This is a genomic window from Pseudomonas sp. Irchel 3E20 (genome assembly GCF_900187645.1).
Classification (GTDB): Bacteria; Pseudomonadota; Gammaproteobacteria; order Pseudomonadales; family Pseudomonadaceae; genus Aquipseudomonas.
In genome coordinates this window covers 115,343-226,375 of the sequence record NZ_FYEE01000008.1, presented here as the reverse complement: position 1 = coordinate 226,375, position 111,033 = coordinate 115,343, and the positions used below count along the sequence as shown (strand labels likewise).

The following is a 111,033-nucleotide window of genomic DNA, read 5'->3' as shown; positions in this document are numbered from 1 at the left end:
GTGCTGGGTGGCTCCCATCGTCGTTACGCTGGTATCGGTGACATCATCAAAGTTACCGTGAAGGAAGCAATTCCTCGCGGTAAAGTGAAAAAAGGCCAAGTGATGACTGCCGTAGTAGTCCGCACTCGTCACGGCGTTCGCCGTGCAGATGGCTCCATTATCCGCTTTGATGGCAACGCTGCTGTTCTTCTGAACAACAAGCAAGAGCCAATCGGCACCCGTATCTTTGGGCCAGTGACCCGTGAGCTTCGTACTGAGAAGTTCATGAAGATCGTCTCGCTCGCCCCAGAAGTGCTGTAAGGAGATCCGACATGCAAAAGATTCGTCGTGACGACGAGATCATCGTGATCGCCGGCAAAGACAAAGGTAAGCGCGGTAAGGTGCTGAAGGTTCTTGCTGACAACCGTCTGGTTGTTGGTGGTCTGAACCTGGTCAAGCGTCATACCAAGCCTAACCCGATGTCGGGCGTACAAGGCGGTATCGTCGAGAAAGAAGCGCCATTGCACGCTTCTAACGTCGCCATCTTCAACGGCGAAACCAACAAAGCTGATCGTGTTGGTTTCAAAGTAGAAGAAGGTAAGAAAATTCGTGTCTTCAAGTCGACCCAAAAAGCGGTTGATGCTTGAACACTGCTAGGTAGAAGACCATGGCACGACTAAAAGAGATTTACCGGAAGGAAATCGCACCGAAACTTAAGGAAGAACTTAAGCTTTCGAACGTGATGGAAGTTCCGCGCGTTACAAAAATCACCCTGAACATGGGTCTGGGCGAAGCGATCGGTGACAAGAAAGTCATCGAACACGCTGTTGCTGACCTGGAAAAGATCACCGGCCAGAAAGTCGTTGTGACCTACGCTCGCAAATCCATCGCAGGCTTTAAAGTCCGCGAAGGTTGGCCGATCGGCGTCAAAGTGACCCTGCGTCGTGAGCGTATGTACGAATTCCTGGATCGTCTGCTGTCGATCTCCCTGCCTCGGGTTCGCGACTTCCGCGGCCTGAATGCCAAGTCCTTCGATGGTCGTGGTAACTACAGCATGGGCGTAAAAGAGCAGATCATTTTCCCGGAAATCGACTACGACAAGATCGATGCTCTCCGCGGTCTGGACATCACCCTGACCACCACTGCCAAGAACGATGATGAAGGCCGCGCTCTGCTGCGTGCATTCAAATTCCCGTTCCGCAACTGATTGGAGTAGGACCATGGCCAAGACGAGCATGAAAAACCGCGAGCTGAAGCGTCAGCTCACGGTTGCCAAGTACGCCAAAAAGCGTGCAGCACTGAAAGCAATCATCGTTGATCTGAACGCAAGTCCAGAAGCGCGTTGGGAAGCTACAGTTGCTCTGCAGAAGCAGCCACGTGACGCAAGCGCTTCGCGCATGCGTAACCGCTGCCGCCTGACTGGTCGTCCACACGGCGTTTACCGCAAGTTCGGCCTCGGCCGTAACAAACTGCGTGAAGCGGCAATGCGTGGTGACGTGCCGGGTCTGGTTAAAGCCAGCTGGTAAGTACGTTCAGCGTCAAGGTGGTTGGTCTCGCAAGATACTGACCGCCGGTGACCTTGAATCAGGAACAAGCCCCTTTTGGGGCTTGTTTCATTTCCGCAGTGTGTCTAGAATACCCGGCTCGCCTGAGCCCGTGTTTTCTATGCTCGGAGATTCTCGGCGACATATGTAGCCGCAAGGCTAATTTTTTTGTATTAGGAGCGTCTAGCCCATGAGTATGCAGGACCCGTTAGCGGACATGCTAACTCGTATCCGTAATGCCCAGATGGCTGAAAAGTCCGTCGTAAGCATGCCATCTTCCACGTTGAAGGTAGCTGTTGCCAAAGTCCTGAAAGACGAAGGCTACATTGCGGGTTATCAGATCAGCAGCGAAATCAAGCCACTGCTGTCCATCGAGCTGAAGTACTTCGAGGGCCGTCCGGTCATCGAGGAAGTGAAGCGCGTTAGCCGTCCAGGCCTGCGTCAGTACAAGTCCGTTGAAGATCTGCCGAAAGTTCGTGGCGGTCTTGGCGTGTCTATCGTCTCCACCAACAAAGGTGTGATGACGGATCGTGCTGCGCGCGCTGCCGGTGTCGGCGGCGAAGTTCTTTGCACTGTGTTCTAAGGGGGGATAAGCATGTCTCGCGTCGCTAAGAACCCCGTTAAGCTGCCAGCCGGTGTCGAAGTCAAATTCGCAGGCCAACAGCTTTCGGTGAAGGGTGCCAAGGGTACTCTTGAACTGAACATCCATTCGTCCGTTGAGATTGTTGAAGAAGCTGGTGAGCTGCGTTTCGCTGCTCGCAATGGCGATCAACAAACCCGCGCAATGGCCGGTACCACTCGTGCGTTGGTAAACAACATGGTCCAAGGCGTAAGCCAAGGCTTCGAGCGTAAGCTCCAGCTGGTCGGTGTTGGTTACAAAGCGCAAGCAAAAGGCACGGTGCTGAACCTGGCCCTTGGCTTCTCGCACCCAGTGGATTACGAACTGCCGGAAGGCATCACCGCTGAGACTCCTAGCCAGACCGATATCCTGATCCGGGGCATCGATAAACAGCTAGTGGGTCAAGTGGCCGCTGAGATCCGCGACTTCCGTCCACCAGAGCCTTACAAAGGCAAAGGTGTGCGCTACGCGGACGAAGTCGTCCGTCGTAAAGAAGCCAAGAAGAAGTAGGGCATAGCAAATGACCGACAAAAAAGTTACTCGACTGCGTCGCGCTCGCAAAGCACGCCTGAAAATGCACGAACTCGAAGTCGTGCGTCTCTGTGTGTTCCGCTCGTCGCAGCACATCTACGCCCAGGTCATCTCGGCCGACGGCAACAAAGTCCTGGCAAGCGCCTCGACTTTGGATAAAGAACTGCGTGATGGTGCCACCGGCAACATCGACGCGGCCACTAAGGTTGGCCAGCTGGTCGCTACGCGTGCAAAAGCCGCTGGCGTCTCGCAGGTGGCTTTCGACCGCTCTGGCTTCAAGTACCACGGCCGCGTCAAGGCGCTGGCTGATGCTGCTCGTGAAGCTGGGCTGGAGTTCTAAGTTATGTCAAATAACGACCAAAAGCGCGACGAAGGCTACATTGAGAAGTTGGTTCAAGTTAACCGCGTAGCCAAAACCGTTAAAGGCGGCCGTATCTTCACTTTCACCGCGTTGACCGTGGTAGGTGATGGTAAAGGGCGTGTTGGCTTCGGCCGTGGCAAGTCGCGTGAAGTGCCTGCTGCGATCCAGAAGGCAATGGAAGCTGCTCGTCGCAACATGATCCAAGTGGACCTGAACGGCACCACTCTGCAGTACGCCATGAAATCCGCCCACGGCGCTTCCAAGGTTTACATGCAGCCTGCTTCTGAAGGTACCGGTATCATCGCAGGCGGCGCTATGCGTGCTGTCCTCGAAGTTGCTGGCGTTCAGAACGTTCTGGCCAAGTGCTACGGCTCGACTAACCCGGTAAACGTGGTTCACGCCACTTTCAAGGGTTTGAAGGCCATGCAATCTCCTGAGTCTATCGCCGCCAAGCGTGGCTTGACTGTCAAGGAGATCTTCTGATCATGGCTACCGTAAAAGTAACGCTGATCAAAAGCATGACCGGCCGCATCCCTAACCACAAGCTGTGCGTTAAGGGTCTGGGTCTGCGTCGCATCGGTCACACTGTAGAAGTACTTGATACTCCCGAGAATCGCGGGATGATCAACAAGGCTTACTACATGCTGCGTGTCGAGGGTTAATCGATGAAACTCAATGATCTGAGTCCAGCGCCGGGTTCCCGTCGCGAAAAGCATCGTCCGGGCCGTGGTATCGGTAGTGGTTTGGGCAAGACCGGTGGCCGTGGCCACAAAGGTCAGACCTCCCGCTCCGGTGGCACCATTGCTCCAGGCTTTGAAGGCGGTCAACAGCCGCTGCATCGTCGCCTGCCGAAGTTCGGTTTCGTTTCCCTGAAAGCCATGGATCGCGCAGAAGTGCGTCTGTCCGAGCTGGCCAAAGTGGAAGGCGACATCGTCACCGTGCAGACCCTGAAAGATGCCAACGTGATTAACGTCAACGTACAACGTGTGAAAATCATGCTGTCCGGTGAAGTCACTCGCGCTGTCACCATCAAGGGCATCGCCGCCACCAAAGGTGCGCGTGCGGCTATCGAAGCAGCTGGCGGCAAGTTCGAGGAATAAATGGCTAAGCAAGGTGCTCTCTCTGCGCTCGGCAAAGGCGGTATGTCTGAACTCTGGGCTCGTCTGCGTTTTCTGTTCCTGGCGATTATCGTCTACCGAATAGGCGCACACATCCCGGTTCCAGGTATTAACCCTGACCGACTCGCGGACCTGTTTCGACAGAATGAGGGGACCATTCTTAGCTTGTTCAACATGTTTTCCGGCGGCGCGCTGGAACGGATGAGCATATTTGCGCTGGGGATCATGCCGTACATTTCGGCATCGATCATCATGCAACTTATGACCGCCGTCAGCCCGCAGCTGGAGCAGTTGAAGAAGGAAGGTGAAGCTGGCCGTCGCAAGATCAGCCAGTACACCCGCTACGGCACTGTCATCCTCGCCCTGGTTCAGGCTATCGGTATGTCCGTTGGTCTGGCGGGGCAGGGTGTTGCGTTCACTGGTGACTTTGGCTTCCATTTCGTCGCGGTAACCACGTTTGTGGCTGGTGCGATGTTCATGATGTGGCTGGGTGAGCAGATTACTGAGCGTGGTGTTGGCAACGGTATCTCGATGTTGATTTTCGCGGGTATCGTCGCCGGTCTTCCGAGAGCGATTGGGCAGTCTTTCGAGTCTGCCCGTCAGGGCGATATCAATATCTTTGCCCTGGTTGCCATCGGTTTGTTGGCAGTAGCGATTATCGGTTTTGTGGTGTTCATTGAGCGTGGCCAGCGTCGTATCGCTGTTCATTACGCCAAGCGTCAGCAGGGCCGCAAGGTCTTCGCTGCGCAGACGAGCCACTTGCCGTTGAAAGTGAACATGGCTGGTGTTATTCCGGCTATCTTCGCGAGCAGCATTTTGCTGTTCCCGGCTTCGCTGGGTGCCTGGTTCGGTCAGTCTGAAGGTTTGGGCTGGTTGCAGGACATCTCGCAGTCGATCGCTCCTGGTCAGCCGTTGAATATTCTGCTGTTTAGTGCAGGGATTATTTTCTTCTGCTTCTTCTATACGGCGTTGATGTTCAATCCGAAAGACGTAGCGGAAAACCTGAAGAAGTCCGGTGCCTTTATTCCGGGTATCCGTCCAGGTGAGCAGTCTGCGCGCTACATTGATGGCGTTCTGACTCGCTTGACCATGTTCGGTGCTCTATATATGACGGCCGTATGTCTGTTGCCCCAGTTCCTGGTGGTTGCGGCAAACGTTCCGTTCTACCTTGGCGGGACCTCGTTGCTGATCGTGGTCGTGGTTGTGATGGACTTCATGTCCCAAGTACAATCGCACCTCGTTTCGCACCAGTATGAATCCCTGATGAAGAAAGCCAACCTGAAGGGTTACGGCAGCGGCATGTTGCGCTGAGTAGCACCCATAAGGTTCGAGGAGTTGGTGATGAAAGTTCGTGCATCGGTGAAAAAGCTGTGCCGTAACTGCAAGATTATTCGCCGCGAAGGTGTTGTTCGAGTAATTTGCAGCGCGGAACCGCGTCACAAACAGCGCCAAGGCTGAGTGTGATCCGCTTGAAGCCCGGCAGCTAGTGCGCTGCCGGGTTGATTATTTGTTATTACAGCGATATTATCTCGCGCCCTATTTCTTGGCTTCCGGGGCGTAGGTAGCTGTCAATTGGAGTCCCACTGAATGGCCCGTATTGCAGGCGTTAACATTCCAGATAACAAGCACACTGTTATCTCGCTGACCTACATCTATGGTGTTGGTCGCACCACTGCACAGAAAATTTGTGCAGTTGCTGGGGTCAACCCAGCCGCAAAGATCAAGGATCTGAGCGACGAGCAGATTGAACAGCTGCGTGGCGAAGTGGCGAAGTTCACCACTGAAGGTGACCTGCGCCGCGAAATCAACATGAAAATCAAGCGTTTGATGGACCTCGGTTGCTATCGCGGTCTGCGTCATCGTCGTGGTCTTCCAGTACGCGGTCAGCGTACTAAGACTAACGCGCGTACCCGTAAAGGTCCGCGTAAGCCGATCCGCAAGTAATCGCCCCAGCGAATCGACAGGAAATTAATCATGGCAAAACCTGCTGCTCGTCCTCGTAAAAAAATCAAAAAGACAGTGGTTGATGGCATCGCCCACATCCACGCGTCTTTCAATAACACCATCGTGACCATCACCGACCGTCAGGGTAACGCGCTTTCTTGGGCTACCTCCGGTGGTTCGGGTTTCCGCGGTTCTCGCAAGTCCACCCCGTTCGCTGCTCAAGTAGCTGCTGAGCGTGCTGGTCAAGCTGCGCTGGAATATGGCCTGAAAAACCTTGACGTCAACGTCAAAGGTCCAGGTCCAGGTCGTGAATCCGCAGTCCGCGCTTTGAATGGCTGTGGCTACAAGATCGCCAGCATCACCGACGTGACGCCAATCCCGCACAACGGGTGCCGTCCGCCGAAGAAGCGCCGCGTGTAATCCAGGAGATTGTAAAGAATGGCTCGTTACATTGGTCCAAAATGCAAACTCGCTCGTCGCGAAGGCACCGATCTCTTCCTGAAGAGCGGCGTGCGCGCGATCGAATCGAAGTGCAACATTGAAGCAGCACCTGGTATCCACGGCCAACGCCGCGGTCGCCAGTCCGACTACGGCACACAACTGCGTGAAAAGCAGAAGGTCCGTCGTATCTACGGCGTTCTCGAGCGTCAGTTCAGCGGCTACTACAAAGAAGCTGCTGGCAAGAAAGGTGCAACCGGTGAAAACCTGCTGCAACTGCTCGAATGCCGTCTGGACAACGTTGTATACCGTATGGGCTTTGGTTCGACTCGTGCCGAATCCCGTCAGCTGGTATCGCACAAATCCGTCAGCGTAAACGGCCAAACCGTTAACGTCCCGTCCTACCAGGTTCGTGCTGGTGACGTGGTCGCGATTCGCGAGAAAGCAAAGAACCAACTTCGCATTGTCCAAGCTCTCGATCTGTGTGCCCAACGTGGCCGCGTAGAATGGGTAGAAGTAGACACTGAGAAGAAGTCGGGCGTTTTCAAGAACGTTCCAGCTCGCAGTGATCTGTCCGCCGACATCAACGAAAGCCTGATTGTCGAGCTCTACTCCAAGTAAGGGCTAGAAAATAGGTGCATCCATGCAGATTTCGGTAAATGAGTTCCTGACACCCCGCCATATTGATGTGCAGGTTGTCAGTCCAACCCGCGCCAAGATCACTCTCGAGCCTCTCGAGCGTGGTTTTGGCCACACCCTGGGCAACGCGCTGCGCCGCATCCTGTTGTCCTCAATGCCCGGCTGTGCAGTAGTCGAGGCCGAGATTGACGGTGTGCTCCACGAGTACAGCGCCATCGAAGGTGTACAGGAAGACGTAATTGAAATCCTGTTGAACCTTAAAGGTCTGGCTATCAAGCTGCACGGCCGTGACGAAGTTACGCTGACCTTGTCGAAGAAGGGTTCGGGGGTGGTTACCGCTGCCGATATTCAGCTGGATCATGATGTCGAGATCGTTAATCCCGATCACGTAATCGCTAACCTGGCGTCTAACGGCGCCCTGAACATGAAGCTCACTGTAGCTCGTGGTCGTGGTTATGAACCGGCCGACTCGCGTCAGAGCGATGAAGATGAGAGCCGCAGCATTGGTCGCTTGCAGCTTGACTCTTCGTTCAGCCCGGTACGTCGCATCGCATACGTGGTGGAAAACGCCCGTGTCGAGCAACGTACTAACCTGGACAAGCTGGTTATTGATCTGGAAACCAACGGTACCCTGGATCCTGAAGAGGCTATCCGCCGCGCTGCAACCATCCTGCAACAGCAGTTGGCTGCGTTCGTCGACCTCAAGGGTGACAGCGAACCAGTGGTAATCGAGCAAGAAGACGAGATCGATCCGATCCTGCTTCGCCCGGTTGACGATCTGGAACTGACTGTACGTTCGGCTAACTGCCTTAAGGCGGAAAACATTTACTACATCGGCGACCTGATTCAGCGTACCGAAGTAGAACTGTTGAAGACTCCGAACCTGGGCAAGAAATCCTTGACTGAAATCAAGGACGTTCTGGCCTCCCGCGGTCTGTCCCTCGGCATGCGCCTCGACAACTGGCCGCCTGCAAGTCTTAAGAAGGACGACAAGGCGACTGCCTGATCGTCGTAATCACCGAACGTGAGTTTGGTAAGGAATGAACCATGCGTCATCGTAAAAGTGGTCGTCACCTGAGCCGTACCAGCTCGCACCGCAAGGCTATGTTCCAAAACATGGCGGTGTCGCTGTTCGAGCACGAGCTGATTAAAACTACACTGCCGAAAGCCAAAGAATTGCGCCGCGTTGCCGAGCCGCTGATTACTCTGGCCAAGACAGACAGCCTGGCTAACCGCCGTCTGGCTTTCGACCGTACTCGTTCGAAAGCTATCGTTGGTAAGCTCTTCAACGACCTGGGCAAGCGTTACGCTACCCGTGAGGGTGGTTACCTGCGCATCCTCAAGTGCGGTTTCCGCGCTGGCGACAACGCGCCTATGGCGTATGTCGAGTTGGTTGATCGTTCTACCAGCGGTGAAGCTGTATCCGCTGAGTAAGACGTCAGTCTGAACAAAGAACCGGGCCTAGTGCCCGGTTTTTTGTGTGTGCGTGAAAAGTGTCCGTTGCTGATTGGAATAGGCGCACAATATATGTGGGTTAATAATTAGTTATTTTCTATCACAAGCGAATAATTAATGAATTTGATGGTGTCATCGCCATGGTCGATACTCCTCCCCAGCCGATTAGCCGGCAGTGTCCAGGACTGAAGAGGAAGATTGAGCATGAGCCAGAGCAAAACCCTGACGACCGCCAGTGGCGCCCCCGTCGCTGATAACCAGAATTCCCGTTCCGCCGGCCCGCGCGGCCCATTGTTGCTCGACGACTTTCATCTGATCGAGAAGCTTGCCCACTTCAACCGTGAAAACATCCCGGAGCGCCGCGTGCATGCGAAAGGCTCGGGTGCCTACGGCACGTTCACGGTGACGCGGGATATCACTGCCTACACCAGCGCCAAGCTCTTTGAGTCAGTGGGCAAGCAGACCCCGACCTTCCTGCGTTTCTCCACTGTCGGTGGCGAGCGCGGTTCGGCGGATACCGAGCGCGATCCACGCGGCTTTGCCTTGAAGTTCTATACCGAGGAAGGTAACTGGGACATTGTGGGCAACAACACGCCAGTGTTCTTTATCCGCGACCCCCTGAAGTTCCCGGACTTTATCCACACCCAAAAACGCCTACCGCAAAGCAACCTGAAAAGTGCGCAGATGATGTGGGATTTTTGGTCGCATTCCCCTGAGGCGCTGCACCAGGTCACCATTCTGTTTTCGGATCGTGGGATCCCGGACGGCTATCGCCACATGCATGGTTTCGGCAGCCACACCTACAGCTTGATTAACGCTCAAGGCGAGCGGCACTGGGTCAAGTGGCACTACAAGACCAAGCAAGGCATCAAGAACCTGGCCCCGGCCGAGGCCGCGCGCCTGGCCGGTACCGACCCGGACTACGCCCAGCGCGACCTGTTCGGTGCCATCGAGCGCGGGGACTTCCCGAAATGGCGTGTGTGCATCCAGATCATGACCGAGGCCCAGGCCGTCGCTCATTACGAAAACCCTTTTGACGTGACCAAGACCTGGTCGCAAAAAGAGTTTCCGCTGATCGAAGTGGGTGAGTTGGAACTCAATCGCAACCCGCTCAATTATTTCGCTGAAGTCGAGCAGGCCGCGTTCGGCCCCAGCAACATGGTGCCGGGTGTTGGCCTGTCGCCGGACCGCATGCTGCAGGGGCGCGTATTCGCTTACGCCGATGCTCACCGCTACCGTGTAGGCACCAATCACCAGCAGTTACCGGTGAACGCGCCACGTAGCCCGGTCAACAGCTATCAGCGTGACGGTTCGATGGCTTTGGGCAGCAATGGTGGAGCGGCACCGAACTATGAGCCCAACAGCTACGCTGATGCGCCCAAGCAGGCCCCGCAATACGCTGAACCGTCGTTGGCGCTGAGCGGTGCGGCAGATCGCTACGATCATCGTGAAGACACCGATTACTACAGCCATGCCGGTGCGCTTTTCCGGTTGATGAATGACGATCAGAAAGCACTGTTGATCGCCAACATTGCCGGCGCGATGGCTGGCGTTTCGGCGGATGTGGTTCAGCGTCAATTGCAGCATTTCATCAAGGCTGACCCTGCTTATGGAGAAGGAGTCGCAGCGGCGCTAGGCGTATCGCTTAACTGACTCTAAACGAGAAGCAGAACCGCCCTCAATTGGGCGGTTTTTGCGTTATTTCGGCCACGTTTCCCGGAAAATCTTCACTTTTCTGCCGTTTGTCCCGTGACCTGCAAGTCCCGTTGGTTCAAACTAGGGCCTTTCAAGCAGGGAGATGTAGGGCGATGCAAGGTCACCCGGACGTAATCGATTACCTCAACACGTTGCTGACGGGAGAACTGGCAGCTCGTGACCAATATTTCATTCACTCGCGGATGTACGAAGACTGGGGCTTTACCAAGCTCTTCGAACGCATCAACCACGAAATGGAAGAGGAGGCGCAACACGCGGATGCTCTGATGCGCCGCATCCTGATGCTTGAAGGCACGCCCCGCATGCGCCCCGACGACCTGGACACCGGCACCACGGTGCCTGAGATGCTCGCCAGCGATCTGCGTCTGGAGAACAAGGTCCGTGCCGCACTCTGTAAGGGCATCGAGTTGTGCGAGCAGCACAACGACTATGTGAGCCGCGAGATCCTGCGGGTTCAATTGAACGACACCGAGGAAGATCACACTTACTGGCTGGAAAAGCAGTTGGGCCTGATTAAATCCATCGGTTTGCAAAACTACCTGCAATCGCAGTTCTGATGCGGCCGCGGGCCAGCCCCGCGCCCACATGCCAGAAATGAAGAAGCCCCTGTCACGGTTCAAGTGACAGGGGCTTTTTTGTGGCCCGTAATCAGGCGCGGTCGCGTTCCAACAATGGCTTGAGGTAGAAGCCGGTGTGGGACTGCTTCATGTCCGCCACCTCCTCCGGTGTGCCGACGGCGATGATCTGGCCGCCCTTGGAGCCGCCTTCCGGCCCCAAGTCCACCAGCCAGTCGGCGGTCTTGATGACGTCCAGGTTGTGCTCGATCACCACCACCGTGTTGCCGTGGTCGCGCAGGCGATGCAGCACATCCAGCAACTGTTGGATATCGGCGAAGTGCAGGCCGGTGGTCGGCTCGTCGAGGATATACAGGGTCTTGCCGGTATCGCGCTTGGATAGCTCGCGGGACAGCTTCACCCGCTGCGCCTCGCCCCCGGACAGGGTGGTCGCCGATTGCCCCAGCTTGATGTAGGACAGGCCTACATCCATCAGGGTTTGCAGTTTGCGCGCCAGGGCCGGGACGGCATCGAAGAACACTCGCGCTTCTTCGATGGTCATCTCCAGGGTTTCGTGGATGCTCTTGCCCTTGTACTTGATCTCCAGGGTTTCGCGGTTGTAGCGCTTGCTCTTGCACACGTCGCACGGCACATAGATGTCCGGTAGAAAGTGCATTTCCACCTTGATAAGGCCATCGCCCTGGCACGCCTCGCAGCGGCCGCCCTTGACGTTGAAGGAGAACCGTCCCGGCCCGTAGCCCCGGGAGCGGGACTCCGGTACGCCGGCGAAGAGTTCGCGGATCGGCGTAAACAACCCGGTGTAGGTGGCCGGGTTGGAGCGCGGCGTGCGGCCGATGGGGCTTTGGTCGATATCGACCACTTTGTCCAGGTGTTCCAGGCCCTTGATGCTGTCGTGGGCTGCCGCTTCCAGGGTGGTCGCGCCGTTCAGCGCCGTGGCGCTGAGGGGGAACAGGGTGTTGTTGATAAGCGTCGATTTACCCGAGCCAGACACGCCAGTGACGCAGGTCAGCAGGCCGATGGGGATTTCCAGGTCGACGTTGCGCAGGTTGTTGCCGCGCGCGCCTTTGAGGGACAGGGTCAGCTTCTTGTTGCGCGGGGTGCGTTTGGCGGGCACTTCGATTTTCACGCGGCCCGACAGGTATTTGCCGGTCAGCGAATCCGGGTGCGCCATGACTTCGGCGGGCGTGCCCTCGGCGACGATGTGGCCGCCATGCACGCCGGCACCGGGGCCGATATCGACGACGTAATCGGCCAGGCGAATGGCGTCTTCGTCGTGCTCGACCACGATCACCGTATTGCCGATGTCGCGCAGGTGCTTGAGGGTGCCGAGTAAGCGGTCGTTATCCCGTTGATGCAGGCCAATGGACGGCTCGTCGAGGATGTACAGCACGCCCACGAGGCCCGCGCCGATCTGGCTGGCCAGGCGAATACGCTGGGCTTCACCGCCGGATAGGGTGTCGGCACTGCGATCCAGGGACAGGTAGTCCAGGCCCACATTGACGAGAAATTGCAGGCGCTCGCGGATTTCCTTGAGGATCTTGTCGGCGATTTCGCCACGCCGGCCGGTCAGCTTCAGCCCGGCAAAGTATTCGCTGGCGTCGCCAATCGGCAGGTTGGTCACCGCCGGCAGGGTTTTTTCGCCGACCCACACGTGCCGAGCTTCACGGCGTAAGCGCGTGCCGCGGCAGTCCGGGCAGGACTGGGTGCTGAGGAACTTGGCCAACTCTTCGCGCACGCTGGCCGACTCGGTTTCGCGGTAGCGCCGCTCCAGGTTCGGCACGATGCCCTCGAACGGGTGGGAGCGCTTGACGATATCGCCCCGGTCGTTGAGGTATTTGAAATCGACGTTCTTCGAGCCACTGCCATGCAGGACGACTTTCTGCTGTTCGGCCGGCAGTTCATTGAACGGCACTTCCAGGCTGAAGCCGAAGTGGCTGGCCAGGGAGCCGAGCATCTGGAAGTAATAGACGTTGCGCCGGTCCCAGCCGCGTATCGCACCTTCGGCGAGGGTCAGGTCACCGTTGACCAGGCGTTTGATGTCGAAGAACTGCTTCACTCCCAGGCCATCGCAGGTCGGGCAGGCACCGGCGGGGTTGTTGAAGGAGAACAGCTTGGGTTCCAGCTCGCTGATGGCGTGGCCGCAAATCGGGCAGGCAAAGCGTGCGGAGAAGATGATTTCCTCGCCGGGCTCGTCGTCCATCGGCGCCACCAGAGCGATGCCGTCCGCCAGTTTCAGCGCGGTTTCAAAGGATTCGGCCAGGCGCTGTTGCAGGTCGGCGCGCACCTTGAAGCGGTCGACCACCACGTCGATGGAGTGCTTCTTCTGTTTATCCAGTTTCGGCAACTCGTCCAGCTCGCACAGCTTGCCGTTGACCCGGGCTCGCACGAAGCCCTGCGCACGCAGTTCTTCAAAGACTGAAAGGTGTTCGCCCTTGCGTTCGCGGATCACCGGCGCCAGCAGCATCAGCTTGGCGCCTTCGGGCTGGGCCAGCACCAAGTCAACCATTTGGCTGACGGTCTGGGCTTCCAGCGGGATGTCGTGATCCGGGCAGCGCGGAATGCCGACGCGCGCGTAAAGCAGGCGCAGGTAGTCGTAGATCTCGGTGATGGTGCCCACAGTGGAGCGCGGGTTATGGGACGTCGACTTTTGCTCGATGGAAATGGCCGGCGACAGGCCCTCGATGGTATCGACATCGGGTTTTTCCATCATCGACAGGAACTGGCGGGCGTAGGCTGACAGCGATTCGACATAGCGCCGCTGACCTTCGGCATACAACGTATCGAAGGCCAGGGAAGACTTGCCCGAACCGGACAAGCCAGTGATAACGATCAATTTGTCCCGTGGCAGGGTCAGGTCGATGTTCTTCAGGTTGTGGGTTCGAGCCCCACGAATCAGGATCTTGTCCAAGGTGGCCTCGCTCGGCGGGCGTAAAGGCAGGAGTATAAAGCCAAATACTGGATGGATGCACACTATCAAATGCGCCTTTGCAGGCCATGCCGGGCTGACGCGGGATACATCCTCGCGGCAAACGGTCGCATGTACCCCCTCCCTCGATCGGACTGGTAGAATCGCCGCCGGTTCACACGAGGTTTTTCCATGCACGATCCCCACAGCGAACGCATGAGCAGCGGTGAGACCCGCGCGGCAAGCGGTCTGGCCCTGGTGTTTGCGTTCCGTATGCTTGGCATGTTCATGGTGCTGCCGGTGCTGGCGACCTATGGCATGGACCTGGCGGGCGCCACCCCGGCCCTGATCGGCCTGGCGATCGGCGCCTATGGCCTGACCCAGGCGTTGTTCCAGATTCCCTTTGGCGTCATTTCCGACCGTATCGGTCGTCGGCCGGTGATTTACCTGGGGCTCATCATCTTTGCCCTGGGCAGCGTACTGGCGGCCAACGCCGATTCCATCTGGGGCGTGATTGCCGGGCGGGTGCTGCAGGGTGCCGGGGCGATTTCCGCGGCGGTCATGGCGCTGCTTTCGGACCTGACCCGCGAACAGCACCGCACCAAGGCCATGGCGATGATCGGCATGACCATCGGCCTGTCGTTCGCCGTGGCCATGGTCGTCGGTCCGCTGCTGACCCGCGCCTTTGGCCTGTCGGGCCTGTTCCTGGCTACCGGGGCGATGGCCATGCTTGGCATTCTGATCGTTGCCTTCATGGTGCCGCGCTCCACCGGCACCTTGCAGCACCGCGAATCCGGCGTCGCGCGCCAGGCCCTGATGCCGACGCTCAAGCACCCGGACCTGCTGCGCCTGGATCTGGGCATTTTTGTGTTGCACGCGATGCTGATGTCCAGCTTTGTCGCCTTGCCCCTGGCCCTGGTAGAAAAGGCCGGGTTGCCCAAGGAGCAGCATTGGTGGGTGTACCTCACCGCGTTGCTGATTTCGTTCTTCGCCATGATCCCGTTCATCATCTACGGCGAGAAGAAACGCAAAATGAAACGAGTGTTGCTCGGCGCCGTGCTGACGCTGCTGCTCACTGAGCTATTCTTCTGGCGGTTCGGCGACAGCCTGAGGGCGCTGGTGGTGGCGACGGTGGTGTTCTTCACCGCGTTCAATCTACTGGAGGCTACGCTGCCGTCGCTGATTAGCAAGGTTTCACCGGCGGGGGGCAAGGGCACGGCGATGGGGGTCTACTCCACCAGCCAGTTCCTCGGTTCGGCGTTGGGCGGCATCATGGGCGGCTGGTTGTACCAGCATGGCGGTTTGTCGGTTGTGTTCCTGGGATGCGCTGCGCTGGCTGCACTCTGGTTCGCCTTTGCTGTTACCATGCGCGAACCTCCGTATGTGACGAGCCTGCGCTTGCCGCTGTCGCCCGAAGCGATTCGCGAAGCCGGCCTGGTCGAGCGCCTCAAGGCCGTCGTCGGAGTAACGGATGCAGTGGTGGTGGCCGAAGAGGCCGCCATTTATATCAAATTGGACACCGAACTATTGGATCGCACGACCCTCGAAGGCCTGGTCAACAACCCGGCACCGACAGCGTGCGAAGCCTAGGAGAACGTTATGGCCCGTGGGGTTAACAAAGTCATATTGGTCGGCACTTGCGGCCAGGATCCCGAAGTTCGCTACTTGCCTAACGGTAACGCCGTGACCAACCTGAGTCTGGCGACCAGCGAACAATGGACCGACAAGCAAACCGGTCAGAAGGTCGAGAAAACCGAATGGCACCGTGTGTCGATGTTCGGCAAAGTGGCGGAGATCGCCGGCGAATACCTGCGTAAAGGTTCGCAAGTCTACATCGAAGGCAAGTTGCAGACCCGCGAGTGGGAAAAAGACGGCATCAAGCGTTACACCACTGAAATCGTGGTTGACATGCAAGGCACCATGCAACTGCTCGGCGGCCGCCCACAACAGGGCGAGCAACAAGGTGGCGGCAACAACTACCAGCAGCAGGCCCCACGCCAGCAGGCTCCGCGCCCGCAGCAGTCGGCCCCGCAACAGCGTTCGGCCCCGGCTCCTCAGCAGGCCGCGCCGCAACCGGCTCCGGATTTCGACAGTTTTGATGACGACATTCCGTTCTAGGCCCTAGCCTCAGGCTGGCAGAACGCACAAAACCCGCGTTTCCTCCCTTGGAAACGCGGGTTTTTTATTGACCGCAATTCAGCCTTGGGAGGCCAGGAATTCATCCGTCGAGACCACGCTGGCATAGGCGAACGCCAACGCCGACATGAACGCCGCATGCGCCTGGGCGGCGGGGACGGTGATGCCGTTGAACTCCAGCTCGCAGGTGGCGCAGGCGTCGTGGATCACGCTGACGTTGTAGCCCAGGTCGGCAGCGGCGCGGGTGATGGCGTCGATGCACATATGACTCATGCTGCCGGCGATCACCAGGCTGTCGATGTGATGCTGTTCAAGGATCGCTTGCAGCTCAGTGTCGCGAAATGAATTGACGAAGTGCTTGAGCACCACCTGTTCTTCGGCGCGGTTTTGCACCTTGGGGTGCAGGTGCGCGCCCAGGGAGCCTGGGGTGAAGAACGGCGCATCGTCGTGGGTGAACTCATGGCGGATGTGCACCACCAGGTCTCCCGCCGCGCGGGCCGCGCCGAGCAGGCGGGCGGCGTTGTCGGCGGCGGCTTCCACGCCCGCAAGTGGCCATTTGCCGTCGGGGAAGTAGTCGTTCTGGATATCGACTAGGATGAGCGCTTGCTTGGCCATGGGGCGGTCCTCGGTGATGGAAGTGGCGCCCAGTATCGGCAACGGCTGCGCCTGCGGGCATTGGCCGTACCGACAATAAAGAGGGGAAAACTGACAATGGCGGGAGAACGTGCGGTCGTTGAGTTGGGCGTGCTGGTGTATCCGGGCGCGCAGTGGGCGGCGGTTCATGGTTTGACGGATCTGTTCGGGGTGGCTAACCGCATTGCCGCCGAACAGTGCAGCGCCCAGCTCCCACGCCTGCGGGTCAGCCACTGGCAAACCGAGGCGGATGGCAGGCCAGTGCGGGTGTTCGACAGCCACCCCGGGGCCGAACATCCGCTGGTCGCGGTATTGATTCCACCTTCCATCGCGGCGTTTTCCGACAACCTGCCCTTGCAGGCGCTGACCCAGTGGCTGCGTGAGCAGCACGCCAACGGCGCGACCCTGGGCGGCGTGTGCGTCGGCTCGCTGCTGTTGGCTGAAAGCGGCCTGCTTGATGGGCGCAGCGCCACCACCCACTGGACATCGGTCACGGCCTTCGCCGAGCGTTACCCGGCGATCAAGGTGCAGGCCAATACCCCCATTGTCGACGACGGCGACCTGATAACCACTGCCGGCTTGATGGCCTGGGCCGAGTTGGGCCTGCGCCTGGTGGATCGCCTGCTGGGGCCGAGCATCGCGGCGGGCACGGCGCGGTTTTTGGTGATCGAGCACAGCGACAGCGCACGCCACTGTGGCAGCAATTTTGCGCCGATCCTCAGCCATGGCGATGGGGCGGTGCTCAAGGTCCAACATTGGTTGCAAGGCAATGGCGCGGTGGATGTGTCGGTGGCAGCGATGGCGCAGTGCGCGGGCCTGGAGGAGCGCACGTTCCTGCGGCGTTTTCGCGCCGCCACGGGGCTTAAGCCGACGCAATACTGCCAGCACCTGCGGGTCGGCAAGGCGCGCGAATTGCTGGAGTTCACCCAAGGCACTATCGACCACATCGCCTGGACGGTGGGTTACCAAGACCCCAGCGCTTTTCGCGCCACCTTCAAGAAAATCACCGGCCTGGCGCCGAGCGAATACCGCACGCGTTTTGGTGTGGGTTCGCCCACGGTGGTGCGGGTGGCGGCGCACTGACTGGGCGTACTTTGTAAGTGACGGTTGCGCTGCAAAGCCGCAAAATGCAACGATTCCGGCAATCATCACGGCAAGACCTCCGGGTTTTTGCGCATCAACAATCGTTCTCGACAGACTGGGCCTGCTGACTTTATGCGAATGCGCCTTATGTTATTGGGCGGCGGGAATGCCCTCGGGCAGGCGCTGATTCGCCTCGGTGCGGAAGAAGACATCGGTTTTCTCGCGCCCCGCCCACCGCAAGACGGTTGGGACGCCGCGAGCTTGACGCAACTGCTCGACGACACCCGCCCCGACGCCTTGATTAACCTCGCCTACTACTTCGACTGGTTCCAGGCCGAAGCGGTGGCCGAGCCACGCCTGGCCGAGCAGGAACGCGCGGTGGAACGCCTCGCCGAGCTGTGCCAGCACCACAACATCATCCTCCTGCAACCCTCCAGCTATCGCGTGTTCGACGGCTCGCGGGCCACGGCCTACAGCGAAAAAGACGAGCCGGTGCCGTTGGGCCTGCGCGGCCAGGCGCTATGGCGGATCGAGCAAAGCGTGCGCGCTACGTGCCCGCAGCATGTGCTGTTGCGCTTTGGCTGGTTGCTGGACGACAGCCTCGACGGCACCCTGGGGCGTTTCCTGGCCCGGGCCGAAACCGCCGAAGAGTTGCTGATGGCCGACGACCGGCGTGGCAACCCGACCCCGGCCGACGACGCCGCCCGGGTGATTATCTCGGTGCTCAAGCAGCTCGATTGCGCCGCGCCCCTGTGGGGCACGTACCACTACGCCGGGCACGAAGCCACCACGCCGCTGGCGCTGGGGCAGGCGATTCTCAGCGAGGCGCGGCAGTTGCACCCCCTGGCGATCGAAGCGCCTACCGCGCAGGCCCACGCCGCGCGCCCGGATGCTGGCGAAGAACCGCAACACGCGGTGCTGGCCTGCAAGAAAATTCTGCACACTTTCGGGATCAAGCCACGTGCCTGGCGCGCGGCGCTCCCGGGCTTATTGGATAGGTTTTATCGTCATGGCTAAAGGCATTGTCTTAATCACCGGCGGCGCCGGTTTCATTGGTTCCCACCTGACCGACGCACTGTTGGCCAAGGGTTACTCGGTGCGGGTGCTTGACGACCTGTCCACTGGCAAGCGCAGCAACCTGGCGCTGGATAACCCCAAGGTCGAGCTGATCGTCGGCGACGCCGCCGATGCCGCGTTGGTGGCCCAGGCCATGGCCGGGTGCCAGGCTGTCGCCCACTTGGCGGCAGTCGCATCGGTGCAGGCCTCGGTGGACGACCCGGTACGCACCCACCAGAGCAACTTCATCGCTACCCTCAATGTTTGTGAGGCCATGCGCGAGCACGGCGTCAAGCGTGTGGTGTTCGCCTCCAGCGCGGCAGTGTACGGCAACAACGGCGAAGGCCAGGCCATCGACGAAGACACTCCCAAGGCGCCGCTCACGCCCTACGCCTCGGACAAACTGGCCAGCGAGTATTACCTGGATTTCTACCGTCGCGAGCATGGGCTGGCGCCCGCGATCTTCCGCTTTTTCAACATCTTTGGCCCACGCCAGGACCCGTCTTCGCCGTACTCCGGGGTCATCAGCATTTTCAGCGAGCGGGCGGCCAAGGGCCTGCCGATCACCGTGTTTGGCGATGGCGAGCAAACCCGCGACTTCCTCTACGTGGCAGACCTGGTCGGCCTACTGGTGCAAGCCCTCGAAGCGCCGAGCCTGGAAGTGGGCGCGGTGAACGTCGGCTGGAACCAGTCCATCAGCCTCAAGCAATTGCTGGTGGCGCTTGAAGGCGTGGTCGGTTCGCTGCCCGCCATCAGCCATGGCCCGGCGCGGGCCGGCGATATCCGCCATTCGCGGGCCAACAACCAGCGCCTGGCGCAGCGTTTTGAGCTGCCTGTGCAAACACCGCTGACCGTGGGCCTGGCGCGCCTGCTCGGCCGCTGAGCATTCGACGGGCATAAAAAAGGCGCCTTCGCAGGCGCCTTTTTCGTGGGCGGGGTACTTAGAACTTGTAGCCCAGGCCAACCATGTACACGAACGGATCAACATCAACGTCGACCTTGGCGCGGGTGCCAGGGGATACGCCGTCGTTGTTCACGTAGGCGGTGGTTTCGATGTCGATGTAGCGAACCTGGGCGTTGAGCATGATTCTGTCGGTAATCATGTAGTCGGCGCCCAGTTGAGCGGCCCAGCCCCAGCTGTTGCTGGCGCGGAAATTGTCGAAACCGGCGGCTTGCGCGTCGCTGCCAACGTGTTCGTCATAGATCCAGGTGTAGTTGATGCCGGCGCCCACGTAGGGTTGGAATGCGGACTTGGTGTCCAGCGGGTAGTAGACCACGCTCAGGGTTGGCGGCAGGTGCTTGAGGGAGCCGAGCTTGCCGTTGGCTGGGGCCAGGGCAGTGCCTTTGATTTTCACGTCGTGTTCAAACGGCGTGGCGGCCAGCAGTTCGAGACCCCAGTGGTCGGTCAGCATGTAAGCGAAGTTCAGACCCAGCTGAGTGTCGCTGTCCATGGTGGCTTTGCCGCCCAGGTCGTGACCAGCCAGCGCGCCGCGGTCTACCTTGACGCTGGAGGTGTCGGCTTTCGGGTTGACGGTGATGGCACCGGCACGCACGAGGATGTCGCCAGCCTGGTGGGCGTGGGCGATCGGCGCGGCGAGCGCGAGGGCAAACAGGGAAGCGCTAAGCAAAGACTTGTGCATGGGGGCTCCAAAGGACGTTTTTAGTTGGCTGCGTCCAATGGTAGTGATGACCCAGGGGCAGGCTTTGACACAGCTCAATGAAAACGCGATGGAGCCCGTAAACAGGGAACCTTTTGCGTTTTACTCGGGCAACTCGTAGAGATAGATCTTCTCGGCGTCCATCTGGTAGCCGGCATCGGCCAATTCGCTGCTGGACGCTTTGACCTGCAACGCGCCCTCGATCCAGTACGGCTGGTACAACTCTTCGAGCTTGACCCCCACTTCGCTTTTCACATGCACGATCTGGTTCGACGGCGGTGGCGGCACGTGGATGCAGGCGCCGAAGTAGGGCACCAGGAGGAAGTCCGTGGTGCGCCCCGCCTCGTTGACCTCCAGCGGCACGATGTAGCCCGGCAGGCGGATGCGCTCACCGTTCAGGCCCTTGACCACCGGCGCGTCGGGCATGTCCTGATGGGCGGCGGGGCCGGCCTCGGCGGCCAGGGCATCGCTGAGCTTGGCCAGGTCGTGCAGGGGCGTCATGTTCGGCTCGACTACGGGCGCGTCGGGCGGGATCATTTCCGACCAGGTCAGGTCCCGGGGTTCGGCCGCCCACGACGGCAGGGCAACCAGTAACAGCAGCGCAAGCAGGGCGCGGGGCATGCGGTGTTTCCTCATAAACGAATGGACAGGCCATCGGCCAGGGATTGCCGGTAGGCGCGCCAGGCCGGCACGCTGCCCATCAGCACAGCGGCCGCCAGGATAGCGCCCATCAGCGCCCACTCATACTCGCTTGGCCAGGCCAGCGGCAGGTACAACCCATAGTTGGCCTGCACATAGCCTTGGGCGAGGGCGATGCCCAGGTACAGCAACCCCAGGCCCGCCGTGACCCCGGCCAACGCCAGGGCGAACGCCTCCAGCACCAGCAGGCTCGCGATGTGCCAGGGCCGCGCGCCCACCGAGCGCAGGATCGCCATCTCGCGGCGGCGTTCGTTAAGGCTGGTGAGAATTGCCGTGAGCATGCCGATCAACCCCGTCAGCACCACGAACAGCGACACCACGAACAGCGCCTTTTCGGCGGTGCCCATCAGGCTCCACAGCTCTTGCAACGCCACCCCCGGCAGGATCGCCAGCAGCGGTTCGCCACGGAACTCGTTGATTTCGCGCTGCACAGCGAAGGTGGAAATCTTGCTGTTGAGGCCGAGCATGAACGCGGTGATGGCCTGGGGCTTGAGGTCCATGTTGCGTGCCTGTTCGGCGCTGACCCGGCCTTTGCCCCGGGCGGGCATGCCGTTTTGCCAATCGATGTGGATCGCTTCCATGCCGCCCAGGCTGATATGCAGCGTGCGGTCCACCGGCGTGCCGGTGCGCTGGAGGATGCCGACCACGGTGAAGGGCTTGTCGTCGTGCTTGACCAGGCTCACCGCCGCCACGCCATGGGCCAGCACCAGTTGTTCGCCCAGTGTGTAATGCAGTGCCTGGGCCACTTCGGCACCCAGCACCACCTCGAACGGGTCGCTGGCGAAGGCGCGGCCATCGGCCAGCGCCAGGTGCTGCTGGCGCCCGTATTGGTAATGCTGGAAGTAGGCCTCGGTGGTGCCCATCACCCGGTAGCCGCGATGGGAGTCGCCCAGGGACATGGGGATCGCCCACTTCACTTTCGGGTGGCTGGCGAAGTGCTCGAAGCTGTCCCAGCGGATGTTGTTGGTGGCGTTGCCGATGCGAAACACCGAATACAGCAGCAGGTTCACCGAGCCTGAGCGGGCGCCGACGATCAAGTCGCTGCCGCTGATGGTGCTGGCGAAACTGGCGCGGGCCTCGGTGCGCACCCGCTCCACCGCCAGCAGCAGGCACACCGACAGGGCAATGGCGAACGCGGTGAGGGTCGCGGTAAAGCGGCGGTTTGCCAGGCTGGCCATGGCTAGGCGGAACAAGTACATCTCAAACCTCGCAGGGCGCGGCGGCGCGATTGAGTTCGGCCAGGGACAAGTGGCGGTCGAACAGCGGCGCCAGGCTTTGGTCATGGCTGACGAACAACAGGCTGGCGCCGGCCTCGCGGCATTCGGCGAACAGCAGGCGGATAAAGGCCTCGCGGGCGTCGTAGTCCAGGGCCGAGGTCGGTTCGTCGGCGATCACCAGCTCCGGTTGGCCGATCAGCGCACGGGCGGCGGCCACCCGTTGCTGTTGGCCGATGGACAGGGCATCGGCGCGCCGGCCCAGCAGGCTGGGGTCGGTCAGGCCCAGGTGCGCCAGCAGGGTGCTGGCGGCTTTTTCCACGCTGCCATGGCGCTGCGCGGCGCGGCGCGCGCGCAGCTTGGAGAAGTGGCACGGCAACTCGACGTTTTCACGCACCGACAAAAAGGGCAGCAAGTTGAATTGCTGGAAGATGTAGCCCGTGTGATCGACCCGGAAGCGGTCACGGGCGCCCGCCGCCAGCGCGGTCAACTCCTGGCCCAGCAGGCGGATGCTGCCGCTGTCGGGCTTCTGCACCCCGCCCAACAGGCCCAGCAGGGTGGTCTTGCCGCTGCCGCTGGGGCCTTTGAGAAACAGCGTCTGGCCGGGTTCCAGGCGAAACGCCGGGATATCCAGCAACTGCGGGTGGCCGGGCCAACTGAAACTCAGGTGGGAGAGTTCGATAAGCGCTTGGGTCATGGCGACGGGTTCTTGGTGGGTTCGGTGCAACCCCAGCCCTCTTTGGGAGCAGGCCTGCTCCCACAGAGGGCTGGGTATGTTTTTAAAAGGTCAGCAGCGCAGCCTTGGCCGTGACTTCAACCCCTTGCTGGCCGCTCGGGCCGATGAGTTGTACCGCAATTTTCTGGGTGGCGGGGAAGGTCTTGAACAGATTGCCCAGGTCCAGGTGCTTCAACGCGGCGGGCGTGGCGCAGGTGAACTGGTAGTGGGCGTGGATTTCGCTGTGGTCGTGTTCGTCGCCCTCTGCATCGTGGTCGTGATCTTCGGCTTTGTCGCCGAACAGCGGGCTCTCCAACTCTTGGCTGGCCACCGTGCAACCGGCAGTGGCGGGCAAGCTGAACAGCGCCAGAGGTTGCGCCAGTTGCGCGTGCACGGCGGCGACCTTGGCCTTGTCGGCGTCGCTGCTGGCCACGTGCTCGAAACCCACCAGGTTCATCGCCGGGCTTTGTAGTTCCAGCTCCAGGGTCTTGCCATCCAGCGCCGCATTCAGGCGCGCGACCCCGTGTTCGTGGGCGCCGAGGCTGCCATGCTCGTGGTCGTGGGTGTCGGCGGCTTGGGCGGCCACCAGGGGCAACAGGGCAAACGGCAGGGCGAGAAGCAGACGGCGCATGGCAAGTCTCCGAGGGGAAATGTTATGTAATCTTATAACGATTGGTCGCGGAGTGTGCCCCTCTGCTTGGCGTTACGCAAGCTGCGTGGGAGCATGCCCGCCACAAATATGAGGCAGACCCTATGTTGCGGATTCGTGGAAGCATCGGCGATTGGCCGGTGGATTTGACCCTGGAACTGGATGAGCAAGACTGGGCGCGCCTGGGTGGCCAGTTGCAGGTGGAAAAGGTCGAGGCAGCCGCGCCGGCCGCCAGCACGGCGGGCAAACCGGTGAACCAGGATGATGCCTTGTGGCTGATCGCGCAGGACCTGCTGCGCCAGGCCGGGCAACTGAGCGGGCCGGATTTGCTGGCCCGGCTCGAAAGCCTGACCGGCAGCGCGGCGGCGGGCAAGCGCCTGTTGGTGCGCTTGCGCCATAGCGCCGGGGTCAAGGTGGTGAGCGGCGGGGATACGCCGCTTTATAGCTGGGTGGACTAGTACAGCGCGGCGAACAGCTTGCGCCGGTAGGTGGTCACTAACGGGTGATCGTTGCCCAGCAGGAGGAACACTTGCAGCAGGGTCTTGTGGGGCAGGCCTTCGCTGTAGCTGCGGTTGCGCACGAACAGCTTGAGCAACGCTTCCAGGGCCGCTTCGTACTGCTGGCGCGCCAGTTGCTGGATCGCCAGTTGATACGCCGCTTCATCGTCCTGCGGGTTTTGCGCCAGGCGGGTTTTCAGGTCGGCGGCGTCCGGCAGGTCGGCCGCTTGGCGCAGGAAGGTGATTTGCGCCTTGGCCCCGGCCAGCGCGGCTTTGTGCTCGTCGCTCTTGACTGCGTCGAGCACGGTTTGTGCCTCGCCCAATTCGCCCCGTTCGGCGAGGCAACGGGCGTAGAGAATCAGCGCGCCGGCGTGGGTGTTGTCTTCTCCCAGCAGCGCTTTGAGCGCGGCTTCGGCGTCGGCGAAACGGCCGCTGTCGAACAAGGCCTGGGCCTGCTCGAAGGGGTCGGCCGCCGCCGGTGGTGGCATTTGCACATGGGGTTCGAGCAGGGCGCGCACAGCCGACTCCGGCTGCGCCCCGGCAAAGCCGTCCACCGGTTGGCCATCCTTGAACAGCACCACGGTGGGCAGGCTGCGAATGCCGAAGCGGGCGACGATGTCTGCCTCGGCATCGCAATCGACCTTGGCCAACAGCAACGCACCCTGATAGCTCTCGGCGATCTGCGCCAGCATGGGCATCAGCGCCTTGCACGGCGCGCACCACTCGGCCCAGAAATCCACCAGCACGGGTTTATGGAACGACGCCTCGATCACCGTTTGATCGAAGTCGGCAGTGGTGGCGTCGAAGATGTAGGGGGTGTCCTGGCTCATGGGGCAATCTCGCAAAACGTGGATGGGCGCACTATACGGCGTGGCGGGGGGTGGCCGGTAGGTCGAGTGGCTGCGGCGAAACCCTGTAGGCGTTAGCCGCGCTGCGCGTGGTAAAGGCTGACATGGCGGAATTCTTCCGGTTCGGCCAGGTTCGGCAGGGTCATGGCCTGGAGCATCAGCAGGCGGGTGTACAGCGGGTGGCGAAAATCCCGTACCCGCGAGTCGGCCACCAGGGCTTCGCGGCCGCGGCTCAAGAAGGCGTCGAGCAGCGGCAGGTTGGCACGGTCGTACAGCACATCGGCGACCAGGATCAGGTCGAAGCGGTCGGCTTCGGCGAAAAAATCCGTCGAGTAGCCCAGGGTCACGCCGTTGAGCGCAGCGTTGGCTTGGCACGCGGCAAGCGCCAAGGGGTCGAGGTCGCAGGCCACCACTTCCAGCGCCCCGGCCTTGGCCGCGGCAATCCCCGCCACGCCGGAGCCGGCGCCGAAATCCAACACGCGCTTGCCGCGCACCCACTGCGGGTGTTGCGCCAGGTAGCGCGCCAGCGCCAGGCCACTGGCCCAGCAGAAGCTCCAGTACGGCGGTTCATGGAGGATGCGCCGGGTTTCTTCCGGGCTGAAGGCGCGGTCCATGTTGTCGCCATCGATCAGCCACAGCTTGAGGTCGGTGCCCGGCAGCGGGCAGGGCACCAGGCGCGCGTCCCCCAGCAATTGAGCCAGGGCCTGTTGCAGGTCGAACGGTGCGGTCATGGCGCTTTGACGAGTTGCAGCGCGCCCAGGGCCTGGGTGGTGGGTTGCTCGATACGCAGCGCCGGCAGGTGCAGGATCAATTGCCCGGACTGGCTGGCGCGCCCACGCAACTCGACGCGCGCGCCACCGGGGAAGGCTTCGGGGTTGAAGCGCAGGCGAAACGGCAGGGCCTGGTTATTGCCGATCAGGCTGGAGCTGGCGAGCAACTGCTGCGGGCGGCCACGGTCGTCGATCACCAGCAGCGCCAGCTCTACTTCCGCCCCCGCCGGGACGTTTTGCAGGCTGCCGCTCAGTTCGCGCTGGAAGGCTGGCAACGGGCCGAGGTCGGCGGCGCTGTGGGCTTTTTTCTGCGCCTGGGTGCTGGCGGGGCCGGGCTTGGGTTCGGCGGGCTTGGGCGCCTCACTGCTGCACGCCGCCAGGAGGCCGACCAGACTGAGCAAAACGAGGGGACGTAGCGGCATGTGAAGCTCCAGCAAAGCGAAGTGTTGTGTGCGGTACAGCGTAGCCCGTCTGTATACCGCAAAGCCTATGGCTTGTCTTGCCACCGGGATGCGCTACCATGGCCCTCCCTTTTTTTGTTGCCTGCCACCATGCACTGTCCCTTCTGCGGTGCCAACGACACCAAGGTCATCGATTCCCGTCTGGTCGCCGAAGGCGATCAGGTCCGCCGCCGCCGCGAATGCCTGGCCTGCGGTGAGCGCTTCACCACGTTTGAAACCGCCGAACTGGTGTTGCCGCGCCTTATCAAGAGCGATGGCAGCCGCCAGCCGTTCGACGAAGAGAAGCTGCGCGCCGGGATGCTGCGCGCCCTGGAAAAACGCCCGGTGAGTGTCGAGCGCCTGGAGTCGTCCCTGGCCCACATCAAGCACAAACTGCGCGCCACCGGCGAGCGCGAGGTCAAGTCCCTGGTGGTCGGTGAACTGGTGATGGCTGAGCTGCAAAAGCTGGATGAAGTCGCCTATATCCGTTTCGCCTCGGTGTATCGCCGCTTCCAGGACCTCAACGAGTTCCGCGAAGAAATCGATCGCCTGGCCCGGGAGCCCGCCAAAGAATGAGCCTTTCTCCAGAGCAAGCCGTCCTCGACGCCCACTACATGGCGCGAGCCCTGGAATTGGCGCGCAAAGGCCTCTACACCACCCACCCCAACCCCCGTGTCGGTTGCGTGATCGTGCGCGACGGCGAGGTGGTCGGCGAAGGCTGGCACGTGCGCACTGGCGAGCCCCATGCCGAAGTCCACGCCCTGCGCGCCGCTGGCGCCAAGGCCCGCGACGCCACGGCTTACGTCACCCTGGAACCGTGCAGCCATCACGGCCACACGCCGCCCTGCGCCGATGCGCTGGTGACGGCCGGGGTGGCGCGGGTGGTCGCGGCCATGCAGGACCCCAACCCGGAAGTTGCCGGGCGCGGTTTGCAGCGCCTGGCCCAGGCCGGGATCGCGGTGCACAGCGGCGTGCTCGAAGGCGAAGCGCGGGCGCTCAACCGCGGTTTTCTCAAGCGCATGGAACACGGTTTACCCTTTGTGCGGGTCAAGTTGGCCATGAGCCTGGATGGGCGCACCGCCATGGAAAGCGGCGAGAGCCAATGGATCACCGGCCCTGCCGCGCGCTCGGCGGTGCAACGCCTGCGGGCCGAGGCCAGCGTGGTGCTGACCGGCGCCGACACCGTGCTGGCCGACGACGCGCGCCTGACCGTGCGTGCCGCCGAACTGGGCCTGGACGCTGAAAACACCGCCCTGGCCATGAGCCGCCCGCCGCTGCGGGTGCTGGTGGACGGGCGCTTGCGGGTGCCGCTGGACGCGCCGTTCTTCAAGGCCGGCCCGGTACTGGTCGCCACCTGCGTGGCCATCGAGGAGCAATACGCCACTGGGCCGGAGTGCCTCATCGTGCCGGGCCTTGAAGGCCAGGTCGATTTGCACGCGTTGCTACAGGCACTGGCCGCCCGGGGCGTCAACGACGTGCTGGTGGAAGCGGGGCCGCGCCTGGCCGGGGCCTTTGCGCGCCAGGGCCTGGTGGACGAATACCAGATATTCATCGCCGGCAAGTTCCTCGGCTCCACCGGCCGGCCGTTGCTCGACTGGCCGCTGGCGCAGATGAAAGACGCGCCGCAGCTGAAAATCACTGAAATGCGTGCGGTCGGCGATGACTGGCGGGTCACTGCGATCCCGCTGCCGAACGCAGGCGTATAATCGCGGCCTTTGGCCTGGCGCAGGCCTGTTCTCGAGGAGAACCCCATGTTCACCGGCATCATCGAATCCATCGGCAGCATCCGCGCATTGACCCCCAAGGGCGGCGATGTGCGGGTCTATGTTGAAACCGGCAAGCTCGACCTGGGCGACGTCAAACTGGGCGACAGCATCGCCGTCAACGGCGTGTGCCTGACCGCGGTGGAGCTGCCCGGCGACGGTTTTTGGGCCGATGTCAGCCGCGAAACCCTGGACTGCACCGCGTTCCACCAGTTGAAGGCCGGCAGCCGGGTCAACCTGGAAAAAGCCCTGACCCCCACCACCCGCTTAGGTGGGCACCTGGTCAGTGGCCACGTTGACGGCGTGGGCGAGGTGATTGCACGGGAAGAAAACGCCCGCGCCATTCAATTTCGCATCCGCGCGCCCAAGGAACTGGCCAAGTACATCGCCCACAAAGGCTCGATCACCGTCGATGGCACCAGCCTGACGGTCAACGCAGTCAATGGCGCTGAATTCGAATTGACCATCGTCCCCCACACGCTGGCCGAGACCATCATGGCCGACTACCGGCCGGGGCGTGAGGTCAACCTGGAAGTTGACTTGCTTGCACGTTATCTGGAGCGCTTGCTGCTGGGCGATAAAGCCGCCGAGCCTGCCGCGCCCGGCAAGATCACCGAAAGCTTTCTAGCCGCCAATGGCTATCTCAAATCCTGAACCAAGGGGGTGCCGCGTGGCGCTCAATAGCATCGAAGAACTGGTCGAAGACATCCGCCAAGGCAAGATGGTCATCCTGATGGATGACGAAGACCGCGAGAACGAAGGCGACTTGATTATGGCCGCCGAATGCTGCAAGGCCGAAGACATCAACTTCATGGTCAAGCACGCCCGGGGCCTGGTGTGCATGCCCATGAGCCGCGAGCGCTGCGAACTGCTCAAGTTGCCGCTGATGTCGCCGCGCAACGGCTCGGGTTTCGGCACCAAGTTCACCGTCTCCATCGAAGCCACCACGGGCGTCACCACCGGCATTTCCGCCGCTGACCGCGCCCGCACCGTGCAGGCCGCCGCCGCCAAGGACGCCAAGGCCGAAGACATCGTTAGCCCCGGCCACATCTTCCCGCTGATGGCCCAGCCGGGCGGCACCCTGGCCCGCGCCGGCCACACCGAGGCCGCATGCGACCTGGCGCGCATGGCCGGGTTCGAGCCCAGCGGCGTGATCTGCGAAGTGATGAACGACGACGGCACCATGTCCCGCCGCGCAGAACTGGAGGCGTTCGCCGCCGAGCACAACATCAAGATCGGCACCATTGCCGACCTGATCCACTACCGGATGATCCACGAACGTACCGTTCAGCGGATTGCCGAGCAGCCGCTGGACAGCGAACTGGGGCAGTTCAACCTGGTGACCTACCGTGATTCGGTCGAAGGCGACGTGCACATGGCCCTGACCCTGGGCAACATCTGCGCCGAAGAACCGACCCTGGTGCGCGTGCACAACATGGACCCCTTGCGCGACCTGCTGCTGGTCAAGCAACCAGGGCGTTGGAGCCTGCGGGCCGCCATGGCCGCAGTGGCCCAGGCCGGCAGCGGCGTGGTGCTATTGCTCGGCCACCCCCTCGATGGCGATGTGTTGCTGGCCCATATCCGCGAAACCGCGGACCAGGCGCCGGCGAAAAAACCGACCACCTACAGCATTGTCGGGGCCGGTTCGCAGATCCTGCGGGACCTGGGCGTGCGCAAGATGCGCCTGATGAGCGCGCCAATGAAATTTAATGCGATATCCGGTTTCGACCTGGAAGTTGTAGAATACGTGCCCTCCGAATAAAGGCCGGGCGTTTTCCGCCCCTTGTTCGCGGTTCAAATATCACCGAGGGACGCGCAAAAAGGCGCGTCCCGGCTCTTTAAGAGATTTGTCGAATGACCCTCAAGACCATCGAAGGTACCTTCATCGCCCCCAAGGGCCGCTACGCGCTCGTCGTTGGCCGCTTCAACAGCTTCGTGGTTGAAAGCCTGGTCAGTGGCGCCGTTGATGCCCTGGTTCGCCATGGCGTGAGCGAAAGCGATATCACCCTGATCCGCGCCCCGGGCGCCTTCGAGATTCCGCTGGTGGCGCAGAAAGTCGCGCAAAAGGGCGAATACGCAGCGATCATCGCCCTGGGCGCAGTCATTCGCGGCGGCACTCCGCACTTTGAATACGTGGCAGGCGAATGCACCAAGGGCCTGGCCCAGGTGTCCATGGAGTTCGGCGTGCCGGTTGCGTTTGGCGTGCTGACTGTCGACTCCATCGAGCAAGCCATCGAACGTTCCGGCACCAAGGCCGGTAACAAAGGCGCCGAAGCTGCCCTGTCCGCCCTGGAAATGGTCAGCCTGCTGGCGCAGTTGGAGGCCAAGTGATTAGCGACGAAAGCGATCGTTTCAACCCGCGCGATCCGAAACCTGCGGACGCTGGCAAGCCATCCAAGAGCGTCAAGCGTCGCGAGGCCCGTCAGCTCGCGACCCAAGCGCTGTACCAATGGCACATGGCCAAAACTTCGCTGAACGAAATCGAAGCGCAGTTCCGGGTCGATAACGACTTCACCGATGTCGACTCCGGCTACTTCCGCGAGATCCTGCACGGCGTCCCGGCCAACAAGACCGAGATCGACGAGGCCCTCGCGCCTTGCCTGGACATCACCATCGAAGAGCTGGACCCGGTTGAACTGGCGGTGTTGCGCCTGTCCACCTGGGAACTCATCAAGCGCGTCGATGTGCCTTACCGTGTGGTCATCAACGAAGGCATCGAGCTGGCCAAGGTCTACGGTTCCACCGACGGCCACAAGTTCGTCAACGGCGTGCTCGACAAACTGGCCCCGCGCCTGCGTGAAGCCGAAGTGAAGGCGTTCAAGCGCTGATTGGCGCTGGCGTGCGCCATGGGCGAGTTTGAGCTGATCCGTCATTACTTCGCCGCCGCGCCTTGTGCGCGGGCCGGCGAGGGCGTGGCACTGGGGATCGGCGACGACTGCGCCCTGCTGGCGGTTCCCCCCGGGGAGCAGTTGGCCATTTCTACCGATACCCTGGTCGCCGGCGTGCATTTTGCCGATCCGTGCGAGCCTTTCCTGCTCGGCCAGCGCTCGCTGGCCGTGGCGGTCAGTGACCTGGCTGCCATGGGCGCCACCCCCATTGCCTTTACCCTTGCCCTGACCCTGCCGACGGTGACCGCCGAGTGGCTGGACGCCTATGCCCGTGGTTTGAACCGCATGGCCCAGGCCTGTGGCGTGAGCCTGGTGGGCGGCGACACCACCCGCGGCCCGTTGAGCCTGACCCTCACCGTGTTCGGCCGGGTGCCCGCGGGCCAGGCCCTGACCCGCAGCGGCGCACGGGCGGGTGACCTGCTCTGCGTGGGCGGCGACCTGGGCCGGGCGGCGGGGGCATTGCCCCTGGTGTTGGGCCAGCGCACGGCCGATGCGGCCATCGCCGAGCCCTTGCTGGCCCAGTACTGGTCGCCTCAGCCACAACTGGCGCTGGGCCAGGCGTTGCGGGGCCGGGCCACGGCCGCGCTGGATATTTCCGACGGTTTGCTGGCCGATTGCGGGCATATCGCCAAGGCCTCTGGCGTAGGCTTGCAGATTGAGCGCGAGCGTGTACCCCTAAGCCCGGCGCTGGTGGCGTTCCTCGGGCTGCAAGGTGCGCAGGCGGCGGCGTTGAGCGGTGGTGACGATTACATCCTGGCCTTTACCCTGCCGGTTGCCGAACTGGCGCCGTTGCAGGCCCAGGGCTGGCCGGTGCACGTCATCGGCCACGTGGTGGCGGGGCAGGGCGTGACGCTGCTGGACGCCGCCGGACACGACATCACCCCGGCAACCCGGGGCTATCAACATTTTCGGGAGACACCGTGACAGATCATCCCAATCAGGTTCCGGCAGAGTTCGTGCCGCCGTCGGTCTGGCGTAATCCCTGGCATTTCCTGGCCTTCGGCTTTGGCTCCGGCACGCTGCCCAAGGCGCCGGGCACCTGGGGTTCGTTAGTTGCGCTACCCTTCATCCCGTTATGGCAGATGCTGCCGGACTGGGGTTACTGGCTGATGCTGGGCATCACCATGCTGTTTGGCTTCTGGCTGTGCGGCAAGGTGGCCGACGATTTGCGGGTACACGACCACGAAGGCATCGTCTGGGACGAAATGGTCGGGATGTGGATCACCCTGTGGCTGGTGCCCGAAGGCTGGTACTGGTTGCTGGCGGGTTTCTTGATGTTCCGCTTCTTCGACATTCTCAAGCCATGGCCGATTCGCTGGATCGACCGGCACGTGCACGGTGGCGTGGGGATCATGCTCGACGACGTGCTGGCCGGGGTGTTTGCCTGGTTGGCGATGCAGGGATTGGTGTGGTGTTTCGCCTGAGGGGCTGCTTGAGGAACCGAGCATGGGCAAGGCTGGATGCTGGCTGTTGATACTGATGTTGGCGGGTTTTAGCACCATGGCCCGGGCCGTTGACCCAGCGGTGCTGCCGCAGCAGATATTGCTGGCCAGCGAGGAGTGGGTCGATTACACCGACGCCAATGGTGGCGGCCTGGCCTGGGAGGTGCTACGCGAAGTCTTCGAGCCGGCCGGTGTGCGCCTGAACATCCGCACCGAGCCTTACACCCGCTCCGTGGGCCTGGCGCAATTGCGCGAGGTGGACGCCTTGGTCGGTTCCTACCGCGACGAGGCCGAAGGCGTGTTGTACCCGCGCTGGAATTTCGACTCCGACCACATCTACGCCCTTGGGCTGGCGACACTGCCGGCGCCAACCCTGGCGACTTTGGGCAAGTATCGCCTGGCCTGGGTGCGCGGCTACCGCTACGAGAACTACCTGCCCAACGTTCGTGCGTTCAACCAGATCGAGCGCCGCGACGGCATCCTGTCGATGCTGCGCCATGGCCGCGCCGACTTTTACATCGATGCCCTGACCGAGGTCGAATACGTCCAAGGCAAGGCCGCCGATCCGTCGCTCTACCGCCGCAGCCACTTGGCTGAACTGCCGCTCTACCTGGGGTTCGCCGACACCCCGCGCGGGCGCGCGCTAATGGCCTTGTACGATCAGCGCATGGCGGTGTTGGTCAGCAGTGGCCAGTTGCGCGGCATTTTCGAGCGCTGGAAACAGCCCTATCCGTTCGCGGACAGCGGCCTGCCGGGCGGGCAGTAATCAAACTTCTTGATCTTTATGGTCGGTAATTCAGCCTAAGCGCCTGTAGGAACCTGCTGTTACAATGCCGCCTCTGCGAATCACAACCAGATCAGGAGCACACGGTGCCCGTCGTTTTTGTCGCCGCTTCCAAGCTGCCAACCCCTTTTGCGCAATTCACCATGCACGGCTTCCTCGACGAAGCCACGGGCCGCGAGCATGTAGTGCTCAGCCTCGGTGAGTTCGACGATGGCGCCCCGGTTCTGGGCCGCTTGCACTCCGAGTGCCTGACCGGTGACGCCCTGTTCAGCCAGCGTTGCGACTGTGGCTCGCAACTGGAAGCCGCGATGCGCGCCATCGCCCGTGAGGGCCGCGGCGTGCTGCTGTACCTGCGCCAGGAAGGGCGCGGTATCGGTTTGCTGAACAAGATCCGCGCCTACGAACTGCAAGATGGCGGCGCCGACACCGTCGAAGCCAACGAACGCCTGGGCTTTGCCGCCGACCAGCGCGACTACGCCATCTGCCTGCCGATGCTCGAACACCTGGGGGTCAAATCCCTGCGCCTGATGACCAACAACCCGCGCAAGGTCAAGGCCTTGACCGATATGGGCATCACCGTCGCCGAGCGCGTGCCGCTGCACACCGGCCATAACCCGCACAACAAGCTCTACCTGGCGACGAAGGCCAGCAAGCTCGACCACATGATGGGCAACGAGCACCAGGGCGAGGTAGAAGGGGCGTGACCCGTGGTCAAGTTCGGCGGCGACTGGCCGTCAATTGGTGGCAATACCTGGCGCTGGCGTTGTTGCCGCTGTTCGTTATCAACGGCGTGTTCAGCCAGACCGACCCTGTATTGCCACTGCTGGCGATGCCATTTTTCATCGCCGGCATGGCTTCGATGTTTGTCAGCCTGAAGTTTTTCGGCGGTTTCAAGCACGCCTTGATCGATACCCACAAAGCCCTCGACTCCCCTGAGGAGCCCGCAGCCTGGATCAACCTGGCGGCGCGCCGCCGCGTGGCATTCCTGGCCGCCTCGCTGCCGGCGTGGATCGGTGCCCTGGCCGTGTTCGTCGGCCTGGAAGCGATACCCGTGATGCTGCTAGCGCTGGCCAGCGCGGTGCTGTTCTACCTCTATCGCATTCCGCGCCAACTGGGTTGATGCGCTTCTGGTGGGTGGTCCTGCTGTTGGCCGCCAGCCCCTGGGCGGCGGCGCAACGGGTGGTCAGCCTGGCGCCGTCGCTGACGGAAATCGTCGTTGAGCTGGGCGCCGGCGACTTGCTGGTGGGTGTGCTCGATGCCGGTGAGCGCCCGGTCGGGCTCCAAGGCCTGCCATCCTTGGGCCGCTACGGCCAGTTGGACATCGAGCGCCTGCTCAGCCTGCAACCCGACTTGCTGCTGCTCTGGCCCGGCAGCGTTGGCCCGGCCCAGCGCGAGCAGCTCAAGCGCCTGAATATCCCGACCTTTGTCGCCGAACCCCATAGCCTCGAACAACTCATCCACCAGATCGACCAGATCGGCCAACGCCTGGGGCGCGCCGAACGTGGCCGCGCCTTGGCCGGCGAGCTGCGCCACCGGCTCGATGAGCTGCGCCAGCGCTATCACCGGGATGAACCGCTGCGGGTGTTCTACCAGGTCTGGGACCAGCCGCTGTACACCGTGGGCGGCGGCCAGATCATCAGCGATGCCCTGACGGTGTGCGGCGCGCGCAATGTGTTCGACGACCTCCCGCTGCCGGCCCCGCAAGTCAGCCTCGAAGCGGTGTTGCAGCGCAACCCGCAGCTGATCCTGGCCAGCGACCAACGGCAACTGGACGCCTGGAAGGCCTGGCCGCAGGTAGCGGCGGTGGCCCAGGGGCGGTTGCTGCGGATCGCGGATAAAGGCCTGGAGCGGCCCAGCGGGCAGATGATCGAAGCCACCGCGCGCTTGTGCCAAGGAATTGCGGCGCAGCACTGAGGCCGCTTTAGCCGGTAGCCACCAACCCTCTGTGGGAGCAGCTGTCATTCGTCACCGCCACCCGGTGCCGCCATGGCGAGCAGGCTCGCTCCCACAGAGGAAAAATCCCCCCACACCACCGTTCAACCGTGGGAGCGGGCCTGCCCGCGATGGGCCCGGCAGCAACCCCTAAAGCTGCGGCGTCCAGGTCACGCCGAGCATCCAGGTCTGGCCTGCTTCGCGGTAGTTTTGGTTGTTCTTGAAACTCGGCTCTTGGTAGCTATAGCGGGCGCGGGCATAGTGCTTGTCCAGCAGGTTGTCGACCTTGAGTTGCAACGCCACCTCGCGGCTCAGCGCCCAACTGCCGCGTACGCCGAGCAACCCATAGCCACCCAGAACCTGCTGGTTTTTTTCGTCGTCGTAGCTGCCGCTCACCGCTTGCCAACTGGCGCCCAGGCCCAAGCGGTCGAACTGGCGGTCCAGGTCCAGGCTCAGGGTGCGCCGGGCGCGACGGGGCAGGGTGCGGCCGCTGTCGCGGTCACGCGGGTCGATGATCGACAGGCCCAGGCTGCCTTGCCAGCCGAACAGCTCTTGGGTGAGGGAAGCTTCAAAACCATTGATGCGTGCGGCGCTGACGTTTTGCGGGCCATTGCTGGCGAACACAATCGCGTCCTGGAGGTCGGTGCGGTACAGCGAGGCTTCTAATCGGCTGCTGTCGCTGAGTTGGCTGCGCCACTGCACTTCGTAGCTTTTGGAGGTTTCGGGCTCAAGGTCGGGGTTGCTGTTTTTCTGGTGGAAGCCGCCGGTGTAGAAATCGTCGGGGTAGTAAAGGTCATTGAAGGTCGGCGCCCGAAACCCTTCGCTGTAGCTCAGCAGCAGGTCATTGTCGGGGTTGAGCGGCAAGGTGAAGGTGCCGCTCCAACTGTTCTGGCTGCCGAATTGCTGGTTCTGGTCGTGGCGCAGGCCCAGTTCCGTGGCAAAGCCGTCGCCCTGGAAGCGATGCTGGATAAACGCCGCGCGGTTCCAGCGGCTGTCTTCGTTGAGGGCGGTGCTGCTGTTGACCCGGTCTTCGTACCAGTCACCGCCCAGGATCAGGCTGTTGCGCTCATCCAGGCTCAGGTCGTTCTGCCAGTTCAGCGAATCGCGGTAGGTGTTGAACACCGCGCGTTCGGTGCTGAGCTTGTCGAGGGTTTCTTCGCGGTTTTCGCTGTGGCCCAGTTCCAGGCGTGAACGCCAGGTGTCATTGAGCCGCGCGTCTACGTAGCTGCTGACGCCGCTGACGGTGAACTGGCTGTAGGGCTCTTGCGCATAGCGGCCAAACGGGTTGTCAAACTCACTCTTGCCGCGGTTATCCAGCACATTCAGGCCCGCTTCGAGGTCGTCGTCAAAGGCATGGCTGAGGCTGAAACTCAGGGCCTTGTTGCGGTAGGCGTCGTGGTCGCTGTCGCTGGCGAAGGACTGGTGCGTGCGGTCGAGGCCGGCGGTGTCGTCGAGGCTGGCGCCGAGGTTGAAACGGGTCTGCGCATCGCCGCCAGACAACCCGAGGCTGCGTTCCCAGGTCTGCTGGCTGCCAAAGCCCAGGTGCAGGCGCGGTTGCAGGCCGGCGCCGTCGCCGCGGCGGGTGAAAATCTGGATCACCCCGCCAATGGCGTCGCTGCCGTAGATCACCGAGCGCGAGCCGCGCAGCACTTCGACGCGTTCGATCTGCTGGATATTGAGGTGTTGCAGGTTGCTGTCGCCGGAGGTGGCGTTGCCGATGCGCTGGCCGTCCACCAACACCAGGCTCTGCGCCGATTTGGTGCCGCGGATATAGATCGCTGGCAAACTGCCGCGCCCGCCGGCCTCGGCGACCTGCACGCCCGGTACGCGGCGCAGCAGGTCGGTGACGCTGCCTGGCTGTAGGCGGTCGATATCCTCGCGGGTGAACACGGTGTTGGCGGCGCTGCTGTCGTTGCGCGCCTGGACCTGGCGGTTGGCGCTAATCAGGGTGTCCGGCAGTTTCAGTGCGGCGTCGCGCTCGAAGGTGTCGGCGAGCAGGTCGGTGGCGGGCAGTAACAGCAGGGGCAGGAGGCGGTGCAGGTTCATGGCGATGTAGATCCCTCTTGTGGGCGCGAGCTTGCTCGCGATGGCGGCATGTCAGTCACCGCGCCATCGCGAACAGCCTCGCTCCTACAGGGTTTTGCGTGGGGTCAGAGGCCCAGGAGCTCCAGGCGCTGGGCGATCGACGCTGCGATCCCGGCTTCGTCCAGGCCGCATTCGGCGAGCATCTGCGCAGGTTTGGCGTGTTCGACGTAACTGTCCGGCAAGCCCAGGTGCAGCATCGACTTGAGGATGTTTTCGCGGGCCAGGAATTCGCTGACCGCCGCGCCGGCGCCGCCCATGATGGCGTTTTCTTCGATGGTCACCAGCAGTTCATGGCGGGCCGCCAGGTCGCGTACCAGGGCTTCGTCCAGGGGTTTGACGAAGCGCATGTCGACCACGGTGGCGTCGAGCTTTTCTGCCACTTTCAGGGCCTCGGCCAGTTGCACGCCGAACACCAGGATCGCCAGGCGCGAGCCTTGGCGGCGCACCACGCCCTTGCCGATCTCGATGGGGTTGAGGTCTTTGCTGATGGCTGCATTCGGCCCCGAACCACGCGGGTAACGCACGGCGGCTGGGCCGTTATAGAGGTGGCCGGTGGTGAGCATCTTGCGCAGTTCGTTTTCGTCGCTGGGGGTCATCACCAGCATGCCGGGGATGCACCGCAGGTACGACAGGTCGAAGCTGCCGGCGTGGGTCGGGCCGTCTTCGCCCACCAGGCCGGCGCGGTCGATGGCGAACAGGACGTCGAGGTTCTGCACCGCCACGTCATGAACCAATTGGTCGTAGCCGCGTTGCAGGAAGGTGGAGTAGATCGCCACCACCGGTTTGGCGCCCTCGCAGGCCATGCCGGCGGCGAAGGTCACGGCGTGCTGTTCGGCAATCGCCACGTCGAAGTAGCGCAGCGGGAAACGTTCGCTGAAGGCCACCAGGTCGGAGCCTTCCTTCATTGCCGGGGTGATGCCCACCAGGCGCTGGTCGGCGGCGGCCATGTCGCACAGCCACTGGCCAAAAACGCTGGAATACTTCGGCCCGCTGGCGGTTTTCGGCGGGTTGGCCGGGGCGTCCAGAGGGTCGAGCTTGGTGATGGCGTGGTAGCCGATGGGGTCGATTTCAGCCGGGGCGAAGCCTTTGCCCTTCTTGGTGACCACGTGCAGGAACTGCGGGCCCTTGAGGTCGCGCATGTTGCGCAGGGTGGCGATCAGGGTCGGCAGGTCATGGCCATCGATGGGGCCGATGTAGTTCCAGCCCAACTCCTCGAACAGCGTGCCAGGGACCAGCATGCCTTTTGCATATTCTTCGGTGCGGCGGGCGATTTCCCAGGCGCCGGGCAGGCGCGAGAGAACTTTCTTGCTGCCCTCGCGCATGCTGGCGTAGGTGCGGCTGGAGAGGATTTTTGCCAGGTAGTTGGACAACCCGCCGACATTGCGCGAGATCGACATGTCGTTGTCGTTGAGGATCACCAGCATGTTGGCGTTCACTTCCGGCGCATGGTTGAGCGCCTCGAAGGCCATGCCGGCGGTCAACGCGCCATCGCCGATCACGGCAATTGCCTTGCGCTCGCTGTTTTGCAGGCGGGCGGCAATGGCCATGCCCAGGGCGGCGCTGATGGAGGTGCTGGAGTGGCCGACGCCAAAGGTGTCGTACTCGCTCTCGGAGCGACGCGGGAAGGCGGCGATGCCGTCCTTCTGGCGCAGGGTGCCCATGCGCGCGCGGCGGCCGGTGAGGATCTTGTGCGGATACGCCTGATGGCCCACGTCCCACACCAACCGGTCGTCCGGGGTGTCGAAGACGTAATGCAGGGCGATGGTCAGCTCGATGACGCCCAGGCCGGCACCAAAATGCCCGCCGGTCTGGCCGACCGAATAGAGCAGCTCCAGGCGCAACTCATCGGCCAGGGTTTCGAGCTCGGCTTCACCCAACCGGCGCAGCCCGGCCGGCGTGTCGGCGCGGTCGAGCAGGGGCGTGGTCGGGCGTTTGCGGGGAATCTCATGAAACGTCGTGGGCATCAGGCGAATCGTTATAGGTATAGAAAGAGGCGGCAGTTTACCTGATGCATCGCAGGCTGCCCACGCGCAGCGCGGAACTTGGCCGATATGCGGTCAGGCGCGTGGGCGCCGCATCAGCTGCGGCGTTCGACGATGTAGCGGGCCAGATCGCGCAGCGGCTCGGCCGACGCGTCAAAGGGTCGCAGGGCATGCAGGGCCAGGTCGCGCAGTTCCAGGGCGTAGCCCTTGGCCGCCTCCAGGCCCAGCAGCGCCGGGTAGGTGGGCTTGTCGCGGGCGGCGTCGGCGCCTTGGCGCTTGCCCAGTGTGGCGGTATCGCTTTCGACGTCGAGAATGTCGTCCTGCACCTGAAAGGCCAGGCCGATGGCTTGGGCGTAGGTTTGCAGGGACTTGAGTTCGGCTTTCTCGGCCCGGCCGCTGGCCAGGGCGCCAAGCTTGACGCTGGCCTCGATCAGCGCGCCGGTCTTGTGCCGGTGCATGTATTCCAGGGCAGTCTGGTCGAGCTTGAGGCCGACCGAGCCGAGGTCGATGGCTTGGCCGCCGACCATGCCGGCCGGGCCCGCGGCCAGGGCCAGGGCGCTGACCATGCGCAGGCGCGTCTCGGCATCGGCGCTGTTCAGGCGCGGGTCGAGCAGGGCGCTGAAGGCCAGGCTCTGCAAACCGTCGCCGGCGAGGATGGCGCAGGCTTCGTCGAAGGCTCTATGGGTGGTGGGCTGGCCGCGGCGCAGGTCGTCGTCGTCCATCGCCGGCAAATCGTCGTGAACCAGGGAGTAAGCGTGGATCAACTCCACCGCGCACGCGGCGCCGTTGGCCTGCTCGGGCTCGCCGCCCATGGCCTGGCACGCGGCGTAGGCCAGCAACGGGCGCACGCGCTTGCCGCCATTCATTACGCTGTAGCGCATGGCTTCGTAGAGGCGGGCGAGTTCGGGGCTGGGGGCGATGAACAGGGTTTGCAGCGCGGCGTTGACCCGCGCCTGGCTGCTGGCCTGGTAGGCGGCGATCATTGCGGGTCTTCCGCGTCGAAGGGTTCCTCGGCCAGTTCGCCATCGCGTTCGAGCAACACCTGGACCTTCTGCTCGGCCTGGGCCAGTGCGGCCTGGCAATCGCGGGTCAGGCCGATGCCTTGTTCAAAGGCCGTCAACGAGTCTTCCAGCGACAGCTCGCCGTTCTCCAGACGCTCGACCAGCGTTTGCAGGTCAGCGAGGGATTGTTCAAAATCCAGTGCAGCTTTTTTGCGGGCCATGGCGGCTATCCCGGTTGACGTTAAACCGGCGCGACACTAGCAGACCAAGGGTTGTGGGGCAAATGGCGGGGATGATGGGTGGCATTTGATCGGCTCGTTAGGCGACCTCGTGTGGGAGCGAGCCTGCTCGCGATGGCGCTCTATCAGCCCCCGATGGAGTGGCTGAGCCACCGTAATCGCGAGCGGGCTCGCTTCCACAATGAGTTTGGGGGGCCGGATTTGAGCCCCGCCACGCTTTGGCGTAGGCTGGCGCCGCTCAGCCTGCCGCGCGGTTGGCGCGTTGGCTTTCTTTTGGCGATTGATACTTCCATGTTCCCTGACGTTGTCTGCCCGTTCCTGCACGTTATCCACCTCGGCGTCTCGCAAGAGCATTGCGTGAACAGCCGCCGCCGCAGCATTTTGTTCGCGTTCACCTTCTCTCCACACCGCTGAACCACCCCAGTTGTTGTTGATGCGCCCGGCGTGGGCTTGAGCCTGCGCGGTGGGCGTTTGCCTGAAGGTTTTAGGAGTGAGTGGTAATGGCGATGTCGATCAATCGCGCGGTCTTGGCTGCGCTGATCCTGGGTGTGTCGGTGGTGGGTCTGTGCATCGGTGCGACGGTGCCAGTGGTGGCTTTGCGCTTGTATCAGGCCGGGGCGTCGAGTGTGCAGATCGGCCTGATGTCGGCGCTGCCGGCGGCAGGGATGATGCTTTCGGCTTTTATGGTGGATTGGGTGTGCCAGCGCCTGAGCCGGCGGCAGATCTACCTGTGGTGCTTCGCCGTGTCGGCCCTGAGCATCGCCGCGTTGCAATTGCCCGGCCAGGGCCTGCTGGGCCTGGGCGTGGCGCGGCTGGTGATGGGCGTGGCGGCGGGGCTGATTATCATCCTGGGCGAATCCTGGGTGAACGAAGTGGCGCTGGATGCCCACCGCGGGCGCACGGTGGCGGTCTACACCACCTGCTTCACCGTGTTCCAGCTGTTCGGCCCGGCAATGGTGGCGCTGTTCGGCACCGAAGGGGTGGAGGTGATCGCCAGCGTGCTCGCCTGCCACGTTGTGGCCTTTGCAGTGATCTGGCGCATTCTGCCCCATACGCCTTTGAGCGGCGCCCATACCCAGAGCAAGTCGTTCTCGGTGCTGGGCTTTATCCGCGTGGCCCCGGCGCTGTGCATGGGCATCGTGTTCTTCTCGTTCTTCGATAGCGTGATTCTGTCGATGTTTCCCGTGTATGCCGCCGGGCATGGCTACGTCATCAAGGTGGCGGCGCTGATGGTCACGGTGATTTTGCTGGGCGACGCGGCGTTCCAATTCCCCTTGGGCTGGCTCTCGGACAAGCTCGACCGGCCGACGATTTACCTGGCCTACGGGGTGATCGCACTGGCCATTGGCCTGGGCTTGCCGTGGCTGATGGACTATCCGCTGCTGCTGTGGCCGAGCCTGGTGATCCTGGGGGCGGTGGCGGGCGGCATCTACACCTTGGCGATCATCCTGATCGGCCAGGGCTTCAAGGGTGCGGACCTGGTCACTGCCAACGCCAGTGCCGGGTTCCTGTGGGGCGTGGGCAGCCTGCTGGGGCCGCTGGTCAGCGGCGCGGCGATGGCCACTTCGGTCAATGGCCTGCCGCTGGCACTGTGCACGGCGGCCGTGCTGTTTGTGTGGCTGGCTCTGGGGTTGCTGCGCCGGGAAGTGGCGGTGGCGGCGGGCTAAGGCCTTTATGTGGGAAGGGGGCCGGTGTTGCCACTGACGCTGTCTGACGCCTTCTGCACCCGGTTGCGCCCGCTGCCCTTGGCGCTGTACAGCGCTTCGTCGGCCCGCGACAGCAGGCGTGAGAGGTCGTAGCCAGACTCGCGGCTGGTTACCACGCCAATGCTCACGCTCAGCAGGCCCGGTTCCAGCAACGGTAATTGGGCGAAGCCCTGGCGGATGCGCTCGGCCACCTGCACGGCGGTGTGCTCGTCGGTATCGGCCAGCAGGCAGGCGAACTCTTCGCCGCCGATGCGCGCAAATACGTCCTTTTTGCGCAGTTTTTCCGCGCTGATGCGGCTAAAGGCAATCAGCGCCTCATCGCCGGTCTGGTGGCCGAAGGCGTCGTTGAGGCGCTTGAAGTTGTCCAGGTCGCACAGCAGCAAGGCCACCGGCTCGCCCCGACGTTGGCAATGGCTGAGCAGTTGCTCGCCGTGCTGCATGAACGCGCGGCGGTTGCCGATGCCGGTCAACGCGTCGCAATAGGCGGCAGCCTTGAAGCGTAACTCGGCGCGTTCCTTGACCATGGCCAGCGTGACGTAGGCGATGCCAACCACGTAGAGCATCGACTCGAACAGCATCAAGGAGAAAAACGGCACGCCCCTGCCCATCCCGGACAAGGCCTCCGTCAGCGGGAAACCCCGGTCGTTGATGGCGCGCACGATGTAAAACAGCGTGTGAAAAAGGGTCAGGACCAGCGCCGGCATATAGGCCACTTCCCACTGCTGGCGGTTGCGCCACAGTTCATGGGCGGTCAGCAGGCAATAACCCACCGTCAGCAGCGAATACACCGACACCCGCACTGCCATCGACTCGCGAAAAAACGGCCACTGATACAGCACCAGCCACACCACCGCCCCCGCGACAATCCCCGGCACATAAGGCGCGCGCCCAGCAAACACGCGCATCGCCGTCCAGTTCATCCCCGCGCCGAGCAGCAAAATCACATTGCCCAGCACCAGTGGGATCAGGTCCATGCCGGTGTCGCGCAAACTCACCAGCACCACCCCCACCCCGGCCAACAGCATCATTGCGCCCAAGTAACCCAGGCACCGCTCGCGGGTTTCCCGCAGCCAGGCATGCACCGTCAACAGCCCCATCAGAAAAAAAATGAAGACCGAAGCCACCAGCAGGGTAGGAATATGCAGCGCCATGTGCGGGTTTTCCGTTGAGCGTCATCGCGAGGGCAACCCGCAAGACCTGTCGGGAGCAGGGAGAGCGCAGGTGTCAACGGCAGTGTTGGCACTTTGGCATCACCCGGCGGATTGTAGCGGTATGGGGTGGGGGATGGTGGAAGATTCAGTCGGGAGGTGTGTGGGGGGGGGGAGTTTGATAATTTATCTCGCTTAAGTGTAACTTTTGGTTTCTTGATTTTTCGCTGTTCAGTGTTTGTGTGTGGATGGTTTCGGCGCAGGCCTACTGTTCCTCCGCACAGGGGCTTTGCGATGATTGGGCTTCAACGTCACAGGACCTTGGGTCGCGAGATTCGGTGCACTAGTAAGGGGAGATGCCCTGAATAGGCAGGGTTTTATGGCTTTATGCCATCTCGTGGTTCGCGAAAACTATTGCGTTGATGCATGTTTCTGGTTTGAGTGCAAGTAGGTGGTTGGTTTTAATTGCGTAGGAATTGTGGTAGGTTTGTGCGCGAAAAAGACTAATGACCTTTTAGTGATAACGCGATATTTGGACCTGATGTGTTGGCGCAGGCATGGCCTGACCAGTATTCACGAAAGCATTTTTTGCCTTCTCCTCCCCCTATCTTTATCAGTCGACTTGGCGGTTTTTTGCCGTCCTGGCATTGCTATTGGAAATTCTGAAGGGGGCTTGACTCGCTGGGTTCAAATCACCTGTGGGGGCGAGTATGGGGCGGTGTTTTGGGGAGTGCTGGCAACCATTGTATGCGCCCATTTAGTTCAATCGCGGGCACTACACCGACCAGTACGCAGCCACGCGTGCGCGCCGACTCAACCTATGGATGTGGTATGACAGTCAAGACCCTGTGTGTGTTCGGCACACGCCCCGAAGCAATCAAGATGGCTCCGCTCGCCCTGTCGCTCAACGCGGACCCGCGTTTCGAAGCAAAAGTCTGCGTTACCGGCCAACATCGTCAGATGTTGGATCAGGTTCTGGAACTGTTTGAGCTGAAACCGGATTTCGATCTGAATATCATGAAGCCGGGGCAGGACCTGACGGATGTAACCAGTGCCATCCTTCAGGGCATGAAGCAAGTATTTGCCCAGTTCAAGCCCGACGTCGTGCTCGTTCATGGCGATACGGCAACGACCTTCGCCACCACGCTGGCGGCGTATTACCACCAAATCCCAGTTGCTCACGTCGAGGCCGGTCTGCGTACCGGCAATCTTTACTCGCCGTGGCCGGAAGAAGGTAACCGCAAGCTCACAGGGGCTCTTGCGGCCATTCACTTCGCGCCGACTGAAACCTCACGTCAGAACCTGCTGCGTGAAGGCATCACGGCTGGTGTTGAAGTGACGGGCAATACTGTTATCGACGCACTGCTGCAAGTGGTCGCCAAGCTCGACGGTGGCGGTGAGTTGCATCAGGTCTTTGAAGACCAATTCTCCTTTTTGCGCTCAGACAGCCGGCTGATTCTGGTAACCGGGCATCGCCGCGAAAGCTTTGGCGGTGGTTTCGAGCGCATCTGCCAGGCCCTGGCCGATACGGCCAGAGCCTTTCCCGATGTTGAGATCGTCTATCCCGTTCACCTGAACCCGAACGTACGCGAACCGGTCAATCGTCTTTTGGCGGGTATCGGCAACGTGCATTTGATCGAACCGCTGGATTACCTGCCGTTCGTATACCTGATGAACCGCTCCTACCTGATCCTCACCGATTCCGGCGGCATTCAAGAAGAAGCCCCTTCCCTGGGCAAGCCTGTGCTGGTCATGCGAGACACCACCGAGCGCCCCGAGGCGGTCGAGGCGGGCACGGTCAAGCTGATTGGCACCCAGGTGCAGGCCATTACCACGCACCTGCATACGCTGTTGAGCAGTGAAAGCGCCTATCGCGAAATGAGTTTTGCTCACAACCCCTACGGCGACGGGCAAGCATGCGCGCGCATTCTGGAAGCGCTTGCGCAATTGAAGAAGAATTGAAAATGACTTTTGAGACTATTTCCGTCGTTGGTCTTGGCTACATCGGGCTTCCAACCGCCGCCGTGTTCGCAGCCCGCAAGAAGAAAGTGATTGGTGTTGATGTCAACGAGCATGCCGTTGCCACCATCAATCGAGGTGAGATCCATATTGTCGAGCCGGACCTGGATATGGTTGTGCACGCGGCAGTGGTCGAAGGCTATTTGCGCGCGACCACCAAGCCTGAACCTGCCGATGCGTTCCTGATCGCGGTGCCAACTCCGTTCAAAGGCAACAATGACCCGGATCTCTCCTACATCGAGTCCGCCAGCAAATCCATCGCACCGGTGCTGAAAAAGGGCGACCTGGTCATTCTGGAGTCCACCTCGCCAGTGGGCGCCACTGAGCAGATGGCTGCCTGGATGGCTGATGCGCGTCCGGACCTGACGTTTCCTCAGTCCCATGGCGAGAACTCGGATATCCGCATTGCCCACTGTCCCGAGCGCGTATTGCCCGGCCACGTGTTGCGCGAGTTGGTCGAGAACGACCGCATCATTGGCGGCATGACTGGCAAGTGCTCGAAGGCCGCGGCGACACTCTACAAAACCTTCGTCGAAGGTGAGTGCATCGTGACCAGCGTGCGCACTGCCGAGATGTGCAAGCTGACCGAAAACAGCTTCCGTGACGTTAACATCGCTTTTGCCAATGAACTGTCGATCATCTGCGAAAAGTTGGAAATCAACGTCTGGGAACTGATCCGCCTAGCCAATCACCACCCGCGGGTGAACATCCTGCAACCTGGCCCGGGTGTCGGTGGGCACTGCATTGCGGTCGACCCCTGGTTCATCGTCAGTCAGTCCCCCGAAGAGGCGCGTCTGATCCGCACCGCGCGTGAGGTCAACGACAGCAAGCCCGACTTCGTGGTGCAGCAGATCATTGCCCACGCGGCGGCCCGGGGCAGCAAGGAAATCATTTGCCTGGGCGCAGCCTTCAAGCCCGATATCGATGACCTGCGCGAAAGCCCATCGGTCGAAATCATCAAGCGCCTGGCGGCGCGCGGGTACAGCGTCAAATTGGTCGAACCCAACATCGAGAGCCTCCCCGAGTCGCTGGCTGGTGTAAGTTGCGAACTTTTGGACTGGGATGCGTGGCAAGAGAGCGATAGCCAATTGCTGGTCGCAATTCTGGTGGCGCACAAGCAGTTCAAGGGTTCGTCCATTTTGCGCGAGAAGGCCTGCCTGGATTTCTGTGGCGCACTGAATTAAGGGTAAACGCTGATGAACACCACTTTGCATGGCGATAACGTTGCAGACAGTGATCTGGACCCGAGCAAAGTGGTTGCTCTATCGGTGGGAGACGTGAACTACAGCGTCTACTTGCCCAATCTGGAAACGGACTACATCCAGAAGAAAATCGCCACGAATCAGGTGCCCTACGAAATCGAAATGCTGGACGATATCCGCTCTCGTATTTCGCTCGGTGATCTGGTGCTGGATATCGGCGCCAACGTCGGTAATCACACCTTGTACATGGCTGCCGTTACGGGGTGCCGTGTCGTTGCATTCGAACCCAATGCCTTGCTGGCGTCTGCGCTGGCTCATAGCCTGCACCTGAACGGGTTGACCGAGCGGGTCACTGTCCAGTCGATAGGTCTGGGCCGCGAATCCGCTCAGGGCGGCTTCAAACAGCAGATCGCGGACAACCTGGGGGCGCAAAGCCTCGAGATTGGCGAGGGCGGCATCACCATTCGAGCCCTGGATGAGCTGGACTTCGCCGGCCCGGTGAAGCTCTTGAAAATCGATGTCGAGGGCATGGAACTGGCGGTACTGGCAGGTGGCGCCAAACTGATCGCGCGCGACCGCCCGTTGTTGTATGTCGAATGCATCAGCGTTGAAGAGTACAAAGCCATTGCCCAGTGGATGGCAGGCCAGAACTACACCTACTGGGAAACGTTCAACGCCACGCCGACCCACCTATTCATGCCTTTGGAACAGGTCACCATCGACCAGCGCCTGGAGCGGTTGCAGCGCAAGGACGTGATCGAGAGCTACCACGTCAGCCAGCAGTTGCAGCCGTTGCGCGCCAGCCTGACCGCCGCCAACCAGAAGTATCGAGATGCCTGTCAGCGCATCGATACCCTTAAGGCGCAGATCAGCCAGGGAGAGTCCGCAAGCAAGGCCCTGGACCAGAAACTGACTGAAAACCAGCGCTTGTTGGCAGACGCCCGCGCCGAAGTCCAGCATGAGCAGCAGCGCTTTGCCGAGCAGGAGCGCGACTATCGCCTCAAGCTCGAAGAACTGGCGATGGGGCTCAAGGCCGCCGCCACTGATCGTTTTGATCGACAGTCACTGGAGCAGGAGTTGCGTGCGCAGGTACATGAAGCGCGGCGTACTTTGGACTCCGAACGCGCCCGTTGCGCCTTGCTGGAGAAGAATCTCAACCAGCGCGAACAGATGTGCGAGCAACAGGCCCAAGAACTGCTGCAGATGCAGGAGCGTATCGACAAGCTGCGCCTTGCCTATGACGTGTTGAGCGAAGATGTTGAATCCCTCAAGTTGCAATGCGAAGAGCATGTTTCCAGCCGTCAGGCTGCCGACCAAGTGCTGGCCGCCACACGCGAGCAAAACCAGGAAAACCAGCGGCAGCTGGAAACCACGCAGAACTCCCTCGATAGCGAGCGCAAAGCATTTATCGAGCAGGTGACCCAGCTCAACCAACTCCTGGCCCGCAAAGCCGAGGCGGTGTTGGATAAAGAGCAGCGCATTGCCACGCTGGAAGGCGAACTCGTCAGAGCAGATGAGCAGTTCGTGGTGCTGACCCAAGAGAATCGAAGTGTCGCTGTGCAACTCGAAACAGTCACTCAGCAGTTCGAGCACGAGCAAGCGGCCAAGAAAGCCTTGGAAGCCTTGCTGCAAGCCACCGAAGCCCAATCACATGAGCAACAGGCACTGTTGACCCAAGCGCTGAGCGCTGGGGCGGATCGCAACGTGCTGCAAATAAAAAATGAAACATTGGAAGCGGCCTTGATCGAGGCCCAACGGAATATGGAAGACATGCAAAGCCAGTTCACGGAGCAACAGCGTCAGCACACGGAGCAGCACCAACAAGCGTTGGATGCATTGCGTCAGCAACATGAGCTCGAGTCCAGAGCCTTGCGCCAGCAGCATGAGCAAGAGTTGACCGCCCTGCGCGGCGCCCTTGAGCAGCAACACGTGCGCGTCGAAAGCCTGGGCAGTCAATTACGGGCTGAAACCGAGCGGCGCCAACTGGCCGAGCAGCGTCTGATAAAAACCCGCGCCAGCCTGACCTACCAACTGGGTTATCAAATCAAAACCGGCACCCGGTCCCTCAACGGCCTCGCCCGCTTGCCCGGTTCGCTGGTAGGGTTGTACCGCCAGGCTCGCAAGCTGAACCAGGCCACGCAAACCCTGCGCCTACCCCCTGCGACGCAATTCGTTGCGCCACAAGGCCCCCATGAGGCGCCCGTGCTGCTGGATACCACGGGCCAGGGTCATGAGCCGCTGCACCACTTGCCTGGCAAGTCATTGAAAATGGCTTGTGTGATGGACGAATTCACCTTCGGCTCATACGACCCTGAAGCCAACCTGCTGCAACTCACGCCCCATAACTGGCAGGCGGAACTGGAAGCGTTCAAGCCTCAATTGCTGTTTATCGAGTCGGCCTGGCGCGGCAAGGATGAGCTCTGGGGCAGCAAGGTCGGGCACAACGCCAGCGAACTGCAGAACATCGTGCATTGGTGCAAGCTGCATCAGGTGCCAACGGTGTTCTGGAACAAGGAGGATCCGGTCCATTTCGAGACGTTCCTCACCACGGCCAAGCAGTTTGACCATGTCTTCACCACCGACATGGATTGCATCCACCGCTACAAGGCGGCGCTGGGTCATAACCAGGTGTACTTCCTGCCCTTTGCCTGCCAGCCGACGATCCACAACCCAATCGAGCGCTATGAGCGCAAAGACGCCTTCTGTTTTGCCGGCGCCTACTACGTGCGTTATCCGGAGCGCACGCGGGACTTGGGTAACTTTGTCGAGAAATTGACCCGGTTCAAACCCGTGGAAATCTACGATCGTAACTTCGGCAAGGACGACCCCAACTACCAATTTCCGGCCGAGTACCAGCCCTTTATTGTCGGCACCCTCAAGTTCAATGAGATCGACCGTGCCTATAAGGGCTACAACTACGCGATCAACCTGAACTCCATTAAGCAGTCGCAAACCATGTTTGCCCGCCGGGTCTATGAACTGCTGGGCTGCAACACCATGACCCTGAGTAATTACTCGCGGGGAGTGCGCTTGATGTTTGGCGATCTGGTCATCACCACCGACAGTGGCGATGAGATGGTGCGGCGCCTGGAGCGCCTGGCAGCCGACCCGGAAACCAGCGATAAACTGCGCCTGGCAGCCTTGCGTAAAGTCATGCAGGAACACACCTACGAACAACGGCTTGGCTATGTCATGGCCAAGGTCACCGGCACCTCGCAGGCCCACGTATTGCCGTCGGTGGCGGTGGTTGCCTACGCGAAAACAACCGAGCAGGTAGAGCAACTGCTGGCCAGTTTCCAGCGCCAAACGCTAGAAGGCTGCACGCTGCATATTTTGCTGGGCAAGAAAGCCAAGGCGCCGAGTACCGAGGCGCGGGTGAATTTCATCGCATCCGGCGAGGCGAAAGGCCAAATCCTGTCGCAAGTTGTCGGCGACGTATCGTGGGTGGCCGGTTTCGTGGCCCAAGACTACTACGGTCCTAACTACCTCTTGGACCTGGCGCTGGCGACCCGTTACAGCCAGGCCTGCGCCTTCGGCAAGATCGAACACTTCCAGGGCGATGGGGCGGCAATCCAGCTACAGAACCTGGGCCGCGCCTACCACAAGTCGACCTCCCTGGCCGTGCGCTCGGCGCTGGCCAAAGCGGACGGGATCCAGCTCGAGGACTTCACGACCTGGGTACGCGAACTCGATACCCTGAGCCTCGACGAAGGTCGCTTGCTGGCTATCGACCGCTACAACTACTGCCGTGACGCGCAGTACCTCGACCCGCAAGCGCTCGCTGCGCGGGTCAACGACCTCACGCTGGACACCGGCCTGAGCATCGAGGCGCTGCAACAACGTGCCGAAGCCATCGCACCCGCCGCACGTACGGTTGAAGCCCATCCCGAACTGAGCATTACCCAACTCAGCGAAATCTTCGGCCCGTGCCGTAGTAAAAACGTCACGTTCACCCTGCAAGAACATGGCTGGCTGGTGAAGTCCACGCTTGAAGATGGTAAGCATGAGTATGTGTATGCGGCACAAGATATTGAGCGTAGCGAGCTAACTAACAGCGACGAAATCCAGTTCTTTGTCGATGTGACACCTGGACTGAATATCCAATTGGTCATGCTGTTCCTGGACTCGCAAAAACAGCGAGTCAGCCATGTGATTAAACACCCGGGCAAAAATAAAACCGTCCAGCTCCCACCTGAAGCGACGTTTATAAGGTTGGGCTGGCGTATTTATCAAGGAGGATCAGCTGAAATCAACGGTCTGCTGCTCGGCCATAAAGATCTACAGCCGTCAGAAATTCTTGGCAAGGCAGAGCACCTGCTGGTTACCAATCACTATCCGAGTTATGACGACCTTTATAGAAATGGCTTTGTCCATAGTCGTGTTTGGGCTTATCGCGAGCAAGGTGTTGGGGTCGACGTTTTCCGCCTGCGTAAGGATGATGTGGCTAGTTACCATGAATTCGAGAATGTCGATGTCATTACCGGTGGTCAGTCGACCCTGAGAAATATGCTCGATAGCGGTCGTTATCAAAGTGTGCTGGTTCACTTCCTGGACCCGTTAATGTGGGAAGTGCTTCAAGAGTACATCGATAAGATAAAAGTGACAGTTTGGGTGCATGGTGCGGAAGTTCAGCCTTGGTGGCGGCGTGAATACAACTTCACGACAGAGGCTCAACTACAGATCGGTAAGCTGGAAAGCGACAAACGTTTGGCATTTTGGCGCGGATTGTTGTCGCCGATTCCGGATAACCTGAAGCTGGTATTTGTCTCCCGTTATTTTGCTGAAGAGGTAATGGAGGATCTCGCCATTCGAGTACCGGAATCTCAATATGAAATCATCCACAATCCTATTGACGTTGGTATTTTCAACTATCAGGAAAAGCCCGTAGAGCAGCGTAAGAAAATTTTGTCGATTCGCCCTTATGCGTCGCCAAAGTACGCGAACGACTTGAGCGCTAAAGCGATCGAGTTGCTTGCGGGTAAACCGTTTTTCAACGAGTTGGAATTCAGGATGATCGGCGATGGACCATTATTTGAAGAAATACTCGGGCCGTTGCGCAAATACCCTAATGTCATTATTGAACGGCGGTTTTTGAGTCAAAAAGAAATTGCGACCCTGCATAAAGACTATGGCGTATTCCTGTGCCCGACGCGAATGGATGCACAAGGCGTTTCTAGAGATGAGGCCATGTCGTCAGGATTGGTTCCGGTCACGAACGGGGTCACTGCAATCCCAGAGTTTGTGAGTGAGGATTGCGGTGTACTTGCCCAGGGTGACGACGCACAGGGTATGGCGGATGGAATTGCATCCTTGTTTACGGACCCAGGGAAATTTGAGGCGTTGTCTTCTGCGGCAGCTGCAAGGGTGCGGGGACAAACTTCAACAGAACTGATTATTTCGCGCGAACTGGCCATTCTCAACGAATGTAGCGTTTTTGATGCGCTGGTGCCGTAAGGTCCTATATGAATCGCGTGCTCTGAGAGTTTTGGTATGCAAAAAGTGAAGGTTCTGTTGTTTGGAAGCTGCGTATCGCGCGATGCACTGGAACTTAACGGTTTCGCGGATATGGAGTTGATTGAATACTTTGCCCGATCCTCGATAGCGGGCGTTGGAACCGCAGCCTGCGATCGAGAAGTGTCTCTCGACAATGTGGAATCAAACTTTCAGCGCCGGATCCTGGGGTATGAACTGAATAAATCTTTCGCTGATGTTGTGGTGTCGACTGACTTTGATGTATTGCTTGTCGACCTGATTGATGAGCGCTTCGGCCTGCTCGTCTCGGAGGATGAAAATACTGTTTTTACCCTTTCAAATGAAATGCTTAAAACAGATGTGAAGTCCGTTTATGAGGGGCTTGAAGTCGTTCTGCCGCTGAGTCAACGTTACTATGAGCTTTGGCTGAGCGGCTGGGAACGGCTAGTCGACATATTGAGTCATCATGGCTGTCTTCATAAACTACGGGTGAGTCAGGCTCTGTGGGCATCTCAAGATTCTACTGGTGTCACGTTCGATGCGATGTACCGAAAGGGTTGGATTGAAAAAAATAATCAGTTCCTGATGCGGATGTATGAGCGGATGGCTCAGGATTTGAGTAGTACCCAGTTTGTCCAGTTTACAAAAGAAAGCGTTGTTGCAGACGCCAACCATAAGTGGGGGCGCAGTCCCTTTCATTACATGCCTCAGGTTTATATGAAGATAATCGCTTCGATTAAAGATGCCCGCGAAAATATTAGCGGCACTCAAGGAATATCGGAGCTAGCAGAACAACTGAAACAGTTGCGCTTTGATGATGCCGTTGAAGTCGTACAGGCATCGCTAGGCGATAGTGTCGCCACACTGCCGTTTTTTCCGGATTTTTACAATCAAGTTGCAAGTGACAATATTACTGCCATCATGCAAGAAGCCTTGTCGGGGGGGCAGGTTGAACTCATTTCTCCTCGACGCCAGGGCAACATGCAGTTAGTGGGCAGCGTCTATTTGGTTGGACGTAACTTCTTGTTTTTCGACGATCAGGGTGTTCTTGCTGTATTAGTTCAGCATCATAAATTCTGCCGTGCACTGTATTATCCATCGTTAAGGGTTCTATTGAAGCTCGATGCAATCGACTTGCCCAATGATTGCTTTAATGCATTGCATGACTTTTGTGGGGGGCGTGAAGAGCAGTTGAATAGCTACTTCTGCGCTCAAAAAATAGAAAGCGCAGGTGTCATGGTGTCTTATGGGCGCCCTTACCACTATTTTTATGACATGTTGCCTTCAGTTCTGTCGTTCAAGAAGTACTTGCAGGAAGGGCAGCAGGTGTTAAGCATCAATGGCGGCAGCTTCTATCCTGTGCCCAGGCTGTTTGGGCGAGGAGAGGGGCTGGACTTTGCATCTGCCGAAGCCCTTAGTGATTACTTACTTGATAATAATAAATATTTGATTGTGCCGGGATACCCGCAAATGCGCCCCGCGGATTTTGGTCGATTCGACGAGTTGGTAGTTGCTGATAGCCTGGCACAACTGGCGATCAAAGATCCGGATTTGACACTGAAATTAGGCTCGTCCTCTGCAGTTTTCTGGTTTGGGATCTGCGTAGAAAAGCGAGTTTGGCGTGAGCAAGTTGAGACAATAAGAGCCATTATTGCAGATGTCCTGCAAAAGCATGCCGATGCGGTCTTCATCTTTGATGGGCTTACCTCTGCCGAAGGCGAGGATGTTTCAAGTTTCAGATTGAAAAATTGTGTGGGCGAAACCAAGTTGCTCCGAGAGATTACTGAGGGGCTGGTTCCTATCAGCTCGGTCGTCGACCTGGTCGGCGCCCGCGCTGAGAAGAAAATTGCCTGTGCGTACTATGTCTCGATGTTCCTGACCAGTTTTTTAACCGACTCAATGTACGTAGCGCGGTTTAACGGAAAGAAAGGAATAGGTTACGGCGCCCGTAGCGCGATGCACACGGACCACCTTCACCCCAATACACATTTTGTTCCGCAGTCGTGGGTGGTCGATGATGCGTCGAAAAGTCGTAATTGGTCGGAAGTTTCCTACTCAATAAAACCAGATTTGATGAGAGCATTCTTTGCTGCTGTATGGGGTGGCAATAGTTATGAACTTGACCTGAAAAATGCTGTGATTAGAGAGGCCGAAGGCGTCGATGTTCAGGTCATGGAAACTGCTATCCAAATCACTTGCGATACGCGAAAAAAACATGCCCTGCTGCGGCTTATTTCCGGTGGGAAAGTGGGGTCGCCCCAAGGCATTGGGCAAATTCCAGCAGGCAAAGAGGCGGTGGTTCGCTTTCTTGGGAGGACGGATCGCCAGTTATCGGTGAGTGCTGTCGTCGCTATCTCTCAGAACGGTAAGACGGTACAGAATCAGTACCTCAGCCTGGGGCAATCCCTGCATGTACCTTCAGAGCCGAATGAGCGTGGAATTAACATCACATGGCGTTTGAAGGGAAGTGGCAAAGCAATTGTCCGAGCGGTTGATCTGACCGTGCTGTCTGAGTCTGAGGAAATGAAGCCAGGCTCCAGCCGAAATGAATACGAGCCGATAGACCTTACTGATACTGTCGGCTTTGAAAAGATCTCAAGAGAGATTGCAGCAAGTTACCTCTGCAAGGTGCAGGAGCGAGAGTTCTACTTTCGCTTTGTACCTCATCCCTCTAACAATCTGTTGGTCTTCTTTCATTCCGCGTTGACTCGAACGAGCGCTAGTAAGATGCCTGCGTTTGCCGGTAATGGGGCTATTGGTGTCGTGGATGCCAATATTCTTATGATTAGCGATCCCTCTATAACCAATGACAATGAGTTGTCCTTAGCTTGGTACGCGGGCGCGCAAGATTTTCAATGCCAAGCCGCTATCAAAGAGCTTGTGCATAATTTTTCGAAATCTGTGGGGCACAACCGCACTGTTTTTTATGGCGGTAGCGGCGGTGGTTTTGCGAGCCTTTACTATGGCCGAGAGTTGCCTGGCAGCTTTTCAGTTTGCGCCAATCCGCAGACCGATATCAGCTTGTATTCGACAGCTTCTGTACGTGACTATCTAGATGTATGTTTTCCCTCTGCCAGTGGTGGGGATAATGCTCAGAGACTTCATCAGGCGGGTATTGACTACCAGCTTCATGCGTCTGAGCAGGAAAATACCGTAATTTACCTTCAAAATGCCCATGATAAACATCACCTCAATGTTCATTTGCCACAGTATTACAAAGATATTTGTCTGCCCTCGGTCGATGTGGGTGGCACTTGGTTGATGCCGAAACAGTATCTGTATCTTTCCTCTTCTTGGGGCAAAGGCCATACGGCCCCTCCAAGAACATTTGTGTTCGATTTTCTTAAGTACATTTTTTCTGAGAGCTTTTCTCTTGATTCACTTTCCGGTGAAATTAAAAGAATAGACAGTGCTTACTCTTCTTTGATTGATCGCGTGTCTCTTTCGGTTTCAGAGAAGGAGGGTGTTACCTGTAGAATTCACCCGAGCACTGTAGCTTTAGAGGCGGGAGATGCAAGCTATGCATTTTATTTACTCAAAGATGGCAAGCGTGTTGAGTACTTAGCGTACCAATCTGACCCAGTTGCTCGTTTTGATGTTGGTGATGAATCTGCAATGTTTCAAGCTGTCGGTTTTGTTCGGTCTTCGAGTCGTAGTAGTACCGTTAAGTCAAATAAAGTATTTAAAGGGAATGAAGAATGAAGGGTCTGATTCTTGACTGCACGCTGAGGGATGGTGGTTATTACAATAGCTGGAATTTTTCTGTCGATGTTATAAATGAATATTTGTATGCGATGTCCGCGGCCAACATCGATATTGTTGAAATTGGGCTTCGTTCATTGAAGAACTCTGGCTTCCAAGGAGCCACTGCATATACCACCGATGATTTTCTCCGCAGCCTTGCTCTACCACAGGGCCCTATGGTTGGAGTAATGGTTAACGCCTCTGAATTGGTAGGCAGCACGCCAGGCCTGGAAGCGACCCTAGAGCGACTCTTCCCCGAATCAGCGGCAACCTCCCCGGTGAAGTTGGTTCGGATTGCTTGTCATGTTCATGAGTTTTCACTCGCACTGCCTGCATCATCATGGCTCAAAGAGCGCGGTTTTCTCGTAGGTTTCAACCTGATGCAGGTGGCGGAACGCAGCCAGGCAGATATCGAGGCTCTGGCTCTAGAGGCAAGTCGATGGCCGTTGGATGCCCTCTATTTTGCGGACAGCATGGGCAGTATGAATCCTGACCAAACGGCTCGTGTTATTGGGTGGTTCCGTCGTTATTGGGCCGGTCCTATGGGTATCCACACCCATGACAATATGGGACTGGCTCTGCAAAACACGCTGCGGGCACTGGATGAGGGTGTGACCTGGCTTGACGCAACCGTTACCGGAATGGGACGTGGCCCCGGTAATGCGAAGACGGAGTACCTCGCCATCGAGTTGGCAGAGCGCTCAGGTGGTGCTTGTAATATCGTGCCTTTAATGGGCTTGATTCGAGAGTACTTCCAGCCACTTCAGCAACAGTGTGGCTGGGGGACGAATACTTATTATTTTCTGGCAGGTAAGTACGGGATTCACCCCACGTACATTCAGGAGATGCTCGGAGATTCCCGATACAGCGAAGAAGATATGCTTGCAGTCATTGAGCATTTGCGAGTGGAAGGCGGTAAGAAATTCAGTTTGAACACTCTTGATGCAGCGCGTAATTTTTACCAAGGCCCACCACGGGGCACATGGGCACCTGCTGAGGTATTTGCTGGCCGTGAGGTTTTGTTGTTGGGAACAGGGCCAGGCGTGGAGGCGCATCGGGATGCATTGGAACGCTATGTTCGCTCTGCAAAACCCTTTGTCATGGCGCTCAATACTCAAGCACAACTGAGTGCTGAGTTGATAGATGTACGTCTAGCCTGCCACCCAGTACGTTTGCTGGCGGACTGCGATGAACATGTGAATCTACCGCAGCCGTTGATTACCCCGGCCTCAATGTTGCCTGCCGAAGTGTGCGAGGCCTTGCGCGGTAAAGAGCTCTTCGATTTTGGGATCGAGGTCCGGTTTGGTGAGTTTGGTTTCCACCCGAACCATTGCGTGTTGCCAACAGCATTGGTTATTGCCTATGCATTGGCTGTGATTGCCAGTGGCAAGGCCTCACGTGTCTTGTTGGCCGGTTTTGATGGCTACAATGCAGATGATCCACGTAACGCTGAAATGAATAAGCTTCTGGAAATGTATAAGAGTAGTGTAGGCGCGGTGCCGTTGTTGGCAATTACTCCGTCTCGTTATGACCTGCCGTTATCCAGCGTTTATGGGGATATTGGAGCTCCACTATGAGTGTTTCCTGCTTTTTGCCATGTCGTAAAGGTAGCGAACGTGTACCCCGGAAGAATATAAAGAAATTTTCGGGCTATGAGTTTGGCTTGATTCAGGTGAAACTACATCAGCTGGATCACTGCGAGAAAATTCATGAAGTAGTGCTGAGTACGAATGACCAGGAAATTCTCGACTATGCGCGCTCTTTGAAATCAAAGAAGTTGGTTCTTCATGAACGTGATGATGCGTTGTCGAGTAGCGTTACAAGTACCGATGAGTTAGTGGCGCTTGCCGCTCAGGTGACATCGCAAGAGCATATTGTCTGGACGCACGTGACATCGCCGTTCTATACGTCTTCCTCCTATGAACACGCCATCGCAGAGTATTTCAAGGCATTGGATAGTGGGTTTGACTCATTGATGTCGGTGAAGAAGGTTCACGGCTTTCTCTGGGACGAGCAAGGTCCACTTAACTACGATCGGACCTTGGAGAAGTGGCCCCGTACTCAGACAATCAAACCTGTGTATGAAGTAGATAGTGCTGTGTTTATTTCCGGGCGCAAGAACTACAGCACCTACGCGGATCGAATCGGCGTAAAGCCTTTTTTACATGTGTCGAGCGGCAATTCAGGTTTTGATATTGATTGGCCTGATGACTTCAAATTAGCGGAAGCGATGCTCGATAGTAGAGTGGCGACGGTATGAGGCTAAGCGACTACCGAACATTAGTGTTTGATTGCGATGGCGTCATACTGGATTCTAACCGCATCAAGACTGAAGCTTTTCGCCTTGCGGCCATACCCTACGGTGCTCATGCGGCAGATGCGCTTGTTAAGCATCACGTGCAGAATGGTGGAATTTCCCGCTATAAGAAATTTGAGTATTTCCTACGGCATATTGTTCCTGCCAGTGTGCAAGGGCCGTTGTTGCATGAGCTTCTCGAGGCTTATGCGCAAGAGGTGAGAAAGGGGTTGCTTTCGTGTGCGATTGCGCCGGGGCTGCGTGAACTTCGTGAAAAAACGGCGGGCACTCGTTGGCTGGTAGCGTCCGGGGGCGATCAACAGGAATTGCGCGAAGTATTCGCTGCCCGTGATTTATCGGGCATGTTCGATGGCGGTATATTTGGCAGCCCTGATGATAAGTCCGATATCGTGGCACGCGAGATGTCGACAGGAAATATTGCAAGGCCCGCATTATTTCTTGGGGACAGTAGATACGACCATCAAGTTTCACTGGAAAATAATCTGGACTTTGTTTTTCTGTCACGCTGGAGTGAGTTTTCCGGTTGGCAGGAGCATTGTTCAAAACATAATTTAATCATCGTAGATGGTTTGGATGCGTTGAAGTGACTAAGGAGTTTGGGGTGTTTAAGAAAACATTGGCGTTGTGCGTTTTGGTATCGTTGACGGCATGCAGTGAAGCGCCAGAAGGAAAAGCAGACGCGTCTGCCAAACAGCAGACCAGTGCTACTCAGGCTGTGCATAAAAATGCGCTGTATTTGCCAGATGGCAATGCCCTTGAAGTGGTCGGCCAGCTTCGTAGCTACACTCGGATTGATGAAGAAAACGGGCATCTTGAGCGTTATGTTTTCGAGTCCTCCGAGAACCTGATGTCTGTAGAAGGCGCTGTGTATGCAGCGCTTGCAAAGCGGGGCTATGTTCGCAAAGTCAGAAAGGAACAGGCAGGACTGTATGTGGTCAGTTACATGAAGAAGGGCAGCCCTTCGGTGACTATGAGTTATGAAGAGGTTAAGCCGGATACCGTACCTAAAGTTAAGACCCGCTTGAAAGTTACATGGAAGAATGCTTAATTTTTTGAGCATTATTTAGAGTGCCGGCCCCCGTCTGAAGGGGGCCATTTTTTGGAAAAAATCTATGCAACTCATGGCAGCCGCACGCTGGACGTTTTCCGTGGGAGGCAAGGTCTTTCGAGTGGTGCCTGGCGCGACCCTTCTTGTCGTGCTGTGTACGCTGGTTTCCCAGGTCGCCGCGTTGCTGGCAGCGCTGTTGCCCTTGAAGGTCGTGATTTTGCTGGGTTCGGCAAATATCCCTTCGTATTTCCCGTCGTTGCTGCACGGTTATGGCCGGCCGACCCTGGTGTTGGCGTTGTGTGCGGCGGCGATCAAGTTTTTCATTCTGCACCTGTTGGCTGAGGCGCTGATCGGCAAGCTCTCGGCATATGGGGCGCGCACGCTGATTGCCCGCAGTCGTAAGTTGAGCCTGTTTGAAAATCAGGAGCAGCTTCTGAGCAAGGCTTACCAGCGGTTTGCCGGGGCGCAGGCGGGGGCTGTTTTTATTCTGTTAGCCGGCGCGCTGCTGTTGAAGGTCTACCCGCTGCAGGCCTTGGTGATTAGCGGTTATCTGGCCATTGTGTGGATCGTACTGGTGAGTACGTTTCGCTACAGCCCGACGTTTCGCGGCAAGCCTGCGAAAGAGCTGATCCATTTGATCGGCGTGCTGGCCAACGTGGGTTTCTTTGTGACGTTTGGCTGCATCGTCGTCGATATCCTGCTGGGGTCGAACGTTTCGATGCTGTGGGCGATCGCCGCTTTGTTGTTGGTGCGCCAAGTGTTCCGTCGCGTGGTGGCGTTTGTCACGGACCTGACGAACCTTTACCAGCAACGCCTGCAATTGAATGCGCTGCTTTTCCAGGGGCACGTGTATGTGGGTAAGGCGCCTCCTGTCGGGGCCAACGGTATGTGGGCGCTGGCTCAGGCCGATACCCTGCCCGCGTGGCTGACGCCCTTGATTGCCCGAGTGGTGGAGCATATCGACGGCGAGCCACAGACTAACCTGTTGCCGTCCGGCATGGCCGATTTGCTGATGTGGACGGTGGACGTGCAGGCCGAGGGCGACCACAGGCGATTTCTGGTCAAGCTGTTCGGTAAGAATCGGACAGCGTTAGCGCGCCATGAGGCGAGTTTGTTCAGCGAGATGAACGAGCCCCGGGCACCTCTTGCGCGCTTGTGTTTGGTGGAGCAAGTCGAGAGTTTTCATTGTCACGTGTTCGAGTGGCCGGGTGTGGCGCCGATCGAGCCTCAGCAGTCCAAGCGTGCGGCGCTGGCGGTAACGTCCAGCCTGTTTGCTGTGCGCCCGGATGCGTCGCTGGTGGCGCTGTTCAGCCGTTCCCGGCCGATGCTTTGGCAGCGGCTTGACGAGCAGGTCGTGCCGCGCCTGCACCTGTTCGCCAACGAGGCTGAAGGGCCGTTGGTCGAGCGTCTGGCGGATTCGCTGGCCGGTATCAAGGCAAGGCTGGAGTCCATGCAACTGACAATCATGACCTCTGATCTGGGCCCCGATGCGTTATGGCACGACTCAGGGAAAGAAGTCTGGGCCTGCCATTGGGGGCGCTGGACGCTCGAGCCCTTGGGCGCTGGCTGGCCGGTTAATGAAAGGATCTTTCCCTTGTTGCCGGCAGCCCTGGCGGAGGCCGAAAAACAGTGCGTGGACCTGAGCGGCGTAGATGTGGCAGACGTGCGTTTAGCCGCGTTGGCTTTTGCCTTCGACAAGGCATGCCAGCGCCAGGCCTACCGGATGGCACTCGAATTGCTTGATCCCATGCTTGAAAGTTACGAAAACCGTTAATGTGTTCAGTTGTGATGACTGAAGTTCTTGAAGCGCGGCTGTGGATGTTGGCCGGGCATGTTGTTTGGAGGGTGTTTGGCCAAGATTGCCATGGTTGTGTGGAATGAGTTCCGCAACGACGCACGTGTATTAAAAGAAGCAGAAACGCTCTGTGCTGCCGGTCATCAGGTGACGGTGCATGCGCTGCACACACCAGGGGTGACCCGTGAGCGGGAGGTGGTGTCGTGCGGCGTGCAGGTGGTGCGAGTCGCCCGAAGCCCGTTGTGGAAGTGGCGCAAGGGGGGCACTGCGTCTGCTGGTGCTGCTCAGGTTCGGCCTACTGCCAGTGGCCCGATCAAGGGGGTGAGCCCGGCACGGCAGGTGCTGCGCATCGTTGCGCGGCTGTGGACTCACGGCGGCCTCGTATGGCATATGGCGCGCCTTCACGCGGATGTGGTCCATGCCCATGACGTCAATACACTGCCTACCGCATGGCTGGCGGCGAAGTTGTCGGGTGCGCGGCTGGTCTACGATGCCCACGAAATCAGCACCAGCCGCGAGGGTTATACGAGTTTTCGCAAACTGGTGGCGGTGGTCGAGAAGTGGTTGATGCCGCGGGCCGATGGAACCATTACCACCACTGAAGCCCGTGCCAAGTTTTTTGCCCGGGCTTATGGCATCGCCCGCCCGGTGGTGCTGCAGAACCGACCGCGTAGGCAGGCAGTGCAGCAATCAGGTCGCATCCGTGAGGAGCTGGCCCTGGAGCGGCCCTGGCCTGTGGTGGTGTACCAGGGCGGCGTGCAGCAGGGGCGTGGGCTGGAGCGCCTGGCACGGATTGCGGCGGATGTTCCAGGTGCCTACTTTGTGTTCATTGGCGGCGGTCGTCTGGAGGCGAGCCTTCGCGACATCGCCGCAGAACTGGGGTTACAGGATCGCGTGCGCTTCATTCCCACGGTCGCGCTGGCCGAACTGCCCAGCTATACGGCGTCGGCCGATATTGGCGTGCAGCCCATCGAGAACACTTGCCTGAATCACTACACCACCGACTCCAACAAGCTGTTCGAGTATGTGCAGGCCGGGCTGCCTGTGGTCGCTTCCGATCTGCCGGAAATCCGTCGCGTAGTCCGTGAGCATGACCTGGGGTTGCTGGTCCCTCCCGGCGACAGCGCCGCTTTAGTGGCCGCACTGCGCGAATTGGTGGCCGATGCCGACAAGCGCCGCTTTTATGCCGCGCAATCGCGCAAGGCCGCAGCGCTGCTCAACTGGGAGAGCCAGGAGCATGAGTTGTTGGCGCTGTATGAGCGGGTGTTGGGCGATGCAACCCACTCCCGAGCCCGTGCTGCCTGATGCCTAAGCGAATTCTGCTGCTGACATTTTTTTACCCGCCGGACCTGAGCGCGGGTTCGTTTCGCGCTCAGGCGTTGGTGGAGGCATTGCGTGAGCAATCGGGCGATGGTGTGCAGATTGATGTGCTGACCACCCAGCCCAACCGTTATCACTGCCACGCCAGTGTCACTGATGCGTTCGAGCAGGAAGGTCGTGTGCGGGTTCGCCGCATTCAATTGCCTGCCCACAAGAGCGGTTTTGTTGACCAGGCCAAATCCTTCGCGGCATTTGCCTATCAGGCGGATCGGTTAGCGAGGGAAGATCGCTATGACTTGGTTATCGCCACGTCCTCGCGTTTGATGACGGCGGTACTTGGCGCTTGGATTGCCTACCGCCAGCGCGCGGCTTTGTATCTCGACATCCGTGACCTTTTCGTCAAGAACGTGAAGGAGCTGTTCCGTGTGCCGGTGGGTAAGCCGCTGAGTAAGCTGTTCGGTGTTCTGGAGCGTTGGGCTTTTCGGCGGGCTGACAAGATCAACCTGGTCTCGCCCGGCTTCCTGAAGCATTTCCAGGATAAGTACCCCAACCGGCATTTTTCGCTGTATTCCAATGGCATTGACGACGACTTTCTCAAGTTTCCGCAAAGCCCCGTCGTCCCAACGATTGCGCATAGACCACTGCAAGTGCTTTACGCGGGCAATATCGGTGACGGGCAAGGCTTGCACCTGATAGTGCCGGAGTTGGCACAGCGCCTTCAGGGGCGGGTGCATTTTCGGGTGGTCGGTGCGGGCGGGCGGGTGCAGATGCTGCGCGAGGCTGTGGCGAGCGGGCGGCTGGACAATGTCGAACTGATAGCGCCCATGCCCCGGGATCAACTGCTGGATATTTATCACCAGGCTGACGTGCTGTTTTTGCACCTCAATGACTTCAGGGCCTTTCGCCGCGTGCTGCCCTCCAAGTTGTTTGAGTACGCCGCGACCGGCAAGCCTATCTGGGCCGGGGTTGCCGGTTATGCCTCGGACTTTCTCGCCGCGGAAGTGTCCAACGCGGTGGTTTTTGCGCCCTGCAATGTGGATCAGGCGGTACTTGCCTTGGAGCGTTTGCGCCTGGAGCAGATGCCGCGCCCCGAGTTCGTCAAACGCTTTGCCCGCAGTTTAATCATGCAGCCCATGGCCAAGGACGTGTTGACGTTGCTTAAGGATCGTTGACTGCCCTGGCCCTGCGCCTACCGCTCTAGAACGCTTTCTCCAACTTCAAACTCACACTGTTTTTGTCGTAGCTGTAAAACCAATCAACGTTGCTCTGCACCTTGTTGTACTTGACCGTCAGGCTGGGGATGAGGTCGTACACGGCCAGGCGTGGGGCGCGGAGGATGAAGGTGTAGGCTTGTTCGTCGTCGTTGCGTCGGGCATCGAAGATTGAGCTGTAGGCGTCGTATTGGCGTTTGCGGTAGGAGGCGAAGAGTACGGCGCTGGCGCCGACCTCGAAGTCTTTGGCCACGCCCAGGCGCAGGCCTTTTTGCAGGTAGGCGACGGTGCGGTCCTGGGCGTCGCGGTCGGTGATGTCGACGCCGCCGAATAGGGTCCAGCGCTGGGGCAGGGCTTGCCACAGGGTGGCGTAGACCGAACGGGTGGCGCCGTCGTTGTTGGTGTTGATGTCGTGCTTGTAGGCCATGTCTTTGTACTCGCCTTCGAGCTTGAACAGGCGCGTGGCGCTGAGGGTGTGCAGCCACTCGCCGCGCAGGCCCCAGGCGTCGTACATGGCGTTGTCGCCGATGCTGTTGAACTCGAACGATGGGCCTACGGAATATTGGTTGCGCCCATCGTGGTAGCTGTAGCCGGCGTTGGTGGTGAGGGTGCTTTCGTTGTATTTGCTTTGCGCGTCGTAGGCCTGGCCGTAGAGCAGCGCACGGGCGAAGACGCCATGGTGGCCGCTCAGGGCGATGCGTTTGTTGAGGGTGCCTTCGTAGTCCACGCCATGGGCGGACACCGCTTTGGGCAGTGAACGCTTGAGGTAGTAGGTTTCGTCGGGGGTGACCATGCGGTAGGTCACAGTGCTTTCGGAGGACTGGTTGAGGTTGTCGCTCCAGGTCGGGCCGATGGCGAAGGAGCCTTGCCAGGCTTCGCGGTTGTCCAGGGCCTGGAGGAAGCTGTCGACCGTTTTGCCCAGCCCCATGGCTTGGGCGTCGGCGGGGCTGAGGCCGCTGCTGATCTGCTGGAACGCGGTGTGTGCTTCGCGGTCCTTGCGGTTTTCAAACAGCACCCGCGCCAGCTCCAGGCGCCCGGGCAGGAAGTCGGCCTGCATCGCCAGCAGTTGGCGGTAGTCGCTTTCGGCCTGTTCCAGGTGCCCGTCGTTGCGCGCCAGTGCGCCATTGGCGTAGGCCACCAGCATGGCGTCGTGGCCGGGCAGGGCGCTGTAGCGCTTGAGGTACTCGGCCGCCGCCGCCCACTGGCGACGCTCGATGGACAGGTACAGCGCGCGGCCCAGTTCATCGAGGTTGTTGCCCACGCTGTAGGTCTGGCCGTCGATGGTCAGCAGCGGCGCGTCGTGGCCGTTGGGCTGTTCATCCTTGAGCAACTCGCGCTCTTGTTCATTGGCGCGGTATTCGATGGTTTGGTTCAGGCGCAGGTTGGTGTCCTGGTCGGCACTCATCGCCGGGGCCGCGAGCAGCACCAGGGACATGGGCAGCAGGAGAAGGGTTAAGCATCGCATGCAAGGAAATGGGGGCATTACTGCGCTCTCGGGGTCGTTCTAAAACGCCAAAAGCAAGTGCCCGGAAGTTCAGGCACTTGCTCTGTGGTGCAACTTCAAACGGTGAGGCTTGGCTTACTTACGCACGCCACCGAAAGCGGTGTCGTAGTTGCGGTCGGCGAACTTGGCGATACCGGCCAGGGACGCGTTGGCGCCGGCGCCGAAGAAGCTGCCGGTGGTGGTGCCAACGATCGGTGCTGCGCCGGTGGCGAGGTTTTGCCCGACTGCCGCGCCGTTAAAGCTGGCGGTGGCGGTATCGATGTTGGCGGACAGTTGAACTTTCAATGCGCTGTTGGCCAGCGAACCGGTCAATTTCGGCGCTGCGGTGCCGAAGGTAGCGGTCAGGTCGCCGGACAGCAGGTTGGCGCCGGAGTAGTTGTTGATGCCCTGTACCGCGTAGGTCACGTTGGTGGTCGGCAGCACGCGGCCGGCGGTGTCGCCGGAGTAGTAGACAACGCGAGTCGGGTCGTTGGTGGCGCCGTTTTGCGACCACTCACCGTAGTAAACCTGTTGGGCCGCAACCTGTTTGAAGTCGAAGTTGCCCAGCGCCGAGTGGGAGGCCGGCATCATGGCGGGGGTGATGGTGGTGACGCCATTGGTGTCGGTTGCCACCATCCCTTTGAGGCCGCTGAACGGAACTTTTGCGCCGCCGTAGAAGGCCAGCACCCCCACCGCAGGCTGGCCAGGTGAGCTTGGGTGATTGGGCGATGTGGCGCCAGTACCGCCTACAACGATAGTGCCGGTGTAACTTTGCCCCGAGGCGCTGTCTGCCTGAGCAACGCCAGTCAAACCAAGAAGTGCCAATGCCAATACTGTGCAGTTAAAAGATTTCATTTCATTATCCATTGAGTGATTTAAATTAATTCAACACGTCAAGCATTTGCCGACTCTCTTTTCAGCCGCCCATGACATACCTCGCAGGTTAGAACGTAGTGGTAAAGCCGAGTTTTAAGGTTCGCCCCGGTGCTGGCATGGCCGAGCGGGTGAGGGGGTCGATGTAATACAGGTTGCTCAAGTTGGTGCCGGTCAGTTCGATGGAGGCATCGTCGGTCAACTTGTAATTGATATAGGCGTCATAGGTGACGATCTTGTCCCAGGACATGGGTGTGTTCAGGTAATAGCTGACCATGGCGCTGTTTTTATAGTTGTCGTAGAACTTGCTTTCATGTTGGCGGTAATAAATGGCCCGCCCGCCCACTTCCAGTTTGCGTTCAAGGAATCGCGCACCCAGGCCCAGGTTGGCCGACCACTCGGGCATAGCCATGCCCACCAAATAGCCGCCGACAAAGCCGTCATCCACACAGTTGGGGGTGCTGCCGTCATTGCTAATCATGACCGCCGAACTTTCATCGCAGACTTTGTTTTTCAGTACGTGGCCGATACTCAGGTCGGTAAACACCCGGCCATTGTCGTAGCGGCCCTGCAATTCCACTCCCGCAGTGGTCTGCTTCTCCAGGTTGGAGAAGCGCATCTGCGGGCTGCGCTCGATCACGTTCTTGGTGGTGTTGTGGTAGTAACTGAGCTTGATATCGGCGGTTTCACTGCCGCCCAGGCCCGCCAGGTTGTGGACGTAGGCGGCCTCGTAGTTGTGGGCATGTTCGGGCTCAAGGCCCCACGGGTTGAGGGAGGAGGAAAAACCGATGGTGCTTTCAAACATGCTCGGGTAGCGAAGGGCTTCGCTGTAGCGAAGATAGACCCGGCCATTTTCGGACGTATAGAAAGTGGCCGAAAGTGTCGGGGTCCACCCATGATCTTTTTGATGTTTTGCGCGGGCGTCCTTCTTTTCATTAAGGGGCTTGCCATCTTTGTCCACGGCGCCGTAGCCATACTCATAAGCGGCGCATGAAACAATATTCTCACCTGATTTTTTCAGGTTAATGCACGGGTTGTTGCCACGGGCATAGCGGCCTTTTCCATCGTGTGCCCAATCTGTCAGGTGTTGAGTGTCCTCAATGCGTGGCGTGTCTTTCTTGGCTTGTTCTATGGAACTTAAACGCTCTTCCTCGGTGAAGCCAAATAGTTCCGATACAAGATTAATGTTCTCGATTTTTTCATCGACCGATGCTTGCCACTCTGCATCCGTCAGGGTCTTTCGGGTGGTGTAAGCCACTTGTTGGCCTTTAGAGACAATTTGAGTCGTCTCACCACTCTTGTCCTGAGTCTCTTTCAAGTAATCGTCAAACGCCCAATACGACGAATAACGCATCCCGGCATTGAAGCGGGCAAAGCTGACAGGCCGCCAATCGAAGTTGAAGTTGTATTCCTGTTCGGCCCGGCGCCCGGCCCGGGGGTACATGCGCAGGGTGTCGAAAATCATCACGTCGTTGTAGTTGTCGTTGGAGCCCAATTTTTCATGCTGGTAGCTGCCGCCCAACGTCAGGTCGAGGCTGTCCAGCAGTTTGAGTTTGTTGCTCATGGTCAGGCCAACCCGGTCGTGCTTGGCGTTGGAGAGGGCGGTATTGCGGAACACCGGGTCGGCGATGGTGGTTTGGTTGGGTATGCCACCGCTGCTGTAGGTGTCGCTGCGGGTGTTGGTGGCCCAGAGGTTGGCGTACAGGTCGACCCAGGAGTTGCCCTCGGGTTTGAGGTTGTATTCCAGGTTGTAGGCCTTGCTTTTCACATGGCTGAGGGGCCATTGCGGCACGCCGTGGGTGGCGGCGTCGTATTGGGTGCCGGGGGAGAAGAACGAGATGCGCGAGGGCAGGATTTCACCGTACAGGGCATTGGTGTCGCGGTAGCCGAACTCCAGGGACTGGCCTTCGTCGATCTTGAGTTTGGCCTTGCCCAGCCACGATTCCATCTTGCTGGAAGTGTTGGGCACTTCGTCGCCCGGTTTGTAGATGGTGGCCAGGTTGGGGATGTAGTCCCAGTAGCCATTGACCTTTTTGCCGCTGGCATAGAAGTCGCTCTTTTCCTTGCCCGCGTAGTGGTTGCCTTTTTCCCGGTAGGCGTAGGCGGTCAGCAGTTCGAATTTTTCCTGGCGCGTGCCCAGGGCGAGGCGGTAGGCGTAGTCGTCGCTGGAGAGCAGGCCATTGCTGCTACTGGTGCGCGGGTTCTTGTACAGCGACGGGTCGTAGTAGGAACTGATGGGGAAATACTGGTAGTCCGGGCTGGGCATCTGCCCGGTCATCAGGGTGGGCAACTTGGGCGAGACCGAGTTGTTGCTGCCCTCGATCTTGAATTCGCCGCCGTACTCGCGGCCTTCCTTGAGGATATCGTCGACGTTCAGGGTGCTGGCCACCACCGCGCCACCCACGCCGGAATAGACGTTGCGCTCCAGGCTCGGGCCTTTGATGACCTTGATGCTGCCGATGAGGTTGGGGTCGATGTAGTTGCGGTTGTTGGCACCCATGTAGCCGCGGTATACGGTCAGGGCCTGCTCGGTGCCGTCGATGGTCAGCGGCACGCGGCCCGGGCCCTGGATGCCGCGGATGTTGGGGTCCAGGGCGCCGCTGTTGCGGGCGTCGCCGCTGTAGACGTTGAGCATGCCCTTGAACAGGTCGGCGGGGGCGGCGCCTTTGTAGCGTTCGATCTGCTCCTTGCCGGCGTAGACGGTGGAGAGGTCCTGATCGTAGATGTCGTTGTAGCCTTTTTCGTCGCGCGACTGCTTGGCTTGCAGGCCATAAACGTAGGTCGGTTGCAGGTCGCCCTCCAGCCCGGAGGTCTCGCCCTTGCCGCGCAATTGGATGATCGGCCGTTCGGCTTGCCCGCCCAGGCTGTAGGTGACGCCTTGGTCGCCCAGCAATTGTTGCAGCGCGGCGTCGAGGGAGAGCCGGCCCTGTACCGGGTGGGCGTAGGCACCCGCAAAATCGCTGCTGCCCATGTACAGCTCGGCGCCAGCCTGGCGGGCCAGCAGCACCAGCGCGTCGTCCAGGGCTTGGGCGGGCACGTTGAAGTCGTGGTAGCGGTCGGCCAGCTCGCTGTGGGCGGCACCCGCGCCCGGGTTGGCCTGCACGGCGCGGATATCGGCGGCGCTGGCGATCAGGGCCAGTGCGGCCAGTTGGATCGCCAGGCTCAGCCCGCTACGTTTGGGCGCTAGGCGCTTCTTGTTGTTCGCACGCATCTGCAACATCGGCCTCACTAGATACAAATAAGATTGATTTACATCTAGTAGAAACGCGCGAGCGGGCAAAACGAGATAGATCGATATGATCTATCTGCGATGATTTATATGCGTTTTTGTTTTTTTAACGCGGCGGCTCAGTAGATCAGCGTCAGCCCGGGCAGTTCGATAATGCGCGCGCGGGCCTGGACGGCCAGGTGTTTGAGGGCGTCGTCGAGGTTGTCCAGGCGCATCACCGCGCTGACCCGCACATTGCGCAGCGCCTCACCCTTGACCAACACCAGGCCTGGGCGATAGCGGTTGATGCGCACGGCGGCATCGGCCAGGGTTTCGCGGCGCAGCACCAGGCGCCCGTCCTGCCAACTGGCCAGTTCTTCGGGGCTGACAGCCAGGGGCACCAGGCCTTGCTTCGGGCCGAAGCGCAGGCTGTTGCCCTGTTCCAGCAGCGCGCAAGCGGCCATGTCGTCCAGTTCGTGATGCACCAGGTTGACCTCAACCCGGTGCTGCAAAACGCCGACCCAGCCGTCGCGATCTGCACCAACGCCCACCAGGTAACGGGTGCCGCGGGCGGTGATGGTGGCGCCGGGGGCCTGCACGGTAAAGGGGCGGCGCTCCTGCTCAGTGACGGGCGCGGGGGTGAATACTGCCTCGCCGTGGGTCAGGCGCACCAAGCGGGTCTGCTCGTCGTAGGCGAGGGTCAACAGGCTGCGGCTGCCCAGTTCCACCTGGCTACCGTCGGCCAAGGTGATCTGGCGGGTTTCGCCGAAACCGGTGTGGTAGTCGCTGCCCAACGATTGCACCCAGAAGGGCGGGGCCAGCAGCAGCCAGCAACCCAAGGCCAGCGCCGCCATGCCGCTGCCGGTGAGCAGCGGCGCGTGCAGCAGGCTTTGCAACCAGGCACCGGGGCCGGAGGGGCGCGGCGGCCGCACATAACCTGGGCGCTGTTTGAGTTGGCCGGTGGCCTGCCAGGCACGGTCGGCGCGCTCGGCGGCGGCCGCATGTGCAGGGTCGGCCGCCAGCCAGCGGCGAAAGGCTTGTTGCTCACGCGCCGAAAGCTGCCCCTGGCGATGACGCAGCACCCAGTCGGCAGCCTTGCGCTCAACCGGATCGATAGGCTGTGGAGAAACATTCACGGTGGGGTCTGGTTACCTTCTGGCTTTTTATAGTGTCCGGGGCCGTGGCCTAACCCGGATCGAGGGCCCGGCCCATCTTCGCCAGTGCCGTAGCCATGTGCTTTTGTACAGAGCTGGTGGAAATCCGTAAATAGTGCGCGGCTTCCTTATACGTCATGCCCTCGACCCGGCACAGCATGAACACATCCCGCGTGCGCTGCGGTAACCGCGCCAACAGGTTCTCTAGATGCTCCAGCTCCAGGGCGCCCAAGGCCTGGGATTCAGGGCAACTGACTTCGTCCACCAAGGTGCCTAAAAAATGTTCGGCGTCGTTATCGAAGCGCTTTTCGCCATAACGGCGATGGTGATCGATCAACAAATTGTGCGCGACCCGAAACAGGTAGGAAGGGCTGCCCAGAATGCGCTCGAAGTTTTCCAACTGCGCAATCCGCAAAAACGTCTCCTGCACCAGGTCCGACGCCAGGCTGGGCGTGCACTTTTTACGCAGAAGGTAGCGATGCAGGGAGGGCGAATGTTGGATGAACAGTTTTTCCAGCACGGCAGCACTTTCCTATGCTCGGGCAGAACCGGGGTGCAGAGTATAATGAGACTTCTTCTCATTAAGCCAGGGAAAGTCGTGTGGGAAAGGTCTTTGTTTTTTTACGGGGTTGGTTTTTTGCGGGCGTTAAAAAGCCGGCTTGTGGCCGGCTTCTCGGGGACTGGCTTGGCTTATTTTTGGTAAACCGCGCCAGCCTTCAAAACGTACACCCGGCTCTTGCGTCCGGCTGTGGGACTTGGCGAGAAAATCATCTGCCGCGTCGGGCGCTCTGGCCCTTTTGAGGGGGGCGATGCGCGAATGTGGGGCGCAGCATACTGATATTTCTCGCAAATTCCCAGTGCAAAGGGGCTTTGTGGGTTATTCGAAATGCAGCAGTGGGCGGCGTTTATTCAGGGTCGACCACCAGAACACCCAACCCAGGATCCGGATGTTTTGCGCCTGAAGTTGTTCGGCGCTGAAGATTTCGTCTGGGTAGTCGGTGCTGTTGTGGCTGCGCAGGCGTACGGCGCCGCTGGGCTGGCGGTGCAGGTAGCGGATGCGCAGGATGCCGTCGCATTCAACGGCGTAGATTTCACCGTCGACGATTTGTGTGAGGCCGCGGTCAATGGCGAGGATGGAGCCGTCCTGGATGAGTTCTTCCATGCTGTTGCCGATCATGTGTACGCAAATGGCTTGTGCCGGATCAATGTCCAAGAGTTCGAGGTCATGTCGGGGCAAGCGTATGCCCTGGCCGGGTATTTCCACGATACGGGTTTGTTGGGTGTCGGCGTGGGTGGCGACTTCTTTATAAAGAGGAATTTCAATGTCAGGTGTTTGAACGAAGTTGTGGTGAGTTTCCTTAACTTCGGTGGGCTTGTCGGTTTGCTGTTGTTTACGTGGGTACTTAGGGCCCTCGCCAGTACGTAGCCAGGCGCTATTGACGGACAACAGCGAGGCTATTTCGTCCATGCGCCGGTAGGGCACACCACGGATGTACCAGTTGTTTACGTCTTGGGGTCTGGTGTTGCAAAACTTCGCGAAGTCCGAGGGCCTGATACCCACTTCTTTGAGCAGAGCTTTGAAACGGTCGCCGGCTGATTTCTTCATAAACACGGAGTTTACTGATGAGCGATAGTTGTTTAAATAAACAAAGCGTTCATTTTTTATAAGTTTCATTGGGTGTTTTGCAGGTTGTTTTTTATTGTTTCAATGTGAAATAAACGTTTAGTACGACATGTACTTAAATATTAAACATTTGAGTGTGCGGCGATTCGCGCGGCCATAAAAAAACCCCGGCTAGCGGGGTTTTTTGGGGGGCTGATGTCGGGTTCAGCCTTTGTAGGCGGCAACCGATTTCAGGATCTCGGTGCGGGCGGCTTCGGCGTCGCCCCAACCGTCGATCTTCACCCATTTGCCTTTTTCGAGGTCTTTGTAGTTCTCGAAGAAGTGCTTGATCTGTTCCAGCAGCAGGGCTGGCAGATCGGTGTATTCCTTCACGTCCACGTACAGTTGGGACAGTTTGTCGTGCGGGACTGCGATGACTTTGGCATCGCCACCACCGTCGTCGGTCATGTGCAGGATGCCGACCGGGCGGGCGCGGATGACCGAGCCTGGCGCAACCGGGTACGGGGTCACGACCAGTACGTCGAGGGGGTCGCCGTCGTCAGCCAGGGTGTTGGGGATGAAGCCGTAGTTGGCCGGGTAGAACATGGGGGTGGCCATGAAACGGTCAACGAACAGGCAGTCGCTGTCTTTGTCGATTTCGTATTTGATCGGCGCGTGGTTTGCCGGAATTTCGATGGCGACGTAGATGTCGTTCGGCAGGTCTTTGCCAGCCGGAATCTTGCTGTAGCTCATTGGGCGATGCCCCCGTGGTTGGCCGATTGACTCGGCCGGATTGGCCAAAAAGTGGCGGCGATTATAGGCATATTCTCAAGGCCTTGCCACGTACCAGAGGTCGTGTAGACCTTAGTCGTGTGCGGCGTAGGCCGGATGGCTGGCCTGCAGTTGTTTGAGCCTGGCCAGTGGGTCCTGGCGGTAGAACAGGCGCAGTTGCTCATAGACCTGCGGGTAAGCGTCGGCGAGTAGGTCGGGGGCGCTGAAGAAGTATTCGCTGGTGACGGCGAAGAACTCGGCGGGGTTTTCTGCGGCGTAGGGGTCGATGGCGGTCGGGGCGTCGGGGTTGTGGTCCAACTGGCGGTTGAGGTCGTCGTAGGCGTGCTGCATGACGCTGGCCCAGTCGCTGACGCGCATGTCGCTGTGCAGTGGCGGCAGGCCATTAGCGTCGCCGTTGAGCATGTCGAGTTTGTGCGCCAGTTCGTGGATCACCAGGTTATAGCCTTCCCAGCCGCCGCTGGCCTCCACGCCTGGCCAGGCGAGGATGATCGGCCCCTGTTGCCAGGCTTCGCCGCTGTGCTCGCCGTCCCATTCGTGTTCCACGCCGCTGGCGTCGCGATGGCGCTGGGGGCTGAGGAAGTCGTCCGGGTAGAGCACGATTTCGTGGAAGCCGCGGTACCAGGGCAAGTCCCCCAGGTGCAGCAGCGGCAACTGGGCCTGGGCGGCCAGCAGCAGGCGCTGCTCTTGGTGTAGCTCGACGCCGGGCAGGGTGGTCAGGTGCTTTTCCTCCAGGAACAACACGCTGGCCTCGCGCAGCCACTGGTCCTCGGCCTCGCTCAAGCCGTCAAGAAAACTCAGGTGATGGCGCACCCGCTGCCAGGTTTCGTCGGCAACGGGGTGCTTGGCGAGGGTGCGTTGACGGCGCCAGGCGCGCAGCGACCACATGGTGTCAGCGCGGCTGGGTTTTGGAGGCCGAGCGGGCGAGGCGGCTGCGCACCACGCCGATAATCATCGGCAGCAACGACAGGAGAATGATGCCCACCACCAGCAGCGAGAGGTTCTTCTTGATGAACGGCACGTTGCCGAAGAAGTAGCCCAGGGTCACCAGGCCGCCAACCCAGAGGATGGTGCCGAACACGCTGAAGGCAAAGAAGCGTGGGTAGGGCATTTTCGCCACGCCGGCGACGAAGGGCGCGAAGGTGCGGATGATTGGCAGGAAGCGCGCCAGGGTCACGGTTTTGCCGCCGTGCTTGTCGTAGAAGTCGTGGGTTTGTTGCAGGTAGTCGCGGCGGAAGATTTTTGAATTGGGGTTGCTGAACAGCCGTTCCCCGGCCGTTCGCCCGATCACGTAGTTGGTGCTGTCACCCAATATCGCTGCCAGCATCAACAGGCCCGCTAGCAATACCGGGTCCATGCCGCCACCCGCCGCCACGGCGCCCGCGATGAACAGCAGCGAGTCACCTGGCAGGAAGGGCATCACCACTAGGCCGGTCTCGCAGAAGATCACCAAAAACAGGATGGCGTAGATCCATGGCCCGTAGTTGGTTACCAGCAGGTCGAGGTACACATCGAGATGCAGGATAAGGTCGAGCGGGTTGAAATCCATGGAAGGCACCTGTGGTGACGGCCCGACTCGGCTGGCCCGTGCTAGAGCGATGAGCTACACGGCTGTGTAGGTTTTCTTACAAGCGGAAAAGGCCCGCATTATACGGACATGGGAGGGCTGTGCGTGGTGGTTTTGTAGCGGGGGATGTCTCGGTGGCATTGGGGGCGGGCGGCGCCCCCTTGTGCGGGGTTTATTCGTCGCTGATGGGCAGAACGTAGTTCTTGAACTCGCTGTCTTCGCGAAAACCGATGGATTCGTAGGTTTTCTGCGCCACCTCGTTGTCGCTGCTGGTGGACACCCGCATGCGCACGGCGTTGGTTTCCTTGGCCATTTTCTTGGCCGTGCGGATCAGGTTATCGGCGACCAATTGGCGGCGGGCATCTTCGGCGACGTAGATGTCGTTGAGGATCCACACGCGCTTGAGGGACAGGGACGAGAAACTCGGGTAGAGCTGGCAAAAGCCCATGAGTTTGCCGTCATCGCCCAGGGCCAGGTAGATCACCGATTCCTTGCGCCGCAGGCGCTTTTCCAGGAAGGCCCGGGAGGAATCCGGATAGGCCAGAGCGCCATAGAACTCGCGGTACTTGACGAACAGAGGGGTCAACAGGTCCAGGTGTTCGAGGGTCGCTTGGGTAATCCGCATGAGGGGGCCTCAACTGCTTGTGGGAGTAACGGCGAGTAGTGGCTTGATGCTGCCTAAACCATGGCAAAAGCGCAATCGCAGTACCGTTCAGTCATTCTGTGGACCGAGTAGGAAATTGCCTGGATTGCCCGTGGAATCGCTTTCAAGTGTGTGCACCTGGGCTTCGTCCTTGAGGTTGACCCCCGACAGTTGGCGCCGGCAGGCCTCGCGCATCAGGTAGAGCAAGCGGTGGGCGGCCATGCCGTAGCTCAGGCCTTCGAGGCGCACGTTAGAGATGCAATTGCGGTAGGCGTCGGTCAGGCCGACCTTGGGGTTGTAGGTGAAATACAGCCCCAGGCTGTCCGGGGAACTGAGGCCGGGGCGTTCGCCGATGAGGATCACGGTCATTTTCGCCCCCAGCAGTTCACCGATTTCGTCGGCCACGGCCACGCGGCCCTGTTGCACCAGTATCACTGGGGCGATTGTCCAGCCATCACTGGCGGCTTGTTCTTCCAGGCGCGTGAGGAACGGCAGGGTATGGCGATGCACTGCCAGTGCCGACAAACCGTCGGCCACCACCACCACCAAATCCACCCCGCCGGGGTAGGCCTGGGCGTGTTCGCGCAGGGTGTGCGCCGACTCATCGCTCAGGCGCCGCCCCAGGTCGGGGCGTTGCAGGTAGCTGTGGCGGTCGGGCGCGGCGCTGTGCAGCAGTAGGCTGTCGCGGCCACGCTCGGCCAATTGGCGGCTCAGTTCGCCGTGGTCGAAGGCCAGGTGCACCGCATCGCGGGCCTGGGCGTGGGCGTACTGGAAATCCAGTTGCGCGCCGGTGGGCATGCTGGTGCCGGTGCGGCCCAGGGCGATGCGCGCAGGCGTCAGGGTGCGCAGTGGCAGCCAGGGGTTGGGGGTCGGTTTGTCCATGCTGTGCTCGCTCATCCCAGTTGCGCCAAGGCCTGGCGGAAGGCTGGCGGTAGGTTGTGGCCAAAGCGCACGTTGCCGTCGGCCTGGGTGAAGATGCCCATTTTCGCCAGCCACTGCTCGAACTCGGGGGCCGGTTTGAGGCCCAGGGTCTGGCGGGCGTAGAGGGCGTCGTGGAAGGAGGTGGTCTGGTAGTTGAGCATGATGTCGTCGGAGCCGGGGATGCCCATGATGAAGTTGATCCCGGCCACGCCCAGCAGGGTCAGCAGGGTGTCCATGTCGTCCTGGTCGGCTTCGGCGTGGTTGGTGTAGCAGATGTCGCACCCCATGGGCACGCCCAACAGCTTGCCGCAGAAGTGGTCTTCGAGGCCGGCACGAATGATCTGCTTGCCGTTGTATAGGTATTCCGGGCCGATGAAGCCGACCACGGTGTTGACCAAAAACGGCTTGAAGTGCCGCGCCACGGCATAGGCGCGGGTTTCGCAGGTTTGCTGGTCGAGGCCGTGGTGGGCGTTGGCCGACAGCGCGCTGCCCTGGCCGGTCTCGAAGTACATGAGGTTTTGCCCCAGGGTGCCGCGTTTGAGGCTCAGGCCCGCGTCGTAGCCCTCCTGCAAAACATTGAGGCTGACGCCGAAACTGGCGTTGGCCGCCTCGGTGCCGGCAATCGACTGGAACACCAGGTCCAGCGGCACGCCGCGATTGATCGCTTCGATTGAGGTGGTGACGTGGGTTAGCACGCAGGCTTGCGTGGGGATTTCGTAGCGCTGGATCACCGCGTCGAGCATTTCCAGCAGGGCGCAGATCGAGGCGATGCTGTCGGTGGCCGGGTTGATGCCGATCATGGCGTCGCCGTTGCCGTAGAGCAGGCCATCGAGAATGCTCGCGGCGATGCCCGCCGGCTCATCCGTGGGGTGGTTGGGTTGCAGGCGCGTCGAGAGGCGCCCGCGCAGGCCCAGGGTGCCGCGGAACTTCGTGACCACGCGGATTTTCTGCGCCACCAGGATCAGGTCCTGCACGCGCATGATCTTCGACACGGCGGCGACCATTTCCGGGGTCAGGCCCGGCGCCAGGGCGCGCAGGCTGTGCTCGTCGGCGGCCTCGCTGAGCAGCCAGTCGCGAAAACCGCCCACGGTCAGGTGGCTGACCGTGGCGAACGCGGCTTTGTCGTGGGTATCGATAATCAGCCGGGTGACTTCGTCGTTTTCGTAGGGGATCAGCGCTTCTTGCAGAAAATGCGTGAGTTCGATGTTGGCCAGGGCCATTTGCGCCGCGACGCGCTCGCCGTCATTGAGGGCGGCGATGCCGGCCAGGAAGTCGCCGGAGCGGGCCGGGCTGGCCTTGGCCATGACGTCCTTGAGGTCGTCGAAGCGATAGGTCATGGCGCCGACGGCATGGGAAAAACTTGCCATACAGGTTCTCCTTGGCGGCCCCGGGGTATGCCCCGGGGCCGAGGTTTTCGGCGGTCAGTGCAAGGCTTCTTCCGCTTTTTGAATGGCCGCGAATTCTTCTTCGGGCGTGCCTGCTACCAAGTGATGCCGGCTGTAGAAAGCAAAGTAAGCAATTAATACTCCATAGATGATGGCTGCGCCAATCACCACCCGCGGGTCCACCAGAAAGCCCGCCACCACGGCGATACAGGCCAGCACCAGGGCCACACTCGAGGTGAAGATGCCGCCCGGGGTGCGGTACGGGCGCTCCATTTTGGGGCGGCGGATACGCAGGGTGATGTGTGCGGCCATCATCAGCACGTAGGAAATGGTCGCGCCGAACACGGCCACCAGAATCAGCAGGTCGCCCTGGCCGGTCAGGGACAGGCCAAAACCGATGATGCCGGGGATAATCAGCGCCAGCACCGGCGCCTTGCTTTTATTGGTCTGGGACAACTTGCGCGGCAGGTAGCCGGCGCGGGACAAGGCGAAGATCTGCCGCGAGTAGGCGTAGATGATCGAGAAGAAACTGGCGATCAACCCTGCCAGGCCCACCAGGTTGACGAAACTGCCCATCCAGGTGGAACCGCCATAAGCCTTGGCCAGCGCCTCGACCAACGGGTTGCCCGAGGTCAGCAAGGCGTTGGCGCCTGCGCCGCCGGGGCCGATCACCAAGATCAGCAAGGCAAAGCTGAGCAGCACCAGCATGGCGCCGATCAGGCCGCGCGGCAGGTCGCGCTTGGGGTTCTTGGTTTCTTCGGCCGCCAGGGGCACACCTTCGACGGCGAGGAAAAACCAGATGGCGTAAGGAATCGCCGCCCACACCCCGACATAGCCGAACGGCAGGAAACTACTGGCGCCCACCGCTTCGGTGACCGGGATATCCAGCAGGTTGGCGACCGAGAAGTGCGGCACCATCGCCACCAGGAACACCCCCAGGGCAATGGCGGCGACGGCGGTGATGATGAACATCAGTTTGAGCGCTTCGCCCACGCCGAAAATGTGGATGCCGATAAACAGAATGTAGAACGCCAGGTAGATCACCCAGCCGCCTATACCAAACAGCGACTCACAGTACGCGCCGATAAACACCGCGATGGCGGCGGGGGCGATGGCGTATTCGATCAGGATCGCCGTGCCGGTGAGAAACCCGCCCCAGGGCCCGAACGCGCTGCGGGCAAAGCCATAGCCGCCGCCGGCGGTGGGGATCATGGACGACAGTTCGGCCAGGGAAAAACACATGCACAGGTACATGGTGGCCATCAGCAAGGTGGCCAGGAACATCCCGCCCCAGCCACCCTGGGCCAGGCCGAAGTTCCACCCGGCGTAGTCGCCGGAAATCACGTAGGCCACGCCGAGGCCGACCAACAGTACCCAGCCGGCGGCGCCTTTTTTCAGTTCGCGTTGTTGGAAGTATTCGCTGCCGACTTTTTCAAAATCGACGGAGGAGCCAGTAGGTTCGCTTGGCATGATGGATCACCTTCAATTTTTATTGTTTTAGCCCGGCATCTGTGTGCCGGAAGAGGTGCAGCGGCTTGCGACGATCATCTGTGGGGGCCGGTACTGCCAGCCTGGTTCTAGAACGGATTGCCATTTTCGCGAGCAGGCTCGCTCCCACAGCGGAATGCACGCCAAGTGTGGGAGCGGGCCGGTCGGGGGTTAGAAGAAGCCCAGTGGGTTGATGTCGTAGCTCACCAGCAGGTTTTTGGTCTGTTGGTAGTGGTCGAGCATCATTTTGTGGGTTTCGCGGCCGACGCCGGACTTTTTGTAGCCACCGAACGCGGCGTGGGCCGGGTACAGGTGGTAGCAGTTGGTCCACACGCGCCCGGCCTTGATCGCCCGGCCCATGCGGTAGGCGCGGTTGATGTCGCGGGTCCACAGGCCGGCGCCCAGGCCGAACTCGGTGTCGTTGGCAATCGCCAGGGCTTCGGCTTCGTCCTTGAAGGTGGTGATGCTCACTACCGGGCCGAAGATTTCTTCCTGGAACACGCGCATCTGGTTGGTGCCCTTGAGCAGCGTTGGCTGGATGTAGTAGCCGCTGGCCAGGTTGCCTTCGAGTTTTTCTACCTTGCCGCCGGTGAGCAATTGCGCGCCTTCGCCCTTGGCGATTTCCAAGTACGAGAGGATTTTGTCGAACTGCTGCTCGGACGCCTGGGCGCCGACCATGGTGTCGGTGTCGAGAGGGTCGCCGCGTTTGATCTGCGCGACCTTTTTCATCACCACTTGCATGAACTCGTCGTAGATCGACTCCTGCACCAAGGCGCGGGACGGGCAGGTGCACACTTCGCCCTGGTTGAAGAACGCCAGCACCAGGCCTTCGGCGGCTTTTTCGATGAACTGCGGCTCGGCCTTCATGATGTCTTCAAAGAAGATGTTCGGCGACTTGCCGCCCAGCTCCACGGTGGACGGGATGATGTTGTCGGCCGCGCATTTCATGATGTGCGCGCCCACAGGCGTGGAGCCTGTGAAGGCGATTTTGGCGATGCGCTTGCTGGTGGCCAGCGCTTCGCCAGCCTCTTTGCCGAAACCTTGCACCACGTTGAGCACGCCCGGCGGCAGCAGGTCGCCGATCAGCTCCATCAGCACGCTGATGCCCAGGGGCGTCTGTTCGGCGGGTTTGAGCACGACGCAGTTACCCGCGGCCAGGGCCGGGGCGAGTTTCCACGCGGCCATCAGGATCGGGAAGTTCCACGGGATGATCTGCCCGACCACACCCAACGGCTCGTGAAAGTGATAGGCGGCGGTGTGTTCGTTGATTTCGGCGCTGCTGCCTTCCTGGGCGCGGATGCAGCCGGCGTAGTAGCGAAAGTGATCGGCAGCCAGGGGAATGTCGGCGTTGAGGGTTTCGCGCACCGCTTTGCCGTTGTCCCAGGTTTCGGTGATGGCCAGCACTTCGAGGTTCTGTTCGATGCGGTCGGCGATTTTCAGCAGCACCAGGGCGCGGTCCTGCACTGAGGTCTTGCCCCAGGCATCAGCGGCAGCGTGGGCGGCGTCCAGGGCTTTGTCGATGTCTTCGGCGCTGGAGCGGGGAAATTCGGCAATCGGCTGGCCGTTGACCGGCGAGGTGGTGGTGAAGTACTGGCCTTTGACCGGCGCCACGAACTCGCCGTTGATGTAGTTGCCGTACTTGGCCTTGAAGGAAACGATGGCGCCTTCAGTACCGGGGTGTGCGTAACGCATGGTGAGTATCTCCTGGCTCTTGTGCTTATAGGGGAGGACGCGCCGTGGCGCTTGCATAAGCCTAGAGCAAAGGTCGGGCCACTGCCCGGCGCCCCAGCAAAATCAAGGGTTTGGCGTTTGTCGTAGACGCTGCCGGGCGCCCGGCGTGGCAGTTTCGATACAGCCAAAGTGACACTTTGTACCGCAAGCGGTACAGCCTGTGACTCCTCGGTCGCGGTGTGATTGCAATCGGCCACGCGCAGGAGGATGCTGGGCCTTCGCGTGTCTTGGGTTCGCCCTTTCAGCCCTGGCGCAGGAGAACAATAAAAAATGCTCAACAACCATCTGAGCCGTCACGCCCAGCAGGTGCTGACGGTGACCCAGGGCAAGGCCCACTTGCAGGGCCCGGGCAGCGACCCGTCGATTGCCCGCTCGTGGTTGCGTTGCCTTGAGGACTATCACCTCGACCCCGCCCTGGCCATGGCGCCCACCGTGCTCGAACACGGCCGTGTGCTGGAAAGCCGCGAGCGTTTGCAGCAGGTGTTGCAGATTGCCGGAGGCGAAATGAACAGCCTGCACCAGCAGCTCTGCGGCGCCGGCCACGCGGTGCTGCTCACCGATGCGCGCGGGGTGATCCTCAATTGCGTGACCGCGCCCACCGAGCGGCGCATCTTCGAGCGCGCCGGGCTGTGGCTCGGCGCCGACTGGAGCGAGGCCTGCGAAGGCACTAACGGCATCGGCACCTGCCTGGTGGAGCGCCAGGCCTTGACCATCCACCAGGACGAACACTTTCGCGGCCGCCACACGGGCCTGACCTGCTCGGCGAGCCCGGTGTTCGACCCCCATGGCCAATTGCTGGCGGTGCTCGACGTGTCGTCGGCGCGCCACGATGTCTCGCGCCAGAGCCAGTTCCACACCATGGCCCTGGTCAACCTCTCGGCGAAGATGATCGAGAGCTGCTATTTCCTGCGCTATTTCGATAACCAATGGCTGTTGCGCTTTCACTTGCAGGCCGAGTCGGTGGGTTTGTTCAGCGAAGGGTTGCTGGCGTTCGATGGTGAAGGGCGTATCTGTGCGGTCAACCAGAGCGCACTGAACCTGCTGGGGGTGGGGCGCGGCGGGCTGCTGGGGCACGCGGTGGAAGACTTTTTCGACTGCTCCCTCGACCAGTTGCTAGAACGGGCCAGCGTCGACGCCAGCGCCAGTTGGCCGCTGCGCACCCGCCACGGGCGTGGCTTGTTCGCCCTGTTGCGCGGCCAGGCGCGCCGCGTGCCGAGCCCCGCCCCGCAAGTGGCGCCGCCGGTTACGCCACGGGCGACGCTGCCGGGCCTGTGCCTGGGCGATGCGGGTTTGCAGGAGAATTTTCGCAAGGCCCTGCGGGTGTTCGAGCGCGATGTGCCGCTGCTTATCCATGGCGAAACCGGCTCCGGCAAGGAGGCGTTCGCCAAGGCTGTGCACCAGGCCAGCCAGCGCGCGGACAAAGCGTTCGTCGCCCTCAACTGTGCGGCGATCCCGGAAAGCCTGATCGAGAGCGAACTGTTCGGCTATCGCGGCGGCAGTTTCACCGGCGCGCGCAAGGATGGCATGCGCGGCAAGCTGCAACAGGCCGACGGCGGGACCTTGTTCCTCGATGAAATCGGCGATATGCCGTTGGCGTTGCAAACCCGGCTATTAAGGGTGCTGGAGGATCGGCTGGTGGTGCCCATTGGCGGCGAACCTGTGGCGGTGAACGTGCGCATCATCAGCGCAACCCACCGCGACCTGCTGGAGCGGGTGCGCGACGGCAGTTTCCGTGAAGACTTGTATTACCGCCTCAATGGCCTGGAAATCGCCTTGCCGGCGTTGCGTGCGCGCAGCGACAAATCCCAGTTGCTCGACTTTCTCCTGGCCGAGGAGGCGGGCGGCCACAGCGTGCTACTCGACGCCCCGGCGCGCCAGGCGCTGCTGGATTTCGCCTGGCCGGGCAACGTGCGACAACTGCGCAACGTGCTGCGCACCCTGGCGGCGTTGTGCGAGGACGGGCGCATCGGTTTGCCGGACTTGCCGGCGCTGATCCGCCAAGCCCCAGTGCCTGCGGCCGCCAATGAAAGCACCGTGCCGGGCGAATTCCCCCTCGACGACGCCGAACGCCTGGCCTTGCTCACGGCCCTGGAGCAGCAGCGCTGGCACATGACTCACACCGCCGCCCAACTGGGGGTAAGCCGCAACACCCTCTATCGCAAACTGCGCAAGCATGGGATTGCGCGGTAGCGGGTGGTTTGCCCGGGTGTGCTGACTGTGTATCCGCCAGATGTGTATTGGCAGCAATGCCGCCATCGCGGGCAAGGCCCGCTCCCACAGTTGAACGGTGGTGTGGCTGGGATGTTCATTTTTCCGCTGTGGGAGCGAGCCTGCTCGCGATGGGCGGGTCGACATGCAGCACCTGCACCAGCCCATCGCGGGCAAGGCCCCGCTCCCACAGTGATGGGGTGGTGGGAGGTGAGGGGCAAACTCCAGGTGCGCATCCAGCCACCCTGCGCTAACCTGCCGCGATGTTTTACGAGGTCGACTATGCACATTCATATTCTCGGTATCTGCGGCACTTTCATGGGTTCGATGGCGGTGTTGGCCAAAGAATTGGGCCATCACGTCACCGGGTCCGACGCTAACGTCTACCCGCCGATGAGCACGCAACTGGAGGCCCAGGGCATTGTCCTGACCCAGGGCTACGACCCGGCGCAGCTCGACCCGGCTCCGGACCTGGTGGTCATCGGCAACGCCATGTCCAGGGGTAACCCGGCGGTCGAGTATGTGCTGAACAAGGGCTTGCCCTACGTCTCCGGCCCGCAGTGGCTGGCCGACCATGTGCTGCAAGGCCGTTGGGTCTTGGCTGTGGCCGGCACCCACGGCAAGACCACCACCAGCAGCATGCTCGCCTGGGTGCTGGAGCACGCGGGCATGAGCCCGGGTTTCCTGATCGGCGGTGTGCCGCAGAATTTTTCGGTGTCGGCGCGCCTGGGCGATACGCCGTTCTTCGTCATCGAGGCGGATGAATACGACAGCGCCTTCTTCGACAAACGCTCGAAATTCGTCCATTACCACCCGCGCACCGCGATCCTCAATAACCTTGAGTTCGATCATGCGGACATCTTCCCCGATCTGCCGGCTATCGAACGGCAATTCCACCATTTGGTGCGTACCATTGCGAGCGAAGGCCTGGTTATCCACCCCACCACCGAACCGGCGTTGCAGCGGGTGATCGAGATGGGTTGCTGGACCCCGGTACAAACCACCGGCGCAGGTGGGCAATGGCAGGCCAAGCTGCTCAGCGAGGACGGCTCGCGCTTTGAGGTGCTGTTCGAGGGCGTGGCCCATGGCGTGGTCGAGTGGGACATGACCGGCCAGCACAACGTCGCCAATGCCCTGGCCACCCTGGCCGCCGCACGCCACGTCGGCGTTGTGCCGGCCATGGGTATCGCCGCGCTGAGCGCGTTCAAGAGCGTCAAGCGGCGCATGGAAAAAGTCGCCGAGGTGCGCGGCATTACCATTTACGACGACTTCGCCCACCACCCCACCGCCATTGCCACCACCCTCGATGGCCTGCGCAAGCGCGTGGGCGATGCGCCGGTGATCGCCATCATCGAGCCGCGTTCCAACTCGATGAAACTCGGCGCCCACCGCGACGGCTTGCCGCAAAGCGTGGTCGATGCCGACCAGGTGATCTGGTTCGCCCCGGCCAACCTGGGCTGGGACCTGGCCAGCATCGCGGCGCTGTGCACGGTGCCCTCGATTGTCAGCGACTCTCTGGAAGGCATCATCGAGCGGGTGAAAAGCCAGGCCCGCCCCGGCACCCACGTGGTCATCATGAGCAACGGCGGCTTCGGCGGCCTGCATGGCAAGCTCGCCGAGGCGCTGCAATGAGCGGCCCGGAGCGCATCACCCTGGCAATGACCGGGGCTTCCGGCGCGCAGTACGGCTTGCGCCTGCTCGATTGCCTGGTGCGCGAAGACCGCGAGGTGCACTTCCTGATTTCCAAGGCGGCGCAACTGGTAATGGCCACCGAGACCGACGTCTCGCTGCCGCCCAAGACCCAGATGATGCAAGCCTTCCTCACCGAGTACACGGGCGCGGCCGCCGGGCAGATCCGCGTGTACGGCAAGGAGGATTGGATGTCGCCGGTGGCGTCCGGCTCGGGCGCGCCGGCGGCCATGGTGGTGGTGCCGTGTTCCACCGGCACCTTGTCGGCGATTGCCACTGGCGCGTGCAATAACCTGATCGAGCGCGCCGCCGATGTCACCCTCAAGGAGCGCCGCCAGTTGATTCTGGTGCCCCGCGAGGCGCCGTATTCGAGCATTCACCTGGAGCACATGCTCAAACTGTCGAACATGGGCGTGACCATTTTGCCGGCCTCGCCCGGGTTCTATCACCAGCCGCAGACCATCGATGATTTGATCGATTTCGTGGTGGCACGCATTCTCAACCTGCTCGACATTCCCCAGGACATGCTGCCGCGCTGGGGCGAGCACCATTTGAGTAGCGATGAGTAAAGGCCTGCTAGCGCTGTTGCTCGCCCTGCAACTGGGCGGCTGTGCCACGGTGCGCACCCTGGACGCCGCCAAACCCGGGGCGCCGGTGGTGTATGCGGGAACGCGGCTGGACGTATACGCCTTGCAGGGCGGTTGCTGCGCCATGGACCGCTTTGGCGCGCCGGCACCGAGTTATCCGGGCCTGGACCTGCCGGCCAGCGCTTTGCTCGACACCCTGCTGTTGCCCCTGTCGGTGTTGACCGTGCTGGGCGTTGGCGTTCAGGCCACGGGTGGGTTGTAGGGCTACTTGCCCAGGCGCCGCAACTCGTCCGACTCCACAATTCGCACGCCGTCCTGCTCCTCCAGGGCCAGGCGCCACATGGCGCGGGCCAGGTGGCAGGCTTCGATACCGCGGTACTTGCCGGGGATGAGTTTGGCCAGGGGCGCCGCCAGTTGTTCGCCCAGGCGCGGCTCCAGGCGTTCGCCCAGTAGCAGGGAAGGGCGGCAGATGGTCAGTTGCGGCCAGCCTTGGGCCTTGAGGGCCTGCTCCATTTCGCCTTTGACCCGGTTGTAGAACATCGAAGACGTGGGGTCGGCGCCTATCGCGCTGATGACGATCAGGTGCCGGGCGCCCATGTCCCGGGCGCGTTGGGCGAAGGCCACGACCATGTCGAAATCCACCGCACGAAACGCCGCTTCGCTGCCGGCCTGCTTGAGAGTGGTGCCCAGGCAGCAGTAGGCGATGTCGACACGACCGCTGAGTTGAGGGAGGAACGCCGCCGGGTCGCCCACCGGGTTTTCCAGGTGCGGGTGTGCGGCCAATGGGCGGCGCGAGGGTGCCAGTACGCGGGTGACAGTCGGCTCGTTGAGCAGCCGATCGAGCAGATGTTCGCCGGTCAGGCCGGTGGCGCCGGCGAGCAGGACATGGGCAGGTGTCAGGTACATGGTGTTTCCCCCTTGTTACAAGTGAGCTTAGTTGCTGTTTGCCACCTTGGCGCTTTCGAGCGCCGATCTTGCTTGTTGTTTGCGTAGCTGCTGCCAGTGCGCTAGTACGCCCTTGGGTGCCCAGATCTGGGGCTCGGATGGATCGAAATTGTCTTGCAGTTCGCGCTCGGCCACGGTGGCCTGGGCCAGGGCGAAGGCGTGCTGTAAATCGTCGGTCTGGTTCAGCGCTTGGGCGAACAGGGCGTCGCCGAAGTAGGTGAAATCGGCCTCTTCGGAGCAACCGAACGACACGCGGTCGGCGCGCGAGGCGGTCATTACCAGGGTGCGTTCGTCTTTGAGCGGGGCGATGAAACCGCCGGAATAACAGGCGGAAATGACCACGACTTTGTCGCGGTTTTTCAGCGGCGCCAACACGGTGGCCAGTTCGGCGGCGGGCAGGTCGGCCAGTTCCATGCGCGGTTGGTCGAGCACCAGTTCATGGCTGGCGCTGCCGTGGCTGGTCAGGTAGATGAACACCAGGTCTTCCGGGCCGCTGCGTTCGGCCAGGGTCAGGACGGCGCGGCGCAGGGTTTCGCGGCTGGCCATGGGGCGGTCGGCGAGGTGGTCGCGGTGGTTGACCAGGCGAATCTGCCCGTGGGCGCCGAAGCGGCTGGCAAGCATGTTGCTGACGTAGTCCGATTCGCGCAAAAACACGCTTTGCTTGCCGTCGCCGCCCAGGGTCAAGCTGTACAGCTCGATGGCCGGGGTCGAGGCAGGCACGGCGGCCAGGACCTGCTCCAGCAGGTGGCCCTGGGCCAGCAGGCCTACCTCCAGGGGGTCGGGCAGCCATTTTCCGGTTTCATCGCGCACGCGCTGGCCATTGGCCCACACGCCGCGTTGTACCGTGCCGTCGCTGAGCACCAAGGTGCCCTGGCCCTGGTAGCTGTCGTTGTCGAACTGGCCGATATAGAAGCTGGCGTCACTGAGGTTCAAACGGCCCTGGCCGGTGAAGCGCCAGTCGCTGAACTGGCCGACGTAGTGGCTGCCATCGGCGCCGATCAACTCGCCCTTGCCGCTCAGCGCGCCTTCGCTGAACTGGCCGATCCAGACATCGCCGTCGGCGTTCTCGTAGCGGCCCTTGCCGTGGAGCTGGTTGTTTTTGAAGGCGCCGACGTACATGTCGCCATCGGCGCTGTTGAAGGTGCCATTGCCTTCCAGTTGGCCATCGACGAAGCGCCCGCTGAACTGGTTGCCGCTGGCGTCGCCGCGCTGGCCCTCGCCGTTGGGCTTGCCGCGGGCGAACTGGCCTTGGTACTGGCTGCCGTCGTCCAGCTCCAGGCGCCCGAGGCCAGCATACTGGTCGGCCTTGAACTCGCCGCGATAGAGCATGCCCGGCTCTTTGAGGGTGCCTTCGCCGTCGCGCCGGCCCAGTTTGAAGCCGCCGCTGTAGCTGCTGTCGCGGGTGGTCAGGGTGCCTTGGCCGTGGAACAGGCCTTGCTCGAACTGCCCGCGGTAAACCTCGCCGTCGCTGCCGTGCCATTCGCCTTGGCCGTGCCACAGGCCTTTGTCGAATTGGCCGGCGTACCAACTGCCATTGGGGTAGTCGATGCGGCCCTGGCCTTGGAGCAAGCCTGCGACCAGGTCACCGCGATAGCGCCCGCCGTCGGGCAGGCGTGCGTCGGGCGGCAATAGCGATTCGCCATCGCCACACGCGGTGAGCAACAGGGTCAGCAACAGGGGTGCAAATGGGCGCATAGCGGGTTCCCGGCAATTAAGCGACCGAGTATGCCGCAGCGAAGGGGCTTACATAAGAGGCGAGCGAAACAGCGCGGGCTGTTTCGCGGGCGCGGGGCCTAGACGAACGCGAGGGACAGGGGCTCGGCGATGTACGCCGGTTTTTCCTGGCCTTCTATTTCCAGGGTGGCGGTGGCTTTGAGCAGCCATTGGCCGGGTTTCTTCTCGCTGACTTCGGTCAATTCGACCTTGAGCCGTACCTTGGAGTTGACCTTGACCGGTTGGATGAAACGCACACTGTCCAGGCCATAGTTGACCACCATCTTCAGGCCTTCGGGCAGGACCAGGATGTCTTCCATCAGCTTGGGGATCAGCGACAGCGACAAAAAGCCGTGGGCGATGGTGCTGCCAAATGGGGTTTGCGCGGCTTTGACCGGGTCAACGTGGATGAACTGAAAATCGCCAGTGGCCTCGGCGAACAGGTTGATGCGTTCCTGATCGATAGTGAGCCAGTCGGAACGTCCAAGTTCCTTGCCGACATAATCTTTGAGCTCTGCAACAGGGACATAGGGCATTGAGACTCTCCTTGGGTTCATCGTTTTTATCGTTTTTGTGGGTGACGCACCGTCCTGCGCGTGTCACCGCAGCAGAACCACTTTAGATCATCATGGCCATTTGTCCCGGTCAACCCTTCATCGCCCCGGCGAATACCCGTTCATAGCGCCCGGCGTGCTTATAATGCCCGGCGCTTTTTTTCGGGAGATAGCGGATGTTGCTGCGAGGGCTGACCTGGCTGGTGCTGTTCCAATTGCTTGGCACGGCGATCAATCACCTGTTCCTGCCGGTGCTGCCGGGGCCGATTGTCGGCCTGCTGCTGCTCCTGGCATTCCTGATTACCCGGGGCGAAGTGGGCGAGCCGCTGAGCCTGGCCGCTGGCAGCCTGCTGCGCTATCTGCCCCTGCTGCTGGTGCCGCCAGCGGTGGGGGTGATGGTCTACGCCGCCGACATCGCCGCGGATTTCTGGGCCATCGCCGGCGCGCTGGTGCTGTCGCTGGTGCTTTCCATGGCTTTTATCGGCGTGCTGATGAACTGGCTGGTCAAACGCCAGGCCCACCGGGAGGCCGACCAATGATCCTCGACTGGCACGGCGCCTTGGCCGCAGTGGTGCACCATCCGCTGTTCGGCATCGGCATTACCCTGGGCGCTTATCAACTGGTGCTGGCGGGGTTCGAGAAAACCCGCTGGATCTTCCTGCAACCGGTGCTGGTGTCGATGCTGCTGGTGATCGGCGTGCTGCTGGCCTGCGGCCTAACCTACGCCGAATATCGCAAAAGCACCGAGATCCTCAGCATCCTCCTGGGCCCGGCGACGGTAGCCCTGGCCGTGCCGCTGTACCTCAACCTGCGGCGTATCCGGCAGTTGTTCTGGCCGATTTTTACTACGCTGGTGGTTGGCGGCGTGGTGGCCACCGTACTGGGCGTGGCGCTGGGTTGGTGGTTTGGTGCCGAGCACATGATCCTGATGACCATGGCGCCCAAGTCAGTGACGTCGCCCATTGCCATGCTAGTGGCCGAGCAGATCGGTGGCGTTGCCGCCCTGGCGGCGGTGTTCGTGCTGATTACCGGGGTGATCGGCGCCATTTTCGGCCCGGCGATCCTCACTCGCCTCGGCGTCCACGGTCCCGAAGCGCGGGGCATGGCCCTGGGCATCACCGCCCATGCGGTGGGGACTTCCGTGGCCCTGCAGGAAAGTGACGAGTGCGGCGCTTTCGCCGCGCTGGCAATGAGCCTGATGGGCGTGGCCACGGCGGTGCTGCTGCCGTTGGCGGTATCGATGGTGGTTTAAGGAAGCTTTTATGAGCCTGGCGCTATTCCCTCTCAATACGGTGCTATTCCCCGGTTGCACCCTGGACTTGCAGATTTTCGAGGCGCGCTACTTGGACATGATCGGCCGCTGCATGAAGCAGGGCAGCGGTTTTGGCGTGGTCTGCCTGCTCGACGGCGACGAAATGGGCATCGCCCCCGAAGGCTATGCGCTGGTCGGTTGTGAGGCGCGGATTATCGATTTCAAACAGCAGGACAACGGTTTGCTGGGTATTCGCGTGATGGGTGGGCGGCGGTTTCGGGTGCTGAGCGCCCAGGTGCAGCGCGACCAATTGACCGTCGCCGATGTCGAGTGGCTCCAAGAGCTTCCCGAGCAGCCCCTGCAAGACGAAGATGCCGACTTGATGGCGCTGCTCAAGGCGTTGGCCGAACACCCGATGGTCGAAGCTTTGGACATGGGCACCGACGCCGCCGGCCAGCAGTCCCTGGCCAATCAGTTGGCCTACCTGCTGCCATTCACCGAGTTGGACAAGATCGACTTGCTGCAACTGGACGATCCACAGCAGCGTTTGGATGCGATCCAGGCTCTGTTAGATGAGTTGCAGGGCGAGTTATTTGCCTAGTTATATTTTGTAATGAGTTGTTTTGTGGATTTTCCGGTATGGCTTGTCTAGTTTTAAGTTGCTCGCAGGAAGTGGGCGGCTGACTAACTAAGAAAGGATTTACGATGCGAATTTTTACGGATGAAGTTGCTTATTGGGATGAGATTACTGCTCGCTTTATTCAGGCGAACGCTACGGCAGGTGGCCGTGCAGACTATATTGTTGAGGCGGCTGTTCTTTACGCGGAACTCATGATTAAAGCGCGTCGCGAACTAAAAATTGAGAAAGTTCCTGAGTGACTAGGGTTTTTATTTTGAAGTGGAGAATGTTGCGAAGTGATGCTCTCTCTTCGTTGGGTTCATTTTTTAGTCTGCATTTTATATGGATATTTTAGGTGGTCTTATGTCTTTCGAAGGGCGTGCGGACGTATTTACCGCGCATTTGTATATTAATGGCTATCCGCTGGTTTTGAATCAGCAATACCTACAAACCAAGCTTTTGAACAAACGTCTTACAGCTGAACAGCGTGTCGAGTTTGAAGCCGGCTTGGCTGACAAGGTATTTCCGCGGTTTGTGACGCTGGCGGACTACGATGACGATGCCCCGTTGTTGTTTCAGTTCGTCTCGGTAGGGGAAAAGAAGTATGAGGTGTATGCGAAGTTGCCAGGTAAGTATGACGGCTGGCGTTTAGCAATCGACCAACAGGGTCGCCACCTGGAGGTCACTGACGAGGCTGCTCTCTCGACCTTCTCACTCATACGCGAGGGAGCGGAAAGGGCGCTGTATAAGGATTTTGGGCCGGGTCCAAGTCAGGTGATTTTAGTAAGTGAGGAGCGGCAATCCGGAATGTACTTGGCGCGCAGTAATTACCGAGACAAACACGGTAGTACGCTCAAGAACGACTACAGCAACATCATTGTCGATGTCAATCCTAACTTTACGGGGCACGATGCTTTTAACGGGCGAGTGGCAAAGTTTTTGCTCAAAGTTGTTGATGAGCCCCAAGTGACAGACTTTTGAAGGGCTGAACATCTTGTGTCATCACTCTGTAAGAGTGATGACACAAGTAATGTTAGTAGGCATAGCGCAAGATGGCATCAGGCAACTGGCGCAGGGCGAAGAACCCTAGCAGGGCGACCAATGCAGGCACGATCAGCCACCAGATACGTAGCGGCAGGGTTTCGAGCTTTTGCCTGTGCTGGGTCAGCGTCACGCTGAGGGCACAGACCCCGGTCGCCAGCAAGGCGCCGGCCAGGATGTCGGTCGGCCAGTGCACCCCCAGGTACACCCGCGAGAGCGCGATCGACGCCGCCGGCAGGCTCGCCAGCAGAAACCAGGTCAGGCGCATGCGCGGTGGCTGCCGGCAACCGGCGAGCACGGCCAGGGTCAGGAAAAACGCGAACGAGGCCGAACTGTGGCCGCTGGGCATGCTGAAGGTGGTCAGCGGTTCGTGCAGCACATCGGGGCGGATGCGCGCGAAAAACCATTTGCCCGCCGTGTTGACCAGGGCGGTGCACAGCAGCGTCGCACCGACGAATACCCCGTGACGCCACTGGCGGCAGGCCAGCAGCAGGAGTGTCAGCACTGTGCCGGCGAACACCTGGGTGGTGAAATCCCCCAAGCGTGTGACCATCACGGTCACGGCATCCAGGGTGCTGCTGCGGTTTTCCTGTACCAGGGCCATCAGGCCTTCGTCGAATTCTTTGAGATATGGGTAGCCGATAAATACCGCGCCGACCAAGGCCAGGCTCAAGCCGCCGATCATCAGGGTGGCATTGCGATGATGACGCAGTGTGCTGTTGATGCTCAGGCCCAGCATGATCGCTACGCTGGCGGCGACCACACCGGCCTGGGGCCAGAAACCCTCGGGCAGCGGCAGGCGAATTGCCGCCCCGGTGGCCCAGCCCGGCAGGATGTAGGCGACGGTCCAACCGGCGGCGGCCAGGATGCTGACGGCGATAAAGCGCGGGGAGGGCATGTCGAACATCCCCGCCACCATGGGCAGCATGGGCCGCAATGGGCCGATAAAACGCCCCACCAGGAGGCTGGCGATGCCGTAGCGCTGGAAGTAGCTTTCGGCACCGCTGATCCATTCCGGGTGGTGGCGCAGGCCCGGTAAACGCCGGATATTCTGGTGGAAGCGCCGGCCCAGCAGGTACGACACCACGTCGCCTAGCAACCCGCCCAGCAGGCCCATCAGCAATGCCTGGCCCAGGGGCAAGGCGCCGCTGCCGGCCATGACACTGACCGCGAACAACAGCACAGTGCCAGGCACGATCAGCCCGACAATCGCCAGGCACTCGGCACACGCGAGGATGAAAATCGCCGCCGCCAGCCATTGCGGGTTGGCGGTCAGCCAAAGGGTCACGCTATCGAGCCATGGGCCCATACATACAACTCCAATCAAGTTAGGGTGTTGGCACTAGCAGTCGGTAGTCGCGTCCTTCGACCTGGCCACGGCGCAAGGGGTTCCGGGTGCAGAACGCTGCGTACTGGGCATCAATGAAGCGGTAGGGCAGGTGTTCATCGCGGCCATGGGGGATGCCCAGCCGCGTAGTCTGAACGACCCTCGGCACCTGGGCACCCACATCTTCAACACAGAGCATGTCGTGATCGAAGCGCTTGGCGTCCCACATTGGTACTTTCAGGCCTAAAGCCTTGCACAGCAGGGTTTGCCCGGCGCACAGGCGTTGCGCCGGGCGCGGCAGGCCCTGGGCGTCGGGGTTGTTGAGCTGCATCTGCGCCAGGCTGGCGGGGCCGGATAGGGCGTCGGTCCAGGGGTACGCCGATTTAATCAGCACGGCGTTGCCCGGCCCTTGGGCGCTGAAGTTCAGCGAGTCGCCCCCACGGGCGTAATACATATAAATGTGGCCGCCATCGAGAAACAGTGCCTTGCGCTTTTCGGTGTAGCCCAGTGAGGCGTGGCTGCCCTTTTCGGCGCAGTAATAGGCTTCGGTCTCGATGATGCGCGCGCTTAGCCAGAGGTCGCCGACCCGGTGGCGGATGACTTTGCCCAGCAGGTCGCGGGCCAGTAGTTGGGCATCACGGTCGAAAAAGCTGTCCGGGAGGGCGTGGGGAGCGGCGGCGATGGGCATGGCGGCGAATGCAGTGGGTGTGAATTGGCCGGCGATGATAGCAATTGCGCGCTTAATTCAAGCTGAACTTCGGCAATTTACCCTTGATTTCGACCATCCGCCTGTCTGCGCTGTTAGTAGAAGGGCGCGGCAGCTATAATCGGCCGCTTTCCTCTTTGCCAAGACCTCGCCAGACCATGACTGAGTCCGTTCTTGACTACATGACCCGCCTGGGTCGCGCCGCCCGCGAAGCTTCCCGCGTGATCGGCCGTGCCAGCACCGCGCAGAAAAACCGCGCCCTGCACGCCGCCGCGGCTGCTTTGGACGAGGCGCGCGCCGAGCTGTCCGCCGCCAATGAGCTGGACCTGGCCGCCGGCCGCGCCAATGGCCTGGAACCGGCCATGCTCGAACGCCTGGCCCTGACCCCGGCCCGCATCGACGGCATGATCGTCGGTTTGCGCCAGGTGGCGACGTTGCCGGACCCGGTGGGCGCGATCCGCGACATGAGTTATCGGCCTTCGGGTATCCAGGTTGGCAAGATGCGCGTGCCCCTGGGTGTGGTCGGCATTATTTATGAGTCGCGCCCGAATGTGACTATCGATGCCGCGAGCCTGTGCCTGAAGTCGGGCAACGCGACCATCCTGCGCGGCGGGTCCGAGGCCATTCATTCCAACCGCGCCATTGCCGCGTGCATCCAGCGTGGCTTGGCCGAGGCGGGGTTGCCGGCCGCTGTGGTGCAAGTGGTCGAAGTGACCGACCGCGCCGCCGTGGGCGCGCTGATTACCATGCCCGAGTACGTCGACGTGATCGTGCCGCGCGGTGGCAAGGGCCTGATCGAGCGGGTCAGCCGCGATGCCCGCGTACCGGTCATCAAGCACCTGGACGGCATCTGCCACGTCTATGTGGCCGCCCACGCCGACCTGGCCAAGGCCCAGCGCATTGCCTTCAACGCCAAGACCTACCGCTACGGCATCTGCGGCGCCATGGAAACCCTGCTGGTTGACCAGGCTGTCGCCGAGGCGTTCTTGCCGGCAATGGCTGCCCAATTTCGCGAAAAAGGCGTCGAACTGCGCGGCTGTGAGCGCACCCGGGCAATCATCGAGGCCGTTGCGGCCACCGAGGACGATTGGAACACCGAGTACCTGGCGCCGATCCTGTCGATCCGCGTGGTCGAAGGGCTGGATGAGGCCATCGAGCACATCAACCGCCACGGCTCGCACCACACCGACTCGATCGTCAGCGAACACCAGGGCCAGACCCGGCGTTTCGTCGCCGAGGTGGACTCGGCGTCGGTGATGATTAACACCCCGACCTGCTTCGCCGATGGCTTTGAATACGGATTGGGTGCCGAGATCGGCATTTCTACTGATAAGCTGCACGCCCGCGGCCCGGTGGGCCTCGAAGGGCTGACCTGCGAGAAGTACATCGTGGTCGGTGATGGCCAGTTGCGCGGACAGGAGTCGTTCTGACTTGGCCGACCAGCCTGATCCAGGCGTCGTGATCGCAAGCGAACCCCGGCGCATCGGTGTGCTGGGCGGAACTTTCGACCCGGTGCACATCGGGCACTTACGCGGCGCCCTGGAAGTGGCCGAAAGCCTGGGGCTCGACGAATTGCGCCTGACCCCCAACGCCAGGCCGCCCCATCGGGATACGCCGCAAGTCTCGGCGCAGGATCGCCTGGCGATGGTCGAGTGCGCGGTGGTGGGCGTGGCGCCACTGGTGGTGGACGCGCGTGAGCTGCAACGGGATAAACCGTCCTACACTATCGACACCCTGGAACTGATGCGCGCCGAGTTGGCCGCGCACGACCAGGTGTTTTTGCTTCTGGGCTGGGACGCATTTTGCGGCCTGCCTACTTGGCACCGCTGGGAGGAGTTGCTCCAGCATTGCCACATCCTGGTGCTGCAACGCCCGGATGCCGACAGTGAACCGCCGGATGCCTTGCGCAACCTGTTGGCGGCGCGGTCGGTGAGCGACCCGCTGGCCCTCAAGGGGCCGAGCGGACAGATTGCATTCGTCTGGCAGACACCGCTCGCGGTTTCCGCCACCCAGATCCGTCAACTGCTGGCCAGCGGTAAGTCGGTACGTTTCCTGGTGCCCGACGCGGTCCTGGCCTACATCGATGCGCACGGACTGTACCGTGCGCCGAACTGAAACGGAGTGCTCCAAGGCACGAATCAACGTGTATTGAAGCGCCCGAACATATGAGCAAAACGAGTTTTATATGACGAACAAAGACGTAAGCAAAGTTAAGCGCAAAGGCACCTTCAAGAGCGCTCCGCTGCCTGAGAAAGTCCTCAGCACCGAACCCCTCAAGGGCCAGGCCTTGGTCGATGTGGCCGTGGCAGCCCTGGAAGACGTCAAGGCCCAGGACGTGCTGGTCATCGATGTGCGCGACAAGCAAAGCATCACCGACTACATGATTATCGCCACCGGTACCTCCAACCGTCAGATCGGCGCGATGCTCGACAAGGTGCGCGAAGCGGTCAAGGCCCTGGGCATCAAGCCGTTGGGCGAAGAAGGCAAGGGCGACAGCGACTGGGTGCTGCTGGACATGGACGAAGTAATCGTCCACATGATGACTTCCAACGCCCGCCAGTTCTACGACCTGGAACGCCTGTGGCAGGGTGCCGAACAGAGCCGCGCCAGCAGCGCTGCCCACCACAGCCCGGAAAACACCCACGAGCATTTCATCAAGCTCAACAAAGACCAGGAATAAGGAACGGCTGTGCGCCTGCGTCTGATCGCCGTCGGTTCCCGCATGCCCAAGTGGGTGGAAGAAGGCTGGCACGAGTATGCCAAGCGCCTGCCATCGGAACTGGCGCTGGAACTGGTGGAAATCCCGCTCAATACCCGTGGCAAGAACGCCGATGTGGCGCGCTTTATCCGCCAGGAAGGCGAAGCCATGCTGGCCAAGGTCGGGCCGAATGAGCGGATCGTCACCCTTGAGGTCCACGGTAAGCCCTGGAGCACCGAGCAGTTGGCGGTGGAACTGGACCGCTGGCGCCTGGACTCGCGCACGGTGAACTTCATGGTCGGCGGCCCCGAGGGGCTGGCGCCGGAAGTCTGTGCGCGTGCGGACCAGCGCTGGTCGCTGTCGCCCCTGACCCTGCCTCACCCGCTGGTGCGCATCCTGATCGGCGAGCAGTTGTACCGCGCCTGGACAGTGTTGTCCGGCCACCCTTACCACAAGTAGTTCTGCCCCCATGTCCCAGCCGATCCGCATCAAGGACCACGAGAAAGACGCCCGTCTGGTGCGCGGCCGCGTCGTGTTCGGGGCCATTACGGTGGTGCTGCTGTTCGGCGTGCTGATTGCCCGGCTGTATTTCCTCCAGGTCATCCAGTACGAGTACCACTCCACGCTGTCGGAAAATAACCGCGTCCATGTGCAGCCGATTCCGCCCACCCGTGGGTTGATCTTCGACCGTAATGGCGTGGTGGTAGCGGACAACCGGCCCAGTTTCAGCCTGAGCATGACCCGCGAGCGCTCCGGTGACTGGCAGCAGGTGCTGGACGTGATCGTCCAGGTGCTGGAATTGCCCCCCGAAGACCGGGCCCTGTTCGAGAAACGCATGAAGCAGGGGCGCCGGCCATTCGAGCCGGTGCCGATCCTGTTCGAGCTCAACGAAGAGCAGATCGCCCGCATCGCCGTCAACCAGTTCCGCCTGCCGGGCGTCGAAGTGGTCGCGCAACTGGTGCGCCATTACCCCCAGGGCGCACACTTTGCGCATTCGGTGGGCTACATGGGGCGCATCAACGAGAAAGAGCTCAAGACCCTCGACCCGGTCAACTACAGCGGCACCCACCACATCGGCAAAACCGGCATCGAGCGTTTCTACGAGCCCGAGCTGCACGGCCAGGTGGGTTACGAGGAGGTCGAGACCAACGCCCGCGGCCGCGTACTGCGGGTGCTCAAGCGTACTGACCCGATTCCCGGCAAGGACATCGTCCTGAGCCTGGACATCAAGTTGCAGGAAGCTGCCGAACTGGCCTTGGGCGGGCGCCGTGGCGCAGTCGTGGCCCTGGACCCGACCACTGGCGAAGTATTGGCGATGGTCAGTCAGCCGAGCTTCGACCCCAACCTGTTCGTCACCGGCATCAGCTTCAAGGCCTACGCCGAGTTGCGCGATTCCATCGACCGGCCGCTATTCAACCGCGTGCTGCGTGGCCTTTACCCGCCGGGCTCGACCATCAAGCCAGCGGTAGCGATCGCGGGCCTGGACGCGGGCGTGATTACGGCCTCCAGCCGGGTATTCGACCCTGGCTACTACATGCTGCCCAACTACGACCACAAGTACCGCAACTGGAACCGCACCGGCGACGGCTATGTGGATCTGGACACCGCGATCATGCGGTCCAACGACACCTACTTCTATGACCTGGCCCACAAACTGGGGATCGACCGGCTCTCGTCCTATATGAACAAGTTCGGCCTGGGGCAGAAGGTGTCCCTGGACATGTTCGAGGAATCCCCGGGCCTGATGCCATCACGGGAATGGAAGCGAGCCACCCGCCGCCAGGCCTGGTTCCCCGGTGAAACCCTGATTCTGGGGATCGGCCAGGGCTACATGCAGACCACACCGCTGCAACTGGCCCAGGCCACCGCATTGGTGGCGAGCAAGGGCAAATGGCTACGCCCGCACCTAGCCAAGTCCATCGAAGGGCAGAAGCCAGTGGATGAAAACCCGATCCCGGACATCATCCTGCGCGACCCGGCGGATTGGACCCGGGTCAACCACGGCATGCAGCAAGTGATGCACGGCGCCCGTGGCACCGCGCGCAAGGCTGCGGCCGGCGCGCAGTACCGCATCGCCGGCAAAAGCGGTACGGCCCAGGTCGTGGCGATCAAGCAGGGCGAGAAGTACGACCGCTCCAAGGTCCAGGAACGCCACCGCGACCACGCCTTGTTCGTCGCCTTCGCGCCGGCCGAAAACCCGAAGATCGTGGTGTCGGTGATGGTCGAGAACGGCGAGGCCGGTTCCGGCGTCGCCGCCCCGGTGGCGCGCCAGGTGATGGACGCCTGGCTGCTGGACCAGGAAGGTCGGCTCAAACCCGAGTACGCCAGCCCTATCAGCGCGGAGGCTACGGCCCGTGAAGAGTAATTTTGATCGCATTCTCTCCAGCGAGGATGTGATGCGCCGCCGCGCCACGCTCCTGCAGCGTATGCACATTGATGGCCCGTTGCTGGTGCTGTTGCTGATCCTCGCTGCCGGCAGCCTGTTCGTGCTGTATTCGGCCAGCGGCAAGAGCTGGGACCTGCTGATAAAGCAGGCGACGTCCTTCGGCATCGGCCTGGTGTCGATGGTCATCATCGCCCAGCTCGAACCGCGTTTCATGGCGCGCTGGGTGCCGCTGGCCTACGTCTGCGGCGTGGTGTTGCTGGTGGTGGTGGACGTCATGGGCCACAACGCCATGGGCGCCACGCGCTGGATCAACATCCCCGGGGTGATCCGCTTCCAGCCCTCGGAATTCATGAAAATCATCATGCCGGCCACCATCGCCTGGTACCTGGCCAAGCGCAGCCTGCCGCCGCAGCTCAAGCACGTGATAATCAGCCTGTTGCTGATCGGCATCCCGTTCATCCTCATCGTGCGTCAGCCTGACCTCGGCACCTCGCTGCTGATCCTGGCGGGCGGGGCGTTCGTGCTGTTCATGGGCGGGTTGCGCTGGCGCTGGATCCTCAGTGTGCTGGCGGCCACCGTGCCGGTGGCGATCGCCATGTGGATGTTCGTCATGCACGAGTACCAGAAGCAGCGCGTACTGACCTTCCTCGACCCAGAAAGCGATCCGCTGGGCACTGGCTGGAACATCATCCAGTCCAAGGCCGCTATCGGCTCGGGCGGCGTGTTCGGTAAGGGCTGGCTGCTGGGCACCCAGTCCCATCTGGACTTTTTGCCCGAAAGCCACACCGACTTCATCATCGCCGTGATGGGCGAGGAATTCGGCCTGGTGGGCATCTGCGTGTTGCTGCTTATCTACCTGCTGCTGATCGGCCGTGGGCTGGTGATTACCGCCCAGGCGCAGACACTGTTCGGCAAACTGCTGGCCGGTTCGCTGACCATGGTTTTTTTTGTTTATGTTTTCGTCAACATCGGTATGGTCAGTGGCCTGCTGCCGGTGGTGGGAGTGCCATTGCCGTTCATTAGCTATGGCGGAACTTCGCTGGTGACGCTGCTGTCAGCGTTTGGGGTTTTGATGTCGATCCATACCCATCGTAAGTGGATCGCGCAGGTTTGAATAAGGTGAAGATTTCAATGCAAGCAATGCGTGGCTGGGCGACTCGATACGCGCCATGGGTCGGCCTGGTAGGCATCCTTGGCACTGCGCCCCTGGTGCTGGCCGGCGATTACGAAGGCTCACCCCAGGTGGCCGAGTTCGTCGGCGAAATGACCCGCGACTACGGTTTTGCCGGCGAACAACTGATGGGGGTGTTCCGCGAAGCCCAGCGCAAGCAGTCCATTCTGGACGCCATTTCGCGGCCCGCCGAGCGCGTCAAGCAATGGAAGGAATATCGCCCGATGTTCCTCACCGATGCCCGGGTGGCCCGGGGCGTGGATTTCTGGCGCCAGCACGAGGCCGTACTGGCCCGCGCCGAGCAGGAATACGGGGTGCCGGCCCAGGTGATCGTGGCGATCATCGGTGTCGAAACCTTCTTTGGCCGCAACACCGGCAATTTCCGGGTGATCGACGCCTTGTCCACTTTGGGCTTCGATTACCCACCGCGCGCCGAGTTCTTTCGCAAGGAGCTGCGCGAATTCTTGCTGCTGGCCCGCGAAGAACAAGTTGACCCGCTGACTCTCAAGGGTTCCTACGCCGGCGCCATGGGCCTGCCGCAGTTCATGCCCAGCAGTTTCCGCGCCTATGCGGTGGATTTTGACGGCGACGGCCACATCAATATCTGGAACAACCCGGACGATGCTATCGGCAGCGTGGCCAGCTACTTCAAGCGCCACGGCTGGGTGGCTGGCGAGCCAGTAGTCAGCCTCGCCAGTGTGCGTGGCGACCAGGTGGACCAAGGCCTGACCACGGGTATCGAACCGACGAAAACCGTCGGGGAGTTGCGAGCCCTGGGTTGGTCGAGTCATGATGCGCTGCGCGACGACTTGCCAGTCACCGCGTTTCGCCTTGAAGGCGATAACGGTCCGGAATACTGGATGGGGCTGAAAAATTTCTACGCAATCACGCGTTATAACCGCAGCGTGATGTACGCGATGGCTGTTCATCAGCTGTCTGATTCGCTGGTTCAAGCACGGGGCGTCAAGTAATGCGGGCAATGCCGATTCAACAACCCCTGAAGCTGGTGGCCATCGCCGCCCTGGCGATGCTGGTGGCCAGTTGCACCTCCAGCCGCGCGCCGCAGCAAAAAACCTCAGCCGCGGTGGTGCGCGCCAAACCAGGCCTGGACATCAACCGCGCCCATAAAGATGGCGCGCCCTGGTGGGACGTGGACGTCTCACGCATTCCTGATGCCACGCCTACCTTGCATACCGGCCCGTATAAGGCCAACCCTTACACGGTGCTGGGCAAAAACTACTTTCCGATCCAGCAATCCAAGGATTACGTCGCCTCCGGCACGGCCTCCTGGTACGGCACCAAATTCCACGGGCAAAACACCGCCAACGGCGAGGTCTATGACCTCTACGGCATGAGCGCCGCGCACAAGACCCTGCCGCTGCCCAGTTATGTGCGGGTGACCAACCTGGACAACAACCGCAGCGTGATCCTGCGGGTCAATGACCGCGGGCCGTTCTACTCCGACCGCATCATCGACCTGTCCTACGCGGCGGCGAAGAAACTTGGCTACGCCGAAACCGGTACCGCGCGGGTCAAGGTCGAAGGCATCGACCCGCAGCAGTACTGGGCCCAGCGTGGCAAACCGGCGCCGTTGATGCTTAACGAGCCGCAGGCCGCGCAACCACAGATCACCGCCTCCACTGGCAAGGTCGAGCAGTGGACCCCGCCGCCGCAGCAACACGCGGCGCCAGTTGTGGCGGTCCCGCAATTGGCCCAGGGCCAGGCGGCGGGCGGGCAGTACCTACAAGTCGGCGCTTTTGCCAACCCGGACGCGGCTGAACTGCTGCGTTCCAAGCTCAGTTCCATGGTGCAGGCGCCGGTGTTCATCAGCTCCATCGTGCGCAACCAGCAAACCCTGCACCGGGTACGCCTGGGGCCGATCGGTACGCCAGGTGAGATCCAGCAAGTGCAAAACAGCGTGCGCCTGGCCAATCTCGGCCAGCCAAGCGTGGTTACCGCAGAATAAATGACACCCGATTGAGGGTTGGGCCTTAGGGCCTGGCTCCGGTTGTTGGCTCACCCAAGAACAAAAGCCCGGCAAAGGGCCTAGAGTGAACAACTGAAATACGCGACAGCCGGGACCGGTTGTCAGATTAGTTTTGCCCGCGAGGGCAAGTTTCCATTAGCTACTTCGAGAGACGGATGAACATCACCACCTTTGCCAAACGCCTGTGCCTGCTAGTCCCGCTGCTCCTCTCGCCTGCCGCATTCGCGGTCGAGATGATGCCGTCGCCGCCGCAACTGGCCGCCAAATCCTACGTGCTCATGGACGCCAGCAGCGGCAACGTGCTGGTGGAGAACAACGGTGACCAGCGCCTGCCTCCGGCCAGCCTGACCAAGTTGATGACCGCCTACATGGCGACCTTGGAAATCCGTCGCGGCCAGATCGGCGAGAACGATCCGGTGACCGTCAGTGAAAACGCCTGGCGCACCGGCGGTTCGCGGATGTTCATCAAGGTCGGCACACAGGTCAGCGTCAGCGACCTGCTGCACGGCATCATCATCCAGTCGGGTAACGATGCCAGCGTCGCGATCGCCGAGCACATCGCCGGCAGCGAAGACGCCTTTGCCGACATGATGAACAAAACGGCCGGCGAACTGGGCCTGACCAACAGCCACTTCCTGAACCCCACCGGCCTGCCGAACCCCGAGCACTACTCCTCGGCCCACGACATGGCGGTGCTGGCGCGCGCGATCATCCACGAGGACCCGGCGCACTACGCGATCTACTCGCAAAAAGAGTTCTTCTGGAACGGCATCAAGCAACCCAACCGCAACCTGCTGCTGTGGCGCGACAAGACCGTTGATGGCCTGAAAACCGGCCACACCGATGAAGCGGGCTACTGCATGGTGTCCTCGGCGGTACGTGACGGCATGCGCTTGATCGCCGTGGTGTTCGGCACCGTTAGCGAACAGGCTCGCGCGGCAGAAACCCAGAAGCTGCTGACCTATGGTTTCCGCTTCTTCGAAACCCAGACCTTCTACCAGAAAGGTGCCGAGCTGGCGCAATCGCCGGTCTGGAAGGGCACCACCAACCAGGTCAAGGCCGGTCTGGCCCAGGACCTGACCATGACCCTGCCAAAAGGTCAGCTGAAAAAACTGCAAGCCAGCATGACCATGAACCCGCAATTGATCGCACCAATCGCCAAGGGCGACGTGATCGGCAAGGTCGAAGTCAAGTTGGACGACAAGGTGGTGCACAGCGCTGACCTGATCGCGCTGGACGCGGTCGACGAAGGTGGTATCTTCCGCCGCGTGTGGGATAGCATCCGGCTATTCTTCTACGGCTTGTTCAACTGAATTAGTGTGCACCTGCATGGCCCCGCGCTGATCCGGCGCGGGGCCATGTCTGTCGCCACGGCTTACGAGGCCGTTACGCCATGACCGATACCGAAGTAAAGGCGCCAAAGATCGAATTCCCCAACGTCGATTATCCGATCAAGGTAATCAGCGACACGGGCGCGGGTAACAAGGACAAGATCCTGGAGATCGTGCTCAAGCACGCCACGATCAACCATAACCGCGTGGACGAGCGTCAGAGCACCAACGGCAAGTACACCACGATCCAGTTGCACATCGTCGCCACCGACCAGGATCAGCTCTACAACATCAACAGCGAATTGCGGGCCACCGGTTTCGTGCACATGGTGTTGTGATGCACCAGACCCTGGGCTTTCGCGAGCTCGGCCAGATGGCCTACGAGCCGGTTTGGCACGCGATGCAGCGGTTCACCAATGAACGGGGCACCGATGTGCCGGACGAAGTCTGGCTGGTGCAACACCCGCCCGTGTTCACCCAAGGCCAGGCTGGCAAGGCCGAGCACCTGCTGCTGCCGGGCGATATCCCGGTGGTCAAGGTCGACCGCGGCGGCCAGGTGACTTACCACGGCCCCGGCCAGTTGGTGGCCTACCTGCTGCTGGATGTGCGCAGGCTGGGGTTTGGCGTACGCGACTTGGTCAGCCGCATGGAACAGTGCCTGATCGAGCTGCTGGCCAGCTACGGCGTGACCGCTGCGGCCAAAGCCGATGCGCCGGGGGTCTATGTCGACGGCGCGAAAATCGCCTCCCTGGGCCTGCGTATTCGTCACGGCTGCTCCTTCCATGGCCTGGCCCTGAACGTGGACATGAGCCTGGAACCGTTTCGCCGAATTAACCCCTGTGGCTACGCCGGCCTGGCGATGACCCAGTTGCGCGATCACACAGGGCCGATTGAATTTGCCGAGGTAAGTGCCCGGCTGCGCGCGCAGCTCGTCAAACACCTCGACTATGCTGAGCAGACGACCCTAACGGGCGGAATCGACTGATATGACTACTGATGCAGTGCAAACCATGATCCCGACGCTCGATGTCACTGAGCGTGCGGCCCCGCGTGCCAAGGTCGAAGCCGGTGTGAAACTGCGCGGCGCCGAGAAGGTTGCACGCATCCCGGTGAAGATCATTCCGACCACCGAACTGCCAAAGAAACCCGACTGGATCCGCGTGCGCATCCCGGTGTCCCCCGAGGTTGACCGCATCAAGGCCCTGTTGCGCAAACACAAGCTGCACAGCGTGTGCGAAGAGGCCTCCTGCCCGAACCTGGGCGAGTGTTTCTCCGGCGGCACCGCGACCTTCATGATTATGGGTGACATCTGCACCCGTCGTTGCCCGTTCTGCGACGTCGGCCACGGGCGGCCGAAGCCGCTGGATACCAACGAGCCCGAGAGCCTGGCCATCGCTATCGCTGACCTGCGCCTCAAGTACGTGGTCATCACCTCGGTAGACCGGGACGACCTGCGCGACGGCGGTGCCCAGCATTTTGCCGACTGCATCCGCGAGATCCGCAAGCTGTCGCCCGACGTACTGCTGGAAACCCTGGTGCCCGACTACCGTGGGCGCATGGACGTGGCGCTGCAAATCACCGCTGCCGAGCCGCCGGATGTGTTCAACCACAACCTGGAAACCGTGCCACGCCTGTACAAGGCCGCACGCCCGGGTTCGGACTACCAGTGGTCGCTGACCCTGCTGCAGAAATTCAAGCAGATGATGCCCCATATTCCGACCAAGTCCGGCCTGATGCTGGGCCTGGGCGAGACCGACGAGGAAGTCATCGAAGTCATGAAGCGCATGCGCGAACACGACATCGACATGCTGACCCTGGGCCAGTACCTGCAACCGTCGCGCAACCACTTGCCGGTGCAGCGTTTCGTGCACCCGGACACCTTTGCCTGGTTCGCCGAGGAAGGCTACAAAATGGGCTTCAAGAACGTCGCGTCCGGCCCCCTGGTACGTTCCTCGTACCACGCCGACGAGCAGGCGAAACTGGTAAAAGCCAGCCTGATGTCCTGATCCGCAAAACGCCCGCAGGAGCCTCGGTTCCTGCGGGCGTTTTTTATGGGCTGCGCGCGGGCCTTTTCTTGCAAGCCCCAAAGTCACCGGTCCCTTCTCTTTATTCCCTTTCGTGGCTACTGTGCGTGGACCATCTACGCAGGGAGAATCATGGATGAGCGCTTCAAACACCCCCACCTACTGTGAGTCCATGCCGGTGCCGGCCTTGCCTGTGGAGGGCTTGATTGGCGTGATCGCGCCTGCCGGGCCGGCGACGCTGGATGCCCACAAGGCATTGCAGTGGATGCAAGCGCGGGGCTATTCGCTCAAGGTGTTCCCCGGTGTGACGGCGAAGGAGGGCTACCTCGCGGGCAGTGATGAGGTGCGTCTCAACGACCTACATGCCGCATTCGCTGACCCCCAGGTGGACGCCATCCTGTGCCTGCGTGGCGGCTACGGCAGCCCACGCCTGCTCGACGGCATCGACTTCGACCTACTGCGGCGCAACGCCAAGCCCTTTGTGGGTTACAGTGACATCACCGCGTTGCACGTGGCCATCAGCCGTTATGCCGGCTTCGTCACCTTCCATGGCGCGATGCTCAACGCCGACTTGCTGGGCAACAAGCAGCAACCCACCGAATCGTCGCTGTTTCGCATGCTGCGCGGGCAATTGAAGCGCGGCAGCGTCCTGCCCCACCCTGCGGCCTACCCCTTGGTCACCATCGAGCCGGGCATCGCCCAAGGGCGCTTGATGGGTGGCAACCTGTCGATGATCGCCGCCACCCTGGGCACGCCTTATGAACTCGATGCCGAGGGCATCATTTTGTTCATCGAGGACGTCAACGAGCCGCTGTACCGCATTGACCGATTGCTGACGCACCTGCGCCTGGCGGGCAAGTTGGCAACGATTGGCGGCGTTCTGGTGGGGGATGTGGCGGGGGTTGATGGCCAGGCGCTACAAGCTCTGCTCAAGCAGACCTTCGCGCCGCTGCGCATTCCGGTGCTGGCGGGGTGGCGCAGCGGCCATTGCGACCCGAACCTGACCCTGCCGTTGGGGGCGATGGTCAGGTTGGATGCGGGTAATCAGGAGCTGCGGCTCGAACAAGACGTGGTGCTACTGCCCCTGTAGCCAGCGGACTGGCCCGTGCGGGAGTGCAAGGCACTCCTGTTTTTTGCCTCAGCGATTACGCAAACCCTGCAGTAATTTCTGCGTCGGGTAGCCGTCCGCCGGCCAGCCGAACGACTGTTGAGCTGCGCGGATCGCCTTGCGTGTATTGGCGCCGATGATCCCGTCAGCGGTACCCGCGTCGTAGTGCTGGGCGCTGAGCAGGGTTTGCAGCTCGATGCGCTCGGAGCGGCTCAGGGGCAGGTCATCCTTGGGCCACTCACCATTGATCGTCCCACCACCGCCAAACCGCTCGGATAACAGCCCCACCGCCAATGCATAGGACGAGGAGTTGTTGTACTTGAGGATGGCGCGGAAGTTATCGAGGATCAGGAATGCCGGGCCGCGATAGCCGGCCGGCAGTAGCAGGGCGGCCGACAACTGCTCGGCCCCGGCAGGCACGCTGGCGCCATTGGGCAGGCTCACGCCCAGTTGCCGCCACTCGGCGACGGTCTTGCGGATTGCGCCATCGGCCAGCACGTAGTCGAAGCCATTGGCCAGTTGCACCTCAAAGCCCCAGGGCTGGCCTTTTTGCCAGCCGGAGCTTTGCAGGTAGTGGGCGGTGGACGCCAAAGCGTCGGTGGGGCTGCCCCAGATATCGCGGCGCCCGTCACCGTCAAAATCCACGGCGTGGGTGTTGTAGGTGGTGGGGATGAACTGGGTCTGGCCCATGGCGCCGGCCCAGGAACCGAGCATTTTTTCCGGCTCGATATCGCCCTGTTGAAGGATTTGCAGGGCAGCGATCAATTGCGCGTGAGCGAAGGCCGGGCGGCGGCCTTCGTAGGCCAGGGTCGCCAGGGAGCGGATCACTGATTGGCTGCCCTGGAAGCTGCCGAAGTTGCTTTCCATACCCCACACTGAAACCAGTGCCTGGCGATCCACGCCGTAACGCTGTTCGATGCTTTGCAGGATCGGCCCGTATTGCTCCAGCAGCAACTGACCCTTGCGCACGCGCACGGGGGAGAGCGCGCCGTTGAGGTATTCCCACACCGGGCGCGAGAACTCAGGCTGGCTGCGGTCGGCGCGGATAACGCTCATGTCGGGGGTTACGTTGGCGAAGGCGCGGTCGAACAGTTCGGCGCGGATGCCGGCGGCCAGGGCGTCCTTGCGGAAGGCTTCCTGCCACTGGGCGAAGGTCTGGGTCGGCTGGATATCGAGGTTTTCGCCGCTCGGCATCACCGGCGGAATGACGGCGGGCGCGGGCACGGCGGGAATGCTTTGCAGCGGTTGCGCGTCGGCGGCGGTGGGTTTTTCCGCACAGGCAACTAACAGAATGAGGCTGGAGGCAGCGATCAATTGGCGCAGGTGCCAACGACGGGAAATACAGAGGGGCATGCACAGGTCCAGAGAATACGAATCAGGTGCCGACCTTAACATGTTGAACGGGTGCTTGCCTTTAAGCGGCCAGAAAGTAAGAAGCCTCCCAGCTATTAGACTGGAAGGCTTCGCGGCGGTAGCTGCCTTTGCCTTTGGCCGGTTGTTCCTGACGGCTGCGGAACAGTGGCTGGGCGACGATGGATTTGGCTTTATTGGGCCGATGCCGTGAAGGCTTTTTGCTCATGATGGCTTCTCGCAGGTAGGTGGATGCAGCGCTGCGAATCATCGGCCCAAGTGGGGCAAGTGTCCAGCCCTGGTGATGGGCGGCGGCCTTAGGCACAACCCCTGTCAGAGCGCGCTCCCACAGAGAATTGCAGTAAGGCTTACTCCGCCGGCAAGGCCAGCCGTTGCCCGGCCATCAACAGTGACAGGCGGCTCAGGCTCATCCACGGCGAGCCGCTGGCCTGGCCCTTGATTTGCGCGTCAATGCGCTGGGCGTCCTGTAGCAGCTGCGCCCAGCGCTGCGCGCTGTGGCGTTGCAGGGCTTTGCTCATCAGCGGTTTACGCTTGTCCCAGATCGGCGGGCGGGCCTGGCTGAAGGCTTTGTCCAGCGGCGTGCCCTGGCTGTATTGCAGCGCCAGGTTAGCCAGCACCCGCAGTTCCCGGGCCAGGGCCCAGAGAATCACCGGCGGCTCTACGCCCTCGCCGCGCAGGCCTTCGAGCATGCGCAGGGCGTGGGCGGCTTCGCCGTTGAGAATGGCGTCCACCAGGCCAAAGACATCGAAGCGCGCACTGTCGGCCACGGCGGCCTGCACCGTTTCCACGGTGATCTGCCCGCTTTCGGCCATCAATTTGAGTTTTTCGATTTCCTGGGCGGCGGCCAAGAGGTTGCCTTCGACCCGGGCGGCGATCAGTTCCACCGCATCCTGGCTGGCGCTAAGCCCGGCCTGGGACAGGCGCTGGCGAATCCATTGCGGCAACTGGTTGGCGTCCACCGGCCAGATCTGCACAAACTGGGTGTGGGCGCCTTCGATCAGGGCCTTGCCCCACTTGGTCTTCTGCGCACTGCCATCGAGTTTTGGCAGGCTTATCAGCAGCAGGGTGTCTTCGGCCGGGCGGGCGCAGTATTCGATGAAGGCGGCGGCGCCTTTGTCCCCAGGCTTGCCCGAGGGCAAACGCAGTTCCAACACGCGTTTTTGCGCGAACAGCGACATGCTGGCGCCGGCCTGTAGCAGCGTGCCCCAGTCGAAACTGGCATCGGCGCTGAACACCTGGCGTTCATCGAAACCCTGCTGGCGGGCCGTGGCGCGGATGGCGTCGGCGGCTTCCTGGCACAACAGCGGGTCGTCGCCGCTGATGATATAGACGGGCGCGAGGGCGCCTTGCAGGTGCTTGGCGAGTTGGGCGGGGGCGAGTTTCATCGGCGAGGGCAAGCGGGGCACCGAGGCGCCCCGCAAGACTTATTGGTTCAGTTGCAGCGGCGACTGGCGCGGCGTTTCGGCTTCAGCCTTTTGCGCGGCTTCCAGTGCATCGGCTTCGGCCTTGGCGCGGGCCGTGGCGGTTTGCTGCAATTGGTCCAGTTGCGCCGGGCTCAACTGTTGCAGGCGCAGCACCATGCGCTGGACGAGGTCGCGGCGCATTTCCTTGCGGGTCTGGTCGGCTTCCTGGTCGGAACCCACCAGGTTGTTGCCGTCGTGCAGGAATACTTGCTGCACTTGCAGCTTGTCGCTGAGCAGCGACAGATTGCCCTGGCCGAGGATTTCGTAGTTGAGCACAGTCGTCAGCTCGTATTCACCCGAGCGGCCGGCACCGGCGTAGCTGAGGGTGCGCTGGGATTCCTGCTCGTTGGCCAGCACCAGTTTGTACGGCGCGCCGGCAAAGACCTTGACGCCGCTGCTTTGCAGAACCTGGCGCAATTGCACCACAGTGTCGCCATAGGCGTTGCGGGCCGTGACGTCCAGTTCCTTGATGGCCAGTTCGCTGGTGCCGGTGCCGCGCAACTGGAACCCGCAGGCGCTTAGCAACACGGCCAGGCCTATAACCAGCAAATTGCGTTTAATCATCTTGATGCTCCCCTTGAAACCAGGTGGGCCGCCGTGCGGCCCGTAAGGTTCTGTGCGGTGCCGGGCGTGTTGCCCGGCACCTGATCCAATTTAGCTAGCGACGATGTTGACCAGTTTGCCGGGCACGACGATCACTTTGCGGATCGTCAGGCCTTCGGTGAAGCGCAGCACGTTCTCGTTGGCACGGGCGGCGGCTTCCACTTCTTCGCGGCTGGCGCTGGCGGGCATGTCGATCTGGCCGCGCAGCTTGCCGTTGACCTGAATCACCAGTTGCAGCGTGTCCTGTACCAGGGCGCTGTCATCGGCCACCGGCCATGTGGCGTCGATTACTGCGCCGCTGTGGCCCAACTGGTTCCACAGTTCATGGCTGATGTGCGGGGTAATAGGCGCCAGCAGCAGGGTGACCGTTTCCAGGCCTTCCTGTACCAGCGCGCGGTCTTGTGCGGTGGTTTGCGGTGCTTTTTCCAGCACGTTCATCAGCGTCATCACCTGGGCGATAGCGGTGTTGAACTTGTGGTGCTGGCCCACGTCCTGGCTGGCTTGCTTGATGGCCAGGTGGGTGCTGCGGCGGATGGCTTTTTGCTCGTCGCTCAGGCCGGCCAGGTCCAGTTTGCCGGGCAAGCCCTGGCTGATATGGGCGTGGGCCAGGCGCCAGACGCGCTTGAGGAAGCGGTGCGAGCCTTCGACGCCTGAGTCGGACCATTCGGCGCTCATGTCGGGCGGCGAGGCGAACATCATGAACAGGCGGCAGGTATCGGCCCCGAACTGGTCGATCATCGACTGTGGATCGACGCCGTTGTTCTTGGACTTGGCCATCTTCTCGGTGCCGCCGATTTCCACCGGCAGGCCATCGGCGATCAGCTTGGCGCTGATGACCTTGGCCTTACTGTCGCGCTCAAGCTCGACGTCTGCCGGGTTGAACCAGGTGTAGCTGCCGTTGGCCTCGCGGCGATAGTAGGTCTCGGCGACCACCATGCCCTGGGTCAGCAGGTTTTTGAACGGTTCGTTGGAACTGACCAGGCCTTCGTCGCGCATCAGTTTGTGGAAGAAGCGCGCGTAGAGCAGGTGCAGGATCGCGTGTTCGATGCCGCCGATGTACTGATCCACCGGCAACCAATGGTCGGCCGCGGATTTTTCCACCAGGCCGCCCTCGTAGTGAGGCGAGGCATAGCGGGCGTAGTACCACGAGGACTCGACGAAGGTGTCCATGGTGTCGGTTTCACGCTTGGCCGGCGCGCCGCATTTGGGGCAGGCGCACTCGTAGAACTCGGGCATGCGTGCCAGGGGCGAACCGGCGCCGTCGGGTACGACGTCTTCGGGCAGGACGACGGGCAGTTGGTCTTGCGGTACGGGCACGTCACCGCAGCTATCGCAGTGGATGATCGGGATCGGGCAGCCCCAGTAGCGCTGGCGGCTGATGCCCCAGTCGCGCAGGCGGAACTGAGTGCGCGAGGCGCCGAGGTTTTTCTTGATGAGCGCCACTTCGATGGCGTCGAAGGCGCCGGGGAAGTCCAGGCCATCGAATTCGCCGGAGTTAATCAGCGTGCCGTGTTCGCCATAGGCGTCCTGCCACGGCGCCGGGCTCTCGTCGCCGGCGCTGGTGCGCACCACGGGCTTGATTGGCAAGGCGTATTTGGTGGCGAACTCGAAATCCCGCTCGTCATGGGCCGGCACAGCCATCACCGCGCCATCGCCGTAGTGCATCAGCACATAGTTGGCGACCCACACCGGCAGTTTTTCGCCGGTCAGTGGGTGTTCGACGAACAGGGCGGTGGGCAGGCCTTTCTTTTCCTGGGTGGCGACGTCGGCTTCGGCGACGCTGCCGCCTTTGCATTCGGCGATGAAGGCTTGCAGCTCAGGGTTGTTCTGCGCGGCGAGGGTGGCCAGCGGGTGCTCGGCGGCCACGGCGACGTAGGTCGCGCCCATCAAGGTGTCCGGACGGGTAGTGAAGACTTTCAGTACGCCCGCTTCGCCGATGGAGTCGACGTGGTAGGGGAACTGCACTTCCATGCCACGGGATTTGCCGATCCAGTTGCGTTGCATGGTCTTGACCTGCTCGGGCCAGCCCGGCAAGTCGTCGAGGCTCTCCAGCAGTTCATCCGCATAGGCGGTGATCTTGAAGTA

The 111,033-nt window shown here is 60.9% G+C and carries 111 protein-coding genes (2 of these 111 only partly in view); 72 read left to right on the top strand and 39 right to left on the bottom strand.

Features of this window, described 5'->3' with window-relative positions; translation table 11 throughout:
• From rplN to bfr, 19 genes are all read left to right on the top strand, one after another.
• Positions 1 to 300, top strand: the 3' portion of a protein-coding gene (rplN, locus tag CKW13_RS16585) for a 50S ribosomal protein L14 (protein WP_002555479.1). Its footprint begins 69 nt before the window's first position; 300 of the gene's 369 nt are visible here — the last part of the coding sequence; the start codon falls outside the window, past its left edge; the stop codon is at positions 298 to 300.
• 11 nt (positions 301 to 311) lie between these two features.
• Positions 312 to 626, top strand: a complete 315-nt coding sequence (gene rplX / locus CKW13_RS16580) for a 50S ribosomal protein L24 (RefSeq protein WP_042561341.1) — start codon at positions 312 to 314, stop codon at positions 624 to 626.
• Positions 627 to 646: 20 nt separating this feature from the next.
• On the top strand, positions 647 to 1,186 hold the full coding sequence (gene rplE / locus CKW13_RS16575) for a 50S ribosomal protein L5 (RefSeq protein ID WP_003210069.1): 540 nt from the start codon (positions 647 to 649) through the stop codon (positions 1,184 to 1,186).
• A gap of 13 nt (positions 1,187 to 1,199) precedes the next feature.
• A complete protein-coding gene (gene rpsN / locus CKW13_RS16570) occupies positions 1,200 to 1,505 on the top strand; it encodes a 30S ribosomal protein S14 (protein ID WP_095109687.1) in 306 nt (101 codons plus the stop codon).
• A gap of 208 nt (positions 1,506 to 1,713) precedes the next feature.
• Positions 1,714 to 2,106 (top strand): 30S ribosomal protein S8, encoded by a 393-nt coding sequence (gene rpsH / locus CKW13_RS16565; protein ID WP_017848802.1) that lies wholly within the window; start codon positions 1,714 to 1,716, stop codon positions 2,104 to 2,106.
• A 12-nt stretch (positions 2,107 to 2,118) separates the two neighbouring features.
• A complete protein-coding gene (rplF, locus tag CKW13_RS16560) occupies positions 2,119 to 2,652 on the top strand; it encodes a 50S ribosomal protein L6 (RefSeq protein WP_007896774.1) in 534 nt (177 codons plus the stop codon).
• A gap of 10 nt (positions 2,653 to 2,662) precedes the next feature.
• Positions 2,663 to 3,013, top strand: a complete 351-nt coding sequence (gene rplR / locus CKW13_RS16555) for a 50S ribosomal protein L18 (RefSeq protein ID WP_003186037.1) — start codon at positions 2,663 to 2,665, stop codon at positions 3,011 to 3,013.
• Positions 3,014 to 3,016: 3 nt separating this feature from the next.
• Positions 3,017 to 3,517, top strand: coding sequence for a 30S ribosomal protein S5 (gene rpsE / locus CKW13_RS16550; RefSeq protein ID WP_003176409.1), 501 nt, complete (start codon positions 3,017 to 3,019; stop codon positions 3,515 to 3,517).
• 2 nt (positions 3,518 to 3,519) lie between these two features.
• Complete coding sequence (gene rpmD / locus CKW13_RS16545) at positions 3,520 to 3,696, top strand: 50S ribosomal protein L30 (RefSeq protein ID WP_003186033.1); 177 nt, start codon at positions 3,520 to 3,522, stop codon at positions 3,694 to 3,696.
• 3 nt (positions 3,697 to 3,699) lie between these two features.
• Complete coding sequence (gene rplO / locus CKW13_RS16540; protein WP_047277881.1) at positions 3,700 to 4,134, top strand: 50S ribosomal protein L15; 435 nt, start codon at positions 3,700 to 3,702, stop codon at positions 4,132 to 4,134.
• Positions 4,135 to 5,463: a preprotein translocase subunit SecY gene (gene secY, locus CKW13_RS16535; protein ID WP_095109686.1), complete on the top strand. Its 1,329-nt coding sequence runs from the start codon at positions 4,135 to 4,137 to the stop codon at positions 5,461 to 5,463. It abuts the gene before it with no gap.
• A gap of 30 nt (positions 5,464 to 5,493) precedes the next feature.
• Positions 5,494 to 5,610, top strand: a complete 117-nt coding sequence (gene rpmJ / locus CKW13_RS16530) for a 50S ribosomal protein L36 (RefSeq protein WP_002555468.1) — start codon at positions 5,494 to 5,496, stop codon at positions 5,608 to 5,610.
• Positions 5,611 to 5,739: 129 nt separating this feature from the next.
• Positions 5,740 to 6,096 (top strand): 30S ribosomal protein S13, encoded by a 357-nt coding sequence (gene rpsM / locus CKW13_RS16525; protein ID WP_003194635.1) that lies wholly within the window; start codon positions 5,740 to 5,742, stop codon positions 6,094 to 6,096.
• Between the two features lie 30 nt (positions 6,097 to 6,126).
• Positions 6,127 to 6,516: a 30S ribosomal protein S11 gene (gene rpsK / locus CKW13_RS16520; RefSeq protein ID WP_007924177.1), complete on the top strand. Its 390-nt coding sequence runs from the start codon at positions 6,127 to 6,129 to the stop codon at positions 6,514 to 6,516.
• 18 nt (positions 6,517 to 6,534) lie between these two features.
• Positions 6,535 to 7,155 (top strand): 30S ribosomal protein S4, encoded by a 621-nt coding sequence (gene rpsD / locus CKW13_RS16515; protein ID WP_003210056.1) that lies wholly within the window; start codon positions 6,535 to 6,537, stop codon positions 7,153 to 7,155.
• Between the two features lie 22 nt (positions 7,156 to 7,177).
• Positions 7,178 to 8,179, top strand: a complete 1,002-nt coding sequence (rpoA, locus tag CKW13_RS16510) for a DNA-directed RNA polymerase subunit alpha (RefSeq protein WP_003176403.1) — start codon at positions 7,178 to 7,180, stop codon at positions 8,177 to 8,179.
• Between the two features lie 41 nt (positions 8,180 to 8,220).
• Positions 8,221 to 8,607: a 50S ribosomal protein L17 gene (gene rplQ, locus CKW13_RS16505; protein WP_095109685.1), complete on the top strand. Its 387-nt coding sequence runs from the start codon at positions 8,221 to 8,223 to the stop codon at positions 8,605 to 8,607.
• 225 nt (positions 8,608 to 8,832) lie between these two features.
• Positions 8,833 to 10,281 carry a catalase gene (locus CKW13_RS16500; RefSeq protein WP_095109684.1) on the top strand — a complete coding sequence of 483 codons (1,449 nt, stop codon included), beginning with the start codon at positions 8,833 to 8,835 and terminating at the stop codon, positions 10,279 to 10,281.
• Between the two features lie 155 nt (positions 10,282 to 10,436).
• Positions 10,437 to 10,901 carry a bacterioferritin gene (bfr, locus tag CKW13_RS16495; protein ID WP_095109683.1) on the top strand — a complete coding sequence of 155 codons (465 nt, stop codon included), beginning with the start codon at positions 10,437 to 10,439 and terminating at the stop codon, positions 10,899 to 10,901.
• A gap of 91 nt (positions 10,902 to 10,992) precedes the next feature.
• Here bfr and uvrA read toward each other — a convergent pair whose 3' ends face one another.
• On the bottom strand, positions 10,993 to 13,827 hold the full coding sequence (gene uvrA, locus CKW13_RS16490; protein ID WP_095109707.1) for an excinuclease ABC subunit UvrA: 2,835 nt from the start codon (positions 13,825 to 13,827) through the stop codon (positions 10,993 to 10,995).
• A 189-nt stretch (positions 13,828 to 14,016) separates the two neighbouring features.
• Here uvrA and CKW13_RS16485 point away from each other — a divergent pair, with 189 nt between their 5' ends.
• Positions 14,017 to 15,414 (top strand): MFS transporter, encoded by a 1,398-nt coding sequence (locus tag CKW13_RS16485; RefSeq protein WP_095109682.1) that lies wholly within the window; start codon positions 14,017 to 14,019, stop codon positions 15,412 to 15,414.
• A gap of 9 nt (positions 15,415 to 15,423) precedes the next feature.
• Positions 15,424 to 15,942, top strand: a complete 519-nt coding sequence (locus CKW13_RS16480; protein WP_095109681.1) for a single-stranded DNA-binding protein — start codon at positions 15,424 to 15,426, stop codon at positions 15,940 to 15,942.
• 78 nt (positions 15,943 to 16,020) lie between these two features.
• On the opposite strand, the gene CKW13_RS16475 is transcribed toward CKW13_RS16480, so the two are convergent.
• Positions 16,021 to 16,575 carry a cysteine hydrolase family protein gene (locus tag CKW13_RS16475; protein ID WP_095109706.1) on the bottom strand — a complete coding sequence of 185 codons (555 nt, stop codon included), beginning with the start codon at positions 16,573 to 16,575 and terminating at the stop codon, positions 16,021 to 16,023.
• Between the two features lie 96 nt (positions 16,576 to 16,671).
• On the opposite strand from CKW13_RS16475, the gene CKW13_RS16470 reads away from it, so the two are divergent.
• The 3 genes from CKW13_RS16470 to CKW13_RS16460 all read left to right on the top strand — a co-directional run bounded on the left by CKW13_RS16470 (position 16,672) and on the right by CKW13_RS16460 (position 19,615).
• Positions 16,672 to 17,676: a GlxA family transcriptional regulator gene (locus CKW13_RS16470; protein ID WP_095109680.1), complete on the top strand. Its 1,005-nt coding sequence runs from the start codon at positions 16,672 to 16,674 to the stop codon at positions 17,674 to 17,676.
• Between the two features lie 132 nt (positions 17,677 to 17,808).
• A complete protein-coding gene (locus tag CKW13_RS16465) occupies positions 17,809 to 18,693 on the top strand; it encodes a sugar nucleotide-binding protein (RefSeq protein ID WP_095109679.1) in 885 nt (294 codons plus the stop codon).
• A complete protein-coding gene (locus CKW13_RS16460) occupies positions 18,686 to 19,615 on the top strand; it encodes an NAD-dependent epimerase/dehydratase family protein (protein ID WP_095109678.1) in 930 nt (309 codons plus the stop codon). Before CKW13_RS16465 ends, CKW13_RS16460 begins: the two co-directional genes overlap by 8 nt.
• A gap of 58 nt (positions 19,616 to 19,673) precedes the next feature.
• On the opposite strand, the gene CKW13_RS16455 is transcribed toward CKW13_RS16460, so the two are convergent.
• The 5 genes from CKW13_RS16455 to CKW13_RS16435 all read right to left on the bottom strand — a co-directional run bounded on the left by CKW13_RS16455 (position 19,674) and on the right by CKW13_RS16435 (position 23,649).
• On the bottom strand, positions 19,674 to 20,372 hold the full coding sequence (locus tag CKW13_RS16455) for an OmpW family protein (protein WP_095109677.1): 699 nt from the start codon (positions 20,370 to 20,372) through the stop codon (positions 19,674 to 19,676).
• A gap of 120 nt (positions 20,373 to 20,492) precedes the next feature.
• A complete protein-coding gene (locus CKW13_RS16450) occupies positions 20,493 to 21,011 on the bottom strand; it encodes a DUF3299 domain-containing protein (RefSeq protein ID WP_095109676.1) in 519 nt (172 codons plus the stop codon).
• A gap of 11 nt (positions 21,012 to 21,022) precedes the next feature.
• Entirely contained in the window at positions 21,023 to 22,288 is a 1,266-nt protein-coding gene (locus tag CKW13_RS16445) for an FtsX-like permease family protein (protein WP_095109675.1), read from the bottom strand.
• A 1-nt stretch (position 22,289) separates the two neighbouring features.
• A complete protein-coding gene (locus tag CKW13_RS16440; protein WP_095109674.1) occupies positions 22,290 to 23,000 on the bottom strand; it encodes an ABC transporter ATP-binding protein in 711 nt (236 codons plus the stop codon).
• A gap of 82 nt (positions 23,001 to 23,082) precedes the next feature.
• Positions 23,083 to 23,649: a DUF2796 domain-containing protein gene (locus CKW13_RS16435; RefSeq protein WP_095109673.1), complete on the bottom strand. Its 567-nt coding sequence runs from the start codon at positions 23,647 to 23,649 to the stop codon at positions 23,083 to 23,085.
• 122 nt (positions 23,650 to 23,771) lie between these two features.
• Between CKW13_RS16435 and CKW13_RS16430 the strand changes: the two genes are divergently transcribed.
• Positions 23,772 to 24,125 carry a hypothetical protein gene (locus tag CKW13_RS16430; protein WP_095109672.1) on the top strand — a complete coding sequence of 118 codons (354 nt, stop codon included), beginning with the start codon at positions 23,772 to 23,774 and terminating at the stop codon, positions 24,123 to 24,125.
• Here the strand turns inward: CKW13_RS16430 and trxA are convergent.
• The 3 genes from trxA to CKW13_RS16415 all read right to left on the bottom strand — a co-directional run bounded on the left by trxA (position 24,122) and on the right by CKW13_RS16415 (position 26,204).
• Positions 24,122 to 24,994, bottom strand: a complete 873-nt coding sequence (trxA, locus tag CKW13_RS16425; protein WP_095109671.1) for a thioredoxin — start codon at positions 24,992 to 24,994, stop codon at positions 24,122 to 24,124. The two genes, CKW13_RS16430 and trxA, sit on opposite strands and share 4 nt — an antisense overlap.
• A gap of 92 nt (positions 24,995 to 25,086) precedes the next feature.
• The gene (locus tag CKW13_RS16420) at positions 25,087 to 25,743 is read right to left on the bottom strand and encodes a methyltransferase (protein WP_095109670.1); all 657 of its coding nucleotides are present in this window, start codon (positions 25,741 to 25,743) and stop codon (positions 25,087 to 25,089) included.
• A complete protein-coding gene (locus tag CKW13_RS16415; RefSeq protein ID WP_095109669.1) occupies positions 25,740 to 26,204 on the bottom strand; it encodes a hypothetical protein in 465 nt (154 codons plus the stop codon). Before CKW13_RS16415 ends, CKW13_RS16420 begins: the two co-directional genes overlap by 4 nt.
• 129 nt (positions 26,205 to 26,333) lie before the next feature.
• On the opposite strand from CKW13_RS16415, the gene nrdR reads away from it, so the two are divergent.
• From nrdR to CKW13_RS16355, 12 genes are all read left to right on the top strand, one after another.
• Positions 26,334 to 26,798, top strand: coding sequence for a transcriptional regulator NrdR (gene nrdR / locus CKW13_RS16410; RefSeq protein ID WP_176465121.1), 465 nt, complete (start codon positions 26,334 to 26,336; stop codon positions 26,796 to 26,798).
• Positions 26,795 to 27,928, top strand: a complete 1,134-nt coding sequence (gene ribD / locus CKW13_RS16405; RefSeq protein ID WP_095109668.1) for a bifunctional diaminohydroxyphosphoribosylaminopyrimidine deaminase/5-amino-6-(5-phosphoribosylamino)uracil reductase RibD — start codon at positions 26,795 to 26,797, stop codon at positions 27,926 to 27,928. The genes nrdR and ribD overlap by 4 nt, the downstream gene beginning before the upstream one ends.
• Positions 27,929 to 27,973: 45 nt before the next feature.
• Positions 27,974 to 28,639, top strand: coding sequence for a riboflavin synthase (locus CKW13_RS16400; RefSeq protein WP_095109667.1), 666 nt, complete (start codon positions 27,974 to 27,976; stop codon positions 28,637 to 28,639).
• 16 nt (positions 28,640 to 28,655) lie between these two features.
• Entirely contained in the window at positions 28,656 to 29,747 is a 1,092-nt protein-coding gene (gene ribBA / locus CKW13_RS16395) for a bifunctional 3,4-dihydroxy-2-butanone-4-phosphate synthase/GTP cyclohydrolase II (RefSeq protein ID WP_095109666.1), read from the top strand.
• A gap of 92 nt (positions 29,748 to 29,839) precedes the next feature.
• Positions 29,840 to 30,316, top strand: coding sequence for a 6,7-dimethyl-8-ribityllumazine synthase (gene ribE, locus CKW13_RS16390; protein ID WP_095109665.1), 477 nt, complete (start codon positions 29,840 to 29,842; stop codon positions 30,314 to 30,316).
• Positions 30,313 to 30,813, top strand: a complete 501-nt coding sequence (gene nusB / locus CKW13_RS16385; protein WP_095109664.1) for a transcription antitermination factor NusB — start codon at positions 30,313 to 30,315, stop codon at positions 30,811 to 30,813. The genes ribE and nusB overlap by 4 nt, the downstream gene beginning before the upstream one ends.
• 18 nt (positions 30,814 to 30,831) lie before the next feature.
• Positions 30,832 to 31,797, top strand: coding sequence for a thiamine-phosphate kinase (thiL, locus tag CKW13_RS16380; protein ID WP_095109663.1), 966 nt, complete (start codon positions 30,832 to 30,834; stop codon positions 31,795 to 31,797).
• On the top strand, positions 31,794 to 32,297 hold the full coding sequence (locus CKW13_RS16375; RefSeq protein WP_095109662.1) for a phosphatidylglycerophosphatase A: 504 nt from the start codon (positions 31,794 to 31,796) through the stop codon (positions 32,295 to 32,297). The genes thiL and CKW13_RS16375 overlap by 4 nt, the downstream gene beginning before the upstream one ends.
• A 22-nt stretch (positions 32,298 to 32,319) precedes the next feature.
• Positions 32,320 to 33,081, top strand: coding sequence for a transporter substrate-binding domain-containing protein (locus CKW13_RS16370; protein WP_176465120.1), 762 nt, complete (start codon positions 32,320 to 32,322; stop codon positions 33,079 to 33,081).
• Positions 33,082 to 33,185: 104 nt separating this feature from the next.
• A complete protein-coding gene (gene ribA, locus CKW13_RS16365; protein WP_095109661.1) occupies positions 33,186 to 33,803 on the top strand; it encodes a GTP cyclohydrolase II in 618 nt (205 codons plus the stop codon).
• Entirely contained in the window at positions 33,800 to 34,219 is a 420-nt protein-coding gene (locus tag CKW13_RS16360; protein WP_095109660.1) for an MFS transporter, read from the top strand. The genes ribA and CKW13_RS16360 overlap by 4 nt, the downstream gene beginning before the upstream one ends.
• A complete protein-coding gene (locus CKW13_RS16355; RefSeq protein ID WP_095109659.1) occupies positions 34,219 to 35,013 on the top strand; it encodes a cobalamin-binding protein in 795 nt (264 codons plus the stop codon). The genes CKW13_RS16360 and CKW13_RS16355 overlap by 1 nt, the downstream gene beginning before the upstream one ends.
• Before the next feature lie 168 nt (positions 35,014 to 35,181).
• On the opposite strand, the gene CKW13_RS16350 is transcribed toward CKW13_RS16355, so the two are convergent.
• The 4 genes from CKW13_RS16350 to CKW13_RS16335 all read right to left on the bottom strand — a co-directional run bounded on the left by CKW13_RS16350 (position 35,182) and on the right by CKW13_RS16335 (position 40,320).
• On the bottom strand, positions 35,182 to 37,077 hold the full coding sequence (locus CKW13_RS16350) for a TonB-dependent receptor domain-containing protein (protein WP_095109658.1): 1,896 nt from the start codon (positions 37,075 to 37,077) through the stop codon (positions 35,182 to 35,184).
• Between the two features lie 104 nt (positions 37,078 to 37,181).
• Positions 37,182 to 39,080, bottom strand: coding sequence for a 1-deoxy-D-xylulose-5-phosphate synthase (gene dxs / locus CKW13_RS16345; RefSeq protein ID WP_095109657.1), 1,899 nt, complete (start codon positions 39,078 to 39,080; stop codon positions 37,182 to 37,184).
• Positions 39,081 to 39,193: 113 nt separating this feature from the next.
• Positions 39,194 to 40,081: a (2E,6E)-farnesyl diphosphate synthase gene (ispA, locus tag CKW13_RS16340; protein ID WP_095109656.1), complete on the bottom strand. Its 888-nt coding sequence runs from the start codon at positions 40,079 to 40,081 to the stop codon at positions 39,194 to 39,196.
• Entirely contained in the window at positions 40,078 to 40,320 is a 243-nt protein-coding gene (locus CKW13_RS16335) for an exodeoxyribonuclease VII small subunit (protein ID WP_095109655.1), read from the bottom strand. Before CKW13_RS16335 ends, ispA begins: the two co-directional genes overlap by 4 nt.
• A 111-nt stretch (positions 40,321 to 40,431) precedes the next feature.
• Here CKW13_RS16335 and CKW13_RS16330 point away from each other — a divergent pair, with 111 nt between their 5' ends.
• A complete protein-coding gene (locus CKW13_RS16330; RefSeq protein ID WP_095109654.1) occupies positions 40,432 to 40,752 on the top strand; it encodes a hypothetical protein in 321 nt (106 codons plus the stop codon).
• Positions 40,753 to 40,850: 98 nt separating this feature from the next.
• Positions 40,851 to 42,005, top strand: coding sequence for an MFS transporter (locus CKW13_RS16325; protein ID WP_095109704.1), 1,155 nt, complete (start codon positions 40,851 to 40,853; stop codon positions 42,003 to 42,005).
• Positions 42,006 to 42,010: 5 nt separating this feature from the next.
• On the opposite strand, the gene CKW13_RS16320 is transcribed toward CKW13_RS16325, so the two are convergent.
• Positions 42,011 to 43,195: a diguanylate cyclase gene (locus CKW13_RS16320; protein WP_095109653.1), complete on the bottom strand. Its 1,185-nt coding sequence runs from the start codon at positions 43,193 to 43,195 to the stop codon at positions 42,011 to 42,013.
• 828 nt (positions 43,196 to 44,023) lie between these two features.
• Here CKW13_RS16320 and wecB point away from each other — a divergent pair.
• The 11 genes from wecB (at position 44,024) to CKW13_RS16265 (ending at position 63,281) form a co-directional block, all read left to right on the top strand.
• On the top strand, positions 44,024 to 45,154 hold the full coding sequence (gene wecB / locus CKW13_RS16315) for a non-hydrolyzing UDP-N-acetylglucosamine 2-epimerase (protein ID WP_095109652.1): 1,131 nt from the start codon (positions 44,024 to 44,026) through the stop codon (positions 45,152 to 45,154).
• 2 nt (positions 45,155 to 45,156) lie between these two features.
• Entirely contained in the window at positions 45,157 to 46,395 is a 1,239-nt protein-coding gene (gene wecC, locus CKW13_RS16310) for a UDP-N-acetyl-D-mannosamine dehydrogenase (RefSeq protein WP_095109651.1), read from the top strand.
• Between the two features lie 12 nt (positions 46,396 to 46,407).
• The gene (locus CKW13_RS24880) at positions 46,408 to 51,867 is read left to right on the top strand and encodes an FkbM family methyltransferase (protein ID WP_095109650.1); all 5,460 of its coding nucleotides are present in this window, start codon (positions 46,408 to 46,410) and stop codon (positions 51,865 to 51,867) included.
• A 36-nt stretch (positions 51,868 to 51,903) separates the two neighbouring features.
• Positions 51,904 to 55,587, top strand: a complete 3,684-nt coding sequence (locus CKW13_RS16300) for a DUF6270 domain-containing protein (protein ID WP_095109649.1) — start codon at positions 51,904 to 51,906, stop codon at positions 55,585 to 55,587.
• The gene (locus CKW13_RS16295) at positions 55,584 to 57,206 is read left to right on the top strand and encodes an aldolase catalytic domain-containing protein (protein ID WP_095109648.1); all 1,623 of its coding nucleotides are present in this window, start codon (positions 55,584 to 55,586) and stop codon (positions 57,204 to 57,206) included. The genes CKW13_RS16300 and CKW13_RS16295 overlap by 4 nt, the downstream gene beginning before the upstream one ends.
• Positions 57,203 to 57,889: a cytidylyltransferase domain-containing protein gene (locus CKW13_RS16290; protein ID WP_095109647.1), complete on the top strand. Its 687-nt coding sequence runs from the start codon at positions 57,203 to 57,205 to the stop codon at positions 57,887 to 57,889. The genes CKW13_RS16295 and CKW13_RS16290 overlap by 4 nt, the downstream gene beginning before the upstream one ends.
• Complete coding sequence (locus CKW13_RS16285) at positions 57,886 to 58,533, top strand: HAD family hydrolase (protein ID WP_095109646.1); 648 nt, start codon at positions 57,886 to 57,888, stop codon at positions 58,531 to 58,533. The genes CKW13_RS16290 and CKW13_RS16285 overlap by 4 nt, the downstream gene beginning before the upstream one ends.
• A gap of 14 nt (positions 58,534 to 58,547) precedes the next feature.
• On the top strand, positions 58,548 to 58,994 hold the full coding sequence (locus CKW13_RS16280; protein ID WP_095109645.1) for a hypothetical protein: 447 nt from the start codon (positions 58,548 to 58,550) through the stop codon (positions 58,992 to 58,994).
• A gap of 64 nt (positions 58,995 to 59,058) precedes the next feature.
• Positions 59,059 to 60,768, top strand: coding sequence for a hypothetical protein (locus CKW13_RS16275; RefSeq protein WP_095109644.1), 1,710 nt, complete (start codon positions 59,059 to 59,061; stop codon positions 60,766 to 60,768).
• 75 nt (positions 60,769 to 60,843) lie between these two features.
• Complete coding sequence (locus CKW13_RS16270; RefSeq protein ID WP_256576603.1) at positions 60,844 to 62,094, top strand: glycosyltransferase family 4 protein; 1,251 nt, start codon at positions 60,844 to 60,846, stop codon at positions 62,092 to 62,094.
• On the top strand, positions 62,094 to 63,281 hold the full coding sequence (locus tag CKW13_RS16265) for a glycosyltransferase family 4 protein (RefSeq protein ID WP_095109643.1): 1,188 nt from the start codon (positions 62,094 to 62,096) through the stop codon (positions 63,279 to 63,281). Before CKW13_RS16270 ends, CKW13_RS16265 begins: the two co-directional genes overlap by 1 nt.
• Before the next feature lie 25 nt (positions 63,282 to 63,306).
• Here CKW13_RS16265 and CKW13_RS16260 read toward each other — a convergent pair whose 3' ends face one another.
• The 14 genes from CKW13_RS16260 to CKW13_RS16190 form a co-directional block, all read right to left on the bottom strand.
• Positions 63,307 to 64,755 carry a surface lipoprotein assembly modifier gene (locus tag CKW13_RS16260; protein ID WP_256576602.1) on the bottom strand — a complete coding sequence of 483 codons (1,449 nt, stop codon included), beginning with the start codon at positions 64,753 to 64,755 and terminating at the stop codon, positions 63,307 to 63,309.
• Between the two features lie 144 nt (positions 64,756 to 64,899).
• Positions 64,900 to 65,658, bottom strand: coding sequence for a Slam-dependent surface lipoprotein (locus CKW13_RS16255; RefSeq protein WP_095109641.1), 759 nt, complete (start codon positions 65,656 to 65,658; stop codon positions 64,900 to 64,902).
• Between the two features lie 88 nt (positions 65,659 to 65,746).
• On the bottom strand, positions 65,747 to 68,896 hold the full coding sequence (locus CKW13_RS16250) for a TonB-dependent receptor domain-containing protein (protein ID WP_095109640.1): 3,150 nt from the start codon (positions 68,894 to 68,896) through the stop codon (positions 65,747 to 65,749).
• A 128-nt stretch (positions 68,897 to 69,024) separates the two neighbouring features.
• A complete protein-coding gene (locus CKW13_RS16245) occupies positions 69,025 to 70,020 on the bottom strand; it encodes a FecR domain-containing protein (protein WP_256576601.1) in 996 nt (331 codons plus the stop codon).
• Between the two features lie 49 nt (positions 70,021 to 70,069).
• Complete coding sequence (locus CKW13_RS16240) at positions 70,070 to 70,558, bottom strand: RNA polymerase sigma factor (protein WP_095109638.1); 489 nt, start codon at positions 70,556 to 70,558, stop codon at positions 70,070 to 70,072.
• Between the two features lie 357 nt (positions 70,559 to 70,915).
• Complete coding sequence (locus tag CKW13_RS16230) at positions 70,916 to 71,644, bottom strand: helix-turn-helix transcriptional regulator (RefSeq protein ID WP_095109636.1); 729 nt, start codon at positions 71,642 to 71,644, stop codon at positions 70,916 to 70,918.
• Between the two features lie 222 nt (positions 71,645 to 71,866).
• Complete coding sequence (ppa, locus tag CKW13_RS16225) at positions 71,867 to 72,394, bottom strand: inorganic diphosphatase (protein WP_095109635.1); 528 nt, start codon at positions 72,392 to 72,394, stop codon at positions 71,867 to 71,869.
• Positions 72,395 to 72,505: 111 nt separating this feature from the next.
• The gene (locus CKW13_RS16220) at positions 72,506 to 73,318 is read right to left on the bottom strand and encodes a zinc-dependent peptidase (protein ID WP_095109634.1); all 813 of its coding nucleotides are present in this window, start codon (positions 73,316 to 73,318) and stop codon (positions 72,506 to 72,508) included.
• 4 nt (positions 73,319 to 73,322) lie between these two features.
• On the bottom strand, positions 73,323 to 73,979 hold the full coding sequence (locus CKW13_RS16215) for a DedA family protein (RefSeq protein ID WP_095109633.1): 657 nt from the start codon (positions 73,977 to 73,979) through the stop codon (positions 73,323 to 73,325).
• 190 nt (positions 73,980 to 74,169) lie between these two features.
• Complete coding sequence (locus CKW13_RS16210; protein WP_095109632.1) at positions 74,170 to 74,622, bottom strand: N-acetyltransferase; 453 nt, start codon at positions 74,620 to 74,622, stop codon at positions 74,170 to 74,172.
• An 87-nt stretch (positions 74,623 to 74,709) separates the two neighbouring features.
• Positions 74,710 to 75,537, bottom strand: coding sequence for an ethanolamine ammonia-lyase subunit EutC (eutC, locus tag CKW13_RS16205; protein ID WP_371856237.1), 828 nt, complete (start codon positions 75,535 to 75,537; stop codon positions 74,710 to 74,712).
• Entirely contained in the window at positions 75,534 to 76,928 is a 1,395-nt protein-coding gene (locus CKW13_RS16200) for an ethanolamine ammonia-lyase subunit EutB (protein WP_095109631.1), read from the bottom strand. Before CKW13_RS16200 ends, eutC begins: the two co-directional genes overlap by 4 nt.
• 54 nt (positions 76,929 to 76,982) lie before the next feature.
• Positions 76,983 to 78,416 (bottom strand): ethanolamine permease, encoded by a 1,434-nt coding sequence (eat, locus tag CKW13_RS16195; RefSeq protein WP_095109630.1) that lies wholly within the window; start codon positions 78,414 to 78,416, stop codon positions 76,983 to 76,985.
• Between the two features lie 189 nt (positions 78,417 to 78,605).
• Positions 78,606 to 80,126, bottom strand: coding sequence for an aldehyde dehydrogenase family protein (locus tag CKW13_RS16190; RefSeq protein ID WP_095109629.1), 1,521 nt, complete (start codon positions 80,124 to 80,126; stop codon positions 78,606 to 78,608).
• Between the two features lie 309 nt (positions 80,127 to 80,435).
• Here CKW13_RS16190 and CKW13_RS16185 point away from each other — a divergent pair, with 309 nt between their 5' ends.
• The 4 genes from CKW13_RS16185 (at position 80,436) to CKW13_RS16170 (ending at position 84,911) form a co-directional block, all read left to right on the top strand.
• Positions 80,436 to 82,355: a sigma-54-dependent Fis family transcriptional regulator gene (locus CKW13_RS16185; protein ID WP_095109628.1), complete on the top strand. Its 1,920-nt coding sequence runs from the start codon at positions 80,436 to 80,438 to the stop codon at positions 82,353 to 82,355.
• A 300-nt stretch (positions 82,356 to 82,655) separates the two neighbouring features.
• Positions 82,656 to 84,005 (top strand): UDP-N-acetylmuramate:L-alanyl-gamma-D-glutamyl-meso-diaminopimelate ligase, encoded by a 1,350-nt coding sequence (gene mpl / locus CKW13_RS16180; RefSeq protein ID WP_095109627.1) that lies wholly within the window; start codon positions 82,656 to 82,658, stop codon positions 84,003 to 84,005.
• Entirely contained in the window at positions 84,002 to 84,631 is a 630-nt protein-coding gene (gene ubiX / locus CKW13_RS16175; protein WP_095109626.1) for a flavin prenyltransferase UbiX, read from the top strand. Before mpl ends, ubiX begins: the two co-directional genes overlap by 4 nt.
• Positions 84,624 to 84,911 (top strand): YceK/YidQ family lipoprotein, encoded by a 288-nt coding sequence (locus CKW13_RS16170; protein WP_095109625.1) that lies wholly within the window; start codon positions 84,624 to 84,626, stop codon positions 84,909 to 84,911. Before ubiX ends, CKW13_RS16170 begins: the two co-directional genes overlap by 8 nt.
• A gap of 2 nt (positions 84,912 to 84,913) precedes the next feature.
• On the opposite strand, the gene CKW13_RS16165 is transcribed toward CKW13_RS16170, so the two are convergent.
• The 3 genes from CKW13_RS16165 to CKW13_RS16155 form a co-directional block, all read right to left on the bottom strand.
• Positions 84,914 to 85,555, bottom strand: a complete 642-nt coding sequence (locus tag CKW13_RS16165; protein ID WP_095109624.1) for an oxidoreductase — start codon at positions 85,553 to 85,555, stop codon at positions 84,914 to 84,916.
• Positions 85,556 to 85,582: 27 nt separating this feature from the next.
• Positions 85,583 to 87,289, bottom strand: coding sequence for a C13 family peptidase (locus CKW13_RS16160; RefSeq protein WP_095109623.1), 1,707 nt, complete (start codon positions 87,287 to 87,289; stop codon positions 85,583 to 85,585).
• A 98-nt stretch (positions 87,290 to 87,387) separates the two neighbouring features.
• The gene (locus CKW13_RS16155; RefSeq protein ID WP_095109622.1) at positions 87,388 to 87,843 is read right to left on the bottom strand and encodes a MaoC family dehydratase; all 456 of its coding nucleotides are present in this window, start codon (positions 87,841 to 87,843) and stop codon (positions 87,388 to 87,390) included.
• A 194-nt stretch (positions 87,844 to 88,037) separates the two neighbouring features.
• On the opposite strand from CKW13_RS16155, the gene CKW13_RS16150 reads away from it, so the two are divergent.
• The 5 genes from CKW13_RS16150 (at position 88,038) to CKW13_RS16135 (ending at position 90,713) form a co-directional block, all read left to right on the top strand.
• A complete protein-coding gene (locus CKW13_RS16150) occupies positions 88,038 to 88,400 on the top strand; it encodes a CidA/LrgA family protein (RefSeq protein WP_095109621.1) in 363 nt (120 codons plus the stop codon).
• Positions 88,397 to 89,113, top strand: a complete 717-nt coding sequence (locus CKW13_RS16145) for an LrgB family protein (RefSeq protein WP_095109620.1) — start codon at positions 88,397 to 88,399, stop codon at positions 89,111 to 89,113. The genes CKW13_RS16150 and CKW13_RS16145 overlap by 4 nt, the downstream gene beginning before the upstream one ends.
• Before the next feature lie 10 nt (positions 89,114 to 89,123).
• Entirely contained in the window at positions 89,124 to 89,714 is a 591-nt protein-coding gene (locus tag CKW13_RS16140) for an LON peptidase substrate-binding domain-containing protein (protein ID WP_095109619.1), read from the top strand.
• Between the two features lie 104 nt (positions 89,715 to 89,818).
• Entirely contained in the window at positions 89,819 to 89,992 is a 174-nt protein-coding gene (locus tag CKW13_RS24460) for a hypothetical protein (RefSeq protein WP_176465119.1), read from the top strand.
• Between the two features lie 82 nt (positions 89,993 to 90,074).
• Positions 90,075 to 90,713 carry a DUF535 domain-containing protein gene (locus tag CKW13_RS16135; RefSeq protein ID WP_141233983.1) on the top strand — a complete coding sequence of 213 codons (639 nt, stop codon included), beginning with the start codon at positions 90,075 to 90,077 and terminating at the stop codon, positions 90,711 to 90,713.
• 52 nt (positions 90,714 to 90,765) lie between these two features.
• Here CKW13_RS16135 and CKW13_RS16130 read toward each other — a convergent pair whose 3' ends face one another.
• A complete protein-coding gene (locus CKW13_RS16130) occupies positions 90,766 to 92,082 on the bottom strand; it encodes a bifunctional DedA family/phosphatase PAP2 family protein (RefSeq protein WP_095109617.1) in 1,317 nt (438 codons plus the stop codon).
• Positions 92,083 to 92,101: 19 nt separating this feature from the next.
• Entirely contained in the window at positions 92,102 to 92,788 is a 687-nt protein-coding gene (locus CKW13_RS16125) for a DNA-3-methyladenine glycosylase (RefSeq protein WP_095109616.1), read from the bottom strand.
• A gap of 176 nt (positions 92,789 to 92,964) precedes the next feature.
• Here CKW13_RS16125 and CKW13_RS16120 point away from each other — a divergent pair, with 176 nt between their 5' ends.
• The 13 genes from CKW13_RS16120 to CKW13_RS16060 all read left to right on the top strand — a co-directional run bounded on the left by CKW13_RS16120 (position 92,965) and on the right by CKW13_RS16060 (position 105,493).
• Entirely contained in the window at positions 92,965 to 94,236 is a 1,272-nt protein-coding gene (locus CKW13_RS16120) for a glutamate-5-semialdehyde dehydrogenase (RefSeq protein WP_095109615.1), read from the top strand.
• Complete coding sequence (nadD, locus tag CKW13_RS16115; RefSeq protein WP_095109614.1) at positions 94,205 to 94,921, top strand: nicotinate-nucleotide adenylyltransferase; 717 nt, start codon at positions 94,205 to 94,207, stop codon at positions 94,919 to 94,921. The genes CKW13_RS16120 and nadD overlap by 32 nt, the downstream gene beginning before the upstream one ends.
• A 70-nt stretch (positions 94,922 to 94,991) precedes the next feature.
• Positions 94,992 to 95,486 carry a ribosome silencing factor gene (gene rsfS, locus CKW13_RS16110; protein WP_095109613.1) on the top strand — a complete coding sequence of 165 codons (495 nt, stop codon included), beginning with the start codon at positions 94,992 to 94,994 and terminating at the stop codon, positions 95,484 to 95,486.
• A gap of 9 nt (positions 95,487 to 95,495) precedes the next feature.
• A complete protein-coding gene (rlmH, locus tag CKW13_RS16105; protein WP_003185785.1) occupies positions 95,496 to 95,963 on the top strand; it encodes a 23S rRNA (pseudouridine(1915)-N(3))-methyltransferase RlmH in 468 nt (155 codons plus the stop codon).
• A gap of 10 nt (positions 95,964 to 95,973) precedes the next feature.
• The gene (mrdA, locus tag CKW13_RS16100; protein ID WP_095109612.1) at positions 95,974 to 97,869 is read left to right on the top strand and encodes a penicillin-binding protein 2; all 1,896 of its coding nucleotides are present in this window, start codon (positions 95,974 to 95,976) and stop codon (positions 97,867 to 97,869) included.
• Between the two features lie 31 nt (positions 97,870 to 97,900).
• Positions 97,901 to 99,004, top strand: a complete 1,104-nt coding sequence (rodA, locus tag CKW13_RS16095; RefSeq protein WP_176465124.1) for a rod shape-determining protein RodA — start codon at positions 97,901 to 97,903, stop codon at positions 99,002 to 99,004.
• A gap of 17 nt (positions 99,005 to 99,021) precedes the next feature.
• Entirely contained in the window at positions 99,022 to 100,032 is a 1,011-nt protein-coding gene (mltB, locus tag CKW13_RS16090; protein ID WP_095109610.1) for a lytic murein transglycosylase B, read from the top strand.
• Positions 100,032 to 101,027, top strand: coding sequence for a septal ring lytic transglycosylase RlpA family protein (locus tag CKW13_RS16085; protein ID WP_095109609.1), 996 nt, complete (start codon positions 100,032 to 100,034; stop codon positions 101,025 to 101,027). Before mltB ends, CKW13_RS16085 begins: the two co-directional genes overlap by 1 nt.
• Positions 101,028 to 101,203: 176 nt before the next feature.
• Positions 101,204 to 102,361, top strand: coding sequence for a D-alanyl-D-alanine carboxypeptidase family protein (locus CKW13_RS16080; RefSeq protein WP_095109608.1), 1,158 nt, complete (start codon positions 101,204 to 101,206; stop codon positions 102,359 to 102,361).
• An 80-nt stretch (positions 102,362 to 102,441) separates the two neighbouring features.
• On the top strand, positions 102,442 to 102,717 hold the full coding sequence (locus CKW13_RS16075) for a DUF493 domain-containing protein (RefSeq protein WP_095109607.1): 276 nt from the start codon (positions 102,442 to 102,444) through the stop codon (positions 102,715 to 102,717).
• Positions 102,717 to 103,364 (top strand): lipoyl(octanoyl) transferase LipB, encoded by a 648-nt coding sequence (lipB, locus tag CKW13_RS16070; RefSeq protein WP_095109606.1) that lies wholly within the window; start codon positions 102,717 to 102,719, stop codon positions 103,362 to 103,364. The genes CKW13_RS16075 and lipB overlap by 1 nt, the downstream gene beginning before the upstream one ends.
• Before the next feature lies 1 nt (position 103,365).
• A complete protein-coding gene (gene lipA / locus CKW13_RS16065; protein ID WP_095109605.1) occupies positions 103,366 to 104,385 on the top strand; it encodes a lipoyl synthase in 1,020 nt (339 codons plus the stop codon).
• Between the two features lie 154 nt (positions 104,386 to 104,539).
• Entirely contained in the window at positions 104,540 to 105,493 is a 954-nt protein-coding gene (locus tag CKW13_RS16060) for an LD-carboxypeptidase (protein WP_095109604.1), read from the top strand.
• Between the two features lie 48 nt (positions 105,494 to 105,541).
• On the opposite strand, the gene CKW13_RS16055 is transcribed toward CKW13_RS16060, so the two are convergent.
• From CKW13_RS16055 to leuS, 5 genes are all read right to left on the bottom strand, one after another.
• Positions 105,542 to 106,864 (bottom strand): lytic murein transglycosylase, encoded by a 1,323-nt coding sequence (locus CKW13_RS16055; RefSeq protein WP_095109603.1) that lies wholly within the window; start codon positions 106,862 to 106,864, stop codon positions 105,542 to 105,544.
• Between the two features lie 61 nt (positions 106,865 to 106,925).
• The gene (gene arfA, locus CKW13_RS16050) at positions 106,926 to 107,090 is read right to left on the bottom strand and encodes an alternative ribosome rescue factor ArfA (RefSeq protein ID WP_095109701.1); all 165 of its coding nucleotides are present in this window, start codon (positions 107,088 to 107,090) and stop codon (positions 106,926 to 106,928) included.
• Positions 107,091 to 107,229: 139 nt separating this feature from the next.
• Positions 107,230 to 108,267: a DNA polymerase III subunit delta gene (gene holA / locus CKW13_RS16045; protein ID WP_095109602.1), complete on the bottom strand. Its 1,038-nt coding sequence runs from the start codon at positions 108,265 to 108,267 to the stop codon at positions 107,230 to 107,232.
• A 39-nt stretch (positions 108,268 to 108,306) separates the two neighbouring features.
• Positions 108,307 to 108,909 carry an LPS assembly lipoprotein LptE gene (lptE, locus tag CKW13_RS16040; protein ID WP_095109601.1) on the bottom strand — a complete coding sequence of 201 codons (603 nt, stop codon included), beginning with the start codon at positions 108,907 to 108,909 and terminating at the stop codon, positions 108,307 to 108,309.
• Positions 108,910 to 108,999: 90 nt separating this feature from the next.
• A protein-coding gene (gene leuS / locus CKW13_RS16035; protein ID WP_095109600.1) for a leucine--tRNA ligase crosses the window boundary here: on the bottom strand, positions 109,000 to 111,033 show its 3' portion. 573 nt of this gene lie beyond the right edge of the window; only the last 2,034 of its 2,607 coding nucleotides appear in the window; its start codon lies off the right edge, out of view; it ends in the stop codon at positions 109,000 to 109,002.

Coding starts and splice junctions, on each gene's coding strand:
- rplX (WP_042561341.1), top strand. CDS start 312: ATGCAAAAGATTCGTCGTGACGACGAGATCATCGTGATCGCCGGCAAA.
- rplE (WP_003210069.1), top strand. CDS start 647: ATGGCACGACTAAAAGAGATTTACCGGAAGGAAATCGCACCGAAACTT.
- rpsN (WP_095109687.1), top strand. CDS start 1,200: ATGGCCAAGACGAGCATGAAAAACCGCGAGCTGAAGCGTCAGCTCACG.
- rpsH (WP_017848802.1), top strand. CDS start 1,714: ATGAGTATGCAGGACCCGTTAGCGGACATGCTAACTCGTATCCGTAAT.
- rplF (WP_007896774.1), top strand. CDS start 2,119: ATGTCTCGCGTCGCTAAGAACCCCGTTAAGCTGCCAGCCGGTGTCGAA.
- rplR (WP_003186037.1), top strand. CDS start 2,663: ATGACCGACAAAAAAGTTACTCGACTGCGTCGCGCTCGCAAAGCACGC.
- rpsE (WP_003176409.1), top strand. CDS start 3,017: ATGTCAAATAACGACCAAAAGCGCGACGAAGGCTACATTGAGAAGTTG.
- rpmD (WP_003186033.1), top strand. CDS start 3,520: ATGGCTACCGTAAAAGTAACGCTGATCAAAAGCATGACCGGCCGCATC.
- rplO (WP_047277881.1), top strand. CDS start 3,700: ATGAAACTCAATGATCTGAGTCCAGCGCCGGGTTCCCGTCGCGAAAAG.
- secY (WP_095109686.1), top strand. CDS start 4,135: ATGGCTAAGCAAGGTGCTCTCTCTGCGCTCGGCAAAGGCGGTATGTCT.
- rpmJ (WP_002555468.1), top strand. CDS start 5,494: ATGAAAGTTCGTGCATCGGTGAAAAAGCTGTGCCGTAACTGCAAGATT.
- rpsM (WP_003194635.1), top strand. CDS start 5,740: ATGGCCCGTATTGCAGGCGTTAACATTCCAGATAACAAGCACACTGTT.
- rpsK (WP_007924177.1), top strand. CDS start 6,127: ATGGCAAAACCTGCTGCTCGTCCTCGTAAAAAAATCAAAAAGACAGTG.
- rpsD (WP_003210056.1), top strand. CDS start 6,535: ATGGCTCGTTACATTGGTCCAAAATGCAAACTCGCTCGTCGCGAAGGC.
- rpoA (WP_003176403.1), top strand. CDS start 7,178: ATGCAGATTTCGGTAAATGAGTTCCTGACACCCCGCCATATTGATGTG.
- rplQ (WP_095109685.1), top strand. CDS start 8,221: ATGCGTCATCGTAAAAGTGGTCGTCACCTGAGCCGTACCAGCTCGCAC.
- CKW13_RS16500 (WP_095109684.1), top strand. CDS start 8,833: ATGAGCCAGAGCAAAACCCTGACGACCGCCAGTGGCGCCCCCGTCGCT.
- bfr (WP_095109683.1), top strand. CDS start 10,437: ATGCAAGGTCACCCGGACGTAATCGATTACCTCAACACGTTGCTGACG.
- CKW13_RS16485 (WP_095109682.1), top strand. CDS start 14,017: ATGCACGATCCCCACAGCGAACGCATGAGCAGCGGTGAGACCCGCGCG.
- CKW13_RS16480 (WP_095109681.1), top strand. CDS start 15,424: ATGGCCCGTGGGGTTAACAAAGTCATATTGGTCGGCACTTGCGGCCAG.
- CKW13_RS16475 (WP_095109706.1), bottom strand. CDS start 16,575: ATGGCCAAGCAAGCGCTCATCCTAGTCGATATCCAGAACGACTACTTC.
- CKW13_RS16470 (WP_095109680.1), top strand. CDS start 16,672: ATGGCGGGAGAACGTGCGGTCGTTGAGTTGGGCGTGCTGGTGTATCCG.
- CKW13_RS16465 (WP_095109679.1), top strand. CDS start 17,809: ATGCGAATGCGCCTTATGTTATTGGGCGGCGGGAATGCCCTCGGGCAG.
- CKW13_RS16460 (WP_095109678.1), top strand. CDS start 18,686: ATGGCTAAAGGCATTGTCTTAATCACCGGCGGCGCCGGTTTCATTGGT.
- CKW13_RS16455 (WP_095109677.1), bottom strand. CDS start 20,372: ATGCACAAGTCTTTGCTTAGCGCTTCCCTGTTTGCCCTCGCGCTCGCC.
- CKW13_RS16450 (WP_095109676.1), bottom strand. CDS start 21,011: ATGCCCCGCGCCCTGCTTGCGCTGCTGTTACTGGTTGCCCTGCCGTCG.
- CKW13_RS16445 (WP_095109675.1), bottom strand. CDS start 22,288: ATGTACTTGTTCCGCCTAGCCATGGCCAGCCTGGCAAACCGCCGCTTT.
- CKW13_RS16440 (WP_095109674.1), bottom strand. CDS start 23,000: ATGACCCAAGCGCTTATCGAACTCTCCCACCTGAGTTTCAGTTGGCCC.
- CKW13_RS16435 (WP_095109673.1), bottom strand. CDS start 23,649: ATGCGCCGTCTGCTTCTCGCCCTGCCGTTTGCCCTGTTGCCCCTGGTG.
- CKW13_RS16430 (WP_095109672.1), top strand. CDS start 23,772: ATGTTGCGGATTCGTGGAAGCATCGGCGATTGGCCGGTGGATTTGACC.
- trxA (WP_095109671.1), bottom strand. CDS start 24,994: ATGAGCCAGGACACCCCCTACATCTTCGACGCCACCACTGCCGACTTC.
- CKW13_RS16420 (WP_095109670.1), bottom strand. CDS start 25,743: ATGACCGCACCGTTCGACCTGCAACAGGCCCTGGCTCAATTGCTGGGG.
- CKW13_RS16415 (WP_095109669.1), bottom strand. CDS start 26,204: ATGCCGCTACGTCCCCTCGTTTTGCTCAGTCTGGTCGGCCTCCTGGCG.
- nrdR (WP_176465121.1), top strand. CDS start 26,334: ATGCACTGTCCCTTCTGCGGTGCCAACGACACCAAGGTCATCGATTCC.
- ribD (WP_095109668.1), top strand. CDS start 26,795: ATGAGCCTTTCTCCAGAGCAAGCCGTCCTCGACGCCCACTACATGGCG.
- CKW13_RS16400 (WP_095109667.1), top strand. CDS start 27,974: ATGTTCACCGGCATCATCGAATCCATCGGCAGCATCCGCGCATTGACC.
- ribE (WP_095109665.1), top strand. CDS start 29,840: ATGACCCTCAAGACCATCGAAGGTACCTTCATCGCCCCCAAGGGCCGC.
- thiL (WP_095109663.1), top strand. CDS start 30,832: ATGGGCGAGTTTGAGCTGATCCGTCATTACTTCGCCGCCGCGCCTTGT.
- CKW13_RS16370 (WP_176465120.1), top strand. CDS start 32,320: ATGGGCAAGGCTGGATGCTGGCTGTTGATACTGATGTTGGCGGGTTTT.
- CKW13_RS16355 (WP_095109659.1), top strand. CDS start 34,219: ATGCGCTTCTGGTGGGTGGTCCTGCTGTTGGCCGCCAGCCCCTGGGCG.
- CKW13_RS16350 (WP_095109658.1), bottom strand. CDS start 37,077: ATGAACCTGCACCGCCTCCTGCCCCTGCTGTTACTGCCCGCCACCGAC.
- dxs (WP_095109657.1), bottom strand. CDS start 39,080: ATGCCCACGACGTTTCATGAGATTCCCCGCAAACGCCCGACCACGCCC.
- ispA (WP_095109656.1), bottom strand. CDS start 40,081: ATGATCGCCGCCTACCAGGCCAGCAGCCAGGCGCGGGTCAACGCCGCG.
- CKW13_RS16335 (WP_095109655.1), bottom strand. CDS start 40,320: ATGGCCCGCAAAAAAGCTGCACTGGATTTTGAACAATCCCTCGCTGAC.
- CKW13_RS16320 (WP_095109653.1), bottom strand. CDS start 43,195: ATGGCGCTGCATATTCCTACCCTGCTGGTGGCTTCGGTCTTCATTTTT.
- wecB (WP_095109652.1), top strand. CDS start 44,024: ATGACAGTCAAGACCCTGTGTGTGTTCGGCACACGCCCCGAAGCAATC.
- wecC (WP_095109651.1), top strand. CDS start 45,157: ATGACTTTTGAGACTATTTCCGTCGTTGGTCTTGGCTACATCGGGCTT.
- CKW13_RS24880 (WP_095109650.1), top strand. CDS start 46,408: ATGAACACCACTTTGCATGGCGATAACGTTGCAGACAGTGATCTGGAC.
- CKW13_RS16300 (WP_095109649.1), top strand. CDS start 51,904: ATGCAAAAAGTGAAGGTTCTGTTGTTTGGAAGCTGCGTATCGCGCGAT.
- CKW13_RS16295 (WP_095109648.1), top strand. CDS start 55,584: ATGAAGGGTCTGATTCTTGACTGCACGCTGAGGGATGGTGGTTATTAC.
- CKW13_RS16290 (WP_095109647.1), top strand. CDS start 57,203: ATGAGTGTTTCCTGCTTTTTGCCATGTCGTAAAGGTAGCGAACGTGTA.
- CKW13_RS16285 (WP_095109646.1), top strand. CDS start 57,886: ATGAGGCTAAGCGACTACCGAACATTAGTGTTTGATTGCGATGGCGTC.
- CKW13_RS16275 (WP_095109644.1), top strand. CDS start 59,059: ATGCAACTCATGGCAGCCGCACGCTGGACGTTTTCCGTGGGAGGCAAG.
- CKW13_RS16265 (WP_095109643.1), top strand. CDS start 62,094: ATGCCTAAGCGAATTCTGCTGCTGACATTTTTTTACCCGCCGGACCTG.
- CKW13_RS16260 (WP_256576602.1), bottom strand. CDS start 64,755: ATGTCCCTGGTGCTGCTCGCGGCCCCGGCGATGAGTGCCGACCAGGAC.
- CKW13_RS16255 (WP_095109641.1), bottom strand. CDS start 65,658: ATGAAATCTTTTAACTGCACAGTATTGGCATTGGCACTTCTTGGTTTG.
- CKW13_RS16250 (WP_095109640.1), bottom strand. CDS start 68,896: ATGTTGCAGATGCGTGCGAACAACAAGAAGCGCCTAGCGCCCAAACGT.
- CKW13_RS16230 (WP_095109636.1), bottom strand. CDS start 71,644: ATGAAGAAATCAGCCGGCGACCGTTTCAAAGCTCTGCTCAAAGAAGTG.
- ppa (WP_095109635.1), bottom strand. CDS start 72,394: ATGAGCTACAGCAAGATTCCGGCTGGCAAAGACCTGCCGAACGACATC.
- CKW13_RS16220 (WP_095109634.1), bottom strand. CDS start 73,318: ATGTGGTCGCTGCGCGCCTGGCGCCGTCAACGCACCCTCGCCAAGCAC.
- CKW13_RS16215 (WP_095109633.1), bottom strand. CDS start 73,979: ATGGATTTCAACCCGCTCGACCTTATCCTGCATCTCGATGTGTACCTC.
- CKW13_RS16210 (WP_095109632.1), bottom strand. CDS start 74,622: ATGCGGATTACCCAAGCGACCCTCGAACACCTGGACCTGTTGACCCCT.
- eutC (WP_371856237.1), bottom strand. CDS start 75,537: ATGAGCGAGCACAGCATGGACAAACCGACCCCCAACCCCTGGCTGCCA.
- CKW13_RS16200 (WP_095109631.1), bottom strand. CDS start 76,928: ATGGCAAGTTTTTCCCATGCCGTCGGCGCCATGACCTATCGCTTCGAC.
- eat (WP_095109630.1), bottom strand. CDS start 78,416: ATGCCAAGCGAACCTACTGGCTCCTCCGTCGATTTTGAAAAAGTCGGC.
- CKW13_RS16190 (WP_095109629.1), bottom strand. CDS start 80,126: ATGCGTTACGCACACCCCGGTACTGAAGGCGCCATCGTTTCCTTCAAG.
- CKW13_RS16185 (WP_095109628.1), top strand. CDS start 80,436: ATGCTCAACAACCATCTGAGCCGTCACGCCCAGCAGGTGCTGACGGTG.
- mpl (WP_095109627.1), top strand. CDS start 82,656: ATGCACATTCATATTCTCGGTATCTGCGGCACTTTCATGGGTTCGATG.
- ubiX (WP_095109626.1), top strand. CDS start 84,002: ATGAGCGGCCCGGAGCGCATCACCCTGGCAATGACCGGGGCTTCCGGC.
- CKW13_RS16170 (WP_095109625.1), top strand. CDS start 84,624: ATGAGTAAAGGCCTGCTAGCGCTGTTGCTCGCCCTGCAACTGGGCGGC.
- CKW13_RS16165 (WP_095109624.1), bottom strand. CDS start 85,555: ATGTACCTGACACCTGCCCATGTCCTGCTCGCCGGCGCCACCGGCCTG.
- CKW13_RS16160 (WP_095109623.1), bottom strand. CDS start 87,289: ATGCGCCCATTTGCACCCCTGTTGCTGACCCTGTTGCTCACCGCGTGT.
- CKW13_RS16155 (WP_095109622.1), bottom strand. CDS start 87,843: ATGCCCTATGTCCCTGTTGCAGAGCTCAAAGATTATGTCGGCAAGGAA.
- CKW13_RS16150 (WP_095109621.1), top strand. CDS start 88,038: ATGTTGCTGCGAGGGCTGACCTGGCTGGTGCTGTTCCAATTGCTTGGC.
- CKW13_RS16145 (WP_095109620.1), top strand. CDS start 88,397: ATGATCCTCGACTGGCACGGCGCCTTGGCCGCAGTGGTGCACCATCCG.
- CKW13_RS16140 (WP_095109619.1), top strand. CDS start 89,124: ATGAGCCTGGCGCTATTCCCTCTCAATACGGTGCTATTCCCCGGTTGC.
- CKW13_RS24460 (WP_176465119.1), top strand. CDS start 89,819: ATGCGAATTTTTACGGATGAAGTTGCTTATTGGGATGAGATTACTGCT.
- CKW13_RS16135 (WP_141233983.1), top strand. CDS start 90,075: ATGGATATTTTAGGTGGTCTTATGTCTTTCGAAGGGCGTGCGGACGTA.
- CKW13_RS16130 (WP_095109617.1), bottom strand. CDS start 92,082: ATGGGCCCATGGCTCGATAGCGTGACCCTTTGGCTGACCGCCAACCCG.
- CKW13_RS16125 (WP_095109616.1), bottom strand. CDS start 92,788: ATGCCCATCGCCGCCGCTCCCCACGCCCTCCCGGACAGCTTTTTCGAC.
- CKW13_RS16120 (WP_095109615.1), top strand. CDS start 92,965: ATGACTGAGTCCGTTCTTGACTACATGACCCGCCTGGGTCGCGCCGCC.
- nadD (WP_095109614.1), top strand. CDS start 94,205: ATGGCCAGTTGCGCGGACAGGAGTCGTTCTGACTTGGCCGACCAGCCT.
- rsfS (WP_095109613.1), top strand. CDS start 94,992: ATGACGAACAAAGACGTAAGCAAAGTTAAGCGCAAAGGCACCTTCAAG.
- mrdA (WP_095109612.1), top strand. CDS start 95,974: ATGTCCCAGCCGATCCGCATCAAGGACCACGAGAAAGACGCCCGTCTG.
- rodA (WP_176465124.1), top strand. CDS start 97,901: ATGCGCCGCCGCGCCACGCTCCTGCAGCGTATGCACATTGATGGCCCG.
- mltB (WP_095109610.1), top strand. CDS start 99,022: ATGCAAGCAATGCGTGGCTGGGCGACTCGATACGCGCCATGGGTCGGC.
- CKW13_RS16085 (WP_095109609.1), top strand. CDS start 100,032: ATGCGGGCAATGCCGATTCAACAACCCCTGAAGCTGGTGGCCATCGCC.
- CKW13_RS16080 (WP_095109608.1), top strand. CDS start 101,204: ATGAACATCACCACCTTTGCCAAACGCCTGTGCCTGCTAGTCCCGCTG.
- CKW13_RS16075 (WP_095109607.1), top strand. CDS start 102,442: ATGACCGATACCGAAGTAAAGGCGCCAAAGATCGAATTCCCCAACGTC.
- lipB (WP_095109606.1), top strand. CDS start 102,717: ATGCACCAGACCCTGGGCTTTCGCGAGCTCGGCCAGATGGCCTACGAG.
- lipA (WP_095109605.1), top strand. CDS start 103,366: ATGACTACTGATGCAGTGCAAACCATGATCCCGACGCTCGATGTCACT.
- CKW13_RS16060 (WP_095109604.1), top strand. CDS start 104,540: ATGAGCGCTTCAAACACCCCCACCTACTGTGAGTCCATGCCGGTGCCG.
- CKW13_RS16055 (WP_095109603.1), bottom strand. CDS start 106,864: ATGCCCCTCTGTATTTCCCGTCGTTGGCACCTGCGCCAATTGATCGCT.
- arfA (WP_095109701.1), bottom strand. CDS start 107,090: ATGAGCAAAAAGCCTTCACGGCATCGGCCCAATAAAGCCAAATCCATC.
- holA (WP_095109602.1), bottom strand. CDS start 108,267: ATGAAACTCGCCCCCGCCCAACTCGCCAAGCACCTGCAAGGCGCCCTC.
- lptE (WP_095109601.1), bottom strand. CDS start 108,909: ATGATTAAACGCAATTTGCTGGTTATAGGCCTGGCCGTGTTGCTAAGC.